General features: G+C 72.8%; 100 protein-coding genes and 1 tRNA gene (1 of these 101 only partly in view). 45 read left to right on the plus strand and 56 right to left on the minus strand.

Annotated features, from left to right (window positions below; all coding sequences use genetic code 11):
• Positions 1-111: 111 nt before the first annotated feature.
• Positions 112-924 carry a M23 family metallopeptidase gene (locus ABGB14_RS30975; protein ID WP_347647369.1) on the minus strand — a complete coding sequence of 271 codons (813 nt, stop codon included), beginning with the start codon at positions 922-924 and terminating at the stop codon, positions 112-114.
• A 238-nt stretch (positions 925-1162) separates the two neighbouring features.
• Here ABGB14_RS30975 and ABGB14_RS30980 point away from each other — a divergent pair, with 238 nt between their 5' ends.
• The 3 genes from ABGB14_RS30980 to ABGB14_RS30990 are packed head-to-tail and all read left to right on the plus strand — an operon-like array spanning position 1163 to position 2609.
• Complete coding sequence (locus tag ABGB14_RS30980; RefSeq protein ID WP_347647370.1) at positions 1163-1699, plus strand: phosphoheptose isomerase; 537 nt, start codon at positions 1163-1165, stop codon at positions 1697-1699.
• Positions 1696-2013: a HypC/HybG/HupF family hydrogenase formation chaperone gene (locus ABGB14_RS30985; protein WP_347647371.1), complete on the plus strand. Its 318-nt coding sequence runs from the start codon at positions 1696-1698 to the stop codon at positions 2011-2013. Before ABGB14_RS30980 ends, ABGB14_RS30985 begins: the two co-directional genes overlap by 4 nt.
• Positions 2010-2609 (plus strand): SIS domain-containing protein, encoded by a 600-nt coding sequence (locus tag ABGB14_RS30990; RefSeq protein WP_347647372.1) that lies wholly within the window; start codon positions 2010-2012, stop codon positions 2607-2609. Before ABGB14_RS30985 ends, ABGB14_RS30990 begins: the two co-directional genes overlap by 4 nt.
• Here the strand turns inward: ABGB14_RS30990 and hypE are convergent.
• The 13 genes from hypE to hypF form a co-directional block, all read right to left on the minus strand.
• The gene (hypE, locus tag ABGB14_RS30995; protein ID WP_347647373.1) at positions 2592-3665 is read right to left on the minus strand and encodes a hydrogenase expression/formation protein HypE; all 1074 of its coding nucleotides are present in this window, start codon (positions 3663-3665) and stop codon (positions 2592-2594) included. The genes ABGB14_RS30990 and hypE overlap by 18 nt on opposite strands.
• A complete protein-coding gene (gene hypD / locus ABGB14_RS31000) occupies positions 3662-4810 on the minus strand; it encodes a hydrogenase formation protein HypD (protein ID WP_347647374.1) in 1149 nt (382 codons plus the stop codon). The genes hypE and hypD overlap by 4 nt, the downstream gene beginning before the upstream one ends.
• Before the next feature lie 33 nt (positions 4811-4843).
• Complete coding sequence (locus ABGB14_RS31005) at positions 4844-5116, minus strand: HypC/HybG/HupF family hydrogenase formation chaperone (protein ID WP_347647375.1); 273 nt, start codon at positions 5114-5116, stop codon at positions 4844-4846.
• A complete protein-coding gene (locus ABGB14_RS31010; RefSeq protein WP_347647376.1) occupies positions 5094-5459 on the minus strand; it encodes a hydrogenase maturation nickel metallochaperone HypA in 366 nt (121 codons plus the stop codon). The genes ABGB14_RS31005 and ABGB14_RS31010 overlap by 23 nt, the downstream gene beginning before the upstream one ends.
• 125 nt (positions 5460-5584) lie before the next feature.
• Positions 5585-6424 carry a hydrogenase maturation protease gene (locus ABGB14_RS31015; RefSeq protein ID WP_347647377.1) on the minus strand — a complete coding sequence of 280 codons (840 nt, stop codon included), beginning with the start codon at positions 6422-6424 and terminating at the stop codon, positions 5585-5587.
• Positions 6421-7491, minus strand: coding sequence for a hypothetical protein (locus tag ABGB14_RS31020; RefSeq protein ID WP_347647378.1), 1071 nt, complete (start codon positions 7489-7491; stop codon positions 6421-6423). The genes ABGB14_RS31015 and ABGB14_RS31020 overlap by 4 nt, the downstream gene beginning before the upstream one ends.
• A gap of 6 nt (positions 7492-7497) precedes the next feature.
• Positions 7498-8136 carry a DUF6084 family protein gene (locus ABGB14_RS31025; protein WP_347647379.1) on the minus strand — a complete coding sequence of 213 codons (639 nt, stop codon included), beginning with the start codon at positions 8134-8136 and terminating at the stop codon, positions 7498-7500.
• 5 nt (positions 8137-8141) lie between these two features.
• A complete protein-coding gene (locus tag ABGB14_RS31030) occupies positions 8142-8360 on the minus strand; it encodes a hypothetical protein (RefSeq protein ID WP_347647380.1) in 219 nt (72 codons plus the stop codon).
• A complete protein-coding gene (locus ABGB14_RS31035) occupies positions 8357-9001 on the minus strand; it encodes a DUF5947 family protein (protein WP_347647381.1) in 645 nt (214 codons plus the stop codon). The genes ABGB14_RS31030 and ABGB14_RS31035 overlap by 4 nt, the downstream gene beginning before the upstream one ends.
• Positions 8998-9453: a hypothetical protein gene (locus ABGB14_RS31040; RefSeq protein WP_347647382.1), complete on the minus strand. Its 456-nt coding sequence runs from the start codon at positions 9451-9453 to the stop codon at positions 8998-9000. The genes ABGB14_RS31035 and ABGB14_RS31040 overlap by 4 nt, the downstream gene beginning before the upstream one ends.
• 9 nt (positions 9454-9462) lie before the next feature.
• A complete protein-coding gene (locus tag ABGB14_RS31045) occupies positions 9463-11268 on the minus strand; it encodes a nickel-dependent hydrogenase large subunit (protein ID WP_347647383.1) in 1806 nt (601 codons plus the stop codon).
• 15 nt (positions 11269-11283) lie between these two features.
• Positions 11284-12330 carry a hydrogenase expression protein HypE gene (locus ABGB14_RS31050; RefSeq protein WP_347647384.1) on the minus strand — a complete coding sequence of 349 codons (1047 nt, stop codon included), beginning with the start codon at positions 12328-12330 and terminating at the stop codon, positions 11284-11286.
• 142 nt (positions 12331-12472) lie between these two features.
• Entirely contained in the window at positions 12473-14758 is a 2286-nt protein-coding gene (gene hypF / locus ABGB14_RS31055; RefSeq protein ID WP_347647385.1) for a carbamoyltransferase HypF, read from the minus strand.
• A gap of 142 nt (positions 14759-14900) precedes the next feature.
• On the opposite strand from hypF, the gene ABGB14_RS31060 reads away from it, so the two are divergent.
• On the plus strand, positions 14901-16736 hold the full coding sequence (locus ABGB14_RS31060) for a glycoside hydrolase family 15 protein (RefSeq protein WP_347647386.1): 1836 nt from the start codon (positions 14901-14903) through the stop codon (positions 16734-16736).
• An 85-nt stretch (positions 16737-16821) separates the two neighbouring features.
• On the opposite strand, the gene ABGB14_RS31065 is transcribed toward ABGB14_RS31060, so the two are convergent.
• Together ABGB14_RS31065 and ABGB14_RS31070 are read right to left on the minus strand one after the other, a co-directional pair.
• Entirely contained in the window at positions 16822-17190 is a 369-nt protein-coding gene (locus ABGB14_RS31065) for a hypothetical protein (protein WP_347647387.1), read from the minus strand.
• Positions 17191-17380: 190 nt separating this feature from the next.
• Complete coding sequence (locus ABGB14_RS31070) at positions 17381-18460, minus strand: LacI family DNA-binding transcriptional regulator (protein ID WP_347647388.1); 1080 nt, start codon at positions 18458-18460, stop codon at positions 17381-17383.
• A gap of 448 nt (positions 18461-18908) precedes the next feature.
• On the opposite strand from ABGB14_RS31070, the gene ABGB14_RS31075 reads away from it, so the two are divergent.
• From ABGB14_RS31075 to ABGB14_RS31095, 5 genes are all read left to right on the plus strand, one after another.
• A complete protein-coding gene (locus ABGB14_RS31075; protein ID WP_347647502.1) occupies positions 18909-19727 on the plus strand; it encodes a sugar ABC transporter permease in 819 nt (272 codons plus the stop codon).
• On the plus strand, positions 19717-20571 hold the full coding sequence (locus tag ABGB14_RS31080) for a carbohydrate ABC transporter permease (RefSeq protein WP_347647389.1): 855 nt from the start codon (positions 19717-19719) through the stop codon (positions 20569-20571). Before ABGB14_RS31075 ends, ABGB14_RS31080 begins: the two co-directional genes overlap by 11 nt.
• 77 nt (positions 20572-20648) lie before the next feature.
• On the plus strand, positions 20649-21935 hold the full coding sequence (locus ABGB14_RS31085) for an extracellular solute-binding protein (protein WP_347647390.1): 1287 nt from the start codon (positions 20649-20651) through the stop codon (positions 21933-21935).
• Positions 21932-23995: a hypothetical protein gene (locus tag ABGB14_RS31090; RefSeq protein ID WP_347647391.1), complete on the plus strand. Its 2064-nt coding sequence runs from the start codon at positions 21932-21934 to the stop codon at positions 23993-23995. Before ABGB14_RS31085 ends, ABGB14_RS31090 begins: the two co-directional genes overlap by 4 nt.
• A gap of 93 nt (positions 23996-24088) precedes the next feature.
• The gene (locus ABGB14_RS31095) at positions 24089-25429 is read left to right on the plus strand and encodes an FAD-dependent oxidoreductase (RefSeq protein ID WP_347647392.1); all 1341 of its coding nucleotides are present in this window, start codon (positions 24089-24091) and stop codon (positions 25427-25429) included.
• 47 nt (positions 25430-25476) lie between these two features.
• Here the strand turns inward: ABGB14_RS31095 and ABGB14_RS31100 are convergent, their stop codons facing one another.
• Positions 25477-25857, minus strand: coding sequence for a zinc-binding dehydrogenase (locus ABGB14_RS31100; RefSeq protein ID WP_347647503.1), 381 nt, complete (start codon positions 25855-25857; stop codon positions 25477-25479).
• An 89-nt stretch (positions 25858-25946) separates the two neighbouring features.
• The gene (locus ABGB14_RS31105; RefSeq protein ID WP_347647393.1) at positions 25947-27467 is read right to left on the minus strand and encodes an alpha/beta hydrolase; all 1521 of its coding nucleotides are present in this window, start codon (positions 27465-27467) and stop codon (positions 25947-25949) included.
• Between the two features lie 140 nt (positions 27468-27607).
• Here ABGB14_RS31105 and fdh point away from each other — a divergent pair, with 140 nt between their 5' ends.
• From fdh to nrfD, 3 genes are read left to right on the plus strand one after another with little or no spacing between them, the layout of a single operon-like run.
• Complete coding sequence (fdh, locus tag ABGB14_RS31110) at positions 27608-30784, plus strand: formate dehydrogenase (RefSeq protein WP_347647394.1); 3177 nt, start codon at positions 27608-27610, stop codon at positions 30782-30784.
• The gene (locus ABGB14_RS31115; RefSeq protein ID WP_347647395.1) at positions 30777-31574 is read left to right on the plus strand and encodes a 4Fe-4S dicluster domain-containing protein; all 798 of its coding nucleotides are present in this window, start codon (positions 30777-30779) and stop codon (positions 31572-31574) included. The genes fdh and ABGB14_RS31115 overlap by 8 nt, the downstream gene beginning before the upstream one ends.
• Positions 31571-32686, plus strand: coding sequence for an NrfD/PsrC family molybdoenzyme membrane anchor subunit (gene nrfD / locus ABGB14_RS31120; RefSeq protein ID WP_347647396.1), 1116 nt, complete (start codon positions 31571-31573; stop codon positions 32684-32686). Before ABGB14_RS31115 ends, nrfD begins: the two co-directional genes overlap by 4 nt.
• A gap of 136 nt (positions 32687-32822) precedes the next feature.
• On the opposite strand, the gene selD is transcribed toward nrfD, so the two are convergent.
• Positions 32823-33851, minus strand: coding sequence for a selenide, water dikinase SelD (selD, locus tag ABGB14_RS31125; RefSeq protein WP_347647397.1), 1029 nt, complete (start codon positions 33849-33851; stop codon positions 32823-32825).
• A gap of 67 nt (positions 33852-33918) precedes the next feature.
• Here selD and ABGB14_RS31130 point away from each other — a divergent pair.
• The 3 genes from ABGB14_RS31130 to ABGB14_RS31140 all read left to right on the plus strand — a co-directional run bounded on the left by ABGB14_RS31130 (position 33919) and on the right by ABGB14_RS31140 (position 37184).
• A tRNA-Sec gene (locus ABGB14_RS31130) sits at positions 33919-34012 on the plus strand.
• A gap of 14 nt (positions 34013-34026) precedes the next feature.
• Positions 34027-35325 carry an L-seryl-tRNA(Sec) selenium transferase gene (gene selA / locus ABGB14_RS31135; RefSeq protein ID WP_347647398.1) on the plus strand — a complete coding sequence of 433 codons (1299 nt, stop codon included), beginning with the start codon at positions 34027-34029 and terminating at the stop codon, positions 35323-35325.
• Positions 35325-37184 (plus strand): SelB C-terminal domain-containing protein, encoded by a 1860-nt coding sequence (locus ABGB14_RS31140; RefSeq protein ID WP_347647399.1) that lies wholly within the window; start codon positions 35325-35327, stop codon positions 37182-37184. Before selA ends, ABGB14_RS31140 begins: the two co-directional genes overlap by 1 nt.
• 7 nt (positions 37185-37191) lie before the next feature.
• On the opposite strand, the gene ABGB14_RS31145 is transcribed toward ABGB14_RS31140, so the two are convergent.
• The 3 genes from ABGB14_RS31145 to chrA are packed head-to-tail and all read right to left on the minus strand — an operon-like array spanning position 37192 to position 39632.
• Positions 37192-37578, minus strand: coding sequence for a VOC family protein (locus ABGB14_RS31145; protein WP_347647400.1), 387 nt, complete (start codon positions 37576-37578; stop codon positions 37192-37194).
• Entirely contained in the window at positions 37575-38375 is an 801-nt protein-coding gene (locus ABGB14_RS31150; protein WP_347647401.1) for an ArsR family transcriptional regulator, read from the minus strand. The genes ABGB14_RS31145 and ABGB14_RS31150 overlap by 4 nt, the downstream gene beginning before the upstream one ends.
• Before the next feature lie 33 nt (positions 38376-38408).
• Entirely contained in the window at positions 38409-39632 is a 1224-nt protein-coding gene (gene chrA, locus ABGB14_RS31155; protein WP_347647402.1) for a chromate efflux transporter, read from the minus strand.
• 150 nt (positions 39633-39782) lie between these two features.
• Here chrA and ABGB14_RS31160 point away from each other — a divergent pair, with 150 nt between their 5' ends.
• Both ABGB14_RS31160 and ABGB14_RS31165 read left to right on the plus strand, forming a co-directional pair.
• A complete protein-coding gene (locus ABGB14_RS31160; RefSeq protein WP_347647403.1) occupies positions 39783-40412 on the plus strand; it encodes a TetR family transcriptional regulator in 630 nt (209 codons plus the stop codon).
• 39 nt (positions 40413-40451) lie between these two features.
• Positions 40452-41621 carry a cytochrome P450 gene (locus tag ABGB14_RS31165; protein WP_347647404.1) on the plus strand — a complete coding sequence of 390 codons (1170 nt, stop codon included), beginning with the start codon at positions 40452-40454 and terminating at the stop codon, positions 41619-41621.
• A 53-nt stretch (positions 41622-41674) separates the two neighbouring features.
• Here the strand turns inward: ABGB14_RS31165 and ABGB14_RS31170 are convergent, their stop codons facing one another.
• The 3 genes from ABGB14_RS31170 to ABGB14_RS31180 all read right to left on the minus strand — a co-directional run bounded on the left by ABGB14_RS31170 (position 41675) and on the right by ABGB14_RS31180 (position 44316).
• Entirely contained in the window at positions 41675-42880 is a 1206-nt protein-coding gene (locus ABGB14_RS31170; RefSeq protein WP_347647405.1) for a cytochrome P450, read from the minus strand.
• A 9-nt stretch (positions 42881-42889) separates the two neighbouring features.
• The gene (locus ABGB14_RS31175) at positions 42890-43549 is read right to left on the minus strand and encodes a helix-turn-helix domain-containing protein (protein ID WP_347647406.1); all 660 of its coding nucleotides are present in this window, start codon (positions 43547-43549) and stop codon (positions 42890-42892) included.
• Between the two features lie 143 nt (positions 43550-43692).
• Positions 43693-44316, minus strand: a complete 624-nt coding sequence (locus ABGB14_RS31180; protein ID WP_347647407.1) for a TetR/AcrR family transcriptional regulator — start codon at positions 44314-44316, stop codon at positions 43693-43695.
• Positions 44317-44432: 116 nt separating this feature from the next.
• Here ABGB14_RS31180 and ABGB14_RS31185 point away from each other — a divergent pair, with 116 nt between their 5' ends.
• Positions 44433-45968, plus strand: coding sequence for an FAD-dependent monooxygenase (locus ABGB14_RS31185; protein ID WP_347647408.1), 1536 nt, complete (start codon positions 44433-44435; stop codon positions 45966-45968).
• A 21-nt stretch (positions 45969-45989) separates the two neighbouring features.
• Here ABGB14_RS31185 and ABGB14_RS31190 read toward each other — a convergent pair whose 3' ends face one another.
• The gene (locus tag ABGB14_RS31190; protein ID WP_347647409.1) at positions 45990-47624 is read right to left on the minus strand and encodes a cytochrome bc complex cytochrome b subunit; all 1635 of its coding nucleotides are present in this window, start codon (positions 47622-47624) and stop codon (positions 45990-45992) included.
• A gap of 285 nt (positions 47625-47909) precedes the next feature.
• Between ABGB14_RS31190 and ABGB14_RS31195 the strand changes: the two genes are divergently transcribed.
• Together ABGB14_RS31195 and secD are read left to right on the plus strand one after the other, a co-directional pair.
• Positions 47910-48254 carry a hypothetical protein gene (locus ABGB14_RS31195; RefSeq protein WP_347647410.1) on the plus strand — a complete coding sequence of 115 codons (345 nt, stop codon included), beginning with the start codon at positions 47910-47912 and terminating at the stop codon, positions 48252-48254.
• A 37-nt stretch (positions 48255-48291) separates the two neighbouring features.
• A complete protein-coding gene (secD, locus tag ABGB14_RS31200) occupies positions 48292-50535 on the plus strand; it encodes a protein translocase subunit SecD (RefSeq protein WP_347647411.1) in 2244 nt (747 codons plus the stop codon).
• Between the two features lie 152 nt (positions 50536-50687).
• Here the strand turns inward: secD and ABGB14_RS31205 are convergent, their stop codons facing one another.
• Positions 50688-51299: a helix-turn-helix domain-containing protein gene (locus tag ABGB14_RS31205; RefSeq protein ID WP_347647412.1), complete on the minus strand. Its 612-nt coding sequence runs from the start codon at positions 51297-51299 to the stop codon at positions 50688-50690.
• Positions 51300-51397: 98 nt separating this feature from the next.
• Here ABGB14_RS31205 and ABGB14_RS31210 point away from each other — a divergent pair, with 98 nt between their 5' ends.
• The gene (locus ABGB14_RS31210) at positions 51398-52873 is read left to right on the plus strand and encodes a hypothetical protein (RefSeq protein ID WP_347647413.1); all 1476 of its coding nucleotides are present in this window, start codon (positions 51398-51400) and stop codon (positions 52871-52873) included.
• Here the strand turns inward: ABGB14_RS31210 and ABGB14_RS31215 are convergent.
• From ABGB14_RS31215 to ABGB14_RS31225, 3 genes are all read right to left on the minus strand, one after another.
• Positions 52857-53816, minus strand: coding sequence for a nitronate monooxygenase (locus ABGB14_RS31215; RefSeq protein WP_347647414.1), 960 nt, complete (start codon positions 53814-53816; stop codon positions 52857-52859). The genes ABGB14_RS31210 and ABGB14_RS31215 overlap by 17 nt on opposite strands.
• A gap of 177 nt (positions 53817-53993) precedes the next feature.
• Positions 53994-55163, minus strand: coding sequence for a hypothetical protein (locus ABGB14_RS31220; protein WP_347647415.1), 1170 nt, complete (start codon positions 55161-55163; stop codon positions 53994-53996).
• Positions 55164-55259: 96 nt separating this feature from the next.
• Positions 55260-56255: a LacI family DNA-binding transcriptional regulator gene (locus ABGB14_RS31225; protein WP_347647416.1), complete on the minus strand. Its 996-nt coding sequence runs from the start codon at positions 56253-56255 to the stop codon at positions 55260-55262.
• Positions 56256-56752: 497 nt separating this feature from the next.
• Between ABGB14_RS31225 and ABGB14_RS31230 the strand changes: the two genes are divergently transcribed.
• The 5 genes from ABGB14_RS31230 to ABGB14_RS31250 are packed head-to-tail and all read left to right on the plus strand — an operon-like array spanning position 56753 to position 62310.
• Positions 56753-58210: an extracellular solute-binding protein gene (locus ABGB14_RS31230; RefSeq protein ID WP_347647417.1), complete on the plus strand. Its 1458-nt coding sequence runs from the start codon at positions 56753-56755 to the stop codon at positions 58208-58210.
• 28 nt (positions 58211-58238) lie between these two features.
• Positions 58239-59207 carry a sugar ABC transporter permease gene (locus ABGB14_RS31235; protein WP_347647418.1) on the plus strand — a complete coding sequence of 323 codons (969 nt, stop codon included), beginning with the start codon at positions 58239-58241 and terminating at the stop codon, positions 59205-59207.
• On the plus strand, positions 59204-60079 hold the full coding sequence (locus ABGB14_RS31240) for a carbohydrate ABC transporter permease (protein ID WP_347647419.1): 876 nt from the start codon (positions 59204-59206) through the stop codon (positions 60077-60079). The genes ABGB14_RS31235 and ABGB14_RS31240 overlap by 4 nt, the downstream gene beginning before the upstream one ends.
• Positions 60076-61725 (plus strand): alpha-L-arabinofuranosidase C-terminal domain-containing protein, encoded by a 1650-nt coding sequence (locus tag ABGB14_RS31245; protein WP_347647420.1) that lies wholly within the window; start codon positions 60076-60078, stop codon positions 61723-61725. Before ABGB14_RS31240 ends, ABGB14_RS31245 begins: the two co-directional genes overlap by 4 nt.
• 39 nt (positions 61726-61764) lie before the next feature.
• A complete protein-coding gene (locus ABGB14_RS31250; protein ID WP_347647421.1) occupies positions 61765-62310 on the plus strand; it encodes a hypothetical protein in 546 nt (181 codons plus the stop codon).
• A gap of 43 nt (positions 62311-62353) precedes the next feature.
• Here ABGB14_RS31250 and ABGB14_RS31255 read toward each other — a convergent pair whose 3' ends face one another.
• Positions 62354-63328, minus strand: a complete 975-nt coding sequence (locus ABGB14_RS31255; protein ID WP_347647422.1) for an aldo/keto reductase — start codon at positions 63326-63328, stop codon at positions 62354-62356.
• A 162-nt stretch (positions 63329-63490) separates the two neighbouring features.
• Here ABGB14_RS31255 and ABGB14_RS31260 point away from each other — a divergent pair, with 162 nt between their 5' ends.
• Together ABGB14_RS31260 and ABGB14_RS31265 are read left to right on the plus strand one after the other, a co-directional pair.
• Positions 63491-64069, plus strand: a complete 579-nt coding sequence (locus ABGB14_RS31260) for a TetR/AcrR family transcriptional regulator (protein ID WP_347647423.1) — start codon at positions 63491-63493, stop codon at positions 64067-64069.
• A 70-nt stretch (positions 64070-64139) separates the two neighbouring features.
• Positions 64140-65312, plus strand: a complete 1173-nt coding sequence (locus tag ABGB14_RS31265; protein ID WP_347647424.1) for an MFS transporter — start codon at positions 64140-64142, stop codon at positions 65310-65312.
• Here ABGB14_RS31265 and ABGB14_RS31270 read toward each other — a convergent pair whose 3' ends face one another.
• The 3 genes from ABGB14_RS31270 to ABGB14_RS31280 form a co-directional block, all read right to left on the minus strand.
• Positions 65313-65753, minus strand: coding sequence for a hypothetical protein (locus ABGB14_RS31270; protein ID WP_347647425.1), 441 nt, complete (start codon positions 65751-65753; stop codon positions 65313-65315). It abuts the gene before it with no gap.
• A 78-nt stretch (positions 65754-65831) separates the two neighbouring features.
• Positions 65832-66272 carry a MarR family winged helix-turn-helix transcriptional regulator gene (locus ABGB14_RS31275; RefSeq protein ID WP_347647426.1) on the minus strand — a complete coding sequence of 147 codons (441 nt, stop codon included), beginning with the start codon at positions 66270-66272 and terminating at the stop codon, positions 65832-65834.
• 42 nt (positions 66273-66314) lie between these two features.
• Entirely contained in the window at positions 66315-67316 is a 1002-nt protein-coding gene (locus ABGB14_RS31280) for a hypothetical protein (RefSeq protein ID WP_347647427.1), read from the minus strand.
• Between the two features lie 328 nt (positions 67317-67644).
• On the opposite strand from ABGB14_RS31280, the gene ABGB14_RS31285 reads away from it, so the two are divergent.
• Positions 67645-68406 (plus strand): hypothetical protein, encoded by a 762-nt coding sequence (locus ABGB14_RS31285; protein ID WP_347647428.1) that lies wholly within the window; start codon positions 67645-67647, stop codon positions 68404-68406.
• Between the two features lie 111 nt (positions 68407-68517).
• On the opposite strand, the gene ABGB14_RS31290 is transcribed toward ABGB14_RS31285, so the two are convergent.
• A complete protein-coding gene (locus ABGB14_RS31290) occupies positions 68518-70635 on the minus strand; it encodes a DEAD/DEAH box helicase (protein WP_347647429.1) in 2118 nt (705 codons plus the stop codon).
• 137 nt (positions 70636-70772) lie between these two features.
• Here ABGB14_RS31290 and ABGB14_RS31295 point away from each other — a divergent pair, with 137 nt between their 5' ends.
• Genes ABGB14_RS31295 through ABGB14_RS31315 form a run of 5 tightly spaced genes read left to right on the plus strand, consistent with a single transcriptional unit; the run spans position 70773 to position 75690 of the window.
• The gene (locus ABGB14_RS31295) at positions 70773-72317 is read left to right on the plus strand and encodes an ABC transporter substrate-binding protein (protein WP_347647430.1); all 1545 of its coding nucleotides are present in this window, start codon (positions 70773-70775) and stop codon (positions 72315-72317) included.
• Positions 72314-73291, plus strand: a complete 978-nt coding sequence (locus ABGB14_RS31300) for an ABC transporter permease (RefSeq protein WP_347647431.1) — start codon at positions 72314-72316, stop codon at positions 73289-73291. Before ABGB14_RS31295 ends, ABGB14_RS31300 begins: the two co-directional genes overlap by 4 nt.
• A complete protein-coding gene (locus ABGB14_RS31305; RefSeq protein ID WP_347647432.1) occupies positions 73291-74148 on the plus strand; it encodes an ABC transporter permease in 858 nt (285 codons plus the stop codon). Before ABGB14_RS31300 ends, ABGB14_RS31305 begins: the two co-directional genes overlap by 1 nt.
• Positions 74145-75041 (plus strand): ABC transporter ATP-binding protein, encoded by an 897-nt coding sequence (locus tag ABGB14_RS31310; protein ID WP_347647433.1) that lies wholly within the window; start codon positions 74145-74147, stop codon positions 75039-75041. The genes ABGB14_RS31305 and ABGB14_RS31310 overlap by 4 nt, the downstream gene beginning before the upstream one ends.
• On the plus strand, positions 75034-75690 hold the full coding sequence (locus tag ABGB14_RS31315) for an ATP-binding cassette domain-containing protein (protein ID WP_347647434.1): 657 nt from the start codon (positions 75034-75036) through the stop codon (positions 75688-75690). Before ABGB14_RS31310 ends, ABGB14_RS31315 begins: the two co-directional genes overlap by 8 nt.
• Before the next feature lie 181 nt (positions 75691-75871).
• Here ABGB14_RS31315 and ABGB14_RS31320 read toward each other — a convergent pair whose 3' ends face one another.
• The 5 genes from ABGB14_RS31320 to ABGB14_RS31340 form a co-directional block, all read right to left on the minus strand.
• Positions 75872-76315: a CBS domain-containing protein gene (locus ABGB14_RS31320; RefSeq protein ID WP_347647435.1), complete on the minus strand. Its 444-nt coding sequence runs from the start codon at positions 76313-76315 to the stop codon at positions 75872-75874.
• Between the two features lie 28 nt (positions 76316-76343).
• On the minus strand, positions 76344-77006 hold the full coding sequence (locus tag ABGB14_RS31325) for a TrkA family potassium uptake protein (protein ID WP_347647436.1): 663 nt from the start codon (positions 77004-77006) through the stop codon (positions 76344-76346).
• On the minus strand, positions 76999-78351 hold the full coding sequence (locus ABGB14_RS31330; protein ID WP_347647437.1) for a potassium transporter TrkG: 1353 nt from the start codon (positions 78349-78351) through the stop codon (positions 76999-77001). The genes ABGB14_RS31325 and ABGB14_RS31330 overlap by 8 nt, the downstream gene beginning before the upstream one ends.
• Positions 78352-78508: 157 nt before the next feature.
• Entirely contained in the window at positions 78509-78838 is a 330-nt protein-coding gene (locus ABGB14_RS31335; protein WP_347647438.1) for a DUF3140 domain-containing protein, read from the minus strand.
• A complete protein-coding gene (locus tag ABGB14_RS31340) occupies positions 78835-79056 on the minus strand; it encodes a DUF2945 domain-containing protein (protein ID WP_132599853.1) in 222 nt (73 codons plus the stop codon). Before ABGB14_RS31340 ends, ABGB14_RS31335 begins: the two co-directional genes overlap by 4 nt.
• Positions 79057-79185: 129 nt before the next feature.
• On the opposite strand from ABGB14_RS31340, the gene ABGB14_RS31345 reads away from it, so the two are divergent.
• On the plus strand, positions 79186-79740 hold the full coding sequence (locus tag ABGB14_RS31345; protein ID WP_347647504.1) for an NADAR family protein: 555 nt from the start codon (positions 79186-79188) through the stop codon (positions 79738-79740).
• Positions 79741-79839: 99 nt separating this feature from the next.
• On the opposite strand, the gene ABGB14_RS31350 is transcribed toward ABGB14_RS31345, so the two are convergent.
• The 3 genes from ABGB14_RS31350 to ABGB14_RS31360 form a co-directional block, all read right to left on the minus strand.
• Entirely contained in the window at positions 79840-80385 is a 546-nt protein-coding gene (locus tag ABGB14_RS31350) for an RNA 2'-phosphotransferase (protein WP_347647439.1), read from the minus strand.
• A gap of 117 nt (positions 80386-80502) precedes the next feature.
• The gene (locus ABGB14_RS31355) at positions 80503-82629 is read right to left on the minus strand and encodes an ATP-dependent RecD-like DNA helicase (RefSeq protein ID WP_347647440.1); all 2127 of its coding nucleotides are present in this window, start codon (positions 82627-82629) and stop codon (positions 80503-80505) included.
• 93 nt (positions 82630-82722) lie between these two features.
• Positions 82723-83856 carry an acetate kinase gene (locus ABGB14_RS31360; protein ID WP_347647441.1) on the minus strand — a complete coding sequence of 378 codons (1134 nt, stop codon included), beginning with the start codon at positions 83854-83856 and terminating at the stop codon, positions 82723-82725.
• Positions 83857-83977: 121 nt separating this feature from the next.
• On the opposite strand from ABGB14_RS31360, the gene ABGB14_RS31365 reads away from it, so the two are divergent.
• Genes ABGB14_RS31365 through ABGB14_RS31380 form a run of 4 tightly spaced genes read left to right on the plus strand, consistent with a single transcriptional unit; the run spans position 83978 to position 88020 of the window.
• Positions 83978-84466, plus strand: coding sequence for a 2Fe-2S iron-sulfur cluster-binding protein (locus ABGB14_RS31365; protein WP_347647442.1), 489 nt, complete (start codon positions 83978-83980; stop codon positions 84464-84466).
• Positions 84463-85434 carry a xanthine dehydrogenase family protein subunit M gene (locus ABGB14_RS31370; RefSeq protein ID WP_347647443.1) on the plus strand — a complete coding sequence of 324 codons (972 nt, stop codon included), beginning with the start codon at positions 84463-84465 and terminating at the stop codon, positions 85432-85434. The genes ABGB14_RS31365 and ABGB14_RS31370 overlap by 4 nt, the downstream gene beginning before the upstream one ends.
• On the plus strand, positions 85431-87461 hold the full coding sequence (locus tag ABGB14_RS31375) for a xanthine dehydrogenase family protein molybdopterin-binding subunit (protein WP_347647444.1): 2031 nt from the start codon (positions 85431-85433) through the stop codon (positions 87459-87461). The genes ABGB14_RS31370 and ABGB14_RS31375 overlap by 4 nt, the downstream gene beginning before the upstream one ends.
• Before the next feature lie 52 nt (positions 87462-87513).
• A complete protein-coding gene (locus ABGB14_RS31380) occupies positions 87514-88020 on the plus strand; it encodes a DUF6328 family protein (RefSeq protein ID WP_347647445.1) in 507 nt (168 codons plus the stop codon).
• On the opposite strand, the gene ABGB14_RS31385 is transcribed toward ABGB14_RS31380, so the two are convergent.
• From ABGB14_RS31385 to ABGB14_RS31415, 7 genes are all read right to left on the minus strand, one after another.
• On the minus strand, positions 87960-88286 hold the full coding sequence (locus ABGB14_RS31385; RefSeq protein ID WP_347647446.1) for a monovalent cation/H(+) antiporter subunit G: 327 nt from the start codon (positions 88284-88286) through the stop codon (positions 87960-87962). The genes ABGB14_RS31380 and ABGB14_RS31385 overlap by 61 nt on opposite strands.
• A complete protein-coding gene (locus ABGB14_RS31390) occupies positions 88283-88543 on the minus strand; it encodes a monovalent cation/H+ antiporter complex subunit F (protein WP_347619116.1) in 261 nt (86 codons plus the stop codon). Before ABGB14_RS31390 ends, ABGB14_RS31385 begins: the two co-directional genes overlap by 4 nt.
• Complete coding sequence (locus ABGB14_RS31395) at positions 88540-89079, minus strand: Na+/H+ antiporter subunit E (RefSeq protein ID WP_347647447.1); 540 nt, start codon at positions 89077-89079, stop codon at positions 88540-88542. Before ABGB14_RS31395 ends, ABGB14_RS31390 begins: the two co-directional genes overlap by 4 nt.
• The gene (locus ABGB14_RS31400; protein WP_347647448.1) at positions 89076-90644 is read right to left on the minus strand and encodes a Na+/H+ antiporter subunit D; all 1569 of its coding nucleotides are present in this window, start codon (positions 90642-90644) and stop codon (positions 89076-89078) included. Before ABGB14_RS31400 ends, ABGB14_RS31395 begins: the two co-directional genes overlap by 4 nt.
• A 34-nt stretch (positions 90645-90678) precedes the next feature.
• On the minus strand, positions 90679-91497 hold the full coding sequence (locus ABGB14_RS31405; RefSeq protein ID WP_347647449.1) for a Na(+)/H(+) antiporter subunit C: 819 nt from the start codon (positions 91495-91497) through the stop codon (positions 90679-90681).
• Positions 91494-94256, minus strand: coding sequence for a Na+/H+ antiporter subunit A (locus tag ABGB14_RS31410; RefSeq protein ID WP_347647450.1), 2763 nt, complete (start codon positions 94254-94256; stop codon positions 91494-91496). The genes ABGB14_RS31405 and ABGB14_RS31410 overlap by 4 nt, the downstream gene beginning before the upstream one ends.
• A 197-nt stretch (positions 94257-94453) precedes the next feature.
• Entirely contained in the window at positions 94454-94873 is a 420-nt protein-coding gene (locus ABGB14_RS31415; RefSeq protein WP_347647451.1) for an SRPBCC family protein, read from the minus strand.
• A 146-nt stretch (positions 94874-95019) separates the two neighbouring features.
• Here ABGB14_RS31415 and ABGB14_RS31420 point away from each other — a divergent pair, with 146 nt between their 5' ends.
• From ABGB14_RS31420 to ABGB14_RS31435, 4 genes are all read left to right on the plus strand, one after another.
• Positions 95020-96654, plus strand: a complete 1635-nt coding sequence (locus tag ABGB14_RS31420; protein ID WP_347647452.1) for a TIGR02677 family protein — start codon at positions 95020-95022, stop codon at positions 96652-96654.
• Positions 96651-97865: a TIGR02678 family protein gene (locus tag ABGB14_RS31425; RefSeq protein WP_347647453.1), complete on the plus strand. Its 1215-nt coding sequence runs from the start codon at positions 96651-96653 to the stop codon at positions 97863-97865. The genes ABGB14_RS31420 and ABGB14_RS31425 overlap by 4 nt, the downstream gene beginning before the upstream one ends.
• A complete protein-coding gene (locus ABGB14_RS31430; RefSeq protein WP_347647454.1) occupies positions 97862-101947 on the plus strand; it encodes a TIGR02680 family protein in 4086 nt (1361 codons plus the stop codon). Before ABGB14_RS31425 ends, ABGB14_RS31430 begins: the two co-directional genes overlap by 4 nt.
• 131 nt (positions 101948-102078) lie before the next feature.
• Complete coding sequence (locus ABGB14_RS31435) at positions 102079-102498, plus strand: ATP-binding protein (protein ID WP_347647455.1); 420 nt, start codon at positions 102079-102081, stop codon at positions 102496-102498.
• A gap of 184 nt (positions 102499-102682) precedes the next feature.
• Here the strand turns inward: ABGB14_RS31435 and ABGB14_RS31440 are convergent, their stop codons facing one another.
• Both ABGB14_RS31440 and ABGB14_RS31445 read right to left on the minus strand, forming a co-directional pair.
• Entirely contained in the window at positions 102683-103072 is a 390-nt protein-coding gene (locus ABGB14_RS31440) for a hypothetical protein (protein WP_347647456.1), read from the minus strand.
• A gap of 182 nt (positions 103073-103254) precedes the next feature.
• On the minus strand, positions 103255-104220 hold the full coding sequence (locus tag ABGB14_RS31445; protein WP_347647457.1) for a helix-turn-helix domain-containing protein: 966 nt from the start codon (positions 104218-104220) through the stop codon (positions 103255-103257).
• Positions 104221-104362: 142 nt separating this feature from the next.
• On the opposite strand from ABGB14_RS31445, the gene ABGB14_RS31450 reads away from it, so the two are divergent.
• The gene (locus ABGB14_RS31450) at positions 104363-107773 is read left to right on the plus strand and encodes a S8 family serine peptidase (RefSeq protein ID WP_347647458.1); all 3411 of its coding nucleotides are present in this window, start codon (positions 104363-104365) and stop codon (positions 107771-107773) included.
• Between the two features lie 101 nt (positions 107774-107874).
• On the opposite strand, the gene ABGB14_RS31455 is transcribed toward ABGB14_RS31450, so the two are convergent.
• The 4 genes from ABGB14_RS31455 to ABGB14_RS31470 are packed head-to-tail and all read right to left on the minus strand — an operon-like array spanning position 107875 to position 111703.
• Positions 107875-108885 carry a LacI family DNA-binding transcriptional regulator gene (locus tag ABGB14_RS31455; RefSeq protein WP_347647459.1) on the minus strand — a complete coding sequence of 337 codons (1011 nt, stop codon included), beginning with the start codon at positions 108883-108885 and terminating at the stop codon, positions 107875-107877.
• 51 nt (positions 108886-108936) lie between these two features.
• On the minus strand, positions 108937-109749 hold the full coding sequence (locus ABGB14_RS31460) for an ATP-binding cassette domain-containing protein (protein WP_347647460.1): 813 nt from the start codon (positions 109747-109749) through the stop codon (positions 108937-108939).
• A complete protein-coding gene (locus ABGB14_RS31465) occupies positions 109746-110708 on the minus strand; it encodes an ABC transporter permease (protein ID WP_347647461.1) in 963 nt (320 codons plus the stop codon). The genes ABGB14_RS31460 and ABGB14_RS31465 overlap by 4 nt, the downstream gene beginning before the upstream one ends.
• A gap of 11 nt (positions 110709-110719) precedes the next feature.
• Entirely contained in the window at positions 110720-111703 is a 984-nt protein-coding gene (locus ABGB14_RS31470; protein ID WP_347647462.1) for a sugar ABC transporter substrate-binding protein, read from the minus strand.
• 148 nt (positions 111704-111851) lie between these two features.
• Between ABGB14_RS31470 and ABGB14_RS31475 the strand changes: the two genes are divergently transcribed.
• On the plus strand, positions 111852-112859 hold the 5' portion of the coding sequence (locus ABGB14_RS31475) for a carbohydrate kinase (RefSeq protein WP_347647463.1). 126 nt of this gene lie beyond the right edge of the window; the window shows 1008 of its 1134 coding nt (coding positions 1-1008); the start codon lies at positions 111852-111854; its stop codon lies beyond the right edge, outside the window.

Here is a 112859-nt window from a genome sequence, read left to right on the forward strand (position 1 = left end):
GTACTCGGGCCTCGAAGGTATGGATCACCGCGGCTAGCCGGCGTCCCGCTGCGGGGTGCACCTCCGGCGTAGCTCTGACGTATTACGGGGTGCAGACTCCGCGCGTGCCGGTCAGCGCGCCGGTGACAGCAAGGGCTGCCGCTTGCTCGGGACGCGCCGGCGGGTGGTGCCGTCAGGAAGGGTCTCCTCGAAGGTGAACGGGAGCCCGGCCGCGATGGACGGGTGCGCGTTGTCCATGAGCTGGAAGTGCAGATGCGGCTCGCTGGAGTTGCCCGAGTTGCCGCACTGCCCGATCAGCTGCCCGGCCTCGACCCGCTCACCCTTGCGGACCTGGACCGAGCCGCGCTTGAGGTGGGCGAACGCGGCGTACACGCCGTCGCCGAGGTCGAGGACCACGTGGTTGCCGAGCACGCCGCCCGGGCCGGCCAGCTCGCGTACGACTCCCTCGGCCATGGTGTAGGCCAGCGCGGGCCAGGAGTTGCGGCTCAGGTGGTCGCGCCAGAAGTCCCTGGCGGCGACGACGGTGCCGGCGGCGGGCGCGTAGATCGGGCGGCCGAAGCCGGGGAACGTCTCGGGGCGGCTCATCAACGGCGCGCGCACCACGGCCTTCCACTCGGTGTCCTCGTCCGGCCAGTTCACCAGGTCCACCGCGTACGTCTGGCCGTAGGCGTGCAGGCCGTGGCTGGGCACCTTGTCGGCCGGGCTGTTGACCGCCAGCCAGCGTCCCCGCACGGGGCTGGCGACCGGGATCGGCGCGCGTTCGACGGAGCCCGCGGGCAGGAACATCGAGGCGAAGCCGGCCAGGAACAGGATCACGCCCGCCACGCTGAGCAGGGGGACGTGGTGGACGAACTCGCCGATCGCCAGGAGCAGGCCGATGATGATCATCGGCATCCGGATCCGGGCGAGGATGACCGGGAACATGACGTCCTCTCGGTGGGGGATCACGTCTGCCGCCGCCACGCGGGCGGCGGCAGGAGAGCTACCCACGTCGCGGGCACACAGTCGTACGGGCCCTCGGCGGCGGCCCAGCAGGCGGGACCAAGTGGAGAAACTTGCCGGGACCTTGCCGGACCCCTGGCGGGAAACGCCGCGCCGGCCGCGCGGGACCACGGTGGAATGGGCGGTGTCGTGGTACGCGGGGGGAAGGCGGGGTGGCGGGATGGCCGGAGTGCTCGATCGGATCCGCGCCGGCCGGGAGTCCGCCGGTCTGGCGCTGGTGGCCGACGCCGGCGCCGTCGTCGAGGCCGCGGCCGCCATGGCCGGGCGGTTCCGGCGGGGGAGCAGGCTGCTGACCTTCGGCCGGGGCGCGGCGGCGGCCGACGCGGCGCACGTGGCGGTGGAGTTCAGCCACCCGGTGATCGTCGGCAAGCCCGCGCTTCCCGCGCACTGCCTGGGCGGCGAGCCCGGCCTGCTGCCGGTGCTGGGGCGGCCGGGTGACATCGCCGTGGGCGTGCTCCCGGCCGCGGGCGACTTCGCCGCCGCTCTCGAGCTGGACATGCTGACCGTCGCCCTGGTCGCGAACGCGACCCGCGACACGCCTGCCACAGCGGCGGGCGCGCCGGCGGGTGTCGCGGCCGAGCACGTGCTGGCCGCGCACAGCGATGATCCGCTGATCGTGCGGGAGATCCACATCACGGTGTACCACCTGCTGTGGGAGCTGGCGCACGTGTTCCTGGAGTCGGAGGAGGGCACGTGACCGGCGGTGGCGACGAAGGGGCGGCACCGTTCTGCGACTCGTGCGTGACGTGCGGCGACGTCGCCGTGCGCGTACGCGTCGCCGGCCTGCTGCCCGGCGGGCTGGCGCTGGTCGGCACGGGCACGGGCACGGGCACGGGCACGGGCACAGGCACGGGCACGGGCAGCACAGGTACGGGTACAGGCGGCGCGGGCACAGAGGCGGACGCGGGTACGGAGGAGATCAGCGTGGCGCTGGTCGAGGCGCGCGTCGGCGACACCGTGCTGGTGCACGCGGGCGAGGCGATCGCCGTGGTGGAAAGGGCAGGCGCATGACCGAGACGATGTACCCGTTCCTGCGGCGCGACCCGCTGGACGTGCGGGCGTCCACCGAGGAGAAGGCCCGCGTGAGCCTGGAGCTGCGGCGCCGGGTCCTCGACGAGCTGTCGACGCCGCTGGCGGTGGCCGCGGCGGAGCTGGCGGCCGCGTTCCGCGCCGGCGGGCGGCTGTTCGCCTTCGGCAACGGCGGCAGCAGCACGGACGCGCAGTCGGTGGCCGACCTCTGCACCGCCCACGGCCTGCCGGCGGTGTCGCTGACCGGCGACACGGCGCTCGTGACGGCGCTCGGCAACGACGTCGGGTTCGACGTGGTGTTCGCCCGCCAGCTCGCCGCGCTCGGCGGTCCCGGCGACATCGCCTGCGCGCTGTCGACCAGCGGCGGCTCGGCGAACGTGCTGCGCGGCCTGGCCCAGGCCAGGAGCCAGGGCATGACGACCGTCGGCTTCGCCGGCTCGGGAGGCGGGCGCATGGCCGAGGAACGGCTGGCCGAGCACCTGTTCGTCATCCCGTCGTCGTCGGTGCACCGGATCCAGGAGGCGCAGGCGACGCTCTACCACGTGCTGGCCGAGCTGGTCTCAGCAGATGCGCGGTAGCGGATCGCCCACCAGAACGTCGACCACCCGGGTGCCGCCGAAGGCGGTGCGCAGCAGCACCAGTCCCGGCGGGTCGGCGGCGACCGTCCCGACGATCGCGGCCTCGGCGCCCAGCGGGTGGGCGCGCAGCGTGTCGAGGGCCTCCCCGGCGTGCTCGCCGTCGACCACGGCCACGAAGCGGCCCTCGCAGGCGACGTAGAGGGGATCGAGGCCGAGCAGCTCGCACACCCCGGTCACCTCCGGGTGCACGGGGACCTGGTTCTCCTGCAGCACCACGGCCACCTCGGACGCGCGGGCCACCTCGTTGAGCACGGTGGCGACCCCGCCCCGGGTGGCGTCCCGCAGGGTTCTGACGTGCCGCGGCAGCGCCTCGAGCAACGCGGCGACGATGCCGTGCAGCGGCGCGGTGTCGGACGTGATCGCCGCCTCGATGCCGAAGTCGTCCCTGGCCAGCATGATGGCGGCTCCGTGAGCGCCGATCGGGCCCGACACGATGACCGCGTCCCCCGGCCGCGCGCCCGAGGCCGACAGCGTGACCGGCTGCTCGACGACGCCGACCCCGGCCGTGGTGACGTAGCAGCCGTCGGCCTTGCCGCGCTGGACGACCTTGGTGTCACCGGTGACGATCGTCACCTGCGCCTCCGCCGCGGCCGCCGCCATCGAGGCGGTGATGCGCCGCAGGTCGGCTACGGGGAAGCCCTCTTCCAGGATGAAGCCCGCCGACAGGTGGACCGGGCGGGCCCCGCACATGGCCAGATCGTTCACGGTGCCGTTGACGGCCAGGTCGCCGATGTCCCCGCCGGGGAAGAACAGCGGCGAGACCACGTACGAGTCCGTGGTGAAGGCCACGGGACCGTCGCCGAGCCGCACGAGCGCGCCGTCGTCCAGCGGGGCGAGCATCGGGTTGCGGAACGCCTCCAGGAAGACGGCCTCGATCAGGGTCTGGGTGGCCTTGCCTCCGGCGCCGTGGGCGAGCGTGATGCGCTCCTCCCTGACGACGGGCTTGCGCCGCCGCATCCGCTCGATGCGGTCGAGCACCTGCTGCTCGCGGGTCACGGCCGGCTCGCCTCCCTCGGCTCGCGCGCCGCCGCGCTGATCTGCTCGCGGCTGAACCGCCCGAAGTTGTAGTACGCGGCACACGCGCCCTCGGAGGAGACCATGCACGTCCCGATGGGCGTCTCCGGGGTGCAGGCGGTGCCGAACACTTTGCACTCCCACGGCTTGAGCACGCCCTTGAGCACTTCGCCGCACTGGCACGACCTGGGGTCGGCGACGCGGAGGCCGGGCAGGTCGAAGACCCGTTCGGCGTCGAAGGCGGCGTACTCGTCGGCCATGGCGAGGGCGGAGTGGGCGATGAAGCCGAGCCCGCGCCACTCGAAGTGCGGCCGCAGCCGCATCACCTGGCCCATGGCCGACAGCGCGATGCGGTTGCCGTCCCAGGGCACCACGCGGGCGTACTGGTTCTCCACCTCGCAGCGGTCCTCGGCGAGCTGCCCGAGCAGCATGTGCACCGAGGTGAGGATGTCGAGCGGTTCGAAGCCGGCCACCACCAGCGGCTTGCGGTAGTCGCGGGCGATGAACTCGTACGGCCGGCAGCCGATCACCGCCGAGACGTGGCCGGGGCCGATGAACCCGTCGAGGCGCAGGTCGGGCGAGTCGAGGATGGCCTTGATCGCCGGGATGATCATGACGTGGTTGCAGAAGACGGAGAAGTTGCCCAGACCCTCGGCCGCGGCCCGCAGCACGGTCATCGCGGTGGAGGGCGCGGTGGTCTCGAAGCCGATGGCCATGAACACGACCCGCCGGTCGGGGTTGGCCCGCGCGATCTTCAGCGCGTCCAGCGGCGAGTACACCATCCGGATGTCGGCCCCCGCCGCCTTGGCGTCCAGGAACGACCCCGATCCGCCCGGCACGCGCGTCATGTCGCCGAACGACGTCATGATCACGTCGGGCTGCCGGGCGATGTGGATGGCGTCGTCCACCCGGCCCATCGGGATCACGCAGACCGGGCAGCCGGGGCCGTGCACGAGGTTCACCTCGGACGGCAGGTGGTCCTCCAGGCCGTGCTTGTAGATGGTGTGGGTGTGGCCGCCGCACACCTCCATGAACGTGTACCGGCGCCCCGGCCGGCAGCTCTCGGCGATCCGCTCGGCCAGCGCCCGCGCCCGGCCCGCGTCGCGGTACTCATCGACGAACCGCATCGGTCCCCCTCCGGTCCTTCCGGCTCACACGCCTCACGTGATGTCCGAGCCGCGCAGCGCGTCGAGCTCGTCCGCGTACGGCTGCCCGAGCCCCTGGAGGTAGTCGAACACCGCCTGCGCCTCCCGCTCGGAGATCTTCGACAGCGCGAACCCGACGTGCACGAGCACCCAGTCGCCGGGCCGCAGCCCCTCGTCGGCGAGGAGGCCGACGTTGACGCGCCGGCGCACGCCGCTCACGTCGACGACGGCCAGGTCCTCGTGCTCCTGGGCGAACTCGACCAGCTCACCGGGGATGCCGAGGCACATCGGCCGCCTCCTCGCCGAAGGTGACCGACTCCAGGACCAGCTCGTCGCCGCCGCTGAGGTCGACGCTCCCGTCGCCGCAGAGCGGGCAGGCCGCCAGCGGGTCGGCCGACTCGGAGCGGCCGCCGCACGCGCGGCAGACCACCGTCATCGGCGTGATGACCAGCTCCACCACGGCGTCCTGGACGGCGGTGCCGGCCGCGGCCAGCGTGAAGGCCTGCCCGAAGGCGTCGTCCACGACGGCGTGGCGGGCGCCGACCCGTACCCGTGCGGCCGTGACCGGCCTGCCCGCCGCCCGCTGCTCGATCAGCTCGACCAGGCCCTCGCACATCCCGATCTCGTGCATGCCGTCCTACATTCGCTTGATCTTCATGTACCGGTGGATCTCCGGCCATTGGTGGACGACGATCGCCACCAGCCCGCAGAGCGCGACCAGCTTCACCACGCGCTTCTTCCACATCTCACATCACCTCACTGTGGGTGCGGAGCCCGGGAACCAGGCCCGGCGTTTTCCGCAATCATTTCCATAACCAGGGACTTCACGAGGTCGGCCGCCGTCCCGACCATGGCGCGTACCGGCTCGCTGAGCTCGAACAGCGCCTCGTCGGCGGTGACCGGCTCGCAGCAGACGACCCGCACCAGGGCGGGCAGGTGTCCCATCCGCCTGGCCAGCCGCAGGACGCTGACCGGGTCCATGCCGTGTCCTTCCAGAGGTCCTTCCAGGGGCCCTCCCGAGGACACCTCACCGTCGCCCGGCAGGTCGGGTTCGAGCACGGTGAGCGTGCCGGGCGCGTGGCCGCGTGGCGCCGCGTCCACGAAGATCACGCCCGTGTACGCGCGCTGGAGCGCGTAGGCCAGGTCCATGCCGCGGATGCCGAAGTCGACGACGTCCGCGCCGGGGACGGCGGGCCCTTCGGCCAGGTGGCGGGCCACCTCGACGCCGAAGCCGTCGTCCCCGAGGAAGACGTTGCCGATGCCGGCGACCAGGATCCGGGCGCCGCCCGGCCGCTCCTGGTGCTCGCCCATCGGCTCGATCTCCTCCGCGGAGTAGAAGAACCGGTGCCCGGGCATCCTGGCCTCGCCCAGGTCGCGTCCGGGATCGTCGGCGAGCGTGACCGCGACGTGCAGGGCGCCCTCGTCGTCCTGCTCGACGCTCTCCACGACCGCCACCCGGCCGTCGAGGACGAGGTCGAAGACGTCGGTCCGGCTTCTCGGCCGCAGCCGGACCAGGCTGCCGGGGCCGACCGCCGTCCCGTCCACGATCACCTCGCCGGGGCCGCGCCCGGCCATCCGCGTCCAGAAGTCGTTCATGCCTGTGGCTCCGTCCTGCGCATGAGACCGTGCAGGCGCATCAGGTCCTCGGGAGCGAGCGCGGTGCAGCGGTCGAGGATCGCGCGGGCGCGCGGGTCGCCGTCACGGATCTCCTGCCGCTCCTGGTCGCTGAGCGCGAGCACGCTCAGCGTGAGCAGCTGGTCGATCTCGGTGTTGTCGAAGAGGTCGCCGGGGCTCTCGGGCGCGATCTCCGGGTGGTCGTACAGGATGATCGGCGAGGCCAGGACGGTGTGCCGGTCGCCGTGCGGGCCCACGAGCACCGGCCAGGCGCCCTCGTTGCGGCACGCCTCGGCGTGTTCGCGCAGCTCCGGCGGCGGATCCGTGAGTGAGACGAACCGGGCGCGCGGCGCGTGCAGCACGGTGTGCGCGGAGACCAGCGTGCGGCGCAGCGCGTCGGCGCGGGTGCCCGGACCCCAGGGCGTGGTGTTGACCACCTCCACGGCGATCGCGAACAGGCCGGGTCCCAGCCGCCGCGCGCTCGCCTCGATCCGGCCGCGCAGCGGCTCCCAGCTGCGCACCACCGCGCCCGCCGGCCCGCCCGCCCCGGGGGACAGCCCGGTCGGGGGCCCGGTCGGCGGCCCGGTCGGCGGCTCGACCGGCTCGCCCGGCGGCGCCGCCGCTCGGTCCGTGGCGCCGTCGAGCGCGTGCAGCGGCTCGATCCGGCGTCCGGCGGGCAGGTCGATGGCCGTGACGGCCGGGCCCTGCGCCAGCTCGTCCACGACGAGGCCGGGCATGGTCAGCTCGCGCTCCCGCGCCTCCTCGCCGGGCCGGCGGCCGGGGCCGCCGGCGACCGGCTCGCGGGTGACGACGTGCAGGAACCGCACGCACACGTCGACGGCGTCGCCGGGCTCCGCTTCGACGAGGCATTCCGTACGCATCAGCCAGCGGTTGCCCTCGTGGGCCCGGCCGTACGCCTCCGGGTGCACGCCGCCGATCGTCCAGCGGTGCCGGTTCTTCAGCGACGACTCGCGGTACGGCCACAGCAGGTAGCCCTCGTACAGCACGGCCTGGGCGATCTGCCGTACCTGATCCGTCTGCGGGTCCATGCGCGGTCAGCCTCCGCTCGTTTCCAACAGTGACCTGACCGTGTCGTCCCATCCGAGCAGGGTGTGCCGCACCCGGTGCGCGTACAGGCGGTCGAACGTGTCGCGCTCCAGCCGGATCCAGGCCGTGCGCGGGAAGTGGCGGTCCATGAGCTCCTTCCACGCCCGCACCGGCATGCGGTGGCCCGCCTCGGTGTCCCACGGCAGGCAGGCCGCCTGCAGGCGGCCGCCGTCGAGGTAGAAGACGGTGCCGGTGAACAGGAACCGCAGCGGCACCTCCCCGCCGGGCAGGCCGTGCAGGTAGGTGGCCGCGGCCACGTCGAAGTCGTAGGTGCACGGGACGGTGAGCGTCGCCGGCGTGCTGCCGGTGAAGGCGGGCACGTGGGTGACGGTCCGGGCCCACAGCAGGCTGGACACGTTGCGCCCCCACGTCTCGGGCGGGCCGAACAGCCCTTCGAGCCGCCGTCGCGCGTCCTCGTCGTAGTCGCGCGCGTCGGCGTCGATGCGCAGCTGCGTGGCCAGCGTGAGCGCGCGGACCGGCGCGTCGGCGTGCACGCGCAGCCGGAAGTCCAGGGCGGGCGCGGCGGCAGGAGCGGCCGGCTCGACGCCCTGGACCTCGATCCGCACGGCCGGTGCTGTCGGTGGCATCGTGATCAGGCGGGCGACAGGTTGGGCATGTCGGGGTCGACGGGATCGTGTTTGCGGGGGCTGATGCCGGTCGAGCGCCGGGCCGTGGAGCGGCCGTCGGGCAGGTGGCCGTCCTGCTTGTCGTAGTTGCCGCGGCTGTTGCCCTCCTTGACGCCCTTCACGTGTGCGGAGGCGTCGGGATGCACGTCCGGGCGGCCTGTCCTGATCGGGTGTTTCTTGCTCACGCTGGGCTCCTGGTGTCGGTGGCCGGTACGGTGACGGACCGGTCGTCGAGGTCGGTGAAGAATCTGGCGAGGTGCGTGCGCACGTCCTGGCCGCCGGTCAGCCCGCGCCAGCGGGCCCGGATCGTCCCGACGAGCGCGTAACAGTCGTCCAGCGGCACGATCCACGCGCCGCGGTCGCGGTCGACGAGCAGGGCTTCCACGTCCTGGCGCAGCTGCGCGAGCACCGGGTTGTCCCGCACCAGCAGGTCCCAGGCCGCCGGGTCGGCGGGCGCCCGCACCGCCCCCGCAGGGCTCGGGTAGAACTGCACGATCCCTCCGGAGTCCGAGTCGCGCACCAGGCACACCATGCGCACCGGGGCGCCCAGCCGCGCCCAAACCGGCTCGGGAAGGACGAAGCCGCTCAGCCGCCGGCGTTGGTCCGGCACCAGGACGAGGTGCCCGCCACCGGCCGCCACGTGGTCGAACAACACCTGGCAGGCCCGGCACGCGCAGCGCAGCTCGCGGGACGGCAGCTCCAGCAGGTGGCGGTGCACGTCCGGCAGCGCCTCGCCGCACAACGCGCACGCCTCCGCCTGACGGGACGGCTCCCGCTCGCGGGCCTGCTGCGCCTGCGCGGCGAGCCGGCGCAGCAGGCCGGTCACGGCGCCCGCGGGCCGGAGCGCACGGCCAGGCTCTCGACCGGGATCAGCGGCGTCTCCCCGCGTTCGACCTCGATGTCGACGTGCTCGATCTCCGGGGCGGCGGCGCGTACCGCCTCCCGCAGGGCCGACGTCGCGGCCTCGGAGGAGGAGCGGCAGCCGGCGGGCCGCACGCGCAGCCGTACCAGGTCGTCCTCGACGGCGAGCACCTCGGCCGAGCCGCCGATCGCCGCCTCCACGCGGGCCCGCACGTCCACCGGATGCAGGTCGTGCAGCAGCAGGAGCGGCGCCACCGACTCGTCGGCGGCCAGCCGCGCCGCCTGCTCCTCCTCCAGGACCGCCATGACACGGGCCAGGCCCTCGCCGTACAGGTCGAGCAGCTCCTTGACGAGCTCGACCGCGTCGGGGCCGGCCTCGTCGAGCATGACCTCGATCCGCGCGATGCGATCGTCCATCCCCCGCCCCTAACCGGAGAGACTCGCGCCGAAGGTGGGCGAGTGCACCTGTTTGAGCTCCTTGCCGCCACCCAGGTACATGTGCACGCCGCACGGCAGGCAGGGGTCGAAGCTGCGCACCGTACGCATGATGTCGATGCCCTTGAAGTTCTCGGGCCCGTTCTCCTCGAAGATCGGCAACCCCTGCACCGCGTCCTCGTACGGCCCCGGCGTGCCGTACATGTCGCGCGGGCTGGCGTTCCACGGCGTCGGCGGGTACGGATGGTAGTTGGCGATCTTGCCGTCGCGGATCACCATGTGGTGCGACAGCACGCCCCGCACCGCCTCGTGGAAGCCGCAGCCGATCGCGTCGTCCGGCACGTCGAAGTCGGTGAACACCTGCGTGCGGCCGGCCCGCACCTCTCCCAGCGCCTGGTCGAGGAAGTGCACCGCCATCGCCGCCGCGTACGCGACGAAGTACGCGCGGGCCCGGTTGCGCTCGATGGTGTTGGCCCAGCGCGGCACCTTCCACTCCAGCCGCATCTCCGGCAGGGAGCCGCTCTTGGGCAGGTTGATCTCGACGCTCCGGCCCGTGGCGCGCACCGTGCCGGTGTCGACCAGGCCCGCGAGCGCCGTCGACCACAGCCGCGCCAGCGGGCCGCCGCCGGTGTCGAGCGCCAGGTGGTCGCCGGTGCGCTGGTCGTACCAGCGCGGGCTCATCACCCAGCTGTAGTTGCCGTGCTCCAGGTCGCGTTTCTGCGGCTTGGGCAGGGTCGTCTGGTTCCACGGGTGGCGCTGGTCCACCGGGTTGCCGAGCGGGTCGTGGGTGACGAACGTCTCCTCGGACTGCCAGTCGTCGTAGTAGGAGCTGCCCAGCAGGATCCGGATGCCGAGGTTGATGTCCACCAGGTTGGTGGTCAGCAACTCGTCGTCCAGGACGATGCCCGGCGTGACGAACATCTTCCTGCCCCACGCGTTCATGGTCCGGTAGTCGTAGTCGACCACGGACGGGTCCTGGAAGGCGCCCCAGCAGCCGAGCATCACCCGCCGGCGGCCGACCTCCTCGTAGCCGGGCAGCGCCTCGTAGAAGAAGTCGAACAGGTCGTCGTTCATCGGGACGGCCTTCTTCACGAAGTCGAGCACCCGCAGCAGCCGCACCAGGTAGTCGGTGAACACCTGGGGCGTCGCCACGGTGCCCACGCCGCCCGGGTAGAGCGTCGACGGGTGCACGTGCCGGCCCTCCATCAGGCAGCACATCTCCCTGGTCACCCTGCTGACCTGCAGCGCCTCCTTGTAGACGGAACCGCTGAACGGGTTGAACGCGCGCATGACGTCGGCGATCGTCCGGAAACCGTGCACCCCGGCGTTCGGCGCCTCGGCGGTCTCGGCCCGCCGCAGCAGGCTGGGGTTGGTCTCCTTGACCATCTGCTCGCAGTAGTCGACGAAGACCAGGTTGTCCTGGAAGAGGGTGTGGTCGAACATGTATTCGGCCGCTTCACCCAGATTGATGATCCATTCGGCCAGTGGCGGGGGTTTGACCCCGTACGCCATGTTCTGGGCGTAGATCGAGCAGACCGCATGGTTGTCACCGCAGATGCCGCAGATCCGGCTCGTGATGAAGTGCGCGTCGCGCGGGTCCTTGCCCTTCATGAACACGCTGTAGCCGCGGAACAGCGACGAGGTGCTCTTGCACTCGACGACCTCGCGGTTCTTGAAGTCGATCTTGGTGTAGATGCCCAGGTTGCCGATGATCCTCGTGATCGGGTCCCAGGACATCTCCACCAGCTCGCGGGCCTCGCCCGCTTGCTGCTTGGCGCCCGCCGTACGGGTTGTCACCTCGCCACTCTCCCTTTAGCCGTTTCCCCAGCGCGGGTCGTACCCGCTCGTCAGCCTGCGGCGGTTGTGACGCCACTTCGGTTCCTTGTTGGCCGTGTTGTTCGTGATCGACCGCATCTTGCGGATCAGTGAGCCGTACGCGCCGCTGACCGCGGCCGACACCGATCCGCCGGGGGGTTCGTCCATGAACGGCATGAACTTGTCGGGGAAGCCGGGCATGGTGCAGGCGATGCAGATGCCGCCCACGTTGGGGCAGCCGCCTACGCCGTCCATCCAGCCGCGCTTGGTGACGTTGCAGTTGACCACCGGGCCCCAGCAGCCGACGCGCACCAGGCACTTGGGGGAGTTGTAGTCGTGGGCGAAGTCGCCCTGCTCGTAGTAGCCGCCCCTGTCGCAGCCCTCGTGCACGGTCTTGCCGAACAACCAGGTGGGACGGAGCATCTCGTCGAGCGGGATGGTGGGGGCCATCCCCGCCGCCTGGTAGAGCAGCCAGGTCAGGGTCTCCATGAAGTTGTCCGGCTGCACGGGACAGCCGGGCACGTTGACGATGGGCAGGCCGCCGGCCGAGCGGAAGTCCTTGCCGAGGTAGTCGGCCAGCCCCATGCAGCCGGTCGGGTTGCCGGCCATGGCGTGGATGCCGCCGTACGTGGCGCAGGTGCCGATGGCGACGACCGCCCAGGCCTTGGGAGCCAGCCGGTCGATCCACTCGTTCACCGTGATGGGCTCGCCGGTGGCCGGGTCGTTGCCCATCGACGTCCAGTAGCCGTCGCCGTTGATCTTCTCGTTGGGGATCGATCCCTCGACCACGAGGATGAACGGGCCGAGCTCGTCCTGATGGGCCTGGTGGAAGGCGGCCATGAAGGCGTCGCCCACCTCGGTCGCCAGGACCTTGTTGTGCAGGTGCACCTTGGGCAGCCCCGGCACGAGCCCCAGCAGCACGTCCTCCAGGCTCGGCAGCGACGCCGCGGTGACGGAGACGGTGTCGCCGTCGCAGCTCATCCCCTCCGAGGTCCACAGGATGTGAAGCTCGTCCAGACCTGTTGGCGTCTGCGTGGTCGTCATGGCCCAAGCCCCCTTCGTGGCCGGATGCAGAGATTCCGGTCCGGTGTCGTGATGTGCCCGGACTGTAGCTCTACGTAGCGGACATACCGCCCCCGAAGCCGGCCGAAACCTCGCTGACCTGCACGGAGGCGAACGCGCCCGGCTACCGGAAGAGGTCGCGGGCGGCGGCGACGGCTGCCTGGCCGAGGCTGATGCCGCCGTCGCCGGCCGGAACGCCCGCATGGGTGAGCACCCTGAACCCGGCCTGCTCCAGCCGCTCCACCGTGCGCTCCGCCAGCAGCACGTTCTGGAAGACGCCACCGGACAGCGCCACCGTCGTCAGCCCCGTCTCCTCGCGCAGCGCCGTGCAGCAGCGCACGATGAGCTCGCGGACGCCGTTGTGGAAGCGGGCGGACACGACGGGCGGGCCGGCGCCCCCGGTCAGGTCCTCCAGCGCCGCCCGCACCAGGTCCGCGCCGGCGACCACGAGCACCCCGTCGTGCCGCGCGATGCCCGCCGGGTAGGCGCCGCGTTCCGCGGGGTCGGCGAGCTGCTCCAGCTCGATCGCGGCCTGCCCCTCGTACGTGATCGTGTCGCGCACGCCGGCCAGCGCCGCCACGGCGTCGAACAGGCGCCCGGCGCTCGAGGTCAGCGGCGCCGCCGCCCCGCCGCGCAGGGCCAGCGCGGTCACGCTCTCCCACTGGGCCCTCCACCGGTCCCCCGCGCGGCGCGCCACGGCCGCGTCCGCCGCGACGTCCAGGCCCGCCAGGTAGGCGGCGGCCATCCGCCACGGCTGCCTGACCGCCATCGCGCCGCCCGGCATGGGAACGGGCGCCAGATGCCCGGCCCGCTCGAAGGAGACCAGGTCGGCCAGGAGGAACTCGCCGCCCCACAACGTCCCGTCGGCGCCGTGGCCGAGGCCGTCGAACGCGACGCCGATCACCCGGCCGTGCTCGCCGTTGTCGGCCAGGCACGAGGCGATGTGCGCGTGGTGGTGCTGCACCGGGACCGGTTCGGCGTCCGGCAGGCCCAGCGCGTACCGGGTGGACGGGTAGTCCGGATGGAGGTCGTGCGCGGCCACTTCGGGACGCACCCCGAGCAGGGCGGAGAAATGCTCGATCCCCGCCTCGTACGCCCGCAGCGTCTCGTAGCCCTCCAGGTCGCCGAGGTGCGGGGAGACGACCGCGTGCCGCCCCCTCACCAGGCAGAACGTGTTCTTCAGCGCCGCGCCGCAGCCGAGGACCGGCCGGGGCGCCTCCCACGCCAGCGTGAACGGGGCCGGGGCGTGGCCGCGCGAGCGCCGCACCAGCGTGCCCCTGCCCCTGACCACCCGGGCGACCGAGTCGTCGGCCCGCAGGTGGATGGGCCGGTCATGGGTCAGGAACGCGTCCGCCATGCCGCCGAGCCGGTCGAGGGCGGCGCGGTCGTCGTACTCGATCGGCTCGCCGGCGAGGTTCGCGCTCGTCAGCACGATGGGCGCGCCCGTCTCCGCGAGCAGCAGGTGGTGCAGCGGCGTGTAGGGCAGCATCAGCCCGAGGTGGCGCTGCCCGGGGGCGACCGCGCCCGCCACGGCCCCGGAGACGTCCGTGCGGCGGGGCAGCAGCACGATGGGGCGCTCGCGGCCGGTCAGGAGCTCCTGCGCCACCGTGTCCACCTCGCACAGCCGCCGGGCCTGCGCCAGGTCGGCCACCATGACGGCGAACGGCTTGTCCGCCCGCCGCTTGCGCCGCCGCAGCTCCGCGGCGGCCCGCTCGTCGGAGGCCACGACCGCCAGGTGGTAGCCGCCGAGGCCCTTCACCGCCAGCACCCCGCCTCCGCGCAGCACTCCGGCGGCGCCCGGCAGGTCGCCGCCGGCCTGCGGCCTGCCCCGCGCGTCCACCAGCCTGAGCGCCGGGCCGCAGGCCGGGCAGCAGACGGGCTGGGCGTGGAAGCGCCGGTCGGCCGGGTCGTGGTATTCGGCCAGGCAGGCGTCGCACATGGCGAAGCCCGCCATGGTCGTCAGCGGCCGGTCGTACGGCAGGGCCCGGGTGATCGTCAGCCGTGGCCCGCAGTTGACGCAGTTGACGAAGGGGTAGCGGTAGCGCCGGTCGGCGGGGTCGGCCAGCTCCGCCAGGCAGTCGGCGCACGTCGCGATGTCGGGCGAGACCAGCGTGCGCGGCGTTCCCGAGCGCTCGCTCGCCACGATCAGGAACCGGCCGCCACCCCCGGCGGCCGCCCGGCCGCTCGGGGTGACGGTCACGCTCTCGATCGCGGCCAGCGGGGGCGCGTCGCGTTCGAGCCGCGTCAGGAACTCGGCGATCCGGTCGTGCTCGCCGTCCAGCTCGACGAAGACGCCGCGGGCGTCGTTGCCGACCCGGCCCGCCAGACCCAGCCGGGTGGCGAGCCCGTGCACGAACGGGCGGAACCCCACCCCCTGGACCACACCCTCGACCCGGACCCGCACCCCCATCGGGCCAGTCTGCACCGGAGGGCGGCGGGATCGGGGCAGCCCCGCCGACACGTGGCACGCCCATGACGTTCGCACCGCCGGATCGGGAGAGAGGGCGGCGCACCGTGGGTAGGGACAGCGCGACGCCGGAGAAGAGGTTGCCATGGCCGAGACATTCGATCAGGGGGTCCGCGGCGGGCCCGCCCGTTACCTGCCGATCGCCGAGCACGGCCTGATCGGCGACCTGCGTACCGTGGCGCTGGTGGGCACCGACGGCACCATCGACTGGTACTGCTGCCCGACCTTCGACTCGCCCAGCGTCTTCGGCTCGATCCTCGACGCCGACAAGGGCGGAGCGTTCGAACTGGCCGCGAGCGTGCCCGCGAAGACCAAGCAGTTCTACTTCCCTGACACCAACGTCCTGATCACCCGGTTCTTCACCGAGGGCGGGGTGGGCGAGATCCAGGACTTCATGCCGGTGACCACCGACTCGGGCGAGGCCCGCCGCCACCGGCTGATCCGGCGGGTGATCTGCGTGCGCGGGTCGATCCCCTTCCACGCGCGGGTGGCGCCCAGGTTCGGCTACGCGGCGCAGCCGCACCGCGTGCGCGAGCACGACGGGATGGTGCTGTTCGAGTCGGAGGACCTGTCGCTGGCGCTGACCGCCACGGTGCCGGTCGAATGCGACGACCTGGACGCCAGAGCGGCCTTCACCCTCGACGAGGGCGAGTCGGAGGTGTTCGCGCTCGACCAGGTCGGCGGCGAGGTGATGCCGCGCGCCTGCGCGTACGCCGAGGCCGAGGACGAGTTCGCCGCCACGGTCACCTTCTGGCGGCGGTGGTTGTCCGCCTCCCGCTACCGCGGCCGGTGGCGGGAGATGGTGCACCGGTCCGCGCTGACCCTCAAGCTGCTCACGTACGCCCCGACGGGCGCGATCGTCGCCGCGCCGACGACGAGCCTGCCCGAGCAGGTCGGCGGCGAGCGCAACTGGGACTACCGCTACCTCTGGGTACGCGATGCCGCCTTCGCCGTCTACGCCCTGCTCCGGCTGGGATTCACCGGCGAGGCCGAGGCGTTCATGAACTTCCTCACCCGGCGCGTCACCCGGTGCGCCGACGGCCCGTCGGGACCGCTCCAGATCATGTACGGCATCGACGGGCGTACCGACCTGCCAGAACGCGAGCTCGACCACCTGGAAGGGCACCAGGGCTCCGCCCCCGTACGCGTCGGCAACGCCGCCGCGGACCAGCTCCAGCTCGACATCTACGGAGCGCTCATCGACTCCATCTACCTCTACGACAAGTGGGGACAGCCCATCTCCAGCGACCACTGGGACGAGGTCTGCGGCCTGGTGGACTGGGTCTGCGACCACTGGGACCAGCCCGACGAGGGCGTCTGGGAGACCCGGGGCGGGCGCAGGAACTTCCTCTACTCGCGGCTGATGTGCTGGGTGGCGATCGAGCGGGCCATGCGGGTGGCCATCCGGCGCGGCCTGCCCGCCGACATCCCGCGCTGGCGGCTCGCCCGCGACGAGATCTACCGCACGCTCATGAGCCGCGGCTGGTCCAAGGAGCTGAAGGCGTTCGTGCAGTACGAGAACGCCGACGTGCTCGACGCCGCCGTCCTCATGATGCCGCTGGTGAAGTTCATCTCGCCGACCGACCCGAAGTGGCTGGCCACCCTCGACGCGCTCACCGCCGAGCTGGTGTCCGACTCGCTGGTCTACCGCTACGACCCGAAGGCCAGCCCGGACGGCCTGCGCGGGGAGGAGGGCACGTTCTCCATCTGCTCGTTCTGGTACGTCGAGGCGCTCGTGCGCGCGGGCCGCGTGGAGGAGGGCAGGCTGGCGTTCGAGAAGATGCTGACCTACGCCAACCACGTGGGCCTGTACGCCGAGGAGATCAGCCGCAGCGGCGAGCAGCAGGGCAACTTCCCGCAGGCCTTCACCCACCTGGCGCTGATCAGCGCGGCGTTCAACCTCGACCGCGCGCTCGGCTGAGGCTCAGCCCGCGGCCCGGTGATTCCTGAGCACGTCGGGGAGCTCGCGCCGGTCGCGTCGCGATCGCGGAGAGGGGTGGCCCAGCTCACCTGACCCAGGCGGAACACGAACCGGTCTCCTCGCAGACGCGCATTCTGAGCACGTTACCCGGGGCGACACCTGTCGCTGCATCACCGTCTGGATCACGGTCCCACACCTCGTACGTGCGTTCGGAATTGGAGCGCGAGTCGTGATACCACACCTGCCCGACGACATCGTTTCCATCCTTCTCGACGTCGTTCACGTACAGCGAGTTGGTCATTGCAGGAACCCAACCGGTGTCGGACCCGTGTTCGGCATAGAGGGCGTGGGGGCCCGCCGATGCCTGTGCCGGCCCTTGTGCCGCCAGCGTGACCAATAGTGCGGATGTCACACCGACGGCGGCTCGGACAACCGGGGATACAACGTTTGCCATGGCATTCCTCTCCTGGGGGGCATGGGTCGCCGTTCATGCGGTTTCGACAGCCCTCTTCGGCTCCTCAGCGTGCCGGACCAACCCATGAGCTTCAATGGTGCTGAGCCGCCACCACTTGGCAATCGGTCTACTCTCGAAGACTCGGCGCCCTCCCGCCGCTTCCGGCGACCCTCTGCGGACCACCGAGCGACTAGGTGGGCGCCGGTCCCGTGCTGTCGCGGATGAGCAGCCGGGGCTGGAAGCGCACGTTGTAGCCGCCGCTCTCGCCGTTCATCAGCGCCCACAGCCGGTCCCACGCCTGCCGGCCCAGCTCGTTCTTGGGGATCGACACCGTGGTCAGCGGGGGAGTGGTGTAGCGGGCGAACGGGATGTCGTCGAACCCGGTGACGGACACGTCGCCGGGCACCCGCACGCCCAGCTCGTGCAGGCCGGTCAGCGCCCCGGAGGCCACCATGTCGTTGAACGCCACCACCGCGCTCGCGCCGCACTCCAGCACCGGGCCGGCCGCGGCGTGGCCGTCGTCGAACATCGAGCCGCACGGCACCTCCGTCAGCGTGAACCCCGGGTTGCCGGCCGCCGCCGCACGCAGCGCGGCGAGCCGCAGCACGTGCGAGGAGCTGGCCTCGGGACCGCTCAGGTAGGCCAGGTGGCGGTGGCCGAGGCCGGTGAGGTGGGAGATCAGGTCGTCGATGCCCGCGACGTTGTCGACCGACAGCGACGGGGCGGCCAGGCCGGGGACGTCGCGGTAGACGAGCACGAAGGGCGCCAGGCGGTCGCTGAGCTCGCGCAGCCGCTCGTCGGGGGCGCGGGGCGAGGCGAGCACGAGCCCGTCGGAGTTGCGCCGCGCCTCGATCGCCAGGATCGTCTCCTCCTCGATGTCCTCGTTGGACTCGGCCACCAGCAGCTGGCGCCCTGCCTTGCCCGCGGCCTGGCTGAGCCCGCGCAGCACGCCCTGGAACAGCGGGTTGGCCAGGTCGGGGACCACCAGGGAGATCGTGCCCGTGCGGCCGAGCGCGAGGCTGCGGGCGGCCACGCTCGGCTCGTAGTCGAGCGCCTGCGCGGCCGCGCGCACGCGGGCGGCGAGCTCCGGCTTGACGGTGGTGGAGCCGTTCATCACCCGCGACACGGTGGCGCGGGAGACGCCGGCGGCCTCGGCGACCCGGCTGATGGTCGGCGCGCCCGCCGGCCGTGGCCCCCGCCTCCCGGCCGATCCCGGCTGGGAGGCCGGCTCCTCCCGGTCCTCCGCACGCTCTCCGGTTCCTGCCCTCATCCGCTCCCCCTGCACGCTCCGGCCGTTCCGCCTGCATGCATTAAATCGCCGAGCCGTGACGAGCGCGCCCGCGGCCGGGCGCGCTCGCAAGATACCGGTTTCTCAATCTGCCTGCAACCGGTTGCCGCAGGAGTCGGAAGGAAAAAATAGCCCGGCATCGCCGCAGCTCAGTGCTTCGCTCGACAGGCGTTGACACCCTCTGACGGCTCTGTTAGAAACTGGTTACTCACTGGCCGGACGGCACCTTGGCCCCGGTCGCCCTGACACGCGCATCCCCCGCGCGATCGGCAAGGGGTGGTCTATGAGCAACCGTTCGACCCCGGCCGTCGCCCCGCCCGAGCGAGAGCCCCCTCTCGCGAGGGTGAGGCGGCGGCGACGGCGGTCCTCGCCGAGCGGCCCCGCGCGCGACCGCATCGGCTATCTCTTCCTGACGCCGTGGCTCATCGGCATGGCGCTGTTCACCGTGGGGCCGATCCTGGCCTCCCTCTACCTGTCGTTCACCGAATACACCCTGCTCAAGCCGCCCGAATGGCTGGGGCTGGACAACTACCGGCAGATGCTGGCCGATCCGCGGCTGCACAAGTCGCTCGGGGTCACGTTCCTCTACGTGTTCGTGTCGGTTCCCGTCCAGCTGGTCCTGGCGCTGGCGCTGGCGCTGCTGCTCAACCGGGGTGTGCGCGGGCTGAGCTTCTACCGCTCGGTCTACTACCTGCCGTCGCTGCTCGCGGGCAGCGTGTCCGTCGCGATCCTGTGGCGGCAGATCTTCGGCAAGGAGGGCCTGGTCAACCAGGTGCTCGCGATGGCCGGCATCGAGGGCGTCAGCTGGGTCGCCCACCCCGACTTCGCCCTGGGCACGCTCATCGTGCTCAACGCGTGGACGTTCGGCGCGCCGATGGTGATCTTCCTGGCCGGGCTGCGCCAGATCCCGCACTCCTACTACGAGGCGGCGGAGGTCGACGGCGCGGGCCCGGTGTCGAGGTTCTTCCGCATCACGCTCCCGCTGCTGACGCCGATCATCTTCTTCAACCTCGTGCTGCAGCTGATCGGCGCCTTCCAGAGCTTCACCCAGGCGTTCGTGATCAGCGGGGGTCGCGGCGGCCCGTCCGACGCCACCCTGCTCTACACGCTCTACCTCTACGAGCGCGGCTTCGGCTCCTTCGACATGGGCTACGCCTCCGCGATGGCGTGGGTGCTGCTGGCCATCATCGCCGTCCTGACCGGGCTCAACTTCCTCTTCGCCAAGCGGTGGGTGTTCTATGGCAACTGAGCTGAGGCCATCGCGCCGCCGCCGGTCGTGGCGGCTGCCGAGGCACGTGCTGCTCATCGGCTTCGGGCTGGTGATGCTCTATCCGCTGTTGTGGATGGTGTCCAGCTCCGTCAAGCCCACCGAGACGATCTTCCGTGACCCCTCGATCTGGCCGACCGAGCTCGACCTGGGCAACTACGTCGAGGGCTGGGGGGCGCTGAGCCACCCGTTCCACTTCTACCTGTGGAACTCCGCGGTGATCGCGATCCTCGCGGTGGCCGGCAACCTGCTGTCGTGCTCGCTGGCGGCCTACGCGTTCGCCCGGCTGAGGTTCCGGGGCCGCAACCTCTTCTTCGCCGCGATGCTGGCCACGCTGATGTTGCCCATCCACGTGCTCATCGTCCCGCAGTACGTGCTGTTCTCCCAGCTCGACTGGATCAACACCAACCTGCCGCTGGTGGTGCCGAAGTTCCTGGCGCACGACGCGTTCTTCATCTTCCTGATGGTGCAGTTCATCCGCGGCCTGCCCAGCGAGCTCGACGAGGCGGCCCGCATCGACGGCTGCGGCCACATCAGGATCTACTGGCGGATCATCATCCCGCTGTCGGTTCCCGCGCTGGCGACCTCGGCGCTGTTCACGTTCATCTGGACCTGGAACGACTTCTTCAGCCAGCTCATCTTCCTGACCGATCCCGAGCTGTGGACGATGCCGGTGGCGCTGCGGTCGTTCATGGACGGCCAGGGTGAGACGGCCTGGGGTGAGCTGTTCGCCATGTCCATCGTCGGGCTGATGCCCATCTTCGGCTTCTTCCTCGCCGGTCAGCGTTACCTGACCCAGGGCATCGCGACCACGGGCTTCAAGTGATCCCGGCACGGCAGGTCACGCGGGCGTCACCGCACGGGCGATTAAAACGTTCTATATCAGCAGAAAGGAAAGGACCGATGTCACGAAGGTCCAGAAGGCTCGCGGCGCTCTGCCTGGCCGGCGTCATGCTGGCGGTCTCCGCCTGCGGCGGCGGGTCGCCGGAGAGCGGCGACGGCACCGTCGAGCTGCGCTTCGGCTGGTGGGGCAACAACGACCGCGCCGATGCCACCCAGAAGGTCATCGACGCGTTCCAGGCCAAGAACCCCGGCATCACGGTCAAGGGCTCCTACACCGACTTCAACTCCTACTTCGACCGGCTGGCCACCGAGGTGGCCGCCGGGCGCGCGCCCGACGTCATCACCCTCGGCGGCGCCTACCCGCGCGAGTACGGCGACCGCGGCGCCCTGCTCGACCTGTCCAAAGTGACCCTCAAGACCGACAAGATCGGCGCCGCGGCGCTGGACAACGGCAAGTTCGGCGGCATCCAGTACGGCGTGCCCTCCGGGGTCAACACGATCGCCACCGTGATCAACCCCGCCGTGTTCGAGAAGGCGGGCGTGGAGGTGCCCGACGGCGACACCTGGACCTGGGACGACTTCAGGCGCATCGCCAGAGAACTGGCCGGCAAGCTGCCCAAGGGCACGTTCGCGCTGGCCGACCCCACCAGGACCGACATGCTGGACGTCTACTCGCGCCAGCGCGGCGAGGCCCTCTACACCGCCGACGGCAAGGTCGGCATCAGCGCCGCGACGCTGGCCGGCTGGTGGACGATGACCCTCGAACTCCGCGACGCCGGGGCGACCCCGCCCGCCTCGCAGACGGCCGAGCTCATCACCCAGCCCGCCCCCGAGCAGTCGCTGATGGGCCGCGGCCTGGCCGCGATGCAGTTCGACTGGAGCAACCAGCTCACCTCGCTGACCAAGGCCGCGGGCAAGCCGCTGAAGCTCATCCGGGTGCCCGGCGAGACCGGCGCCACGCAGCCGGGCATGTGGCTCCAGGCGTCGCAGATCTACAGCATCAACGCCAGGAGCGAGCACCCGGAGGAAGCGGCCAGGTTCGTGGACTTCCTGGTGAACGGCCCCGACGCCGGAAAGATCATCCTCGCCGACCGCGGCATCCCGGCCAACTCCGACGTACGGCAGGCCATCGCGAGCGTGCTCGGCGAGGAGGAGAAGGCCCAGGCCGAGTTCATCGACGACCTGACGCCCAAGGCAGGACCGCCGCTGGTGATCGGGCCCGCGGGCTCCACCGACACGCCCAAGATCCTCGACCGGGTCAACGCCGAGGTGCTGTTCGACCGGCAGAAGCCGGCCGAGGCGGCCGCCGACTTCATCCAGCAGGTCGGGACGGCGATCCAGCAGTGACCGGGGCCGGGATCGACCGCCGCGCGCTCGTCGGCCGGCACGCGGTCGAGGTGACGCGGATCGTGCCGGAGTCGCCGCTGTCGGTGGGCAACGGGGAGTTCTGCTGCACGGTCGACGTCACCGGGTTGCAGACCTTTTCGGACGCCCACCCGGTCGAGGACCGCACCGCCGCCTGGCCGGGGACGCTGCTGGCCACCATGTCCGCGTGGGGCTGGCACAGCGTTCCCGGCGCGTACGAGCCGGGAGAGACGACCCGCATGTACGACACGCCACGCGGGCCGGTGCCGTACGTGGACATGGCAGGCGATCTGAGCGGCTCGGGCGAGTCGCCCGCCTCGGCCGCCGAGGCATGGTTGCGGGCCAACCCGCACCGGCTGGACCTCGGCCGGATCGGGTTCGCCGCGACCGCCGGCCCGCCGCTGACCCCCGGCGACCTCACCGGGATCCACCAGCGGCTCGACCTGTGGACCGGCGTGATCACCAGCCGCTACCTGCTGCGCGGCGCGCCGGTCCGGGTCACCACAGCCTGCCATCCCGAGCGCGACGTGCTCGCCGTGCGGGTCGAGTCGCCGCTGCTGGCGGGCGGTCTCGCGGTGCGGCTGGCGTTCCCGTACGGGTCGCAGGCGTGGGGGAACGCGGCCGACTGGTCGCGTCCCGGCGCGCACTCCTCGAAGGTGCGGCCCGCTCCGGGCGGATGCACGGTGGAGCGGGCGCTCGACGGCACCGCGTACGGCGTGGCGGTGGCCATGACCGGCGGCGGACGGGCCGCGCAGGACGGGCCGCACGAGGTGCTGCTCACCTTCACCGAGCCGGCCGCGGAGCTGGTGGTCGCCTTCGCGCCCGCCGCCGGCGGCGAGCTCCCCGGCTTCGGCGAGGTCGCCGCCGCGTCCGGCCGCCACTGGGCGCGCTTCTGGAGCACGGGCGGCGCGGTGGACCTGTCGGGCGCCGGCGACGCGCGGGCTCCCGAGCTCGAACGCCGCGTCGTGCTCTCGCAGTACCTCACCGCGATCCACTGCGCCGGCTCCACCCCTCCGGCGGAGACCGGGCTGATGGCCAACAGCTGGCGCGGCCGCTTCCACCTGGAGATGCACTGGTGGCACGCGGCGCACTTCCCCCTGTGGGGGCGGGCGGAGCTGCTCGAACGCAGCCTCGGCTGGTACGCCTCCATCCTGCCGCGGGCCCGCGAGACGGCCAGGGCGCAGGGTTGCCCGGGGGCGCGCTGGCCCAAGCAGGTCGGCCCCGACGGGCGGGAGAGCCCTAGCCCGATCGGGCCGTTCCTGCTCTGGCAGCAGCCGCATCCGATCTTCCTGGCCGAGCTGGTGCGCCGCGCGACCGGCCCTCGGGCGCTGGCCGAGTACGCCGGCGTCGTGCTCGACACGGCCGCGTTCATGGCCGCCTTCGCGACCAGGGGCCCGGGCGGGCACGGGCTGGGGCCGCCGCTGGTGCCGGCCCAGGAGTCGTACGCGGACGTGCGGGCGAGCGCCGCCAACCCGACGTTCGAGCTCGCGTACTGGTCGTGGGCGCTGGAGGTGGCCCAGCGCTGGCGGCGGCTGCTGGGCCTGCCGCCCGAGCCGGTGTGGGCGCAGGTCGCCGCCGGCATGGCCCGCCCGCTGGTGCGCGACGGGGTGTACGCCGCGATGGACGCCCCGCCGTACACCGTGCGGGACGACCACCCGTCGATGCTGTACGCCCTGGGCTTCGTCCCGCCCACCCGGCTCATCGACCCGGAGATCATGCGCGCGACGCTGCGCGACGTGCTCGCCACGTGGGACTGGGAGAGCACCTGGGGCTGGGACTACCCGGCCATCGCCATGACCGCGACGCGGCTCGGCGAGCCGGAGACGGCCGTGGACGCCCTGCTGATGCCCGTGGCCAAGAACGCCTGCCTGCCGAACGGCCACAACCGGCAGACCGCGTCCCTGCCCGTCTACCTGCCGGGCAACGGCGGCCTGCTGGCGGCGGTCGCCCTCATGGCCAGGGGCTGGGACGGCGGCCCGCCCGCCCCCGGGTTCCCCGCCTCCTGGCAGATCCGCCACGAGGGCCTGCTGCCGCTGCCCTGACCCTTACCGAAAGGGGCAACGGACGGCCCTGATCGGGGAAAGGAGGGTTGAAAGCGTCTCCGCCCGGCCAGATGGCATGGCACGGGGGTGGAGATGGCGAAGCCGAGGGTCGTGGTCGTGGGTGCGGGGTTCGGCGGGTTCTCCTGCCTGCGGGGCCTGGAACGGAGGCTGCCTCGGGGCGCCGCGGAGCTCGTCCTCGTCAACCCTTCCGACTACCACCTCTACACCCCGCTGCTTCCCCAGGTCGCGGCCGGTGTCATCAACCCGGCGGACGCGGCGGTCCCGCTGCGAGGGCTGCGGCGCACCCGGCTCAAGCCGGGGGAGGCGATCGGGATCGACCTGGACGCGCGCACGGTGACGGTGCGCGACCGCGACGGGAACGTCAGCGGCATCGGCTGGGACCGGCTCGTGCTCGCCCCCGGCAGCGTCACCCGCGCGTTCGACATCCCCGGCCTGACGGAGCACGCGCACGGCTTCAAGACCATCATCGAGGCGGTCTACCTGCGCGAGCGGGTGCTGGCGCAGCTCGAACTGGCCGACGGGCTGCGCGACGGGGCCGAGCGCGCGGCGTACACCACCTTCGTGGTGGTCGGTGCGGGGCTGGCGGGCACGGAGTACGTCGCGCAGATGCGGATGTTCGTGCGCTCGGCGCTGGCCGCCTACCCCCGGCTGCGGGCCGAGCACATCCGCTGGATCATGGTCGACCCCGGCCACCGGGTCCTCTCGCACCTGGACCCCGGGCTGTCCGAGCGCGCGCTGGCCATCCTGCGTGCCCGGGACGTCGAGGTACGGCTCGGCGCCGCCGTCGACCGGCTGACCGCCGACACGGTCCACCTGAACGACGGCACCACGGTGGCGTGCCGGCTGCTGGTGTGGACGGCGGGCGTCGCCGCCTGCCCCCTGGTGGGCGAGCTCGGGCTGCCGACGGAGAAGGGCCGGATCGTGGTGGGCGCCGACCTGGCCGTACCCGGACGGCCCGACGTCGTCGCCCTCGGGGACGCGGCGGCGGTGCCCGACCTGACCCGCCCGGGGTCGGTGTGCCCGCAGACCGCCCAGCACGCGATGCGGCAGGGCCACGCCGCCGCCCGCAACGTCGCCGCCGGTCTCGGTCATGGGCGGGCCAGGCCGTACCGGCACCGCGACCTGGGCGCCGTGGCCGATCTGGGCGGCGGGCAGGCCGTCGCCGCGCCGTTCGGCCTGCGGGTGACGGGCCGGGCGGCGGCGGCGATCACCGGCGCGTACCACCTGTTCGCCCTGCCCGCCGCCGGCACCCGGCTGCGGGTCGCCGCCGACTGGGCGCTGGCCGGGCTGGTCAGCCGCCAGACCGTCAGCCTCGGGCTGGTCCCGGACGCCGCCGCCGAGCTCTCCCGGGCCGAACAGCTGAGCATCCAGCCCTCCGCCGGGCCGGAGCCCTCCGGGCGAACCCCAGCATGAGCTCCGGCCGGACCGGACGCCATCGAGAGCCGTGCCGGGGAAACGGCTCAAACGATCATGACCCGGCGCCCGCGGGTGTGACCGGCTTGGCTGTCGATGCACGCCTGGAGGGCCTCGGCCAGGGTGTACGACTTCTCGACCGGGATGTGGAGCCTGCCCCGCGAGATGAGGCCGGCAGCCTCGGCGAGCGCCTCCGGCATGCTCCCGGCCACGCCGGAGAAGCGGACACCGAACTCCGGCGCGGCGAGATCGGCGATGGAGATCACCTTCTGCGGGTCCCCGGTCAGCTCGACGAGCTCGCGGATCACGCCTTCTGCCACAGCGCCCTCACGGACCCTCCAGTCGTGCGGGTTCACGCCCGCCGCGCGCACGGCGATGCGTACTTGACCGGGGCCGGCGTGGGGCTCCTCGGCATCGATGAGGTGCAGGACATCGGGGCCGCCGAACTCGGCCGCACGTGCCGCTCATGCCCGCGCTGCGCCGCGAGATCCGTGACGGGGCTGAGCGCCGCGCCCGATCAGCTCTTCGACGTCGTGGAGCGCCCCGAAGTCCCGTTCTTGTGGGCGCCGGGCCGCGCCCGGCACACGGTCCCGGCGGCGGGCAGCCTTCCCGTCACGAGGTAGGCGTCGACGTGCCGGGTCGCGCAGGCGGACCTTCGGTAGGCGGTGTGGCCGTCGCCGTCGTAGGTCAGCAGGCCGGAGCCCCGGATGCGGGCGGAGAGGCTGCGCGCCCAGCGGAGCGGGGTGGCGGGGTCGTGGGTGTTGCCGACCACCAGGACGGGCGGCAGCCCCTTGATCGGCCGCGCGTGCGGTGCGCGGGCCGGGGCCACCGGCCAGCCCGCGCAGCTCACGGTCATGTCCCAGAACTCCGACGTGCCGCGCATGTGGGGGGCCGCCTTGGCGACCCGCCGCATCCGGTCGCGCACGTCACGGTAGCCGCGGATGCGGGGGTCGACGTCCGTGCAGAGGATCGAGCGGTAGGCGGCCGTGCTCACCGGGTCGTCCAGCGCCTGGGCCCGCATGGACGCGAAGAGCTGGGCGTCCCCCCGCTCGGCCTGCGCGATCGCGGTGGCCAGCCCTCCGGCGAACTCCGGGATGCCGGTGAGGAACGCGTAGGCGGTGTAGCGCAGTTCGCCGGCGGTCAACGGCCGGCCGCCGCGCACCCCGATCGGTTCGCGCTCGGCCCTGGCGACCAGGCTGTCCCACACCGTGCCGGCATCGCGGCCGTGCAGGGCGCACGTCGCGGTGCCCGCGCACCAGGCGGTGAAGCGGCCGAAGGAGTCCTCCACCGCCCCGGCCGCGTCGACGACCAGCCTGGACGTGGGGATGCCCTGGTCGACCGCGCCGTCCAGCGCCATCGTGCGCACCCGATCGGGGAACATCCGGGCGTACCGCGCGCCGAGCATGCTGCCGTACGACTTGCCGAAGAAGCTCACCTTCGCCACGCCGAGCGCGGCCCGTACCGCGTCGAAGTCGCGAGCGACGTCGGCGGTGCCGAGGTGGCCGAGCAGAGGGCCGGTGCCCCGGGCACAACTGCGGCCGACGGCCCTGCTGGACGCGACGAGGCGCTCGTAGCCGGTCCGGCTCTTCGGGAACTGGCTGATCGCGGGGTCGTGGACGGGCAGTCCGCACCGCACCGCGGGCGTGCTCGCGCCCACGCCCCGCGGGTCGATGCCGACGATGTCGAAGCGGCGGCGCAACTCGTCGGAGAAGGTGCCGGACGCGTGGTCGCGCACGAGAAGCGCGGCCGGCACGCCCGGGCCACCGGGGTTGTAGAACAGGGTGCCGACCCGGGAGCCGGGGCCGGTGGCCTTTCGGCGTACGACGGCCAGGTCGATCGTCGCCCCCTCGGGGGCGCTCCAGTCGAGCGGCACCTTGATGACGCCGCACTCGGCGCCCGGCCGGTCGGGGCACGCCCTCCACGACAGGCCGCCGGGAGCAGCGGGGGAGGGGCGGGCGCCGGCGTCGGCGGAGGCCCCGCCGACCAGGCCGATCGCCGAGGCGGACGTGACGGCGATGAGCATGCGCAGGAAGTTCACGGGGGAGCATTCTTCGCGGGCCGCCCCGGCCCGGCATCGGCCGTTCGGCCGATCTCCCCTCGGCCGAACGGGCCGTCACGTGCCCTGAATTTGACTGAGCCGCCCGAATGGGCCACGCGAAAACGGGCAGAAGCCGCATCATGCCAGGAAGGGGATGGCTGGCCCGGTGGCCGGTGATGCGCCAGCTCGCCGGCGAGGACGGCAGGAGCGACGCGGCACGCTCGGCCCGCACCGACGCCCTGCGCCCCCGCACCGAGGACGCCGGCACGGTCGCCCGCTCGATCTGCCCCTACTGCGCCGTCGGGTGCGGCCAGCTCGTCTACGTCAAGGACGGTGCGGTCACCCAGATCGAGGGAGATCCCGACTCGCCCGTCTCCCGTGGCCGGCTGTGCCCCAAGGGCTCGGCCAGCAAGCAGCTCGTCACCCATCCCGGCCGCCAGACCGAGGTGCTCTACCGCAGGCCGCACGGCACCGCCTGGGAGCGCCTCGACCTGGACACCGCGATGGAGATGATCGCCGACCGGGTGGCGCGCACCCGGCGGGAGACCTGGGAGGAGAGCCACGAGGGCAAGGTCGTGCGCCGCACGCTGGGCATCGCCAGCCTGGGCGGGGCGACGCTCGACGACGAAGAGAACTACCTCATGAAGAAGCTCTACACCGCCCTCGGAGCCATCCAGGTCGAGAACCAGGCCCGCATTTGACACTCCTCCACCGTCCCCGGTCTGGGGACCAGCTTCGGGCGTGGCGGCGCGACCACCTTCCAGCAGGACCTGGCAGGCGCGGACTGCATCGTCATCCAGGGCTCCAACATGGCCGAATGCCACCCCGTCGGTTTCCAGTGGGTGATGGAGGCGAAGGCCCGCGGGGCCAGGGTCTACCACGTCGACCCGCGCTTCACCCGTACGAGCGCGCTGGCCGACCGGCACCTGCCGATCCGCGCGGGCAGCGACATCGTGCTGCTCGGCGCGCTGATCAACCACGTGCTGGAGAACGAGCTGGACTTCCGCGAGTACGTGCTGGCCTACACCAACGCCGCCACGATCGTGTCCGAGGACTTCCGTGACACCGAGGACCTCGACGGCCTGTTCTCCGGCTGGAATCAGGAGACGGCCACGTACGACCCGAGGAGCTGGGCGTACGAGCCCGCGGGCGAGCAGCCCCCGGCCGCTCAGGCGGAGGGCGGGCCCGAGGACGCGGAGGCGGCCGGCGCGGACGCCTACGGCGCGGGCGGGCCCGGCGCGCACCCCAGCCCGCACACCGACCCGACGCTCAGCCACCCGCGCTGCGTCTACCAGATCGTGAAACGGCATTTCGCCCGCTACACCCCGGAGCTGGTCGAGCGGCTGTGCGGCATCCCGCGCGACGGTTTCGCCGAGCTGGCCGAGGCGGTGACCGCCAACTCCGGCCGCGAGCGCACCACCGCCTGGGTCTACTCGGTCGGCTGGACCCAGCACACCGTCGGCGCGCAGTACATCCGCACCGCCTCGATCCTGCAGCTCCTCCTCGGCAACATGGGACGGCCCGGCGGCGGCATCCTGGCGCTGCGCGGCCACGCCAGCATCCAGGGCTCGACCGACATTCCGACGTTGTTCAACATCCTGCCCGGCTACCTGGACATGCCGCACGCCGGGCGGCACGGCGGCCTCGACCACTACCTGGAGGTGGAGGGCGGCACGACGGGCTTCTGGGGCAACCGGCGCTCCTACCTGGTGAGCCTGCTCAAGGCGTGGTGGGGCGAGGCCGCCACCGAGGAGAACGACTTCTGCTTCGGCCACCTGCCGCGCATGACCGGCGACCACGGCCACTACACCACCGTGATGGGCCAGATCGACGGCACGGTGAAAGGCTATTTCGTGGTCGGGGAGAACCCCGCCGTCGGCTCCTCCGGCGGCCGGGCCCAGCGCCTCGGCCTGGCCAACCTCGACTGGCTCGTCGTCCGGGACCTGACCCTGGTGGAGACCGCCACGTTCTGGCTGGACGGCCCGGAGCTGGAGACGGGCGAGCTGCGCACCGAGGACATCGGGACCGAGGTGTTCTTCCTGCCCGCCGCGAGCCACGTGGAGAAGGAGGGCACGTTCACCAACACCCAGCGGCTGCTCCAGTGGCGGGAGAAGGCGCTCGACCCGCCCGGCGACTGCCGCAGCGAGCTGTGGTTCTACCACCACCTCGGCAAGCTCCTCAGACAGCGGATGACCGGCGACGAGATCGACCGGCCGGTACGCGAGCTGACCTGGGACTACCCGGAGCACGGCGTGCACCGCGAGCCCTCGGCCGAGGCCGTGCTCCGCGAGATCAACGGGGTCGGCCCCGACGGGCGCGCCCTGTCGACCTCCACCCAGCTCCAGCCCGACGGCTCCACGCGCTGCGGCTGCTGGATCTACTGCGGCGTGTACGCCGACGAGGTCAACCAGGCCGCCCGCCGCCGCCCCGGCCGGGAGCAGAGCGCCGTGGCGCCCGAATGGGGCTGGGCCTGGCCGGCCAACCGGCGCATCCTCTACAACCGGGCCTCCGCCGACCCCGAGGGCCGCCCGTGGAGCGAGCGCAAGGCGTACGTGTGGTGGGACGCCGAGCGCGGCGAGTGGACCGGGGACGACGTGCCCGACTGCGAGATCGGCAAGCCGCCCGGCTACGTGCCGCCCGAAGGCGCCCGCGCCCAGGACGCGCTCGCCGGGACCGACCCGTTCATCATGCAGTCCGACGGCAAGGGCTGGCTGTACGTGCCGTCCGGACTCGTCGACGGCCCGCTGCCCGCCCACTACGAACCCCACGAGTCGCCGGTCGCCAACCCGCTCTACACCCAGCAGGCCAACCCGGCCCGCCGCACCTACCACCGGCCCGAGAGCCCGTACAACGTGCCGGACGGACGGTTCCCGTACGTGCTGACGACGTACCGGCTGACCGAGCACCACACCGCGGGCGCCATGAGCCGGCCGCTGGCCTACCTCGCCGAGTTGCAGCCCGAGCTGTTCTGCGAGGTGTCCCCGCAGCTCGCCGCTGAGGTGGGACTGGTCAACGGCGGCTGGGCCACGATCGTGACCAGCCGCGCCGTGGTGGAGGCCAGGGTGCTGGTCACCGGGCGGATGCGGCCGCTGCGCGTCGGGGGCGGGATCGTGCACCAGGTCGGGCTGCCGTACCACTGGGGGTGGGGCGGACGCGGCCTGGTCACCGGTGACGTCGCCAACGACCTGATGCCGCTGGTGCTCGACCCGAACGTCTACATCCAGGAGGGCAAGGCCATGACCTGTGACGTGCGGCCGGGCCGCCGGCCGAGGGGCCCGGCGGCGCTGGATCTGCTGGAGAGGTACCGCCATGGCTGAGCGGATGGGGTTCTTCACCGACACGAGCGTCTGCATCGGGTGCAAGGCGTGCGAGGTCGCCTGCAAGGAGTGGAACCAGATCCCCGACGACGGCTTCGTCTTCGAGGCGACCTCCTACGACAACACCGGCATGCTGGGGGCGAACACCTGGCGGCACGTCGCCTTCATCGAGCAGTCACGGCCGGTGCGCGCCGGCGACGAGGAGGGCGTGGACCGGTGGCTGATGTCCTCCGACGTGTGCAAGCACTGCACGCACGCCGCCTGCCTGGACGTCTGCCCGACCGGGGCGCTGTTCAGGACCGAGTTCGACACGGTGGTGGTGCAGGCCGACATCTGCAACGGGTGCGGCTACTGCGTGCCCGCCTGCCCGTACGGCGTGATCGACCGGCGGGAGGACGACGGGCGGGCCTGGAAGTGCACGATGTGCTACGACCGCCAGCTCGGCGGCCTCGAACCGGCCTGCGCCAAGGCGTGCCCCACCGACTCGATCCAGTTCGGGCCGCTCGACGAGTTGCGGGAGCGCGCCGAGGAACGGGTGACCCGGCTGCGCGACGACGGCCACGAGGAGGCCCGCCTGTACGGCGAGAGCCCCGGCGACGGCGTGGGCGGCGCGGGGGCGTTCTTCCTGCTGCTGGACGAGCCCGAGGTGTACGGCCTGCCGCCGGATCCCGTGGTGACCACCCGTGACCTGCCGGCCATGTGGCGCTGGGCGGGCGCGGCCGCGCTGTCGGCGGCGGGCGCCGTGGCCCTCGCCTTCCTCGGGCCGGCGCGCAGGGGGGAGCGGCGGTGACGCGGGAGCGGGAGGTGGTGCCGGAGGCGGAGTTCCGGTCCTACTACGGACGCCCGGTGCTCAAGCCGCCCGTCTGGCACGAGCCCCATATGCCGACATATCTCTATCTGGGAGGGATGTCGGGAGCCTCGTCCACCATCGCCGTCATGGCCCGGCTGACCGGCCGCACCCGCCTGGACCGCACCGCCCGCATCGCGGCGGCCGCCGGGGCGTCCCTCGGAGCCGCCCTGCTCGCCGCCGAGCTGGGCAGGCCGGAACGGTTCCTCAACATGTTGCGGATCTTCAAGCCCACCTCCCCGATGAGCGTCGGCTCGTGGATCCTCGCCGCCCAGGGCGGGCTGTCGGCGGTCGCTCTGCCCGGAGTCCTGCCCGGCGCAGTGCCGGGAGTCCTGCCCGGCGTCCTGCCGGCCGCCGGCGACGCGGCGCTGCTGGCCACCGGGGTGACCGGGCCGCTGACCGCCACCTACACCGCCGTCCTGGTCGCCGACACCGCCGTACCCGCCTGGCACGAGGCGTACCGGGAGCTGCCGTTCCTGTTCGCGGGCAGCGCCATGGCCGCGGCGGGCGCGGTCGCCATGCTCGGCACGCCCCGGGCCCAGGCCGGCCCGGCCCGTGCCGTGGCCGCGCTCGGAGCGGCCACGGAGACGGTGGCGGGCGCGGTGATGGAACGGCGGCTCGGGTTCGTCGGGGAGCCGTACCGGACGGGCCGGGCCGGCCGGCTCATGCGTGCGGCGCGTGCCCTGACGGTGGGCGGCGGGCTGCTCGCGGTGGTCGCAGGGCGCAGCCGCGCCCTCACCGCCCTGGCCGGGGCCGCCCTCACGGCAGGCTCCCTGTGCACCCGCTTCGGCATCCTGGAAGCGGGCCGCGCCTCGGCCGCCGACCCGAAGTACACCGTCGTCCCCCAACGCCAACGCCTCGACGCGGCCTCGGCACCCGCTCCTGACGGTGACGGCCCGCACGCCGGACGCCTCCCGCACGAGGGCGGCTCTGTCGGCGGCTCTGTCGGCGGCTCTGTCGGCGACGGTCCTCGCGCCGGGCACCTCCCGCACGACGGGGGCTCGGATGGCGACGGCCCTCGCGCGGGACACCTCCCAGGCGATGCCGGCTCCTGACGGTGAGGCCGTCGCGGGGGACGTCGCCCACCCGTCGACGGCTCCTGGCGGCAGGTTCTCGTGAGGGACGAGACGCGGCGTCGCCGCCCGCGCACGTCCGCCGGCGCTCGTCGAGGACGGCACGCTGCCGGAGGCGTCAGCGCAGGCGGAGGTGAGGGCCGTCCAGGGGGACCAGCTCGCCGATGACCGGCGCGCCCGGGACCTCGCCGGCGACCAGCAGGCCGCCCGACGTCTGGGCGTCGGCCAGCAGCAGGAGCTCGTCCTCGCCGAAGCCGCCGGGGTCGAGCCGGGGCCGTACCCAGTCGAGGTTGCGGCGGGTGCCGCCGCTCACGTAGCCGTCGCGCAGCGCCTGCCGGGCGCCCTCCAGGTACGGCACCGCCGCCACGTCCACCACCGCCGTCACGCCGCTCGCCCGGCAGAGCTTGTACAGGTGCCCGAGCAGGCCGAATCCGGTCACGTCCGTGGCGCACGCCACCCCGGCGGCCAGCGCGGCCCGCGCCGCGTCGCGGTTCAGCGTGGTCATCGTCTTCACCGCCTGCGCGAACACCTCGCCCGTCGCCTTGTGCCGCGTGTTGAGCACGCCGATGCCGAGCGGCTTGGTCAGCGAGATCGGCAGTCCGGGCCGGGCGGCGTCGATGCGCAGCAGCCGTGCCGGGTCGGCCAGGCCGGTGACCGCCATGCCGTACTTCGGCTCCGGGTCGTCCACGCTGTGGCCGCCGGAGACGTGGCAGCCCGCCTCCCGCGCCACGTCCAGGCCGCCGCGCAGCACCTCCTTCACCAGGTCGAGCGGCAGCCGATCGCGGGGCCAGCCGAGCAGGTTCACCGCGACGAGGGGCTCCCCGCCGACCGCGTACACGTCGGACAGGGCGTTGGCCGCCGCGACGCGCCCCCAGTCGTACGGGTCGTCCACCACGGGCGTGAAGAAGTCGGCGGTGACCACGACCGCCCGGTCACCGCCGATCCCCACCACGGCGGCGTCGTCCCCGTCGTCCAGTCCCACGATCAGCTCGCCGGCCGGTGAGCCGGCCGAGCCGGGACGCGGCGCTTTCAGACCGGCGACGACGGCCTCCAGCTCGCCGGGCGGGATCTTGCAGGCGCAGCCGCCTCCGTGCGCGTACCGCGTCAGCCGGACCGGGCCGTCCTCCACCACGTTCGCCGATGTCATGGCTGTCCTCACTGCAGTTCGCGTGTGCCGCCGGGTCACCTACCCCGCGGTGGGTAGGTTCTCCCCTGGAGGCGTCTGGGCGCCTGGTGGCCCCCGCGGTCTTCAAAACCGACGAGGTCGAGGTCCTCGGCCTGGCGGGTTCGATTCCCGTCCGCCTCCGCTTATGTTCGGGAACATGGACCGTCGCAGGCTGGTGCCGCGCACCGACGCCGTGCTCGCCGACCCGCGCCTGGTGGAGGCGGGCGGGCGGCTCGGCAGGCCGGTGGTCAAGGCGGCGGTGGCGGCTGCCCAGGATCGGGCGCGGCGGGGCGAGATCGGCCCGGGGGACGTGGCCGACGCGGCGGTGGCGGCGCTCCCGGCGCACGCGGCGAGCCTGCGCCCGGTCGTCAACGCCACGGGCGTGCTGATCCACACCAACCTCGGCCGGGCGCCGCTGTCGGCTGCGGCCGTCGCGGCGATGACCGCCGCCGCGGGGCCCGCCGACGTGGAGTTCGACCTGGTGACGGGCGCCAGGGCGCGGAGAGGACGGGGCGCGGTCGAGGCGCTCGCCGCGGCCGTGCCCGCCGCGGCGGACGTGCACGTCGTCAACAACAACGCCGCCGCTCTCGTCCTGGTCGCCACCGCGCTCGCCGCCGGGCGGGAGATCCTCATCAGCCGGGGCGAGCTGGTGGAGATCGGTGACGGGTTCCGCATCCCCGACCTGCTCGCCTCCACCGGGGCGCGGCTGCGCGAGGTGGGCACCACCAACCGCACCTCCGCCCGCGACTACGCCGACGCGGTGGGGCCGCTGACGGGGTTCGTGCTCAAGGTCCACCCGTCGAACTTCCGGATCGAGGGCTTCACCGGCGCGGCCGAGGTGCCGGAGCTGACCGGTCTGGGCGTCCCCGTCGTCGTGGACATCGGCTCGGGCCTGCTGGTCCGCGAGCCGCTGCTGCCCGCGGAACCGGACGCCACCACCATGATCGAGTCGGGCGCCGACCTGGTGACGGCCAGCGGTGACAAGCTGCTCGGCGGGCCGCAGGCGGGGCTCCTCCTGGGCCGCGGCGACCTGGTCGAACGTTGCCGCCGGCACCCGCTCGCCCGCGCGCTGCGGGTGGACAAGCTCACGCTCGCCGCGCTGGAGGCGACGCTGCGCGGTCCCGCACCGCCGGTCCGGGAGGCGCTGCACGCCGCCCCGGCGGCGCTGGCCAGGCGCGCCGAGGTCCTGGCGGGCCGGCTGGCGGGCGCCGGGGTCGACGCGTCGAGCGTGCCGAGCACGGCCGCCGTGGGAGGTGGCGGCGCGCCCGGCGTGAGGCTGCCGAGCGCCGCCGTGGGCCTGCCCGAACGGCTCGCCGTACCGCTGCGGACGGGCGATCCGCCGGTCGTCGGGCGGATCGAGCACGCTCGCCTGCTGCTGGACCTGCGCACCGTCCCGCCCGAGCGCGACGACGACGTGGAGCGCGCGGTGCTGGCGGCCGCGGAGGTGCGGGACTGATGCACGTCGTGGCCACCGCGGGGCACGTCGACCACGGCAAGTCCACCCTGGTGCGCGCGCTCACCGGCATGGAGCCCGACCGGCTGGACGAGGAACGCCGGCGCGGCCTGACCATCGAACTCGGCTACGCGTGGACGGAACTCCCGTCGGGCGGACGGCTCGCGTTCGTGGACGTCCCAGGCCACGAACGGTTCCTCGCCACGATGCTCGCGGGGGTCGGGCCCGTGCCGGCCGTCATGTTCGTGGTGGCGGCCGACGAGGGCTGGATGCCCCAGTCGGAGGAGCACCTGGTGGCCCTGGAGGCTCTCGGCGTACGGCACTGCCTGCTCGTGGTGACCCGGTCCGACCTCGCCGATCCGGCCCCGGTGGTCGCCCAGGCCCTCGCCCGCCTGGACACGGCCGGCCTCGGCGAGGTGGCGGCGGTCGCCGTGAGCGGTCGCACCGGCCAGGGGCTGCCCGAGCTGCGGCGGGCGCTGGACCGGCTCGTGACCGGGCTGCCCCGGCCCGATCCGGCCGCAGCGGTACGGCTCTGGATCGACCGGGCGTTCAGCGTGACCGGCAGCGGAACGGTGATCACCGGCACGCTGCCCGCCGGAACGGTCTCGGTGGGCGACGAACTGCTGCTGGCCGGCGAGCCGGTGCGGGTCAGGGGGCTCGAGTCGCTCAAGGAGCCGCGGGACACGGTGACCGGGGTCGCCAGGGTGGCGGTCAACCTGCGCGGCCATGACGTGCCCGGGCGTGGGCACGCGCTCGTCACGCCGGGCGGCTGGACGGCCACCGACCTGGTGGACGTGCGCGTCACCAGCGTCGGGGGCCACGTGGCAGGACCGCGGCGCGAGGCCGCAGGGTTGCCCCGGCGGTTGACGGTCCACATCGGGTCGGCGGCGGTGGCGGCCGAGGCGCGGCCGCTCGGCGGGCGCGTCGTACGGCTGCGGCTGGCCCGGCCGGTGCCGCTGCACCTCGGCGACGTGCTGCTGCTGCGTGATCCCGGACGCGACCGGTCGGAGATGCGGGTGCTCGCCGGGGCGAGAGTCCTCGACGTGCGCCCGCCCGCCCTGGGCCGCAGGGGCGCCGCCAGGCAGCGCGCGGCCTTCCTGGAGTCGGCCTTCCTGGAATCGGCGTTGCCGGAGCCGGCCCCGTTGCAGCCGGCCCCGTTGCAGCCGGCCCCGTTGCAGCCGGCACTGCCGGAGGCCGTCGCGTCAGGTACGGCGTACGCGCTGCGCCTGCACCGGTTGCTGCGCGCCGCCGACCTGCGTGCCATGGGTGTCGCGCCGGGCACTCCCGGAACGTCAGGGGAGTGGTACGCCGATCCGGGACACTGGAGGGATCTGGGCCGGCGGCTCGTGGAGGCGGTGCGGCACTACGCGGCCGGCCATCCCCTCGATCCCGCCATGCCGATCGAGGCGGCCCGCCACGAGCTGGGCCTGCCCGACCGGCAGCTGGTCGCCACGCTGGTACGGCCGCCGCTCACGCTCGCCGGAGGGCGGATCGTGGCCGGGCCCGCGGGCCTGCCGGAGCGGGTGGCCAGGGCGGTCGAGCGGCTGAGACGGGACCTGGCGGTGCGGCCCTTCCACGCGCCGGACGCGGGCCGGCTGGCGGAGCTGGGCCTGGGCCCGCGGGAACTGGCCGCGGCCGAACGGGCCGGGAGCCTGCTGCGCGTGGGCGAAGGAGTCGCGCTGTTGCCGGGAGCCGACGCCCGGGCGGCCGAACTGCTGGGCCGGCTGCCGCAGCCGTTCACGGTCAGCCAGGCCAGCCACGCCCTCGGCACCACCCGCCGCGTCGCCGTGCCGCTGCTCGAACACCTCGACAGGGCCGGTCTCACCGAACGGGTGGACGAGGTGCACCGGCGCTGCAGATGAGCGCGGCTCAGCGCCCGGCGGGCTCGAACAGCTCGACGAGATTGCCGGCCGGGTCGGCGAGCAGGATCTGGCGCCCGCCCGGCCCCGCGACGACCTCGCCGCGGAAGGACAGCCCGGCGGCGCGCAACCGGTCGATCTCGGCGTCGAGGTCGTGGACGGTGAGATGGATGCGGTTGCGGCCCGGCGCGGCGGATCCCTCGGGCGTGGCCCGGGCGCCGGAGCTCTCCGGCCCGGACAGGAGCAGCCGCAGCTGGCCGCGGACCACGTCGGCGAAGGCGGGCGCGGGGTTGGCGCGCAGGGTGAAGCCGAGGTGGGTGGTGTAGAAGCGCACGGCGGCGGCCACGTCGTCGACGATGTAGCGGACGCCGGCGAGTTCGGCGGGTGGCGTGGTCATGACGTTACCTCCGGGGCGGCGGTGCGGGTGAGAACGGGCAGCAGGAAGCGGATGCGGGTGTCGATCTCCGCCGCCGTGCGCAGGAAGGCGGGGTAGCTCGCCTGGTCGTCGTCGCCCGGCGCGGCCGGGTCGGGGATGCTCCAGTGCGCCGGCCGGGGCCGGCCGCCGAACACGGGATGCATCTCGCGGACCTTGTCGCACAGGCTGATCAGATGATCGAAACGGCGGTGGGCCACGGTGTCGAGATGGCGCGTCCGCCGGTCGGTCAGGTCGACGCCGTACTGCTCGCGCAGGACGCGTACGGCGTTGGGATGCACGCTCGGTTTCGGGTGGCTGCCGGCGCTGGTCACCTCCACGTGCCCGCCGCCGCGGTGGCGCAGCAGCGCGGCGGCGATCGGCGAGCGGGCGCTGTTGCCGGTGCACGCGAACAGCACCCGGGGAGGGCCCGGGACGTCGCCGGATGACGGGGCGGATGACGGGGCGGGTGGCGGGGCGGGATCGAGGCGCAGCGCCGGATGGAGGGCGGCGCCCGCCTCGGCCAGCGCGTGCGCGCAGCGCTCGAGGTCGAGGTGGTAATAGCTGTCGCGGGCGTCGAAGCTGCTGCGGCGGGCGGTGACCAGCCCGCTGCCGCGCAGCAGCCGCAGATGGTAGGAGATCAGGTTCTGCGGGTGGCCGAGCAGCTCGACGAGCTCGCGGACCCGGTGGTCGCCGGTGGCCAGCGCGGTCAGCAGGCTCCACCGCAGGGGATGGGCGGCCATGCGCACGAACGCCGGGGCGGTTCGGCCGGTGGGCACCATGCCGCCAGAATACATCAAAAACATTTGATGGACTCAGCCGAGCAGCGTGCGGGCCAGCCCGACGGCCGCGCCGCCGGCGATCAACCACGCGTTGTTGAGCCTGGTCGTCCAGAGCAGCACCAGGCTGAGCACCGCTATGGCCGCGGTCAGCGGGTCGACGACGGCCGTGCGGGCGAGCTGGTAGGAGACCCCGGCCATGAGCGCCAGCGCCGCGGCGTTCACCCCGTCGAGCAGGGCGGACGCCCACCGGCTCGAGCGCAGCCAGCCGGTGAGCCGGGTGAGCAGGCCGACGAAGACGAACGACGGCAGGAAGATGGCCACGGTGGCCACGAACGCGCCGATCGGCCCGGCGACGACATAGCCCACGAAGGTGGCGGTGGTGAACACCGGCCCGGGGGTGACCTGGCCGATGGAGACCGCGTCGGCGAGCTGCTGCGAGCTGAGCCAGCCGAGCCGCTCGACGAAATCGCCGCGCAGGAAGGCCAGCAGCACGTAGCCGCTGCCGTACAGCACCGAGCCGATCTTCAGCATGGTGAGGAAGAGCTGCGTCAGCTGACCTCCGGTCGGGTCGGGGAAGAGGGGAGATCCGCCGAAGGCGAGCAGCGGTGCGGCGAGCACGCCGGGCAGCCGGTTCTGGCCGCCGGGCGGGCGGCGCGGCAGCCGGCGGGGCGGCCGGCGGGGCGGGCGGCGCGGCAGGCGTACGGCGGAGGCCAGCAGCGCCCCGGCCGCCAGGATCAGCAGCTCGTTGATCCCCGCCAGGTAGGCGGCCAGCGCGGCGAGGGCCAGGGCGCCCAGCCACCCGGTCTTGATCACCGTGCGCCACAGGCCGAACAGGGCGTGGGCGATGATGGCGATCACCGCCGGGACGATGCCGTACAGGAGGCCCTCGGCCGCGGGCGTGCTGCCGTAGGTGACGTAAGCCCAGGCCAGGGCGGTGACGATGAGCGCGGCAGGCAGGATGAAGCAGACCCCGGCCGCGACGAGACCGCGCATGCGCGCACGGTCGTGGCCCAGGTGGATGGCCAGCTCGGTGGAGTTGGGCCCCGGGATCAGGTTGGTCGCGCCCATCAGGTCGGCGAAGCGCTCGTCGCTCACCCAGCCGCGGCGGCGCACCAGCTCGTCGCGCATCATCGCGGTGTGCGCGGCCGGGCCGCCGAAGGCGATGGTGCCCAGCTTGAGGAAGAGCAGCGCCACCTCCCGGACCGCGCGCCAGGACGCCCCCGCCCCGCCGGAGCCTCCGGTGACGTGCTCGCTCACCGCCGCGGTCCTTTCCCTGGTGTGGCCGGCTGACCGCGCCGACTCTATCAAATCCATTTGATGTAACGGTATGCCGTGGATCACGTGCGCTGAGCGCCCCATGGCTTACCAGTTGTACAGTCAGCTGACCATATGGTTACTATGCTGAGCATGCGGTCAGATACGGACGATCTCAAAGCGCGTGCCAGGATCAGGAACGCCGCCCTGGAGCTGTTCGGGGCCGAGGGCGTCAGCGGGGTGAGCCTGCGTGCGGTCGCCGCCCGTGCCGGCGTCTCCCACGCCCTGGTCCTGCACCACTTCGGCAGCAAGGAGGGCCTGCGCAGGGAGTGCGACGCGTACGTGATCTCGCTCGTGCGCGGCGGCCCCGGCGTCGAGGCGCTGGGGGACACGGCGGGATTGGCGGCGATGCTGGAGGCCGCCGGCCCCGTGCGGCGATATCTCGGCCGGGCGTTCCTGGACGGCAGCCCCGAGGCGGCGGCGCTCTACGACGAGATCGTCGAGACCACCGAGCAGTGGCTGGAACAGGGCGTGGCGGAGGGGTGGGCACGGCCGAGCCAGGACCCGCGCGCCCGCGCCGCCATCTACGTGACCTGGCTGCTCGCCCCGCTGGCCTTCGGCGAGCACCTGTCGCGGGTGCTCGGCCTTCCGGACCCGCACGACATGGACGCCACGTTGCGCTACTCGCGGGCCGGCATCGAGATCTTCACCGACGGCGTGTTCGCCGACGACCGCGCCCTGACGGCCTGGGAGGCGGTCAGGAAGGAGCGGCGGGCGCGGTGACAGCGCTGCCGCCATGACCGATTTCGCCATCGAGGAGACATGACCATGACCGACATCGCCGGCTTGCTGACCGCCCCCGACAGAGACGCGTTCCTGGCCGACCTGGCCAGGCAGGGGCCGGTGTGCCGGGGCACCTACATCGACGGCAGCCCCGTCTGGCTGGTGACCGGCTATCCCGAGAGCGTCGCGGTGCTCACGGATCCGCGGTTCAGCAGCGACGTCACCCGGCAGTCCACGATCGACCTGGCCGCCGTCGCAGGGCTGCCCGGCGACGTCGCCCCCTACCTGCTGCGCACGCTGGGCGTCAACGACCCGCCCGACCACACCAGGCTGCGGCGGCTGGTGTCGCGGGAGTTCACCGCCCGCCGGGTGGAGAGCCTGCGCCCGCGCATCCAGGAGATCGTCGACGCGTTGGTGTCCGGCCTGCCCGAGGAGTTCGACCTCATCGAGCGCTTCGCCTACCCCCTGCCCGTCCAGGTGATCTGTGAGCTGCTCGGCGTGCCGGCGGCGGACCGCGGCACCTGGCGTTCCTGGGCCGCCGATCTCACGGCTCCCGACCTGGAGAAGGTCGCGGCCGGCGCCAGGGGACTGGTCGGACACATGTCCCGGCTGATCGACGCCAAGCGTGCGGATCCCGGCGACGATCTGCTGTCAGGGCTGATCAGGGCCCAGGAGGCCGACGGCGACCGGCTCGCCGACGAGGAACTGATCTCGATGTCGATCAGCATCCTGATGGCCGGGCACGAGACCACCGTCGGCCTCATCAGCCAGAGCGTCTGGCTCCTGCTCACCCGCCGCCTCGACCCCGGTGACATCGCCGACGCCGTCGAGGAGTTCCTGCGCTTCACGGGGAGCGCGGAGATCGCCGTCCTGCGTTACACGCTGGAGCCCGTGGAGATCGGCGGCGTGACCATCCCGCAGGGGGAGGCGGTGCAGGTGGTGTACGCGGCCGCCAACCGCGACCCGCGCCGCTTCGACCAGCCCGGCCGGCTGGACCTGCGCCGCGCCGACAACGCGCATCTCGCCTTCGGCCACGGCATCCACTACTGCCTGGGCGCGGCGCTGGCCCGGTGCGAGACCCAGATCGCCCTCGCGACCCTCCTGGACCGCTTTCCCGGGCTCACCCTGAGCGTGCCCGCCTCGGAGATCGGCTGGCAGCCCGGGATGAAGCGGGCCCTGACCTCCCTGCCGGTCCGTACGACGCCCTGACCGCTCCGCCGGCCGGGGCGGGCACAGGGCTCGTCCAGGCCGGCGGGGGGCGGTCAGGACGGCGGCCAGAGCAGCGGGAGGCGGCGCACTCCCGTCATGGTCGGGGTGGGAATGAACTCCACGGGCTGGTCAGCGTCGGCGCGCAGGGGGTCGAGGCGGTCGAGCAGGATGTCGAGCGCGACCCGTCCTTCCAGCCGGGCCAGCGGCGCGCCGAGGCAGAAGTGGATGCCGCGGCCGAAGGCGAGATGCGGGTTGGGGTCGCGGCCCGGGTCGAAGGCGCCGGGGTCGGGGAACTGCCGCGGATCCCGGTTCGCCGGTCCCAGCCACCCCATCACGAGCTGGTCGGCGGGTATCGTCACGCCGCCCAGCTCGGTCTCGCGCATGGTGGTCCTCGCGAGGGCGGCGAACGGGGTGAAGTAGCGCAGGGACTCCTCGATCACGGCCGGAACGGTGGAGCGGTCGGCCCGGACCCTGTCCTGCTGCTCGGGGAAGGCGTCGAGGCACAGCACCGTGTTGCCGAGCAGCATCGTCGTGGTGATGTGCCCGGCGAGCAGGAGGACGATCGCGAAGTTGACCACCTGGTCGTCGGGCAGCCGTTCGCCGTCCACCTCGGCCTCGACCAGCTTGGTGAGCAGGTCGGCGCGGGGTCGCGCCCTGCGCTCCGCGGCGTGGGCGGCGAGATAGCCGGACATCTCCTTCCACGGCTTCAGCACCGCCTCGGTGTCGCGGTCTTCCGGCTGCTCGGTGAGTGAGAGCTTGTTGTCACGCTCGAACAGCGCATCGGCCCACTGCTTGAACAGGGCGCGGTCGCTGCTGGGCACCCCCAGCAACTCGGCGATGACGATGACGGGAAGGGGGTAGGCCAGGTCGGTCACCAGCTCGAACCGGCCGCGCTCGGCCGCCGCGTCGAGCAGCTCGTGGGTGAGGGCGGCGATCCGCGGTTCGAGATCGGCGACCACCTTCCTGGTGAACGCGCTGCTGACCAGCTTGCGCAGCTTGCCGTGCTCGGGCGGGTCGATCTGGGTGATGAAGCCCTCCATCGAGAACTCCTCCGCCTCCGGCATCAGGTGCTTCGGAATCACGCGCATGGTGTCGGAGGAGAACGTCGCGGGATCGCCCAGGATCTCGTGCACTTCCGGATAGCCGTAGACGTTCCATATCCCGGTGGCCGCGTCGAACTCGACCGGCCGGCCCGATCGCGGGCCGTGCAACCAGAAGTGTTGCGGGGGAATGGCGTACCGCTGGACGATGTCGGCCATCGCCTCTCCTTAGTCGTAGATCCACTTTCGGTAGGGCGCGACCAGTTCCGTGAAGATCGAGATGAACTCGGTCGCCGCCGCGGCGAGCACCTCGCGCGAGGGCTGCTCCGCCGGCTCGAACACCTCGCGTACGGCGAAGGCGAGCGCGTCGGCCCTGCTCTCCTCGTCCAGCGCGGATTCGGCGCTCTCGGAGCCGTCGAGGAGGTAGAAGCCCGTCTGCACGGCGGTCATCGTGTACGGCAGGTCGGGCACGTCGGTCCTGAGCAGCGCGTACTTCTCGGCGACCTGGTGGAAGCGCTCGGTCGCGAGGAGGTCGTGGCTGCGCATCGGGTGTTTGGCGAGCTTGCCGAGCAGGTCGAGATCCGTGGTGAGCACCGCGCGCAGGAGCGGCTTGCGGCACATGGCGAGGAAGGACACGCGCGCGAAGCGGTGCGGTTGCACGTTCGCCGGATCCTGGCGCATCAGCGCGGTGAACTCCTCCACGAGCTCGATGGACTCGCGTAACAGCAGGGCGTCGAAAAGCTCGTGCTTGGTGCGCCAGTGCAGGTAGACGGTGCCCTTGCCGACCTCGGCCCGTGCGGCGATGTCGTCGACGGTGACCTTGCGGTAACCGTGCCGGAGCAGCAACTCCCCGGCCGCGTCGAGAATCCGGTCCGCCCGCTCCCGCACCAGAACTCCTTGACTTGATGTGAAATCTGGTCAATAAGTCACACTACGCCGATCGCGGGTGCGGTCAAAGAGGTTGCCGGCGAGAAAAAGGGTGACCTGCGCCACGCGGCCCGGACGTCCGCCGGGCCCGGCCCTGGACGGAGCTACCGGCGGCGGCAGGCCGCCAGCGCGGCCAGGATGACCTCCACGAGCGGCGCGATGTGGTCGTCCAGGGACTCCGCGGGCTGCCACGGGGTGCGCGGCCGCAGGTAGGCCAGCCCGACCAGGCAGTCGACGGCCAGCTCGGTGTCGAGGTCGGCCGGCAGCTCGCCCCGTTCGGCGGCGCGGTGGAGCAGCCGGGCCCCCGCGGAGCGGCGGGGCTGCTCGGCGCTGGTCTGCAGGGCCGCGGCCAGGCGCGGGTTCCTGGTGGCCTCGGCGGTCAGGTCGGTGAGGACGCGCATGGTCCGCGGGTCGGCCCGCAGCGCGGAAGCGTGGCGTACGAAGCCTTCGACGTCCTCGCGCAGGGTGCCGGTGTCGGGCAGCGGCACGGCCTCGTCGGCCAGGCGGGTGAGGATCTCCAGCACCAGCGGCTCCTTGGAGGCCCAGCGCCGGTAGATGGCGGCCTTGCCGACCCCCGCCCGGCGGGCGATGGCGTCCATGGACATCCGGGCGTAGCCGCTGTCGATCAGCTCGTCCAGAGCCGCCTGGCGGATCGCGTCGGTGAGGTCGGCGCGCAGCACGGCCGCGCCTGCCGGCCGGCGGTCGGGGCCGGAGGTGGCGTCGGGCATCCGGAAGGCCCTCCATTGAGACGGAACAGTTGTGTTCCATCGTAGTGGGAGGCTACCGTGATGACGAGGGAACGTAACAGTTCCGTCCTGACGTCAATCACAAGCAGGTGGTCGCCATGAGAGAATCCGCTGAGGTCCTGGTGGTCGGGGCCGGGCCCGCCGGTCTCGCACTGGCCTGCGCCCTGCGGCTGCACGGGGTGGCGGTCCGGGTGGTGGACCAGGCGCCGGCCCCGGCCACCACCTCGCGCGCCAACATCCTGCACGCGCGCGGCGCCGAGGTGCTCGACCGGCTGGGCGCGCTCGGCGACCTGCCCGGCCGCTCGGCCCCGTCGCTCGTCCTGACCACGTACATCGGCGGGCGGGCCGCGCTCGTCACCCGCTTCGGCGAGGCCGGCCCGGGCACGCCCAAACCGGCGCTGGTCCTTCCCCAGACGGACATCGAGGCCCAGCTCCGCGCCCGCCTGGCGGAGCTGGGCGTCGACGTGGAATGGGGCACCGCCCTGACCGACCTCGCCGAGGACGACCACGGGGTCACCGCCGTGCTCGACGGCGGGCGCAAGGTGCGCGCGGGCTGGCTGGCCGGCTGCGACGGCAGCCACAGCACGGTCCGCAAGCTGGCCGGCATCCCCTTTCCCGGCGCGCCGCTGACCGACCAGTGGCTCCTGGCCGACGTGCACGCCGGCTGGGATCTCGCCCGCGCCGGTGGACACGGGTGGGCACACCCGGACGGGCCGCTGTTCGCCATGCCCATGCCCGGCGGCGAATCGGACGACCGGTGGCGGCTGATGGCCTACCTGCCGGGCGCCAAGGACGAGCAGCTCACCGAGCCCGAGATCCTCACGGTTTTCCGCCGCCTGGTGGGCGAGCGCGCCGGCCTCGACGGGGAGAAGATCCTCGACGCGGTCTGGGCGTCGGTCTTCCGCGTCCACCGCCGGCTGGCTGACGTCTACCGCAAGGGCCGGGTCCTGCTGGCCGGCGACGCGGCCCACATCCACAGCCCGATGGGCGGGCAGGGCATGGTCACGGGGATGGGCGACGCCGAGAACCTCGCCTGGAAGCTCGCGCTCGTCATCCAGGGCCACGGCGGCGAGCGGCTGCTGGACACCTACCAGGACGAACGCCGCCCCCTCGCGACCGAGGTGCTCCGCAACACCAGCGCCACCACCCGCCTCCAGATCGGCGACAGCCCGCTGCTGCGGCTGCTGATCAAGTGGGTGCTGGTGCCGCTGGGCAACCACCCCGCGGTGCAGCGCCGATCCACCCAGATCGCCTCGCAGCTGGGAGTGAGCTACCGCCGCGGCCCCCTGGCGGTCCGCGGCTCCCTGCCCGGGCCCGGCCGCCGGCCACGATCCGGCGACCGCGTTCCCGACCTGCGGTGCGTCGACGCGCACGGCGACGTCACCCGGCTGCATGCCGAACTGGGCGGGCGCTGGGCGCTGCTGGCCACCCCCCGCGCCGCGCCCGCGTGCCGCTCGGAGGCGGGCGCGGCCCTGGGCGAGCGCGTCGTCGTGCTCACACCGGCCGGCTGGCGAGACGACGAGGTGTGGCTCGTCCGTCCCGACGCGCATCTGGCCTGGCGCGGCCGGCCGGCCTCCGGCGGCCTCGGCCGCTGGCTGCGGGGCGCGCTCCAGCACGGACGCGCGCAGGTGTGACGGGCGACGACGTGGCGGGCGTCAGTCTGGCGGAGCCTTCTTCTCGGGGGTCCTCGCGGCCTGTTGCTCGCCGTCGTGGCCGTCGCCGTACGGGATCTGCTCCTCGCCGTACGCGCGGCTCATCCTCAGCCTGAGCCGGCCGAGCGGGCCCCGGGCGCTCTCGGGCGGGACCCGGTCGCCGTCCCCGGGCGCCCGGGGCAACATCGGGATGGCTGACCTGCCGCGCAGGTGGGCCTCGACGTCGTCCGATGGCGGCGTGTGGACCTCGATGAACTCCCCGTGAGGCAGCCGCCGGATGACTCCCGCCTCCACCCCGTGGTCGATGGTGGCGGCGTCCGAGCGCTGCAGGCCCAGGCACAGCCGGTAGGTGACCAGGTAGGCCACCGCCGGGCCAACGAAGATCAGCACCCGGCCCGCGTACGTCGTCCAGTTGAGGCTGACGTTGAAGTAGACCGCGATCAGGTCGTTGGCGCCGAGCACCAGGAGCAGGCCGTAGAAGGTGATGCCGGTGACGCCGATCGCGGTGCGGTGCGGGTTGTTGCGCGGCCGGTCCACGATGTGGTGCTCGCCGCGGTCGCCGGTGACCCAGCGTTCCATGAACGGATAGAGCACCAGACCGGTGAGGATCAGGCCCAGCGGCCCCAGCGCCGGGATCAGCACGCTCAGCGGCAGCGTGCCCGCGTGGGCGGTCCCGAACATGTTGATCTCCCAGGAGGGCATGATCCGCAGGGCGCCTTCGAGGAAGCCCATGTACCAGTCCGGCTGGGATCCCGCGGAGATGTCCGCCGGCGAGTAGGGGCCGTACAGCCAGATGGGGTTGATCTGGGCGAAGGTCGCCAGCCCGGCCAGCACGGCGGCCGTGAACAGCAGGTACGCGCCCGACTTCGCCATGAAGGCGGGCAGCAGCGGCGCGCCCACCACGTTCTTCTCGGTACGGCCCTTGCCCGGCATCTGCGTGTGCTTCTGCACCCACATCAGCACCAGGTGGGCGGTGATGAGCGCGATGAGGAGGCCGGGGAGCAGCAGGATGTGCAGGGTGAAGAAGCGCTGGATCACGGCGTCGCCGGGATACTCGCCGTTGAACAGGAGGAACGACAGGTACATGCCCACCAGCGGGATCGACATCAGCACTCCCTGAGTGATCCGCAGCCCGGCTCCGGACAGCAGGTCGTCGGGCAGGGAGTAGCCGGTGAGCCCTTCGGCCAGGGCCAGGACGAAGAGCGTGATGCCGATCAGCCAGTTCAGCTCGCGCGGCTTGCGGTAGGCCCCGGTGAAGAACACCCGCATCATGTGCACCATCAGGCCGGCGATGAACAGCAGGGCGGCCCAGTGGTGGATCTGCCGGAGCAGGAGACCGCCGCGCACGTCGAAGGAGATCTCCAACGTCGAGGCGTACGCCTCGGACATCACCACGCCCCTGAGCGGCGCGTAGGAGCCGTCGTAGACGACCTCTCCCATGCTGGGCGTGAACCAGAAGGTCAGGAACGTTCCGGTGAGCACCAGGATGATGAACGAGTAGAGGGCGATCTCGCCCAGCAGGAACGACCAGTGGTCCGGGAATATCTTGCGCAGGTTGCGTTTGAGGAAGGGCGCCATCCCCAGCCGGGCGTCGAGATATCCGCTCGGACCGGCGATGAATCCGGGCACTGTGTTCATGCGTGGCCTCCCCGTGGGCCGCCGTGCCGGCGCTGCGGGACGCGGGAGAACGCCGTCACTCCCCCCGCGGCGAGCCGCCGAAGCAACTGGTAAGCCGCATTACGGAAGCGTAGTCTCGCGACCTTCAACGGCGGCTAAGCCGGATCGGTGTTCCGGGCAAAAGGATGGAAGTCCGGCGCGCGGACGGTTCAGGCCGAGTCCGGCGTGCCCCGCCGCGCGGGCGGGAATGATCCTCGCACCGGCCGCAGAGGGCTAGGCTGGGAGCTTTGAGGGAGAGGGGGAGAGATGCGCGGGAAACTGCCTGCCGCACTGGTCTTCCTCCTTTCCTGGTTCCTGCCGGCCGTCGCGCACGCGCAGCCCGTCCAGCCGGTCACCACGGTCAAGAGCGCCACCTTCGCCGCCGGGCAGCAGCCCGCCGCCCGGCAGCACCCGCTCCAGCCCGCCGCCGCGCGCATCTGGGCCGGCACGCAGACCTTCACCGGCGCGGGCGGCGCGGCGCTGCCCGCCTCCGAGCTCCTGGACTTCCGGCACGCGTGGGCCGTGGTCGTCTCCAGGCCCGCCCCCGAGGCCACCGCGCAGCGCAAGCCGGTGGCGTCGCCTGCCCGCGCGCCTCCCTCCACAGCGCACTGACGATCTTTTCCCGCACGTCTAGCCTGTGGAGGCTGCCATGTTCCGTGCGCCGTTCTGGCGTGCGGTGACGGCGCTCGCCGTCATCGCGATCTCATCCGTACTCACGCTGTCCATGGAGCCGCGTCTGGGCCTCGACCTGCGCGGCGGTACCCAGCTCGTCTTCGAGGCGAGAGACTCACCGACCGTGAAGGCCGACGCGGCCGCCACCGACCGCGCGCTGTCCGTGCTCCGCCAGCGGGCCGACGCGCTCGGCGTGGTCGATCCCACGCTGGTCCGCTCGGGGGAGAAGCGCATCATCGTCGAGCTGCCCGGCGTGCTCGACCCGCGCAAGGCGGCCGAGGTCATCGGCCGCACCGCGCAGCTCGCGTTCCACCCCGTGACGGGCGCGGCCGAACAGGGGGACAAGTCGGCGCTGCCCGACGAGAACGGGCAGCCGCTGAAGCTCGGGCCGGCCGCCATCACCGGCGACGGGGTGAGCGACGCCGCCGAGCAGAGCGACCCGCAGCGCGGCCCCGGGTGGTTCGTGACCCTCGACTTCCGCGACGCCGCCGCCTGGCAGAAGCTGACCGGCGCGGCCGCCTGCGAGCCGGTCGGCGACCCCAAGCGCAGGGTCGCGATCGTGCTCGACAAGGAGATCATCTCCTCGCCGCCGCTCGACCCGTCCGTGGCCTGCCAGGTGGGCATCCCCGGCGGGAAGTCCGAGATCACCGGCTCGTTCACGCATCAGGAGGCCCGTGACCTCGCCGTGCTGATCAAGGGCGGTGCGCTGCCCGTCCCGCTCGCGATGGTCGAGCAGCGTACGGTGGGCCCGACGCTCGGAGAGGCGGCCATCGAGGCGAGCGCCCAGGCGGCGGTCGTGGGTCTGATCCTGACGGCCGGGTTCATCATCGCCGTCTACCGCCTGTCCGGGCTGCTGTCCACGATCGCGCTGGTCTGCTATGGCCTGATCTCCTACGCGGCTCTGGTGGCGATGGGGGCGACGCTGACGCTGCCGGGCCTGGCCGGGTTCGTGCTGGCGATCGGCATGGCCATCGACGCCAACGTGCTCGTCTTCGAACGAGCCAGGGAGGAGTACGGCCAGGCGCCCAAGAGAGGGCTGAAGTCGGCGATGGCCAAGGGCTTCAAGAACGCCTGGAGCGCCATCGCCGACTCCAACATCACCACCCTGATCGCCGCCGGCCTGCTGTTCTGGCTGGCGTCGGGACCCGTCAAGGGCTTCGGCGTGACGCTGGCCGTCGGTGTGCTCGCCTCGCTCGTCTCCGCGATGCTCATCACCCGCGTGCTCACCGAGATCGCCATGAACAAGATGAGCCCCCGCCTGTCGGGCGTCGGCTCGCCCGGCACTGTCAGGACCTGGCTGGCGCGCAGGAACCCGCAGCTCATGAAGGCCGGAAAGGTGTGGCTGGCGGTCGCGGGCGGACTGGTCCTGGTGGCCGTCGCCGGGCTGCTCGTCCGCGGGCTGAACTTCGGCGTCGAGTTCACCGGAGGCCGGCTCGTGGAGTTCACCACGAACCGCCCGATCCCGGCCGAGGCCGCGAGTGAGGCGGTCTCGCGCGCCGGGTTGCCGACGGCGGTGGTGCAGTCCAGCGGCGACACCGTCACCGTGCGCGCGGCCGAGCTCGGCCTGAACGAGGCCGCGCAGATCGAGCAGGAGCTGGAGCGGGAAGCCGGCGAGGTGACGAAGCAGCGCGAGGAGTTCATCGGCCCGAGCCTGGGCGAGGAACTGCGCCGCAACGCGCTCATCGCGCTCGGCGTGGCCGTCGCGATGCAGCTGCTGTACCTGGCGGTCAGGTTCCGGTGGACGTTCGGCGCGGCGACGGTGACCGCGCTGCTCGTGGACGTGTTCGTGGTCGCGGGCCTGTTCGCGTGGCTGGGCAAGCCGATCGACGGGGTCTTCCTCGCCGCGATGCTGACCATCGTCGGTTATTCGGTCAACGACAAGGTCGTGGTGTTCGACCGGGTGCGGGAGTTGTGGACGGCACGCCGCAAGGAGCCGTTCGCCGCGTCGGTGAACGGCGCGATCCTGCAGACCATGCCGCGCACGGTCAACACCGGGCTAGGTGCGCTGTTCATCCTGATGGCCCTGATGGTCTTCGGCGGCGATTCGCTGCAGGACTTCGCGATCGCGCTGGTCGCCGGCATCGTGATGGGCACGCTCTCGTCCGCCTTCGTGGCCGGGCCCACGGCGATCGTGCTGTCCCGGTTCGACCGGCGGCCGCCCCCCGAGCCCGTCAAGCGCCGCGCCCCCGAGGCCCGCAAGGGGTCGGGTGCCGTGGTGTAGCACGCGCTTCGGCCGGGGCGGGCGCCACGGTGCCCGCCCCGGCCGGGACCCCCGGAGGGATCGTGCCGTCGGCCGGGGTGCCCGCTAACCGGGTCGTGCCGTCGGTCTGACAGTGGCCGGAGTGCCCGCGTCTCGCGGGTGCTCCGGCCGTTTCACGCCTGCTCCCGCCGTTGGGCGCCGCCGCCTGCGCTCTGGCCGGCGAGGGCCGCGAGGCCTTCCCGCACGTAGTCGAGCAGCGGGCGGGAGCGGCCGTCGAGGTGCCACTGCTCCAGCGCGCCGAAGTAGGCGCCGAACAGGTAGGACCGGGCGAGGACGCGGGCCCGTGCCGGGCTCTGGCCGGCGTCCCGCAGCAGGGCGGCAAGCCGCCCGGCCTCCTCGTCGAGCGCGCCGTAGACGGCGGCCCGCACGGAGGGTTCCTCCATGACGTAGCGCATCCCCCGCCAGGACCTGCGGGGCTCGCCCTCGGACGCGTCCGGGCCCCCGCCGATGAGGGTGATCAGCCGTTCGAGCGTGCCCGGCAGGTCGCCGGGGTCGATCTGGCCGGAGTAGCCGTCGATGCCGACGGCGGCGAGGGGATCGGCGGTGAACAGGCCCTCCTTCGTGCCGAAGTAGCGGTAGAAGGTGCGCGGCGACACGCCGGACGCGGCCGCGATCTCCTCGATCGTGACAGCGGAGTAGCCGCGCTCGTCGAACAGGTCCATGGCGGTGTCCATGATCCGGTGGATCGCGTCCAGCCGGTTGCGCTGGCGAAGGGTCAGGGGCACGGGGCAAGCGTACTGGGTGTTCCCTTATTGTCAGCAGCTGCCGTGTTGACAGTTACTGCCTGTTCGCTGATCCTGGAGGCACAGGAGAGGAGGACGGAATGAGACCCTTCGAGATCGTGCTGGTGGCGGTGGACCTGCTGGCGCTCCTCGTGCTCGCGGTGCCGCCGCTGCGCCGGGCGCGGCACGTGGCGCCGCTCGCCGCGCTCGCCGCCGTGGCGCAGGTGCTGGTGGAAGGGGCCCGCATACCGCTCGTCCCCGCGTACGCCCTCGCCGTGGCGCTACCGGCCTGGTGGCTCTGGCGGATCCTGCGCCCGCCCGTTCCCGCCCGGGCGGGCAGGCTCGGCACCGCGCTCGGCGCGATGGCGCTGGTGCCGGCCGTGGCCCTGCCGATGGTGCTGCCGGTGCTGCGCTTCCCCCCGCCCGAGGGCCCGCACGGCATCGGCACGCTGACCTATCACTGGAAGGACGCCGGCCGCCAGGAGATCCTCGGCCCGGACCCGGCCGCGCGCCGGGAGCTGATGGTGCAGATCTGGTATCCGGCGCGGCCCGACCCGTCGGCCCCGCGCACCCCGTACGTGGAGGATCCCGGAGTCATCACCGCGGTCGCCCGGCTGGCGGGCGTGCCCGACGCCACCTTCCAGCACATGCGCCAGTCGACCAGCAACGCCGTCACCGCCGCCCCCGCCGTGCCCGGCCGCCATCCGGTGCTGGTCTTCCTGGAAGGGGCGCAGGGCTTCCGGCAGATGAACATGTTCCAGGTCGAGCCCCTGGTCTCCCGCGGTTACGTCGTCGTCGCCATCGACCAGCCGTACACCGCCGGATCGGTACGCTTCCCCGACGGGCGCTCGATCGCCGGGCTGCCCCGCGACAGCCTGATGGCGCTCGTCGACCAGAGTCTCAAGCCGGCCGCGACAGCGCCGGTGCTGAACGGCCGCCCCCTCCCGGACGGCATGATCCCGCACCTCGCGCAGGACGTGACCTTCACGCTCGACCGGCTGGCCGGGCTCGACCAGGCCGACCCCCGCGGCGTCCTGACCGGGCGGCTGGACCTGCGACGTACCGGAGTCTTCGGCATCTCGCTCGGGGGCATCGTCACCGCGCAGGCCTGCGCGCGCGAACCCCGCCTGCGCGCCTGCCTGATCATGGACGCCCCCATGCCGGAAGGCGTGGTGCGCGACGGCATCGAGCAGCCCGCCATGTGGCTCACCCGCGACGCCGCGACCATGCGCCGAGAAGGCTGGGACGAGGCCGAGGTCGAGCGGCACCAGATCACCATGCGGGCGCTGTACGACAAGCTGCCGGGAGCGGGCTATTTCGTGCTCGTGCCGGGCGCGTACCACGTCGACTACACCGACGCGCCCCTCTGGTCGCCGCTCATGCGCGCGGCGGGCCTGGCCGGGCCGATCGGCGCCGAGCGGGCGCACGCCATCATCAACGCGTACACGCTCGCGTTCTTCGACCGGCACCTGAAGGGCGCCCCGGCGGACCTGCTCGACGGGAAGCCCGGGTTCCCCGGCGTGCGGTTCGACAGCCGCCAGGGGAGCGAAGCGGCCGGGGTCAGCGGGGGGTGGTGAAGCGGGACAGCAGGGTGTCGGCGGCGGCGAAGTCCGCTACCACGTCGGCCGCCGTGCGCTGCCGCCGCACCAGGCCCACGGCCTGCCCGGCGTAGACGCAGGCGGTGTCGAAGTCGCCCTCGCGACGCGCCCGCGCCAGCTCCGACTGCGCCGCCTCGTCGCCGGCCAGCTCCGCCTCCCGGCCCGCCCACCGGTCGAAGAACGTGTTGCGCAGGGCGCGGCCGCCGTACTCGGAGGGCCAGGCGAGCCGCTGGGCCACGTCGAAGACGCGCCCGTACGCGGTGCCGGTCTCGCCGGCGTCGAGGATCCGCTGCCGGGCCGCCTCCGAGGCGGTCGTCTCCGAACACCCGAGGAAGGCGGTGCCCACCCAGGCGCCCTCCGCGCCCGCGGCCAGGACGGCGGCCAGGCCGCGGGCCGTGGCGATACCGCCGGCGGCGAGCACTGGCACGTCCACCACGTCCAGAACGCTCTGCAGCAGCGGCAGCGTGGCCACGTCGGCGCGCCCGTGCCCGCCGCCCTCGCCGCCGCGGGCGACGACCAGGTCCACCCCGGCCCGCTCGGCGGCGCGGGCCTCGTCCGTGGTGCCCGCCTGGACGGCCACGGTGACGCCGGCCTCCCGCAGCGGTCCGACGTACGGCAGGTAGTCGCCGAAGCTGACGGACACCAGGGCGGGACGGGCCGCGAGCACCGCCTCGAACTGGCCGGGGTTGCCCGGCAGCGCCCAGGCCATCAGCCCGACGCCGTACGCCCGCCCGCTCGCGGCGGCCACGGCCGCCTGTTCGGTGACCCACGAGCCAGGCGCGGTGGGGGGCACGCCGACCATGCCGAGCCCGCCCGCCCTGGAGACGGCCGCGGCGAGCCGCCCGTCGCCCACGCCCGCCATCGGCGCGCCGACGAGTGGCACATCGAGCCGGAAACGGCCGGTCAGCCAGGTGTTCGGCATCCTGTCAGCTCCTTCGGGACTCCCGGGAGCGCCTGCCGCGCTCCACGCCGGTCGTGACCATGGTGCCAACGACCCGGCCCGCCCGCACGATGCGCGGGTGCGCGGCATGTCGCGGGCCGTGCCACCGGCGGCGCCGGGACCCCGCCGCGCCGGCCGGCAGGCCGGGACGGCGGGGAGTCAGGTCCGCTGCTGGGCCTTGAAGGCGCCGAGCCAGTAGTTGGGAGCGGACGTCCCGTCTCCGCGCGGCTTGACGGTGTAGGCGGCGAAGACGCTGTTGAGCAGCCACGGGTCCTTGTCCGGGCCGAAGTTGCGCACCATCAGGTCGTCCTGCTTGAAGCCGTACGTCGCCACCGCCAGCCGGCCGGTGCCGCGGTAGAGCCGCATCTGGTCGCGCAGGAAGGTCGACTGGCTCGTGAACCACGGGCAGCTGGTCAGGAAGTCACGCCATTTGCGCTGCGGGAAGGGGTCGTCGACGGCGGCCTTGATCACCTGCCAGACCTTGGTGCCGGGGGCGAATCCGTACCGCTGGGCGAAGTCCGCCGCGACGGGGTCCTCCATGTGCCGTTTCCAGTGCCACACCAGCGAGAACTCGGTGACGAGGAACGTCTGGCCCGCGCGCATCCGCGGCAGGATGTAGTCGAGGAACGGCTGCGTGTTCTCCGGCGCGGGCACGTGGGGGTGGATGTCGACGCCCTCGATCTCCGGAGTCTCGCGGACGAAGGTCATCCAGCGCTCAGCGGCGGGCGTGCGGCGGTCGGCCAGGTCGAGCCGGTTGAGCGCGCCCATGTAGAGCTTGGTGCCGCAGCCCGCGCCGCAGTGCTCGCGCCGATAGCGGATCACGTGCCGGGCGACGGTCTCGTAGAAGGCGTTGAGCCGCTCGTCGCGTTCGGCGGGCAGGCTCTCGATGAACGGCTCGTTGCCGATCGTCATGATGTCGATCTTGCCCATCACCGCGGGCAGCACCCGGTCGAGACGGGCCAGCTCCGCGGCCATCTCCTTGCTGCCGGGCGCGGGGAAGGAGGCCTGGTTGTAGGGGAACTTCAGGCTCAGCAGGGTGTCGTGGCCGCGTCCAGCGGCTTCTGTGAGGGTGCGGATCGCGAAGTGATCGGCGGGGTTGACGTCGTCGGCCGCGGGCATCGGGAAGAACCCGCGCACCCAGCGGGCGCCGGCCTCCCGCAGCTCGCGGTAGTCCAGCGCGTCGAGGTTCTGGTTGAAGTTCGCCCCGAGGGCTCCGAGAGCGCGGGGCTGGTCGTTCCGTACGGGTCCGCCTTCCTGGGTGGTGGCGTGGGCGGCGGTCGAGAAGGCCAGAACCGCGGTCGTGGTGAGGATCGGCAGTCGGCGCAGCATGGTTGCTCCCTGGGGGATGAGCGGTGGTCATCGGCGCACTCGCCGGTCATGTTTGCGCTAACTCGATCGCGCTGTCAATGGCCGGTCGGCGCGGGCTCAGCGGCGCGGCGGCGCGGTGGACGCGCGGATCACCAGCTCGGGACGGACGAACCGGCTCGTGCCGGCGGCCGTGGCGGGTCCGGCGGGCGTCTCGATCTGGGCGATCAGATGCTCCAGGCAGCGGCGCCCCACCGCGGCGAGGTCCTGGCGCACCGTGGTCAGCGGCGGGGTGAGGAAGGGCGCGAAGTCGAGGTCGTCGAAGCCGACGACGCTCAGATCGTCGGGAACCCGGCGGCCCAGCTCGGCCGCCGCCCGCAGGACGCCCACGGCCATCTGGTCGTTGGAGGCGAAGACGGCGGTCACGGAGTCGTCGGCCAGCAGGCGGAGAGCCGCCTCGTAGCCGGACCGCGGCGACCAGTCGCCGACGACGGGCGGCGGGATCGTGCGTCCCGCCCGCTTCAGCAGCCGCTGCCAGGCCGCCCTGCGCCGCTGGGCGGGATTGGACCCGGCGGGCCCCGCCACGTGGTGGACCGTGGCGTGCCCCAGCTCCAGGAGGTGGTCGACGGCGGCGCGGGCGCCGGCCGCCTCGTCCATGCCGAACGTCGGATGCCGGTGCGCCGCCTTGCTGTCGGCGATGACCAGGGGCACCTCGTCGGACAGCTGGAGGTGGGGGGTGTCGAGCACGCGCGCCTCGATCACGATCACGCCGTCGACCGCCCGGTCGGTAAGACCGCGCACGGCCGCGCGCACGTCCTTCTCCGTGGGTGCGTCGACCACCGCGATGCTCACCGAGTAGCCGCGGGCCTGGGCGCCGGTCACGACGGACTCGACGATGCGCACGTTGAGCACGGCGCTGAGATTGAACGTGACGACGCCGATCGTGCCGAACCGGCCGGTCGCCAGCGCCCGCGCGGCGATGTTGGCGCGGTAGCCCAGCTGTCTCATGGCCGTCTCGACCTTGAGCCGGGTGGCGGCGGTCACGCGGTCGTTGCCGTTGACGACCCTGGAGACGGTCTGGCCGGAGACCCCGGCGAGTTCGGCGACGTCGGCCATGGACGGCCCTCCGGACGCTCTCGTGCCTGGTGCTCGAACCACGCCGGGCGTCTCCCTTCGTCATCGCAGCGGGCGGAGCGCACGAAAAGGCGGGGACGGGCCGGTCAGGGCCTGGCCGCCGGCGCTCTCGACGTCGCTCAAGGACGTGTCGCCGCCGACAGCGTACATCTCCGCCCAGGGCCGCGGAAATCGTTCCCTGAGCCCTCGTGCGCCCGCTTCTCTTGTTTACGCAAACATGCATATCACGACGTCAAGCCTACGAGGCCCAGCGTAGTGACCGATGTCGTCCACTCAGAAACCTCACCGGCACCATCTTGACGCTGATGGGCGGCGGACATAGGTTTGCGCAAACATAAATCCGCTTGACCGGGGGATCCCTGCGATCAGGGACGGGCGGGACAGGTCGCTGACCGAACCGACGAAGAGGAGTCGCCATGCGGCGGCAGCAACGGATCCTTGGAAGCCGGCCCGGCGCCGGGAGCGCCGGGCGACCCAGTATGGGCCGGCGCCAGTTCATCGGCGGCGCCGGCGCCGCCGCGCTGGCGGCGGCGCTGGCCGGATGCACGGGTGGCGGGCAGATGAGCCGGGAGAGCGGCGGCTCGAGCGGATCCCTCCAGTGGTGGGACCAGTTCCGCCCGTTGACGAAGATGTTGCAGGACGATCTGTTCGGCCCCTACACGAAGGAGCATCCCGGGGTCACGATCGAGCGGCGCCAGATGGACGTGCCCGACCTGGGGCAGGCGCTGCAGGTCGGGCGGCGCAGCAACCAGATGCCGGACGTGCACTCGCTGGCCGGCCTGGGAACCTCCGCCGCGGCGCTGGTCAGCGAGAGCTGGTTCCAGCCGATCGGCAAGCTCGCCGACTTCAAGGGGAGCCCGGTCGGCGAGTTCCTCTATGACGGCATGCACCGCTTCGACGGCGAGATCTACTCCTTCCCCATGTTCTCCGGCCGCTGGCACGAGGCGGTGCCGTGGTACAACACCGCGCTGCTCAAGCAGGCCGGGGCCGACCCCGAGGAGGAGCCGGCCACCTGGGACGACCTGCGCGACGTCGCCCGGCGCCTCACCAAGGGCACCGGCGACGGCGTGTACGGGATCGTCGTGCCGAGCAAGGAGACCGAATACCTGCAGTTCCTGGTGAACCGGCTGGCCATGACCGCCGGCGCCCCCGGCGGCATCGACTGGACGACGGGCGCGTACGCCTACGACGCCCAGCAGTACGCCGACGCCATCGAGTTCCTGATCGCCCTGCAGACCGACAAGGTCGTGCATCCCGCGTCCCCGTCGATGGGCGCCCGCGACGCCCGCGCCCGCTGGGCGGCCGGTCAGGCGGGCGTGTACCTGTGGGGCGCCTGGTTCATCGGCGGCCTGCGCGTGGACGAGCCGGAGGCCGTGGAGCGCGGGGTCGGGACCTGGCACATCCCCTGCCCCGAGAAGAGCAGGAACTTCGTCTACAGCCCTCCGCAGTCCGGCACCTTCTGGGTGTCGAGCCAGTCGAAGCGGGCCAAGGACGCCGCCGACCTCATGCTGCAGATGACGACCAAGGAGTTCCAGGCCAGGCTGGCCGCCGCCATGGACCAGCCGCCCGCCCTCGCCGACGTGGTGGAGGAGGCGGAGGTGCATCCGGCCTACCGGCAGTGCGTGGCCAACTTCCAGGACGACGTGCGGATCGCCCCGGCGCCCGAGGTCGCCACCCCCGGCGTCTGGCAGGTGCTCGCCGAGATGCGCGACGTCCATCCGAACCTCGGCGACATCGTCCAGTCGGTGCTGACCGGGTCGACCACCGACGTGGCCGGAGAGCTGCGCCGCTACACCGACGCGATGAGCGCCGAGCGCGAGCGTGCCATCAAGGTCGTCCGCGAGGAGAAGGGCGTCGAGGTCGACACGAAGGCCTGGGTGTTCGCCAACTGGGACAGGAAGGCGGACTACGACCAGCAGGCCTACGCCGAGCGCTGAGCCGAGCCCGCCCGCGAACAGGAGCACGATGACAACGACAATCCGGCGGCGCGAGCGTCCGGCCGTGGCGGCCGCGCGGGACCGCGGCGGGCGCGGCCTGCTGCGCCGCCTGCGGCAGGACTGGTGGATCTACCTCTTCCTGCTCCCGACCCTGCTCGGCTACGGCGCCTACACCGTCTACCCGCTGCTGGCCTCGTGGTGGTTCGCCCTCCTCGACTGGCCGGGGTTCGCGACCGCCGGCACCTTCGTCGGCGTCGAGAACTTCGAGCGGCTCATCGGGGACGACCTCTTCTGGAACGCGTTCTGGAACTCGATCGTGTTCCTGGTGTTCGCCGTACCCCTGCGGGTGGGGCTGGCGCTGGCGCTGGCGCTCGTTCTGAACCGGAAGAAGACGCCGTTCAAGGGCTTCTTCCGCACGCTGTTCTTCCTGCCGGTCGTCACCACGGGAGCCATCGTCGGCGTCGTGTTCACCCTGCTGCTCGACGCGAGCGGCCCGGTGAGCCTGGCGCTGGTCTGGTCGGGGCTGATCGACTCGCCGGCGAACTTCGCGGCCAACGCCGGCACCTCCCTCTACGCCGGGATCGCCGTGTGGGTGTGGAAGTGGCTGGGAATCACGCTGATCTACTGGCTGGCCGCGCTGCAGACGATCCCGCAGGGGATGCACGAGGCCGCGATGATCGACGGCGCCGGCGCCTGGGCGGAGTTCCGCCACGTGACGATGCCACTGCTCGTGCCGTTCCTCGTGATCATCACCCTGATCGACACGGTGGCCGCGTTCAACGTCTTCGACCTGATGCAGACCCTCACCGGCGGGGGCCCGTCCTTCTCATCCGAGGTGATCGAGATCTTCATCTTCCGTACGGCCTTCCAGGCCACCGTTCCCCAGCTGGGTTACGCGTCGGCGGCGGCGGTGCTGTTCGGGCTGCTGACCGTGGGCTTCGCGATCGCCCAGGCCGTCGGCATGCGCTGGGCCAGGGGAAGGACCGGCGCGTCATGACGGCGACCGCGCGGGCCGGCCTGACCTGGCGCGCCCGCCTGCTCCGCCGTCCCAGCCCGGGTCAGGTGGTGACGGTCGTCCTGCTCCTCGTGCTCGGCGGCCTGTGGATCTACCCGTTCGCCTGGCTCGTCTCGGCGTCGCTGAAGTCGTCGCCCGAGATCTTCGGCCGCGGGCTCGCCCTGCTGCCCGAGGAGCCGGTCTGGGAGAACTACGCCCGGGCCTGGAACGAGGTGGGCTTCGCCACGTACTTCGTCAACACGCTCGTCATCACCGCGGGCACCGTGCTGCTCGTCGTCGTGCGCAGCGCGCTGGCGGGCTACGTGCTCGGACGTTACGACTTCGTCGGCAAGAAGCTGCTCATCGGGGTGTTCCTGGTCACCTTCTTCCTCCCCGAGGGGTACACGATCATCCCGATCACCCAGCTGACCGACCAGCTCGGCCTGCTCAACACGCACGCCGGCGTGATCCTCGGGCTGGGCGCGGGCGGGCAGATCGCCTCGACCCTGCTCTACGCGGGGTTCTTCCGGCGGATGCCGAAGGAGCTGGAGGAGACCGCGCGCCTGGACGGCGCCGGACATTTCACGATCTTCTTCCGCGTGATGCTCCCGCTCGCCTGGCCGATCACCGCCACGGTGGTCATCCTCACGTTCCTGTTCGCCTGGAACGTCTACCTCCTGCCGCTGGTGTTCACGCTCAGCGAGCCCGGCCTGCGGACGCTGGCCGTGGGCATGACCGTCTTCGTCGGAGAACGGGGCACCGACTGGTCGGGGATGGCCGCCGCGGCGGTCATCTCGCTGATCCCGGTGATCGCCGTCTTCGTCGTGCTCCAGCGCAAGTTCGTCGACAGCATCGCGGGAGCGGTGAAGCAATGACCGGAACGGAGATCCCTGACATGCCCGTCCCCGCCCGTGAGGCGCTCGTGACGATCGACACCCGCCACCCGGAGGGCCGGATCGACGACGACGTCTACGGCCACTTCCTGGAGTCCGCCTTCTTCGGCAACATCGAGGGCGGCGTGTTCGACGAGGGGTCGCCGCTGTCCGTCGGCGACCCCGGCCTGCTCCAGGGCGTGCGCGCCGACGTGCTGGAGCTCTGCCGCGAGCTGGCCCCAGGCCCCATCCGCTGGCCGGGCGGCAACTTCACCTCCGCCTACCACTGGGAGGACGGCGTCGGCCCGCGCGACGCCCGGCCCCGCCGGCTGGAGCTGGCCTGGGGCGGGCTGGAGTCCAACCGCTTCGGCACCGACGAGTTCCTGGCCTGGTGCGAGGCCGTGGGCGCGGAGCCGTACCTCGTGCATTCCTGCCGGGACGTCGACGAGGCGGTGCGCTGGGTCGAGTACACCAACGCCGCCCAGGAGACCGCGCTCACCCGCCGGCGCGCCCGCAACGGGCGAGCCGAGCCGTGGAAGGTGAAGTACTGGGGCGTGGGGAACGAGGTCTACGGCCCGTGGCAGATGGGCCACCGCCCGGCCGAGGAGTACGCCGCCGCGGCCCGCGAGCACGCCAGGTTCATGCGCCTGGTCGACCCGGACCTCCGCCTGATCGGCGTCGGCATCCCCTGGCAGCAGGAACAGTGGACGCGCCCCCTGATGCGCCAGGCGGGCCACCTGCTCGACTACCTGTCCCTCCACCTGTACGGCGCCAGCACCCACCTGTGGACCGGAGACGACTACGACGACGTCGTCGCCCAGTCCCTCTACTTCGAGCGGGAGATCCAGTCCTACTCCCAGCTGGTCACGGCGCTCGCCGCGGAGGTCGGCCTGGACCGCCCGCCCGCGCTCGCCCTCGACGAGTGGAACATGCGCCACCTGGAGCCCGCGGCCTGGCCGGACCCGCTCCCCGGCGACGACGGCGGAATCGCCCCGCGCGAGCTCCCCGGCGTGACGCCCGCTGATCGGCCGGGCCCCGTACGGGTGAACCGGTGGAGCCCGCGTACGGTCGGCGACCTCGTCTTCTACGCCGGAGTGTTCCACGCCATCCACCGCACCGTGGGCCTGCCGGCGCCCGTGAGCATGGCCAACCCGGTGAACCTGGTCAACGCCAACGGCGTGATCGTCGCCCGTCCCGGAGGGGCCCTGCGCTCGGCCATCTACCACGTCTGGCACCTCTACCGGCACCACACCGGCCCGACCGTGCTGCCGTCGCGGGTGGACGGCCCGGCGCGCTCGGCGTCGGTCCGGCTCGGCGACAACCGCGGCCCGGACGGGCGGCTGCTCACCGCGCCCATGACCGTCCCCTACGTCGACGTGTCGGCCACCCGCGCCGACGACGGCTCCGTGCGGGTCGCGGTCGTCAACCGGCACCGCGACGAGAGCGTGCGCCTGCGGATCGTCCTCGACGGCGCCGCCGGCGACACTCCCGCGAGCGCGCGGGTCCGCACCCTCGGGGCCGGCGACCTGCACGCGGTCAACACCCTCGGGGCGCCGGACACGGTCGCGGTGCGCGATCTCGGGCAGGTCGAGGCGAGCGACGGCACGTGGGCCGTGGGCCCGCACTCGGTGACCGTGCTCGCCTTCTGAGCTGTCCGAACGACGGGCTCGCTCTGGCAGGCTGGGGGCATGCGGTTCCGGGTGCGCGAGTTCGAGCTGGCCCTGATGCACCGGATGCGTGACCTCAACGCCGGCCGGGTGGAGGACGCGCTCGCCGCCATGGGCGCGTCCGGGGCCGAGGTGCGGGCCGCGCACACCCACTGGACCCGGCTGGCCCACGCGGCCCGGGCTCCCAAGGGAGCGGCGGTGTTCCGGATGGCGCTGGGGCCGCCCCACCACGCGGGCCCGCGCGTGTTCGGCAGCCTGACCTGCGACGTGCACCGGTGGGCCCTGCCGTCGTGGCCGGGCCTGGAGTTCGAGGTGCTGACGGGGCCAGGGGGCGAGGTCTGGAACCAGTGGTTCGTCCGGCCCCGCGGCGGCGTGCGGCTGGCCTTCGCCGACCTCACCCCCTGGACGTGCGTCGTCGCCGACGTGGGCACGAGTTTCCCGGGGGCCACCTCGCTCGAGGGGCAGGCGCCGCACCACTGGTCGGTCGAGTTCGCCCACGCGGGCACGGTGTACCGTGCCCGCTTCGTCTACGGCCTCTACCAGCGTCTCGACCGGCCGGACGGCTGAGCGCCGCAGGCGCCACCGCCCGGCCGGCCGAGGGGGCGGCGCGCTAGGCCGCGACGCCGGACTCCTTGGCGGCGCGGTCGATGGCCGCCAGCTCCTCGTGGGTGAAGCCGAGGTTGTCGACGGCGGCCACGTTCGCCTCCAGCTGCTCGGGGCTGGACGCGCCCACGAGTACCGAGGTGATGCGCGGGTCGCGCAGCGCCCACGCGAGCGCGAGCTGGGCCACCGTCTGGCCACGGGCCTCGGCCAGTTCGGACAGCGACCGCACGAACGCCAGCACCTCCGGCGTCACCCGGTCGGCCGTGAGGAAACGCCCCTCGGCGGCGCGCGAGTCGGCGGGGATGCCGTCGAGGTAACGGTCGGTCAGCAGGCCCTGCGCCAGCGGCGAGTAGACCACGCAGCCGACGCCCTGCTCCTCGAGCACTCCCAGCAACGAGTCCTCGATGCCCCGGTTGAGCAGGGAGTAGGACGGCTGGTGCACCAGGAGCGGGGTGCCGAGCTGGCGCAGCAGGCGGGCGGCCTGGGCGGTGCGCTCGGGGGAGAAGTTGGAGACGCCGACGTAGAGCACGCGCCCGGTGCGGACCATGTGGTCGAGCGTGGCCACCTGCTCTTCGAGCGGGGTGTCGGGGTCGTCGCGGTGCAGGTAGTAGATGTCGACGAAGTCGAGGCCGAGCCGCTCCAGCGACCTGTCGAGGGTGGCGAGCAGGTGCTTGCGGGAGTTGCCCTTGCCGTACGGGCCGTCCCACATGGGGTTGCTGCCCTTGGTCGTGACCACGACCTCGTCGCGCATCGACCGGGGGAAGATCCGGCCGAACGTGGACTCGGCGGCTCCCAGCGGCGGGCCGTACCGGTCGGCGATGTCGAAGTGGGTGATGCCGAGGTCGAGCGCCTTGTGCAGGATCGTGCGCTGGCTGTCGAGCGGCTTGCCTCCGCCGAAGTTGTGCCACAGGCCGAGCGACACGGCGGGGAGCAGGAGACCGCTGCGGCCGCACCTTCTGTACGGCTGGCGTTCGTAGTCCAAGGGTGTCCTTCCGGGGTAACGCGGACCAATGAAACGTTTTACGTAGCCAAGTTAAGCACCTCTTCCCCCTCGTCCGCCGCCACGCGTGCCGCGCCCGCGCGTGGCGTGGCTCGGCGGGCATTTTCTTTACTGTTCTGTACAAAATACGGTAGCCTGCCCTTCATGGGCAGGCCACGCGAGTTCAGTGATGAGGCCGCCGTCGACGCCGCGATGGAGCTGTTCTGGGAGAAGGGGTACGAAGCGACCAGCACCCAGGACCTGTGCTCTCGCACGGGGCTCGGCCGCGGCAGCCTTTACAACGCCTTCGGCAGCAAGCACCGGCTCTACGAGACGGCGATCCGCCGCTACGCCGACACCAAGGGCGAGGCCCAGCTCGCGATGCTGGCCGAGCCCGGCTCCGTGCGTGACCGGCTGAGAGACCTGATGCTGGGCGTCATCGACGCCGACATGGCCGACCCCGGCCGGCGCGGCTGCCTGGCGCTCAACGCCGCCACCGAGTCGAGCGGGCGCACCGAGGCCGTCGCCGGGCTCGTGCGCCGCCAGTTCACCGACCTGGAGCAGGCGATCCTGCGGCTGGTGGAGGTCGGGCAGAGCACGGGCGAGCTGGCGTCCGACCGGCCGCCGCTCCAGGTGGCGCGCGCGTTCCAGAGCGCCTACTACGGCCTGCGGGTGCTCGCCAAGGTCGCCGGCGACCGGCAGGCGCTGCTCGACGTCGTCGAGGGGGCCGTCGCCGCCCTGTGAACCCCGCGGGATCCGCCGCGGGGTTCGTGCTGCCGTCATTTTGTACAGATCAGTAAAGAATGGAGTCTTCGTGACCAGGATCAATGCCGGCGTGCCCGCGCTGATGCTCTGCGTCTTCGGCATCACGACCGGCGAGTTCGTCATCGCCGGAATCCTGCCCGACCTCGCCGAGGACCTGACCGTGTCGATCCCGGCCGCCGGGCTGCTGGTGACGGCGTACGCGATCGGGATGATCGTCGGCGGCCCGGTGCTGACGGCGCTCAGCGCCCGCTTCCCGCGCAAGCCGCTCATCCTGGCCCTGCTCGCGATCGCCATCGCGGGAAACCTGGCCTCCGCGCTCGCGCCCGCCTATCCCGTGCTCTTCGCCGCGCGGGTCGTGACCGCGCTGGTGACGTCCACGTTCTTCGCCAACGCGATCGTCATCGCCGCGTCCACCGCGCCGCCGGACAGGCAGGCGTCCACCGTGTCCACGCTCGTCTTCGGGATGAACCTGTCGATGATCCTCGGCGCGCCCATCGGCACCCTCATCGGCGAGGCGCACGGCTGGCGGGCCACGTTCCTGGCCATCGCCGCGTGTTGCGCGGCCGGATGGTTGCTGGTGGCGCGGCTGGTGCCGGACGTCCGCGCTGCCGCGCCGGCCACCTCCGCGGTGGCCGAGCTGCGCGTGTTCCGCAGGCGCGACGTTCTCCTCGCCATCGCCGTCACCGCCGTGGGCAACGCCGGGCTGCTCATGGTCTTCACCTTCTTCGCGCCCCTGGTCACCACCGTCACCGGGTTCGCCGCCGGCGCGGTCGCCGTCCTGCTGCTGGTGTACGGCGTGGGCGCGGCGGCCGGCAACATCGCCGGGGGCCGCCTGTCCGACATGTCGCCGATGCGGGCGCAGATCGGGCTGCTGGCCCTGCTCGCCGGGGCGCTCGTGCTCATGTGGGCGGTCAGCGGCAGCACGGCCGTCACGGCGGTGATGGTGTTCGTGGCCGGCGCGCTCGGCTTCTCCGTCATCCCCGGGATGCAGGCGCGGGTGCTGGCCACCGCCGCCGCCGCGCCCACGCTGGCCATGGCGGTGAACGCCTCCGCCTACCAGCTCGCCGCGGCCTTCGCCGCCTGGCTCGGCGGCCGGGTCATCGACGCCGGGCTCGGGCTGCGCTCGCTCTACCTCGTGGCGGCGGCCGTCACGGTAGCGGGCATCGCGGTGAGCGGTTACGCCTGGCTCCGCGACCGCGGGCGAGTCGTACGCGCCGGTTAGTTAACCGGCTCCCGGCTGGACGATCATCAGCACGACCACGACCGCCCACAGCACGTTGTAACCGCCGGTGAGCATGCTCAGCGTGCGCAGCGCCGCCGGCCCGCCGGGCTCGGCAAGCGCGGCCCGCTGGCGGGGGACGATCAGCAGGGCCAGCAGGCAGCCCGCCGCGAGGGTCAGCACCATGGAGGCGACCAGCCACGTCTCGCTCATCCTGCCCTGGACGACGGCCAGCACGATGCCGGCAGCGGGCACCAGGACGGCGGCGATGCCGTAGCCGCGGCTGACGCGGTGGAGCGCTGCGGCCACGGCCCTGCTGCGCTCGCCGCCCTCCGCCGCTCCTGCGACCGGCGCGTACCGCGGGAACAGGCTCGCCGCGACGGCCGACCCTCCGACGAACAAGAAGCCGGCCAGCACGTGCACCGACAGCAGCAGACCCTCCACCGATCCTCCAGACGCCGAACGACCTTCAGGCGCCTTGAAGCTTAGCACGCAAGCTTCAAGGCGCCTGAAGGTGGTGGGTCAGCCCGCGCCCAGGAAAGCCGCCCGCACCGCGTCGCCGACCTGGCGCTGGATCGGATCGGCCGCCGGGCCGAACAGCAGGTCGTCCACCCGCGCCACCACCTCCCGCGCCGCGTCGAGCAGCCGCGCCCCCTCGGCCGTGACCTCGATGGTCGAGGCCGACCCGGCCCGGGCGGTGCGGTCGCGCACCAGCCCGGCGGCGGCCAGCGCCTTCACCGCCGCGTGCACGCTCTGCACCGTGGTCCCCGACATCCGGGCCAGCTCGCTGAACGACACCCCGGGCATCCCGGCGATGTGGCCCAGCAGCCCCAGCCGGCCGACCGTGAGATCCAGCGGCGCCAGGGCGGCGCCCAGCTCGCTCTCGATGCGGCGGGCCAGCGTGAGCAGGACGATGGAGGTGCTGGTCACGGGCGGTCCGGGACGGTCGTTCTCGGCGGTCATCCCTTCAGTTTCCCGCAGCGCGGCACGGCCGCGTACCCCGGATCACGCCTTGTCCCGCGGCCAGGTGAGCTCCGGCCGCGCGGGACTGCCCTCGGGCTTCATGGCCGGCAGCCGGGCGGGATGGTGGTATTCGACCCGCACCTTGTAGAAGTCGGCGTCCACGCGCGGCCGGCCGTCCTTGTCGAGCGCGGGCGTCACCTCCACCTCGGAGTAGGCGGTCAGCAGCGAGCCCGGGTCGAGGTAGTAGACCGCGTGGAAGCCGGTGCCCATCCCGCCGGTGTAGGAGTACGGATGGGTCTGCGGGTCCAGGCCCGACTTCTTGAACGACCACATGAGCGACTGGCCGCCGTAGTACAGGTCGTCGGCGCGCTTGACCGGCGTGTAGTCCACGGCGAGCCGGAGATACTGCTTGCCCTTGACCTCGGCCAGCCGCAGCTCGCCCGGCCTGACGAACCCCTTGTAACCGGTCTGGAGCTCCTTGACCCACGTGTCGGCCTGCGCCTGCGTCATGCCGCCCGTGGAGATGCCGTCGGAGATGTAGCGATAGGCGCTCTGCAACCGGCAGAGGGAGTCGCCCGGGTCGGGGCCGTCCCACCGCTTGAGCTTGTAGCTGTAGCCGTACCCCGCCCCGTCGCGGCAGACCGTGATCGGGTCGTCCGCCTCGGCCGACCCCCACGCCATGCGGAACTTCTTGGTCCGGTAGTCGAACCCGCTCTCCCACACGTAGCCGGGCTCGCCCTGCCGGTATTCGGACTCCTCGGTGTACGACTCCTGCGTGAGGTGCCGGACCGGTTGCGTGGCCATCTTCGTGAAGCCGGCGTAGAACAGCGCCGTGGGATCGACCGAGCTCACGTCCTCGGCGGTCAGGCGGCCCTTCTTCAGCACGTCGAGGCTGTCCGGGTCGCCCGCCGCGGCCCCGCCCTCGCCGGAGCTCTGCCACAACAACCATCCGCCCCCCAGGCCGAGCACCACGACCACCGCGAGCACCGCCGCGAGGGCGATCAGCCCTCCGCGTTTCCGCGGCGGGCGCGGGGGAGGGGGCATGGGCCCGGGCGGACCGCCATGGTACGGCGGTGGCATGGGTCCCGGAGGGCCGCCGCCGTGCGGCGGCCTTACGGGTGGCCCGCCGGGGTGCGGTGGCGGCCCGGCGCGGTGAGGTGGCGGCCCGGCATGCCGAAATCGATCCTGAGGTCCTCCCGGCCACTGCGCCATCTGGTCTTTCCCGTCACGTCGTCACTACTGGCCGAGAACGCTAGCAACACCCCCTGACGCTTCGAAAATGCTGGAAGTCTCGCCGACGGCTTTACCTGATCTTTCGGTGCCCGCTGGTTGAGTGACCACCGCGACGTTGATCGACCCCCTTGGAGGATCCATGAAAGCGAAGCTCGCGCTGGCCGCCCTGACCGCGCTCGTGTCCGTGACCGCTCCCGCAGCGCCCGCGAGCGCCGACCCCGCCGACCCCGCGCCCGGCGGGCCGCAGCGGCCCCACGAGGCGGACGTCGAGGGGCCCCGCAACATCGACTCCCTGGCGGTGACGGCGACCGCCGGTCCGGGCCGCGGTGTGACGCTCGCCTGGGACCGGCGCAGCCGTGCCGGCACCGGGCAGGTGCCCGCGGGCGCCAGGCGGTTCGTGTTCCTGTTCGACCGGTCGGTGCGCTTCAACCCTGACGCCTTCCCCACCTGCGACCGCGCCCTGATCGAGGAGAAGGGCGCGACCGCCTGCCCGGACGGCTCCCAGGTGGGCACCGGACTGGCCGAGTACGCCACCGGGGAGCCGCGCGAGGTGCTCGCCTTCAACACCCGGATCGGCCGCTCGCCCGGCGTGCTGGTCGTGCTGCCCTCCACGGGCGTGGTGCTGGAGCAGACCCTGGAGCGTGTGTCGCGCCCGTACCGGAAGGACTACCGGTGGGCGCTGGACGAGATCCTGCCGCCGAACGACACCCCACCCCAGGAGCGCGCCGGCACCACCAGGTTCCGGTTGTCGTTCGGCGCCACCCGCGAGCACCACGGCCGCACCGTCGGCTTCGTGGAGACCACGGCCAGGCCCGGGTCGGCGCTGACCTTCGGGTTGTGGAGCGAGTTCGTCACGGGCCAGGTGCTGGTGCCGGTCGCGAAGGCGCGGCTCGGCCGCTGAGCGGCGGGCTCACGTGCCGGCCGGGACGTCGCGGCCGTCCGGTGAGCGGCGGGCTCTCCTCCAGGGCGCGTCGTTCGCCGAGGCCGGGGAGCCGGTCGTACGGATGCCGGCTCACCCGGTGCCGTCACCGTGGTCGAGCAGGCGGCGCTGCTCCTCCTCGATCACCTGCCGGGCCAGCGCCTGCTCCGAGATGTCCACCGCGTCGGCCGCCGACTCGGCCAGGTCGCTGCGCCGGGCGTAGGCGTCGAAGAGCCGCGACTTGCGGTGCAGGATGTCCAGCATGCGCTGGTCGACCGAGTCGACCGTGAGCAGCCGGTGCACCTGCACCTTGCGGACCTGCCCCATCCGGTGGGCGCGGCCGATCGCCTGGGTTTCCATGCTCGGCTTGACCTGCGGCTCGCACAGGATCACGACGGAGGCGGCCTGCAGGTTGAGCCCCACCCCGCCCGCCTGCACCTGGCTGAGCAGCACCGCGTGGCCCTTGGCCGCGGAGAACTCGTCGACCACCTGCTGCCGGCGCGCGGCGCCGACGTCGCCCGACAGCGGCCCGTGCGCGCGGCCGTTCAGCTCCGCCCGCACGCGGGCGAGCACCGCGCGGAAGTAGGAGAACACGACCACCTTGAGCCCGTTGGCCTCGGCGTCCTCGACGAGTTCGAGCAGGCGCTTCAGCTTGGCCGAGGTGGAGGGCTCGGCGTAGGCGGCGCGGCGCATGGCCATGAAGTTGCCGTCGGACACGGCCTGCCGGTAGGCCGCGAAGTCGGCGCCGCTGAACTCCACCCACTCGTCCGCGTCGACCCGGTCGGGCAACTCGGCCAGCACGTCCTGCTGGTTGCGCCTCAGGTAGACGGGCGCGACCGCCTTCCTGAACGCCTGCGCGCCCGCCACCATGTCGCTGTTGCGCAGGCCTGCGGCCAGCTCGGGCCGCAGGTAGGAGACCAGCACGCGGAACTCCTCCACGCGGTTCTCCATCGGCGTGCCGGTCAGGAAGAGCACCCGGTCGACGCGCCGGCACCATGAGGCGACCGTCTGGGACCGCTTGGCCTGCGGGTTCTTCACGTAGTGGGCCTCGTCCACGACGAGCAGGCCGGGCACGGCCTCCGTGCCGAGCCGGTGGAGGCTGTCGAGGGTGACCACGGCGACGCCGCCCTGCCGCTCCCACTCCTGCTGGGCCGCGAGCCTGTCGGGCCCGTGCAGCGGGTGGGCGCGCAGGGTGCTGCGCGACTCGATCTCCCGCACCCAGTTGATCAGGACGCTCGTGGGGCACGCCACCAGGAAATGTGTCGCCCCCTCCGCCCTGAGGTGCGCCATCACGGCGATGGCCTCGATCGACTTGCCCAGGCCCATCTCGTCGCCGATGATCACGCGTTCCTGGGCGAGGGCGAAACGGGCGCCGAACGCCTGGTAGCCGCGGAGCGACACCCGGCGGCAGGTGTCGTCGAGCGGCTGCCCGCCGACCTTGGCCGCCAGGTCGTCGGGCAGCGAGGTCTCGCCCGCCGGCAGGGGCTCCCCGGCGAGGTCGGTCAGCAGCCCGAAGTATTCGGGGGAGCGGGACTCGAAGTCCGCCCACGCCTCCGGGTCGGACGCGGGCGGGCGCAGCAGATCGGTGGTGACCTGGGCGAGCAGCAACGGTGTCTCCGCCGAGGCGTCGAGCAGGCCGGAGATCTCGGCCAGCGCGTCGCGTGCCCGCTGCCGCCGCTTGGGCAGCGTGAACCACATGCGCAGGCGGCTGCGCGCCGGCCTGGCCGCGGCCAGCAAAGGCCCCAGCCGCCCGTCCAGGTCGCGGGCGGCCGCGACGGCCCGGGGCAGGTCGGGGCCCACCCGCACCAGGCGGTGCAGGGCGATCACGAGGTCGGTGACCGGCTGGTCGTGGTGCTCGACGTCGATGCGGACACTCGCGGCGTCGGCCGCCGCCCGCTCGATCTGCCGGGCGGCCGCGTGGATGTGGCCCGCCGTCCGCGCGCCGATCCCCGGAAGCAGCTGCAGCCGGTACGCCGAGGCGTCCAGCACCTGCCGCACGGTGGTGTAACCGGCCTTCTCCAGGGTGGCGACGCGCAGCCGGCCGTCGGTGACGTCTTTCAGCCGGGAGATCGGGACCGACTCCAGCTGCGTCCTGGCCGCGTCGAGGCGCACCTTGTCGAGGGCGGCCGCGGCCTGCCGGTACACGACGGCGTGCTCGCCCAGCAGCGCGCGTGCGGCGGCGAGGAGACGGTCCGCTTCACGGAGTTCCACCGAACCTAGGATGCCGTCGCCGAGGTTGCGACCGTGTAACGGCCCGCCCGGGCGAGTCCTGGCACGGGCGGCCGATGCGATGCGCCACTATTGCAACAATCTTGCAATAGGAAGAACTTCGCTTTAAGGTCGCGAGCATGAAGCGAAGATCGGCACTGTTCGGGGTGTTTGTCCTGGCGTTGACCGCGTGTTCGGCGCCCTCGCAGCCGTCCGCGGCTCCGGCCGCACAGAACACCGCCGTGCTGGGCCTCGGCTCGGAGCCCGACTCGCTCAACCCGGTTCTCGGCTACGCCCCGGACGGGGGCTCGCTGATCTTCGACGGGCTCGTACGGCGCACGCCCGACCTCAAGCTGCGACCGGCTCTGGCCGAGTCGTTGCCGGAGGTGGACGGGGAGAAGGTCGAGTTCACCCTGCGCCAGGGTGTCACGTTCCACGACGGCAGGCCTCTGACCAGCGCGGATGTCGTCTACACCTACGAGCAGGTGCTGGCATCCGGCAACAACTCGCCGATCAGGGGCGACTACGCCGCCATCGACAAGGTCGACGCGCCCGACGCCCGCACGGTCGTCTTCCACCTCAAGTACCCTTACGCGCCCATCCTGCAGCGGGCCACGCTCGGCATCGTTCCTGATAAATCGGACTTGTCGGGCAAGCCGGTAGGGACCGGACCGTACACATTCGTGTCCTGGACCAAGGGCGACAAGATCGCGCTCAAGGCCAACGAGCGTTACTGGGGCGACGTGCCGGCCGTCAAGAACCTGGTGCTCGCGTACACCACCGACGACAACGCGCGGGCGACCAGGATGGCGGCAGGCGAGTACACCGCGACCGAGCTGCCGCCCAAGGCGGTCGACCGGTTCAGGGACCAGCCGGGGATGACCGTCCACGAGGCGCCCAGCGCCGACTACCGGGGAGTCATGTTCCCGATGGACCGGCCGGTGACCGGCGACCTGGCCATCCGGAAGGCACTCAGCCTGGCCGTGGACCGCTCCGCGATGGTCTCGGCGATCCTGGCGGGCGCGGGCGCTCCCGCGTTCGGGCCGATCGCGCCCGGGACCGGGTGGCACGATTCCTCTGTCACCGGCTCCGCGCAACCCGACCGGGCCAAGGCCGTGGCGACGCTGGAGGAGGCCGGCTGGAAGGCGGGCGCGGACGGCATCAGAACCAAGGACGGCACGGCCGCCAGGTTCACGCTGATGTACCCGGCCGGCGACTCGCTGCGCAAGGAACTCGCCCTCGCCGTCGCCTCGGACGCCAAACAGGTGGGCATCGACGTCCGGCTCGCCGGGCTCGACTGGGACGCCATCGACCAGCGCATGTCCAAGGACGCGCTGATCATGGGGTACGGCACCCCGTACGACCCCGACTACACCAACTACGAGCTGTTCCACTCCTCCTACGCCGGCCAGGGCTACTTCAACCCGGGCCGCTACCAGAACCCCGCCATGGACCGGCTGCTCGACACCGGCCGCCGCACGTCCGACCAGGCCGCCCGCAAGAAGGCCTACCAGGAGGTGCAGCGGCTCATCCGCGACGACGCCGTCTGGCTGTACCTCGTCCATCTGAAGCACACCTACGTCGTCCGGGGCGACTGGAGCGGGCTGCAGGTCGGGGTCGAGGCGCACGAGCACTCCACCGGCGGCATGCTCGGGACGGTCGTGAACTGGAAGCCCGGCTCATGACCTGGGTGCGGATCGTCGCCTGGCGGCTCGCCTTCACCGTGCCGCTGCTGCTGGCCGTGACGTTCGGGATGTTCGCGCTGGCCAAGGCGTCCCCGTTCGACCCCGTACGGCAGTATCTGGGCGAGCGGGCCATGATCACCAGTCCGGAGGTCATGGCCGGGATCAGGGCCAACTGGGGGCTCGACGAACCCCTCATGGAGCAGTACGCCACCTGGCTCGGCAACCTGCTCAGCGGCGACCTCGGAGAGTCGCGGTCGCTGCGCCTGCCGGTCGCGCAGGTCATCGGCGAGCGGCTGGGCTGGACGCTGCTCGTCGTCGGATGCGCGCTCGTGGTGATGCTCGTCGCCGGGCTGGCCGTGGGAACGCTGGCCGCCTGGCGGCGCGACTCGTGGCTCGACCGCCTCGTCACCGGCACCGCCTACACCAACGAGGCGGCCCCCGTCTTCTGGGTGGGGCTGCTGGCGATCTGGGTGTTCTCCGTGACGCTGGGCTGGCTGCCCGCGGGCGGGCTCACCGACGCCGCCTCCGCCACGGTGACGCTGCCCGACCTGCTGCGCCACATGGTGCTGCCGGTGGCCGTGCTGGCGTTCTCGCAGTCGTCGTGGCTCCTGCTGTTCGTGCGGGAGTCGGTCATCGGCGTCCTGCGCGAGGACTTCATCACGGGTGCGCGGGCGCGCGGGTTGCGCGGGCGCACGGTGCTGCTGCGGCATGCGCTGCGCTCGGCGCTGCTGCCGTTCATCACGATCATGGGGGCCAGAGTGCCGGAGCTGGTGACGGGGGCGATCCTGGTGGAGGCGGTGTTCTCCTGGCCGGGAGTGGCCGGCACCACCATCAAGGCGGCGCTGTCGGTCGACTTCCCCCTGCTGGCCGCGCTCACCCTGCTGGCCACACTCGCGGTCGTGGGCGGCAACCTGCTGGCGGACCTGGCCTACACGGTGGCTGACCCCCGCGTCCGCGTGCTCGGGATGGGCTGATGGAGATCGCCCGCGAACGCCAGGACGCGTCCGGCAGGCCGGCGCGCCGGCTCCGGATCGCCCTGGGCACGCTGGCCGTGCTGGTCCTCGCCGTGGTGCTGGTGCCGCTGATCGTCCAGCTCGACCAGCAGCTCGTCGACCTGCGGGCCGCCTCGCTGCCGCCCTCGCCAGGCCACCCGTTCGGCACCGACGAAGTCGGCAGGGACGTGCTGATCCGCTCGATCTACGGGCTGCGCGTGTCGATCCTGGTCGGCCTGGTCGCCGCCGTGGCGAGCGTGCTGATCGGCGGCCTGGTCGGGCTGGCCGCCGGCGCGGCGGGGGGAGTGGCCGACCGGCTGCTCATGCGGGTCGTCGACGGCTTCAACGCGCTGCCTCACCTGCTGTTCGGCATCTTCATCGTGGCCCTGTTCGCGCCGAGCGCGGTCGCCGTGGTGGTGTCGGTGGCGGTCACCCACTGGACCACGGCCGCCAGGATCGTACGATCCGAGGTGCTGTCGCTGCGCGGGCGGCCCTTCGTGGACGCCGCCATCTCAGGAGGCTCGGGACGGCTGCGCGTCATCCGCCGCCACTTCCTGCCCAACCTGGTATCCCACCTGCTGCTCGCCACCGTGCTGATGATCCCGCACGCCATCTGGCACGAGACCGCGCTCAGCTTCCTCGGCCTGGGGCTGCCGCCCCACCTGGCCTCGCTCGGCAACATGATCAACGATGGGCAGCGCTCGCTGCTCGCAGGGGACTGGTGGCCGAGCCTGTTCCCCGGCCTGTTCATCCTGCTGCCCACGCTGGCGGTCTCGGCGCTCGCCCAGCACCTGCGCGACCGGACCAACCCGCGCTGGAGATCGGAGCTGGTGTTGTGAGGTTGCGTGTCGACGGGTTGTCGATCCGTTTCCGGCTGCCCGGCGCGGTCGTGCAGGCGGTCACCGACGCCCGCTTCGAGCTGCGCGAGGGCCGCTGCCTGGCACTGGTCGGCGAGTCCGGCTGCGGCAAGTCCGTGATGGCGCATGCCCTGCTCGGCCTGCTGCCGGGCAACGCCGACGTCACCGGGCACGCCTGGCTCGGCCCGCTCGACCTGGTCGCCGCCCCGGAGAAGGTGCTGGCCGGGCAGGTACGCGGACGCATGATCGGCCTCGTCCCCCAGAGTCCCGCCGCCCACCTCACGCCCGTGCGCACCGCCCGCGCCCAGCTCGCCGAGGCGTTGCGCGAGCTCGGCCGTACGGAGACAGCCGACGAGGTCGCCGCGCGGGCCGGGCTGCGTCCGCAGGACCTCGACCGCTACCCCCACCAGCTCTCCGGCGGCATGGCGCAGCGCGTCGCCAACGCGCTCGCCCTCGCCGGCGACCCGCCCCTGATCGTCGCCGACGAGCCCACCACCGGCCTCGACCGGCCCCTCGTGGACGCGACCATGACCGAGCTGCGCCGCCTGTGCGACGAGGGCCGCGCGGTGCTCGTCATCACCCACGACCTGCGCGCGGCCGAGCGGGTGGCCGACGACATCGCCGTCATGTACGCCGGCCGCATCGTGGAGCTGTCCGAGGCGGGCCCGTTCTTCGCCGGGCCGCGCCACCCCTACGCGCGCGGGCTACTGGACGCGCTGCCCTCGCGCGGGTTCGTCCCGATCCAGGGGCAGCCGCCCGAGCTCACCCGCCTGCCGGAGGGCTGCGCCTTCCGGCCGCGCTGCTCCCAGGCGACACCCGTGTGCGAAGAACGCCCCGTCATGAGCGGAAAAGGAGTGGCCTGCCACCATGCTTGAGGCCAACGGCGTCACCGTCCTGTTCGGCCGGCATCGCGTGCTCGACGGCGTGACGCTGTCCGTGGCTCCCGGCGAGGTCCTCGGCCTGGCCGGGCCCAGCGGCTGCGGCAAGTCCACCCTGGCCCGCGTGCTCGCCCTCCTGCTGCGCCCCTCCGCGGGCACGGTCACCGTCGACGGGCACGCCATGACGCGGTGGCGATATCGGGCACCGCACCGCACCTCGATCGGACTGGTCTTCCAGCAGCCGCGCCTGGCCGTGGACCCGCTCTTCACACTGCTCGACGTGATCACCGAGCCGCTGCGCGCCGCCCGCCGGCCCCTCGAACGAGCCCTCCTCCTGGCGGAGGAGCTGGGGCTCACGGCCGAGCTGTTCGGCCGCCGGCCGCACGAGGTGTCGGACGGGCAGCTTCAGCGCGCCTGCGTCGCCCGGGCGCTGGCGCTCGAACCGCGCTACCTCATCTGCGACGAGATGACCACCATGCTCGACGCCTCCACCCAGGCCCACCTCGTCGCCATGATCGAGGAGTACCGGAAGCGCACGGGGGCCGGGGTGCTGGCCATCAGCCACGACACCGAACTGCTCGACCGCTGGGCGGGCGGCAACGTACACGACTGGTCGTCCCGGCCCCAGCCCACCCGGCCGGCCTGACGGCCGGGCCGGATCACGCCGAGCCCCGCCCGGCCGGTGCGCCGGACACACCTGATCGACCGCCCGCCCCAGCGGCGTCACCCTGCTCGCACCGCCCGCCGCGGACGCCTTCGCGCCCGTTCGGTGGGACGAACGGGCTCCGCGCCGGCTCAGCACCCACGAGCCGCCCGGAGGGCGCGGGTCACAGCTCGAGGGCGCGGTCGAGGAGGGATTGCAGGGTGACCGCGCCGGCCAGCCGCCCGCCGTCCACGACGGCCACCAGCGGGCTGCGCGTACGCGCCATCAGCGCCGCCAGCTCCAGCACCGTCGCCGTCATGTCGGCCACCGGCAGCTCGCGCGGCTGCTCCGGCAGGCACTCCCGGACGGTGCGGCCGCCGAGCTGCCGCAGGAAGAGGTCGGCGTGGGCCTCGTCGACCACCCGGGCCAGCGCCGGGTCGTCCCGGCAGTAGGCGGGCACCGCCAGGCGCAGCACCTGCGTGCCGGGCAGGATGCTGACCGGCATCCCGGCGTCGTCGACCAGGATGAGCCCGGGCAGATCGCGCTCGGCCAGCAGCCTGGCCGCCTCCAGCGCCGGCGTGTCCATGGTGACGGTGGGGAACTCGACCGTGAGATCGCGTGCGCGCATCATGACCTCCGCAGCTGGAGCCTGGTCCTCATGGCAGCTCCGCGAAGCGTTCGACCTGTTCGGTACGGCCGGAGACGAGGACCACGTCCCCGTAGGACAGCTCGGTCTCCGCGGTGGCGTAGGTGAACTCCTCGCCCGGGGGCTTGACCGCCACGATGGTGACCCCGTACTTGCGGCGCAGGTTGGACTGGCCGAGCGGGATGCCGACATATTCCTTGGGCGGCGTGGTCTTGGCCAGCGCGAAGTCGTCGTCCACCTGCATGTAGTCGAGCATCCGGCCGCTGACCAGGTGGGCGACCCGCTCGCCCATGTCGTGCTCGGGGAAGACGACGTGGTGGGCGCCGATGCGGCTGAGGATGCGGCCGTGCTGGGTGCTGATGGCCTTGGCCCAGATGTCGTTGATCTCCAGTTCGACCAGCAGCGACGTGGTCAGGATGCTGGCCTCGATGTCGCTGCCCACGGCCACCACCGCCTGGTAGAAGTCGGACACTCCGAGCTGGCGCAGCGCTTCGATGTCGGTGGCGTCCGCGGTCGCGATCTGGGTGATCCGCCCGGCCAGGCTCTGCGTGATCTTGGGCCGGCTGTCGATGGCCAGCACCTCGGTGCCGCGCCGGGTGAGCTCCAGCGCCAGGGACGTACCGAATCGCCCCAGCCCGATGACGACGACGGGGTCGCCTTTGTACTCAGCCAACGATGACTCGCTCCTCGGGTAGCTCGTAGTGGCGGGCGCGCCTGTTGAGTGCCAGGGCCGAGCCCAGGGTGAGGGGGCCGATCCGGCCGATGAACATCAGCACCGTCAGGAGCAGGTGCCCGGCCGTGCCGACTTCCGGGGTGATGCCGGTGGACAGGCCCGCCGTGCCGAACGCCGAGATCACCTCGAACAGCACCTGGTCCAGCCTGTGGGGGGTGAGCGCGAGCAGCGCGTACGTCGACACGGTCACGAGCGCGACGCCCATCACCGTGATCGTGACCACCTGGCGCTGCGTGGTCTCGGGAAGCCGCCGGTGACCGATGTTCACCCTGCTCTCCCCGCGGAGCTCGGCCCAGACGATGAACGCGAGCATCCCGATCGTGGTCACCTTGATGCCGCCCGCGGTGCCGGCGCTGCCCCCGCCGATGAACATCAGCAGGTCGGTGGCCAGCCAGCTCGACGGGTACATCTGCCCGATGTCGACGACGTTGAACCCGGCCGAGCGCGGCATCACCGACGTGAAGAAGGCGGCCAGCAGCTTCCCGCCGTCGTCGAGCGGGCCGAACGTCCGGGGGTTGCGCCATTCGGTGGCCAGGAAGACGAGCGTGCCGAACACCAGCAACGTCACGGTCACCGCGACGGTGATCCTGGTCAGCACCGTCCATCTGCTCGGATGCCGCCATGACCGGGCCAGCTCGAACACCACGGGGAAGCCCAGCCCGCCGACGATGGCCGCGGTCGCGATGGTCAGGCAGATCCACGGGTCGGCGACGAACCGGATGAAGTTGTCCGGCCAGAGCACGAACCCGGAGCTGTTGAAGGCGGAGATCGCGTGGAAGGCGCCCAGGTAGGCGGCGCGGCCTAAGGACTCGCCGTAGCCGATGACGAAGCGGCCGGTGAGCAGGACGGCGGCGACGGCCTCGCAGGCCAGGCTGAACAGGAAGATCTTGCGCACCAGCTTGCGCACGTCGCTCATGCTCAGCGTCTTGGTCTCCGTCTGGGCGGCGATCCGCGCCCGCAGTCCCAGCCGGCCCGAGATGAACAGGGTGAACAGGGTGGCCAGCGTCATGATCCCGAGGCCGCCCGCCTGGGACAGCCCGGCGATCACCACTTCGCCGAACGCCGACCAGTGTGACGCGGTGTCGACGACGGCCAGCCCGGTGACGCAGACGGCAGAGGCGGCGGTGAACAGCGCGACCACGGTGTCCGTGGCCTCGCCCTCTTCGGTGGCGATCGGCAGCGAGAGCAGGGCGGTGCCGACGGCCACGGCCAGGCCGAACGCGGCGACCACGAGCTGGGCGGGATGCCGGATTCTGGCTGGAAAGGGCGGTGTCGCGCCCATCATCGATCGCCGCCCCGCATGTCACGCATCGTGCACGCCCCTAGGGAAACCTCAGCAGGCAGTCGAAGCCGAGAGACTTCCCCTGCTCACAGCGCACTACGGTAACAGCCTTCCAGGGCGCCGGCGCACCAGAGTCGTCCGCCCGTGAACACCCCCCGCGTCACTTGAGTGGATCATGGCCCCAGTTCATCAGCGAGTAACGCCACCTGGACGCCGTGACGTCGCCGGAAGGGCGCTGCGCGAGGTGGCGGTGGACGTAGCCGACGACCTTGTTCATGTGGTCGTAGTCGTCGTCCGTCCAGTCGCCCTTCTTCTTCCGGAGGAGGTCGACGATCCTCCTGCCGGACTCGTGGCCGACCGACTCGCCGCCGCCGTCCTTCTGCCCCACCGCCAGGGACTCGTCGGTGGCCAGCCAGCGTTCGAGCTCGCCGGCGGTCATGTTCACGGACTTGCCGAACTCGGCCGCGACCTGCCGGCGGTCCTCGCTCACGAGCCTTCCTTGCGCAGCGCCGACGGCTTGTGCACGGCCTTCTTGCCGCTCTTCTCGCTGCGCACCACGTACTGGGGCTCCTCGGGAGAGGCCGCGACCGTGCGGCCGGCCTCCTTCTGCCTCTTGGTGAGCTTCTTCTCCACCTTGCCCTTGGCGGTGGAGCCGTGGCTGCGCCAGGTGACCTCGTCACCCTCGGCCGGTTCCTTCTTCTTTCCCATGCGCTCCGGCTACCCGGCGCCCACGCGGGTAGCCCCGGCGCACCCGTTCTTTACCCGGACGCGGGTCACGCTGCCCGGCCGGAGCCGGTCCCGTAGGTTGAGGCCATGCCAGACGACGCTCCCCTTCCGATGACCGTCGCGGAGACGATCGCCGCGGAACGCGCGGGCCGGCCACTGAAGTTCCTCTTCTTCTGGGGCCACCGGCCGGCCCGCGACGGCGGCCCAGGCCCGGGCTGCCTCAGCCAGTGGTGGCCGGTCACGTTCCACGAGGACGGGCACACGTACGCCTCGGCCGAGCACTACATGATGGCGCACAAGGCGTGGTTGTTCGGTGACGGGGAAAGCGCGGCCAAGATCCTCGCCGCCGGCCACCCGGGTGAGGCGAAAGCCCTCGGCCGCACCGTGCGCGGCTTCGACGAGGCGACATGGGGCGCCCACCGCTACGGCATCGTGGTGCGGGGGAGCATCGCCAAGTTCGGGCAGCACGCGGAGCTGGCCGCGTTCCTGCGGGGGACGTCGAACCGGGTGCTGGTGGAGGCGAGCCCGCTCGACCGGGTGTGGGGCATCGGACTGGCGGCCACCGACGAGCGCGCCGCCTCGCCCGCGACGTGGCCGGGCCTCAACCTGCTCGGCTTCGCTCTCATGGCCGCCCGCGACGCGCTCCGCCAAGCCACCACGCCATGACCGCGATCACCTCGCGCCGGACGCTCCCGCCGCCGGGCCGCGATCACCCCGTCGCGCCCTGGTCGTGACGCCGCGGCCACACCGTCGCTTCACCGCCGATCAACCGGAGGGAAAGCGGAGATAGCCGGGCGGCACGTGGTCGGCCAGCCACACCCCGTTGGCGCTGAGCAGGAACACGTGCCCGTCCCTGTGCATCGCCCCGGCCGCCACCACGAGCACCACGGGAACGCCCCGGCGGCCGCCCACCCGCGTAGCCGTCTCCCGATCGGGCGACAGGTGCACGTGGTGCCGGCTCATCGGCCGCAGCCCCTCCTCCTTGATCGGCGCCACGAACCGCCGCACGGTGCCGTGATAGAGCGTCTCGGGAGGCGCGACGGCGGGCAGATCGAGGTCGACCGGCACCGAGTGCCCCTGGTTGGCCCGGATGCGGCCGTCCGCCATCGTGTAGCGCCGCTTGTCGTTGGCGGCGACGACCTGGCCCAGCTCCGCCTCCGTGAACGGGAACCCGTGCGCGGCGGCGGCCCGCAGCAGCTCGTCGACCGGCGTCCATCCCTGGGCGTCGAGCGCCAGCCCGATGCGCTGCGGGTCGTGCCGCAGGTGCCGGGCCAGGTATTTCGAGATCCGTGTCTGGCGACGCTCGTCCACCACCCCATCGTCCCGCGCCCGTCAACCGCTTTGCCCCAGCCATTCCACGGGGCCATTCAACGGGGCCATTCAACGGGGCCATTCAACGGGCCGTGCGACGGGCCATGGCGGGCGACGTCAGCTCTCGAGGCTGAGAGCCAGGCGCCGGGCCAGGCCGGTGTTCCTGCGCCGGCCCACCCGGTGCACCGCCAGCTCCAGCGCCTCGCGCTGCCCCACCAGCACGACCCACGCCTTGGCCCTGGTGACCAGCGTGTAGAGCAGCTTGCGCCGCAACATGACGCCTCCGGCCTCGGCCACGATCGGCGCGACCACGAACGGGTATTCGCTGCCCTGCGAGCGGTGCACGCTGATGGCGTAGGCATGGGTCAGATCGTCGAGCTCGTCGAACCCGTAGCGCACGCTCTCGCCGTCGTCGGTGCGGATCTCGATCATCCGCTCCTCCGGGATCACCGCGGTGACGGTCGCCGTCTCGCCGTTGAAGACGCCTTTGTCGTAGTTGTTGCGGATCGGCATGACCCGGTCGCCCACCCTGAACACCGTCGCCCCCGACCAGTGCTCGGCCTTGCCGTCGGCGGCGGGGTTGAGCTGGTCCTGGATCAGCCGCCCGAGCGCGGCGGCGCCCGTCTCGCCCCGGCGCATGGGGCACAACACCTGGACCTGGCCGGGCTCGACCTGCTGCTTGCGCGGGATCGCCACCATCGCCAGGTGGGCGACCCGCCGGGCGACCTGCTCGGGATCGTCGAGCTCCTCGAACCAGAACCCGCCCCCCACCGCGGGCGACCGGCCGGCGCGGATGCGGTGGGCGGCGTCGATGATGCCGCTGCCGCCCGCCTGCCGGAAGACGTGGGTGAGCTGGACCCGCGGGATCTCCGTGACGCGCAGCAGGTCGGCCAGCACGTCGCCGGGACCGATGCTCGGGAGCTGGTCGCTGTCGCCGATCAGCAGCAGGTGGCTGCCGGACGGCACGGCCGCGGTCAGCCGGGTCGCCAGGTGGAGGTCGAGCATGGACGCCTCGTCCACCACGATGAGGTCGGCCCGGGCCGGCCGCTCGTCGAACAGCGTCTCGGGGTCGGGATCGGGCTGCTGGGCGAGCATCCGGTGCACGGTCATGGCCGGCAGCCCGGTGAGCTCGGACAACCGCTTGGCCGCCTTGCCCGTGGGAGCGGTGAGCGTCACTGTGCCGCCCGCGGCCCTGACGGTGGTCGCGATGGCCTTCACCGTGTGGCTCTTGCCGCACCCCGGGCCGCCGGTGAGGAGGGAGAGCGTGCTGGTCAGCGCCATGTTGACGGCGGCGCGCTGGTCGTCGTGGAGCTCAGGGTCCTCCCGGAAGGCGCGCAGCGGCAGCGTGGAGCGGGCGCGCGCCAGCCGGGTGAGCTGCTCGGTCAGCGCCACCTCGCGGGCGTGGACGTGCTTGGCGTAGGCGACCGCCTGCCGGGGCCGGTCGGGGGCGGTCTCCACGACCAGCCGGCGCTCGCCCACGAGCACGTCGACCATCGGCCGCATCAGCTCCTCATCCTGCTCGATCAGCTCCGCCGTCTCTCTGACCAGGGCGGAGACGGGGACGAAACAGTGGCCGTCGCGGTTGCCCGCCGCCTCGACGCGGTCGAGCAGGGCCGCCTTGACCCGCTGCGGGCTGCGCTCGGGCACCCCCGACTGCAGCGCGATCCTGTCGGCGACCCGGAAGGCGATGCCCCTGACCCGCCCGATGAGCGCGTACGGGTCGGTGGCCAGGACCTCGTCGGCGTCGGGACCGAACACCTGGTAGATCTTCGCGGCCAGCAGCGGGCTGACCCCCAGGCCCTGCAACGTCACCATGAGCGCGGCGATCGCCTTCTGCTCCTGCCACGCCTGGACGATCTGCCCCTGCCGCTGCGGCCCGATGTTGACGACCTCGGTGAGCCGCTCCGGCTCGGCGTCGATCACCTTGAGCGTGGCCTCGCCGAAGTGGTCGACGATCGCGTACGCCAGCCGCGGCCCGATGCCCCTGATCAGCCCCGATCCGAGATAGATGCGGATGGCGCGGACCGAGGAGGGGGTCACCCGCTCGCACGCGCTCACCGCGAACCGCCTGCCGTGGCGCGGATGCCTGCTCCAGTCGCCGGACAACCGCAGCGTCTCGCCCGGCTGCACCCCGCCCAGCGCCCGCCCGGTGGCCACGAAGCCGGGCACGCCGTCGGCGCTCATGCGCGCCACGGTGTATGCGTCCTCGCGGACGTAGACGAGCTGCTCGACCGACGCCTCCACAGCAGGGATCCAATCACCCGCCACCGACAGTCGTCCAAACGCCGGGCGCCGCGGACAGCGTCGGCGCGGGCCCGCGGGCCTGGTGGCGCTCCGTCAGGAATCCGTGTCCGCGAGGACGTCCAGGCACTCGCGGGCGAGCTGCAGCTCCTCGCGCACCTGGACCACCAGGACGGGCACGGCGGCGCCGGGCGCGCTGACCGGCCCGTCGTCGTGGCGGTTGCCGCGTACGGGCGGCAGCACCCCGAGCAGGCCGAGACGGCCGCAGACGGCTTCGCGCACCTCGGGCTGGTCCCAGCCGATCTCCCCGGTGAACACGAGGGCGTCGATCCGCCGGAGCGAGGTGGCCGCGGCGGCGATCTCCCTGCTCACCCGGTGGGCGAGCACGCGCAGCGCCAGCCCGGCCGCGTCGTCACCGTCACGCTCGGCCTTGACCAGGTCGCGCGTGTCACCGGACAGGCCGTCGGACAGGCCGAGCAGCCCCGACCGCCGTTCCAGCCCTTCGCCGAGCTCCGCCACCGACAGGTGGCCCTCCGACAGCAGCCACACCAGCATCCCCGGGTCCACGCTGCCCGAGCGCTTGCTCATGGGCAGCCCGTCGAGAGGAGTGAACCCCATCGAGGTGTCCAGGCTGCGCCCGCCCGACACCGCGCACACGGAGCAGCCGCCGCCCAGGTGCGCCAGCACCAGGTCCAGCTCCTCGAGCGGTCGGCCGAGCAGGTCGGCCACCCGTCCCGCGGCCCAGGCGTACGACAGGCCGTGGAAGCCGTACCGGCGCAGGCCGTGCCGCCCGCGCCATTCGGACGGCAGCGGATAGACCGCCGCCGCGTCCGGCAGGCCGGCGTGGAAGGCGGTGTCGGGGCAGAGCACGTGTGGCACGGCCGGCAGCTGCTCGCGGGCCGCGTCCAGCAGGGCCAGCGCGGGCGGCAGGTGCAGCGGCGCCAGGCCCGTGACGCCGCGCAACGCGGCGACCGTCTCGTCGTCGGCGACCGCCGGGGCGCGGACGACGTCGCCGCCGTGCACCAGCCGGTGCGCCACGGCCCGGATGTCGCGGTCGAAGTGGCCGCCGAGGAACGCCGACAGCGCCTCCCGCGCGGCGCCCGGGTCGGCGGCGCGCTCGGCGTGCGCGCTGTCGAGCACGCTGCCGCCCTGGACGAGATCGAGGCGCAGGCTCGACGAGCCGGCGTTCACGGTCAGGATCGCCGCGGAGTCCGTCGTCTGTTCGTCCATGGCCCGCCCCATGACCGCCGCGCTACCCGGCAGTGGTCCCGCAAAACTGGGCAAATCAAGGCTCCGTCTGGATTTGGCGTCCTCAGGATTGCTCGGTGAGGGCGTCGGGTAGTCGTGCGCCATGGACATCACCCTGAAGGTGAACGGCACACCCCACGCGGTCGACGTCGACCCGCGGATGTCGCTGCTCGATCTGCTGCGCGAGCGGCTGGGGCTGATCGGCGCCAAGAAGGGCTGCGACCACGGGCAGTGCGGCGCGTGCACGGTCCTCATCGACGGGCGGCGGGCCAACGCGTGCCTCGCGCTGGCGGTCGCCGTGGACGGCTGCGAGGTCGTCACCGTCGAAGGACTGGCCGAGGGGGACGACCTGCATCCGCTGCAGGCGGCCTTCATGGAACACGACGCGTTCCAGTGCGGCTACTGCACGCCGGGCCAGCTCTGCTCGGCCGTGGCCATGCTGGGCGAGCCGGGGCCGAGCGCCGTCACCGGCGATGTCGCGCTCGATCCAGAGCTGACGCCCGAGGAGATCAGGGAACGGATGAGCGGCAACCTGTGCAGGTGCGGTGCCTACGTCAACATCGTCAAGGCGATCGCCGAGGCCGCCCCGTGAAGCGCTTCGAGTACGCCCGCCCCGGCAGCCCGTCCGACGCCGTGCGCCGGTTCCGGCCCGGCACCATGTACCTCGGCGGCGGCACCAACCTGGTCGACCTCATGCGGCTCGGCGTGGCCGAGCCCGACCAGCTGGTGGACGTCAGCCGGCTGCCTCTCGACGTGATCGAGCCGGTCGGCGACCGGCTCCGCGTGGGCGCGGCCGTGCGCAACACCGATCTCGCCGCCGACCCGCTCGTGCGCACCCGCTACCCGATGCTCGCGCGGGCGGTGCTGGCCGGGGCGTCCGGGCAGGTGCGCAACATGGCGACCGTGGCCGGCAACCTGCTGCAACGCACCCGCTGCGCCTACTTCCAGGACGTGAGCAGGCCGTGCAACAAGCGCCGGCCGGGCTCCGGCTGCCCGGCCATCGAAGGCGACCACGGCAACCTGGCCGTGCTCGGCGCCTCCGGCGCGTGCGTGGCCACCCACCCGTCGGACATGGCGGTCGCGCTGGCCGCGCTGGACGCCGAGGTGCACGTCACCGGACCGGGAGGCGACCGGATCATTCCCATGCCCGGGCTGCACCGCCTGCCGGGCGACGAGCCGGAACGCGACACGGTGCTGGAACCCGGCGACCTGATCACGGCCGTGGAGCTGCCCGCGCCGCCGCCGGGAGCCTCCGCGTACCGGAAGGTGCGCGAGCGGGCGTCGTTCGCGTTCGCGCTCGTGTCCATCGCCGCCTCGCTCGACGTCGGCTCCGACGGCGTCGTGAGCGACTGCCGCATCGCGCTCGGCAGCGTGGCCCACGTCCCGTGGCGTGCCACGCGCGCCGAGCGGCTGCTGATCGGCGGGCCCGCCACCGGCGCGGCGTTCCTGGAGGCCGCGGAGGCCGAGCTCGAGCAGGCCCGCCCGCTGCCGCGCAACGCCTACAAGCTGCCGCTGGCCAGAAACCTGATCGTCGCGACCCTCGAGGAGCTGGCACCGTGAACCGCGTCGAGGGCCGCGTCAAGGTCACCGGGCTGGCCACGTACGCGGCCGAATACCCGGTCGAAGCCGTCGCCTACGCCTACCCCGTGCAGTCGCTGGTCGCCAAGGGCCGCATCGTCCGCGTCCACGACGCCGGGGCCCGCGAGATGCCCGGCGTGCTGGCCGTGCTGTCCTGCGAGGACCCGCCCCCGCTGGCCGAGGACGCCGACGCCGAGCTGGCGCTCTTCCAGAGCCGCGACGTCGCCTACCGCGGCCAGATCGTCGCCGCCGTCGTCGCCGACACCTACGAGAACGCCCGAGCCGCCGCCGCGGCCGTGCGCGTCGAGTACGACCCGGACGACCACGACGTCGCCCTGCGCACCGATCATCCCGGCTTCTACCGGCCGGACGTCGTCAACCCCGACTACCCGTCCGACACCGTGAAGGGCGACGTCGAGGCGGGCCTCGCCGGCGCGGCCGCGAGCGTGGACGTGACGTACTCGACGCCTGTCCTGCACAACAACCCGATGGAGCCGCACGCCGCGGTGGCCGTGTGGGACCCCGAGGGCAGGCTGCTGGTCTACGACAGCACGCAGGGCGCCTCCCCCGACCGCGACACCATCGCGCAGACGTTCGGCCTGCCGCGGGAGGACGTGCGCGTGGTGTCCAGGCACGTCGGCGGCGGCTTCGGGGCGAAGGGCTCCACCAGGCCGCACGCCGTGCTCGCCGCCCTGGCGGCCAGGGCCGCGGGCCGCCCGGTCAAGATCGCGCTGACCCGGCAGCAGATGTTCGACGTCACCGGCTACCGCACGCCGACGATCCAGCGGCTGCGGCTCGGCGCGGACGCCGGCGGCCGGCTCACGGCGGTGGAGCACGTGGCGTACGAGCAGAGCTCGACGCTGGTGGAGTTCGCCGAGCAGACCGCGACCCCGGCCCGCGTCATGTACGCCACGCCCGCGCTGCGCACCGCGCACCGGCTGGTCCGGCTGGACGTGGCCACCCCGTCGTGGATGCGCGCGCCGGGGGAGTGCCCCGGCATGTACGCGCTCGAGTCCGCCATGGACGAGCTCGCCTGCGCCCTCGGCATGGACCCCGTCGAGCTGCGCGTCGTCAACGACGCCGACGCCGAGCCGGAGGGCGGGCTGCCGTTCAGCTCCCGCAACCTCGTCATGTGCCTGCGCGAGGGCGCCCGCCGCTTCGGCTGGCGGCACCGCGACCCCGAGCCCGGCGTCAGGCGCGAGGGGGAGTGGCTGGTCGGCACCGGCGTGGCCGCCTCCACCTATCCGTCCAGGCGCCGCCCGGCCAGCGCGTTCGTCTTCGTGCGCGACGGTGACTACGTCGTCCAGGTGGCCGCCGCCGACATCGGCACCGGCGCCCGTACCACGCTGGCCGGGATCGCCGCGGACACGCTCGGCGTCCCAACCGATCAGGTGCACGTCGAGCTCGGCGACAGCGACCTGCCGGAGGCGCCCGTCGCCGGCGGCTCCATGGGCACGGCCTCGTGGGGGTCGGCCGTCGTACGGGCCTGCGAGGAGCTCATGAACGGCGACGGCAAGGAGGGCCGGGCCGACACCACCGGCGAGGTCGGGAACGACGCGCAGCTGGCCAGGCACGCCTTCGGCGCGCAGTTCGCCGAGGTCAGGGTCAGCTCCGTGACCGGCGAGATCCGCGTGCCGCGCCTGCTCGGCGTCTTCGCCGCCGGGCGCATCGTGGAGCCCAAGCTGGCCAGGTCGCAGTTCGTCGGCGGGATGACCATGGGCCTCGGGATGGCGCTGATGGAGGAGACGCTCACCGACGAGGAGTTCGGCGGGTTCCTGCGCAGGGACCTGGCGCAGTATCACGTGCCCGCCTGCGCGGACGTGCCGCACGTCGAGGCGGTCTGGCTGGACGAGCAGGACGGCGAGCTCAACCCGATGGGCAGCAAGGGCATCGGCGAGATCGGCATCGTCGGCACGGCCGCGGCCATCGGCAACGCCGTGCACCACGCGACCGGCCATCGCGTGCGCGACCTGCCCATTACGCCGGTCAAGGTTCTGTCAAGGTTTTAGCCGCCGCGCCGGAGGAAGGAGAGGGGCCGCGCGTCACGGGTGGGAGGGTGCGGTGAAAGAGGAGTCGCACGGGGAGCGGGCGGATCGGAACTTCGTCGAGCTCCTGCAGGGAGCCCGAGTGGCGGTGACCGGGGTGCAGGTGCTGTTCGCGTTCCTGCTGACGGTGCCGTTCTCACCCGGGTTCACCCGGATCGACCGGGCCGACCAGTGGCTCTACTACGCGGCGCTGGTCAGCGCCGCCCTCGCGTCCATCTGGTACATCGCGCCGACCGCGCAGCACCGCGTGCTGTTCCGGCAGGGGCGCAAGGAGACGCTGGTACGCCGTTCCAACCGTTACGGCCTGGCCGGCGCGCTCGCCCTGGCCGTGTCCATGACCACGGCCACGATGTTCGTGATCGACCACCTGTTCGATGCCGTGCTGGCGGGGGCCACCGCGGGCGTGCTGGCCCTGCTGGCGTTGTGGACCTGGTTTGGCCAGCCGGCGCTGACCAGGTCGGATCAGTCGCCGGGCGGCGCCGTCGAGCCGTCGTCGGGCGGCGCCGACGACCCCCGGGCATAGGACGCCCTGGCCACCATGTAGGCCGCCACCGCCACGGTGATCACCTGGGAGATCCCGGCCAGCAGCAGCGGGCCGGCGGTCGCCCACGTGGGCCGGTGCAGCCACATGGCGAACAGCACCAGCAGCACGCCCAGCACCTGCGGTTTCGTGCCGGCGTGCATACGATCCAGCGTGGTGCGGAACCGTACGAGGCCGATGCCGGCCGCCAGCGCCAGCACCGACCCCAGCAGCAGGAAGGCCGCCGCCGCCACGTCGAGCGCGCTCACCGCGACCTCCCCGAGAAGAAGCGGGCCAGCGACACCGAGCCGACGAACCCCAGCAGCGACAGCACCAGCAGGATCGGCAGGTCCGAGTAGTCGTCCATGACCACCGCGAACGCCCCCGCGCCGCACATCGCCATGGCCGTCAGCACGTCCAGGGCCACGGCCCGGTCGAGCATCGAGGGCCCGCGCCACAGCCGGAAGAGCGTGGCGGCCGCCCCGCAGCCGAGCAGGCCGATCGCCACCAGGTACACCGCCTTCACCGCAGCTCCTCCCTGTCGGCCCGGGTGCCGAAGGCCTCCACGATGCGCCTCTCCAGCGCGGTGATGTCCGCCCGCACGGCCTCGGTGACCTCGCCCGGGAGCCCCAGCACGTGCACCGCCACCTCGTGTTCCTCGGGGTAGAGCTCCGCCACCAGGCTGCCGGGCACGGAGGTGATCGCGACCATGGTCAGGACGACCATGGACTCCGACGAGGTGCGCAGCCGCACGCGGACGACCTGCGTCGGCGGCGGGCCCGGGTGGACCACCCAGTACACGACCCGCAGGGTCGAGACCACCCCCTCCGCGGCGAACCAGAGCAGGAACCGCACCAGGCCGGCCGGGTTCACCCTGATGCCGGGGTCCACGGCGGGCAGCGGCAGCAGCCAGGTCACCACGACTCCGGCGGCCAGCCCGCCCAGCAGGTTGCCGGCGCTGACGTCCCCCCACAACGCCGTCCACACGAGCGTCAGCCAGGCGACCAGCGGCAGCGGCACGCGCCTGCCGAACACCCGCGGCGCCAGCACGTTCAGGTTCACCGTTGCCTCCCCAGGACCGCCGAGATGTACGGCTCGCGCGCCATCAGTTCGCTCGCCGCCCGCTCGGCCAGCGCCGACAGCGGCCCGGCGAGCACCGTGAACGACAGGCCGAGCGCCACCAGTGCCGTCACCGACGCGGTCAGGGCCGTCGGCAGCGACGTCGTGGTCACCGTCGGGTCCTCGCCGGTGTCCTCCTCGCTCTCCACCACCGTGCCCACCCGCTCGGCGCGCGAAGCGCTCCAGAACGCCCTGTTCCAGGCCTTGGCGAGGGCGTACAGCGTGAGCAGGCTCGTGACGAGGCTCGCGGCCACCAGCATGCCCGCCTGCCAGCCGCCGGCCGCCAGCCCGGCCTGCACCAGCAGCAGCTTGCCCAGGAAGCCCGACATGGGCGGGATGCCCGACAGGTTCATGGCCGGCACGAAGAACAGCACCGCGATCAGCGGCGTGGCCTTCATCAGGCCGCCGAGCCTGATCACCGACGTCGTGCCGAAACGCCGCTCGATCATCCCCGTCACCAGGAACAGGCTCGTCTGCACGGTGATGTGGTGCACCACGTAGAAGATCGCGCCGGACAGCCCGGCCCGCGTGGACAACCCCACGCCGAACACCATGTAGCCGATGTGGCTGACCAGCGTGAACGAGAGCATGCGCTTGAGGTCGGTCTGTGCGACCGCGCCCAGCACGCCCACCAGCATGGTGGCCAGCGCCAGCCACATCAGCAGCGTCGACACCGGGCCGCCGGGGAACAGCAGCGCCTCCAGCCTGATGATCGAGTAGACGCCGACCTTGGTGAGCAGGCCGGCGAACACGGCCGTGGCCGGAGTCGGCGCGGTCGGGTAGGAGTCGGGCAGCCACGCCGACATGGGGAAGATCGCCGCCTTGATCGCGAACGCCAGCAGCAGCGTCAGCTCCACCAGCAGCTTCACCTGCTCGGGCAGCGGCGGGAACCGCTCGGCGAGCTGCGCCAGCGCCAGCGTCCCCGTCGCCCCGTAGGTGATCGCCAGCGCCACCAGGAACAACATGGACGAGGCCAGGGCCATCAGCGTGTACGTCGCGCCGGCCCGGATCCTGGCCTCGGTGCCGCCGAACGTGAGCAGCACGTACGAGCCGCTCAGCAGCAGCTCGAACGCCACGAACAGGTTGAACAGGTCGCCGGACAGGAACGCGTCCGCCACCCCGGCAACCATCACGAGGAAGGCCGGATGGAAGATCGCCATGGGAGCGTCGTGCTCCTGCTCGTCGTAGGCGTTGGCGACCGAGTACACCATCACGCAGAACGTCACCGCCGACGAGATCACCAGCACCAGGGTCGAGAGCCGGTCGGCGACCAGGCAGATGCCGATCGGCGACGGCCACCCGCCCAGCTCGGTGACCAGCGGGCCGCGCGACTCGGCCGCCACCAGCAGCACCACGGACACGGCGAGCGACAGGCCGAGGGTGACGAGGCTGATGACCGACTGCAGCCGTCGCAGCCGGCCGCCGATGGCCAGTTTCACCCCGGCGGCCAGCAGCGGCAGCAGCACCGGCACGCAGATGAGGCTCTCCACGGGCAGGGACGGCACCACGCTCAGCCCCCTTCCGCGTCGAAGCGGCGGTCCATCAGTCGTCCCCCTCCAGGTCGGGGTCCTGCGCGAGGGCCTGGCGCTCGCGCTCCTCCCTGATGGCCGCCCGCATCTGCCTGCGCGCCTCGCGCTGCCGCACCCGCAACCTCCTGCGCAGTTCCTTCACCTCGGCCGCCTGGGCCGCCCGCCGGCGGACGTGCTCGTCACGCAACTCCTCGATGCGGGCGAGGTTGTCCTCCGCCCGCGCCTCCTCCCGCAGCCCGGCCTCCTCGAAGCGCCGGTGCAGATCCTCCTCCGACAGTCCCTGCTCCCGTCCCAGGCGCATCCACTCCTCGAGCTCCTCGTACACCCGGGCCAGGCGCTGCTCCAGGTCGGCCTCCTGCAGCCGCTCCCGTTCGGCCTGCTCGGCCTGCAGGTTCGCCAGCTCGGCCCGCTGGCGCACGACCAGCCGGCGGTAGTCGTCCACCCTGCGGCGCACCGCGTCGCCCAGCTCGCCCCGCCGCGAGCGCAGCCGTACGCGCCGGTCCTCGGTGTCGTCCTGCACCTCGTCGGACCCCGTCAGCTGCCACGTTCTGTGCACCATGGCCAGCAGGAACGCCGTCACGCCCATGGTGATCACGATGGCGGTGAGCACCATCGCCTGCGGCAGCGGATCGGCCATCCTGGCGGGCGGCGTGAACCCCAGGATGGGCGGGCCGCCGGCGCTGCTCCCCGCCGTGACGATCAGCAGGTTCACGCCGTTGCCGAGGACGATGACGCCGGCGAGCGCGCGTACCAGGCTCCGCTCCAGCAGCAGCGTCACGCCCGTCGTGATCATCACGAGGCAGGCCAGGAACGGCGCCAGGGAGACGGTCACGCGCTCTCCTCGGCGTCGATCTGCCGGTCCAGCTCGGCGCCCAGGCCGCGCAGCACGTCCTGCACCATGCCGATCACCGACAGGTATATGCCGAGGTCGAACAGCAGCCCGGTGGACAGGTGCACGTGCCCGACGAGCGGCACGCTCACGTCCGTGGCCAGCATGTCCAGCGCCGCCGAGCCGAACAGCAGCCCGATCAGCGCCGTGCCCGCCGACAGCGTCAGCCCGGCGCCCATCAGCACGCCCGCGTGCACCGGCACCGCCACGGCCAGCTCGTTCCGCCCGCCGGCCAGGTAGCGCACGGCGATCGCCAGCCCGGCCACGATGCCGCCGGCGAACCCGCCGCCGACCCCGCTGTGCCCGACGAACAGCAGGAACACCGAGAGCAGCAGCACCGTGTGGAACGTCAGCCTGGCCACCACGTCGAACGCCAGCACCCGTTGCCCGCGCGGAAGCGTGGAGGCCAGCCAGTGCGGCTCCGCCGGCGGGTGCTCCGCCTCCACCGGCTCGATCCGGTACGACCTGCGCCGCAGGAACACCAGGCTCGTCAGGCCCAGGGTCAGCACGACGAGCACCGTGCTCTCGCCCAGGGTGTCCCAGGCGCGGATGTCGACGATCAGCGCGGTGACGACGTTGCGCGCGCCCGCCTCGCCGGCCGCCATCGCCATGTGCGCGCCGACCGGCACGACGTCGCGCGCGCTGCTCGCCAGCATGCCCGCGCCGGAGAGGACCACCCCCACGGCCAGCCCGAGCCCGATCCTGACCGGGAACGGCAGCCGCCCCCTGCCCGGGTCGATCGGCAGCCGCCGCAGCACCAGGGCGAAGACCACCAGGAGCAGCGTCTCGGCCAGGAACTGGGTGAGCGCCAGGTCGGGCGAGCCGTGCACGAGGAACAGCAGCGCGGTCCCGTACCCCAGCATGCCGACGACGACGGCCAGGAAGATGGAGGCGCGGGCGAGCAGCGCCAGCACGGCCGTCGCCGCGACCAGCGCGGTGATGACGGGCTGCTCCGTCCGCTGCCAGGCGACGACCGGCACGTCCAGGCGCGGCGCGCCTCCGTAGGCGAGGGAGAACACGCCGACGCCGACCGTGGCCAGCATGGTGAGCATCAGGTAGTCGGGCACCGAGCCGCGCTGCACGAAGCCGGTCAGCTGGATGGCGAAGCGGTCGAGCCCGCGCAGGATGATCCAGAAGACCTGGCTGGAGTCCAGCGCGGGCAGCACCGCCCTCGCCCTGGCCACCGGCTCCCTGGCCGCGAACAGCAGCACGCCGGCCGCCAGCGCCGCGGCCGACAGCAGCAGCGGCAGGCCGAACCCGCTCCACACCACCAGGTGGGTCTCGTGCCCGGGATCGCGGAAGGCCTCCGTGTAGGCCGACATCGCGCTCGCGTACCAGGAGGCCGCCGGCGCCAGCGCCAGCCCCAGCACCGACAGCAGCGCGGTGGGGACGAACATGGCCGCGGGCACGCGGTGCACCGGCCGCGCCGGCACGCCCGGCTTGGCGGCGAACGCCCCCCACAGGAAGCGCAGCGTGTACGCCGCCGTCAGCGCCGACCCGGCCACCACGCCCGCCAGCGCGAACGGCGCGTCCAGCAGCGCCTCCAGCGCCGCCTCCTTGGCGGCGAACCCGGCCAGCGGCGGCAGACCCGCCATCGACGCCCCCGCGAGCACCGCCGCCGCGCACACCCAGGGCATCGCCCGGCCCACCCCGCTGAGCTCGCCCGTCTCGCGGCTGCCCGCCGCGTGGTCGACGATGCCCACCACGAGGAACAGGGCCGCCTTGAACAGCGCGTGCGCCACCAGCATGGCGACCCCGGCCAGCGCGGTCGCCCGCGTTCCCGCGCCGAAGAGCGCCACGAGGAAGCCCAGCTGGCTGACCGTGCCGTAGGCCAGCAGCCGCTTGAGATCCGTCTCGCGCAGCGCCCGCCAGCCACCGAGCACCATCGTGACCAGCCCGAGCGGCACGGCCACCGCCCGCCACAGCGCCACGTCGCCGAACGCCGGGCCGAGCCTGGCCACCAGGTACACGCCCGCCTTCACCATGGCCGCCGCGTGCAGGTACGCCGACACGGGCGTGGGCGCGGCCATCGCGGCGGGCAGCCACGTGCTGAACGGGAAGATCGCCGACTTGGCCAGCGCCCCCGTCAGCACCAGCACCAGCGCGACCGGCCCGGCCGCCGGGGGATCGGCCGCGATCGACGACACCCGGTACGTGCCCGCGGCCTGACCGATCAGCACGAACCCCGCCAGCATGCACAGCCCGCCGAACGTGGTGATCGTCAGCGCCTTCATCGCCGCCTGCCTGCTCGCCCGGCTCACCGGGTCGTAGCCGATCAGCAGGTACGAGAAGACGGTGGTCAGCTCCCAGAACACGTACAGCAGGAGCAGGTTGTCGGCCGTCACCAGCCCCAGCATCGACCCGGCGAAGGCCACCATCACGCCGCCGTAGCGGCCGAGCCCGTCGTCGTCCGCCGGCAGGTACGCGGCGCTGTAACCCAGCACCAGCACGCCGACGCCCGTCACCAGCGCCATCATCACCACGGCCAGCGGGTCGGCGCGGAAGTCCAGCTCCAGCTGCATCACCGGCGACCACGTGGTGGCCTCCCGCGCGGGCAGCCCCCGCACCGCGACCCAGAGCGTGTAGACGAAGGCGGCGGCCGGCGGCACGGCCAGCACGGTGAAGGAGGCGCGTCCCATGCGGGCGGCCAGCCAGGGGGCGCAGATCGCCGCCACCGCGTGGAGGACCAGCAGCAGCTCCATGGGCTCCTCGGGCGGGAAATTCCGGTTACGTCCGCCCAATCTCTCCCGCCGTGCCCCCGCCGCCGCGCAGGCACGGCCGGGGTTGACCCGAACCTCACCACTCCCACACCCGGGGGTGGGACGGCGCCGTCAACGCCGCGGCGCCTCCGAGCACCGGGACGCCGTACGCCTGCCGGCGACAGAAGCCGTCAGCGCGTTCAGCCGGCGTCGTCGACGCGCCGGCGCACCTCGTCGGCCAGCTGGCCGAGTGACCGGTCGAGCAGCTCGCGCACCTCGTCGGCATGGGCCCCCGAGCCGGGCTCGTCGAGCAGCGAGATGTGCACGGTCACCTCGCTCGTGCCGCTCGCCGCGTCGGAGACCTGCAGCCAGCCGGCGTAGCCGGGATGGTCGCGCCCGCCCCACTCCACGCGCAGCTGCTCGTCCGAGGCCCGGAACAACCCTTCGTGCGGGCCTGAGCCGGGCACCAGGTCGCCGCCCGCCTCCACGGTGCCGGGGCCGCTGCCGGTCACCGTCAGGCCCTGCGGCAGCCACCTGTCCATGATCTCCACGTCGGACGCGACGCCGTACACGATCATGCTGTCGGCCGGCATGCCGCGCGTCGCCTCGAACTCCGCCATGACACCCCCCGGCACACTCCCCGGTCAATGCTCCCGCCGTACCCGTGTGATGTGCGGGCAAACAGCCGCCGGTCCGCCGGGTCCTGCCGCTACCTTTGCTGTCGGCTCGAGTCGTGCGGGTGTGTCGCGGGGAGGGGAGCGGGGCGATGGCGGAGTTGCCACGGGTGCCGCCGGAGATGTTCCGGTTCACCACCACCGAGCGGGCCGACCTGCACACCGCCGTCCTCTGCGCCTTCGGTGAGGCCGCCGAACGGCTCGAGACGGCGCTGACCTCGGAAGAGGTGCACGAGCGGCTGCGATCGGTCGGATGGTACGCCCCGGTCGCCGACCACGACCTGTCCGGCACGCTCAAGCAGCTGGCCGGCTGGGGGCTGCTCGACGTGATCTTCAACCACGCCGGCGGTTTCGCCACCGCCGAGGAGTACGAGCGCAGGAACCTGCACTATGCGCTGACCAGGCGCGGGGAGGCGGCGCTCGCCGGGCTGCGGCACGCGATGGCGACGCTGGGCTCGGCAGGCGCGTTGCAGACCGCGGTGCTCGACGCCATCGCCGAGCGGCTGGGGGAGCTGGACATCCTGCTGCGCGACCCCGATCCGGGGCACAACCGGCGCATCTTCACCGGCCTGCGGGAGCTGGAGGGGCATCTCGACGGGCTGCGCGCCGGCACCAGGCGGTTCAACGGCGACCTGCAGCGGCTGCTGCGCCTCGAAGGCGCCGATCTCGCCACGTTCCACGAGGTCAAGTCCGCCATGGTGACCTATCTGCAGGAGTTCGCCACCCACCTGGAGCAGCGTGGCGATGCCGTCGCCGCCGCCCTGGAGAAGGTCGAGGAGCACGGAGTCGGCGTGCTGCACGCACGGGCGCTCGACGGCGCCGACCTGCCGAGGACGCCCGGCGCCGACCACGCCACCCCGTGGCTGGAGGAGCGGGCGGCCAGGTGGGACGGGCTGCGGTCGTGGTTCGCCCACCACGACGGCGCCGCCGACAGCAGCGCCGACCGCGGCGCCGACCGCGGCGCCGACCGCAGCGCCGACTGCGGGGCCGGGGAGCGGGTCGTGCCGCGGGTGCGGCAGCTGCACGACGTGGCCAGGCAGGCGATCGTGGCGCTGTTGCAGGTGCTCGACCGGATCACCGACTCCCGCCGCCGCTCCTCCAGCGCCGCCGCCGACTTCCGCACGCTGGCCCGCTGGTTCGCCACCGCGCCCGCCGAGCACGACGCGCACCGGCTGTGGGACGCGGCGTTCGGGCTCGGCTCCGCCCGGCACGCGCACCTCGGGCACCCCGACGCCGAGCTGATCCCCTCGGGGGTCCCCTGGGCGGAGGCCGAGCCCGTGGAGGTGTCGGCGCTGCTGCGCTCGCGCGGCCGCACCGAGCGGATGGGCCGCACGGGCAGGGTCCGCGACGTGGCCGAGCTGCGGGCCGGGCGCCGGTCGCGGGCCGAGAAGGAGCGCGCCGAGCTGGAGGCCGCATGGGCGGCGCTGGCCACCACAGGCGCGATGCGGCTGTCGCAGCTGGGGGAGCTGGACCACGAGGCGTTCGGGCGGCTGCTCGACCTGCTCGGCCGGGCCCTCGCCGAACGCCCCGACGCGACCGGCCTCCGGCGGGCCGTCACCTCCGACGGGCGCGTCGAGATCGTGCTCAGGACGCCCGGCGACGGAGCCGTCGCGGTGCTGCGCACCTCCGAAGGGTGGTTCCGCGGTCCCGACTACCTCATCGACGTACGCGCGCCCGGCGACACCCGCGCGGCCGCGCCCGCCGGTGAGCACCGGGTGGGCGCATGAGCACCCTCGCCAACCAGCTCGTCAGGGCCGAGAAGGAGGAGATCGCGCGGGCGATCAGGACCCTCCTCGGCCGGCCGCTGGTGTCCCGGCAGAGCGACCCCGCCGCCTTCGACCTGATCAGGAAACGCCGCCAGCCGCTCATCCAGTGGTTCGACTACTTCTGCGGCTGGCGGCTGGTCGTGGAGCCGCGCCAGGGCTACGCCCGCCTGGTCAAGGTCAGGACCGAGCCGAGCGCCACCCGGCCCGCCCGCCGCCGCCGCGCCACCAGGGCGCCCTTCGACCGCCGCCGCTACACCCTGTTCTGCCTGTGCGCGGCCGAGCTGCTCACCTCGCCGGTCACCACGATCGGCATGCTCGCCCAGCGGGTCGTGCAGGCGGCCGCCGTCGAGGTGGACGTGCCCGTGTTCGACCCGGTCAAGGCGGCCGAGCGGGCCGCCCTCGTCGACGCCCTCAAGCTGCTCGAACACCTCGGCGCGATCGCCGTCATGGACGGCGCGACCGACTCCTACCTGGACGACGAGGACGCCAAGGTGCTCTACCGGGTCGACACCACCCGCGTGATCAGGTTGCTCGCCGCGCCCGTGCCGCCGTCGAGGATCGCTGCCGGGGAGACGCGCCCCGGCACGCTCGCCGAGCTCACCGCGGCGCTCGTCGCCGAGTCCCGCTACGGCGCCGACGAGCCGACCGAGACCCAGCGCACCCTCAGGGCCCGCCACTCGCTCATCCGCCGGTTGCTCGACGAGCCCGTCGTCTACCGCGCCGACCTGACCTCCGCCGAGTCCGGCTACGCCGCCTCGCTCACCGGCCGCCGGATCCTGCGCCGCGCCGCCGAGGAGGCCGGCTTCGTGCTCGAAGAGCGCGCCGAGGGGTTCCTGCTCATCGACCCCGACGGCACCGCCACCGACACCCGGTTCCCCGACGACGGCAGCCACGCCAAGGTGGCCGCCCTGCTGCTGCTCGACCTGCTCGTCTCGGCCGGGCCCATCACCGCCCGGCGGCTCCACGCCGAGGCGGGCGGGCTGCTGCGCCGCTTCCCGCAGTGGGCGAAGGCGTACCAGTCCGACGGCGGCGGGGTGCGGCTGGCCGCCGACGCCCTTGAGGTGCTCACGATGTTCGGGCTGGCCCGCCGCACGGGTGACCGGGTCGCCGCGCTGCCCGCCGCGGCCCGCTACCGGGTCGACCGCGGCACGGCCGTCCAGGAGGATGCATGACAGTCACCGAGCTCACGCCCTCGCGCACAGCGCAGGCCGGGGAGGACCGCTGGGTTCCCGTACGCGCGGGGATCCTCAACGTGTGGCGCTACCACGACGAGGTCTTCGAGTTCCACCGGGGGCGGCTGCTGCTGCGCGGGCCCAACGGCAGCGGCAAGTCCAAGGTCCTCGAGCTGCTGCTGCCGTACCTGCTCGACGCCAGCCTCAAGCCGAGCAGGCTGTCGACGTTCGGCGGCACAGAACGCACCATGCACTGGAACCTCATGGGCGACGGCGCCGCCGGCGCCACCCGGGTCGGCTACGTGTGGATCGAGTTCCGGCACTCCGGCGGACGCTGGTTCACCTGCGGCGCCCGGCTGCAGGCCACCGTCCACACCAAGAACGTCACCGCCGCCTACTTCACGACCGAGTCCCGCGTCGGCGCCCCCGACGGCATCCGGCTCAGCGGCGAGAGCGGCCAGCCGCTGACCAAGGCCCAGCTCGCCGAGGAGCTCGGCGCCTCGGGCACGGTGCACGAGTCCGCCGACGCCTACCGCGCCGTCGTGCGCCGCACCCTCTACCGAGGGCTCAACGAGCAGCGCTACGACTCGTTGCTCACCGCGCTGCGCCAGCTCCGCACCCCCAAGCTGTCCGAACGCCTCGACCCCGGACTGCTGTCGGAGCTGCTGTCCAGCGCGCTGCCGCCGCTCGGCGAGGGCGAGATCCACGAGATCGCGGAGGGCTTCGAGCGGCTCGACCGGCAGCGCGAGGAGCTGCGGCTGCTCGACCGCGACGTGGAGGAGGCCGACCGGCTGGGCGCCAGGCAGCGCGGGTACGCCCAGCGCGTCCTGCGGGCCGCCGCCGCGGCCGTGACGTCCGCCGGCCGGACACTGGACGCGCTGGCGGCCGAGGTCCGGGCCAAGCGGGAGGCGCTCGAGGAGGCCGAGGGCGAGCTGGACGCCGCCACCGTGCGGCTGGCGGAGGAGGAGTCGCAGGAGCTGGCGCTGGCCGCCCAGATCGAGGGGCTCAAGGAGAGCGAGGCGTACCAGGCCGGTGGCGAGCTGCACCGGCTGCGTACGGAGGCGCAGGCCGCGCACGAGACGGCGGCCCGGCTGCGTGACCAGGCCGGTGCGGCGGCCCGCGCCTCCTCCGCCAAGGAGGAGCTGGCCGCCCTGGCCCGGGACGGCGCCCGCACGGCCGCCGCGCTGGCCGGCCGCGCCAGGGGCGAGGCCCGCAGGGCGGCCGAACGCGCCGGCCTGCTCGGCGTCCACGAGGAGAGCGCACGCGCCGCCGCCCACGACGCCCGCGCGGAGCTCGAGGAGGGGCCTGACGGCGAGGCGGCCGGCGCTCCGCCGGGCGGGCCGGACGGCGAGGAGGACGTGCGCAGGGCGCGGGAGCTGCTGCGCGCCGCCGTGTCCAGCAGGGCCGCCCAGATCCGGGAGGTCAGGGCGGGTGCCGCGGAACACCACGAGGCGATCGATCGCCGCTCCACCGCCGAGCAGGAACGCGACGGCGCCAGGGATGACCTCGCCGCCGCGAGGGCCGCCCACGAGCAGGCCGAGCGCCTGCGCGACGAGCGGGCCCGTGACCTGGCCACGGCCCTGGCCGAGTGGGCCGGCGGCTGCACCCAGCTCAAGCTCGACCCCGGCGAGGCGGCCGACCTGGCCGACCGGTTCGAGCAGGCGGACGAGCTGGTCGGCGCCGCCCGCACCGCGGCGGCCGTCCGCCACGCCGCCCGCGAGCAGCACCTGACGGGACTGCGCGACCGGCTGGTCGCCGAGCGCGCCGATCTGACCAAGGAGCGCGAGCGCCTCAACGACCAGACCGTCCTGTCGCCCTCCGCCCCGCCCACCCGTACCGCGAGCCGGCAGGGCCGCCCCGGCGCGCCGCTGTGGCGGGCCGTGGCGTTCAGGTCGGGGCTCGACCCGGTCGCCCAGGCGGGCGTGGAGGCCGCGCTCGAAGCGGCCGGGCTGCTCGACCTGTGGCTGCTGCCCGACGGCGGGTTCGACGCGGGCGAGCACGACGCCTTCGCCGTGGCCTCGCTGGCCAGGCCCGCGCCCGGCTACAGCCTCGCCCACGTGCTGTTCACGGAGGCGGACTCGCCGGTGCCCGCCGACACCGTGCTGTCCGGCATCGCGTTCGCGCCCAGCGCGATCGGCGTCGACCATCCGGCGGTCATCGGCGCCGACGGCACCTGGCGGCTCGGCCTCGCGGCGGGCCGCTGGGTCAAGCCCGAGCCCTCCTACATCGGCGCCACCGCCCGCGAGCGGGCCAGGCGCCGCCGCGTCGCCGAGCTGGACGACCGGCTCGGCGAGCTCGCGGGCACGATCGCCGAGTGCGACCACCTGCTCGCCGTCGTCGAGGGCGACCGCGACACGCTCGCCGCCGAGTTGCGGCGCAGGCCCGACAGGACACCGTACGCCGAGGCGGTCCAGGAGCTCGACGGCGCGGTACGAGGCGTCGCGTTGCTCGAGGACCGGCTCCACGCCTGCGAGCAGCGCCTGCACGAGCGCGAGCGGGACGTCGCCGCGTCGCTGCGGCGGCTCACCGAGCTGGCCGCGAGCCACGCGCTGCCCACGGGCGCGCCCGCGCTCGGCAACCTGGAGGAGGCCCTGCGCGCCGCGGAGATCACCGGCACCGTCTGGCACGACCGGCGCGCCGCCGCCCGCACCGCCAGGGAGCGCGCCGGGCACGCGCGCGAGACCGCCCGCGAGTACCAGGCTCTGGCCGTGGCGGCCGTCGAACGCGCCGAGCAGGCCGCGGCCACCGCCGTCGTCCTGGCGGAGAAGCTGACCGCCGTCGAGTCCGCCGTCGGCGCCGAGCACCATCAGATGCTCGACCAACTCCAGGAGACCCAGGCCGCCTACCAGGCCTGCCGCCGGCTCATCAAGTCGGTCAACGAGAGCCTGGCCAGGCTCAACGCCAGGCTCGGCCGGCTCAGGGGAGAGCTCGGCACGGCGGAGGAGAAGCACGCCGAGGCGGGGCGGACGCGCGACGAGGCGTGCGAACGGTTCCGGCGGCTGGCGGCCGGGCACCTGCCGGCGGACGCGCGAGTGACGGCCGAGCCGCCTGCGGGCGCCGGGGCCAGGGCGGTGCTGGAGTCGGCCAGGGCCGTCGCCGAGCAGCTGGCGGCCGTGCCGTACGAGCAGAAGCACGTCAGGGAGGCCGAGGCACGGCTGCAGGACGCCTTCCACCACGCCAGGGAGGTCCTCGCCGGCCGGGCCGGCCTGGAGCTGGCGCCCGACGACGACGTGCAGATGCTGACCGCGACCGTCGGCGGGGTGCGGGCGGGTGCCGCGGCTCTCAGCGCGGCCCTGCGCAAGGAGCGCGACGGGCGGCGCTCCGACATCACCGAGGCGGAGCGCGACCTGTTCGACCGGACGCTGGCCGGCGACACGCGCCGGCACCTGGCCGACCGCATCAGGCAGGCGGGTGCGCTGGTCGAGGGCATGAACCAGCGACTCGAACGGGTCCGCACCGCCTCGCGGGTGGCCGTGCGGCTGGTGTGGCAGGTCGATCCCGCCCAGTCACCCGGCACCCGCGCCGCCCGCGACCTGCTGCTGCGCGATCCCGCCGGGTTGAGCGAGGCCGACAAGGAGGCCCTCTACGTCTTCTTCAGGGACCGCGTGGAGGAGGCGCGGGCCGACAACTCGTCGGCGAGCTGGGAGGACCAGCTCATGAAGGTGCTCGACTACACCTCCTGGCACCGTTTCGTGGTCAGGCTCGAGCGGGGCGACGGGCAGGGCTGGCAGGATCTGACCAGGAAACTGCACGGGGCGCTGTCCGGCGGGGAGAAGGCCATCGCCCTGCACCTGCCGCTCTTCGCCGCCGTGGCCGCGCACTACCAGACCGATCCGGGGTGCCCGCGCTTCATCCTGCTCGACGAGGTGTTCGTGGGGGTCGACAGGACCAACCGGGGACAGGTGTTCGACCTGCTGGTCGACCTGGGGCTGGACCTGGTGCTCACGTCCGACCACGAGTGGTGCGAATATCGGGAACTGGACGGGATCGCGATCCACCAGCTCATCACGGGAGACGGCGACGACGCGGTGACCACGGCCCGGTTCGTCTGGAACGGCTACCGTACGCTGCCCGCCGAATGACCGTCCTCGCACCAGCGAGGTCCGGGCCGGACACGGATTCGCAACAATGTGTGCCGTCACGGATTCCCATCCGTGCGGAAACAGCTTACCGTAGTGTGGGAGCGCTCCCAAAACCGAGAGATGTGATGCGCATGCCCCTCCGCCACGGGTCCCCGCCCGCGACGCCGATCCGGACGGCGGAGCACCTGCTGCCCTCGGTGCCGGCCGGCGTCGGAGAGGCGCGCGCCCTGGTCCGCGCGGACCTGGCCGCATGGGGCCACGACGACCTGATCGACGACTGCCTCGTCATCGTCAGCGAACTCGTCACCAACGCCGTCCTGTACGGCGGGTCGGCGTACGCGCTCCGGCTGGAGGACCGCGGCGGCCGCGTCTACGGTGAGGTGTTCGACCCCGGCGACGGCGTGCCGCGCCCGCGCTCGCCGGGGCCCGACGCGCCGTCAGGCCGGGGCCTGCGGATCGTCGCGGCGATCGCCGACGACTGGGGGGTGCGGGCGGCCGACGGCGGCAAGATCGTGTGGTTCTCGGTCACTGACCCGCGCCGGCGCGCCTGACCTCTCTCCAGGTGCCGCCGTCAGCGGCGGAACATCTTCGCGCCGGACCTCGCGGCCATTGACGCGCTCCCGGCTGTCGCGGGGAGCCCGCCCTCCCATCCAGGTGGGTGCCCGGGCATAGCGCTTCCGGCACCCGGTTGCCGGCTTCGCCGGCGCATCTTCGAGAAAAGCGGGACGAGGTTCGCTAGAACTTCGAGCATTTGAACTGCGCCGTCGAAAGATCCTCGGGATCGGTGCCCTTGTTGGAATGCCAGTAGACTTTGAAGTACGTATTGCACTTATGTGGCCACGTGAATTTGGTGAGCTCTCCCACCTTGACATACCTCGGCTTGGAGTATTTGTACGTGTAATTCGACTTTCCCGTGCGGATGCCGAAGATTCCCGCACCGTCCTGTCCGGACGGCGGATAGTATTTGGCCTTCAGCCGGTCGCCGTCGCGCGTGCCACACAAGGTTCCCACGACGTTCGTGGTGCACCACCACTTGAGCGACGCTTCCGCCTGCGCAGGCAGAGCGATCAGCGGCAGCGCCACGATACCTGCCGCAAGGGCGGCCGCGAGCCTTACGTGAACCATCAGGTGCTCCTCGCTCTCTCCGTGTCCGTAGGAGGCTACGCAGGTGCGGCGGTCGAGGTCATCGGCTCGTGATGCACACTTCTTAGCGTGCAATCGACACTTTCCGGCGCTCGCGGGTGCGGCACTCCGGGTGCGGTCGGTCGAGCCGGTGGGCGAGATCGCACGGCACCGTACGCGGGGGCTCAGATCCAGCCGCGCCGGGTCGCCTCCATCGCCACCTGGAAGCGGGTTCGCGCGCCCAGCCGCCGCATCAGCTTCGTGATGTGCCGCTGCACCGTGCGCTCGCTCCATCCCAGCGCCCGGCTGGCCGCGCGGTCCGTCGCGCCCGACGCCAGGAGCGTGAGCAGCCGTTCCTCGTCGCCGGACAGCTCCCCGTCCCCCGCCGTCATCCGGACGGGCACGCTGCGCTCCCACAGCGCCTCGAACAACGCCCCCAGGGCGTCCAGCAACGGTGACGGGTGGATCAGGTACGACGCCGTGACCGCGTCGTCGCCGGCCCGCAGCAGCGGGATGATGGCGAGCCGGTCGTCGGAGATGGCCAGCTTCATCGGCAGGCCGGCGGCGATCCTGGCCTGTTCCCCGTGCCGCATTCCGGCCGTCACGTCCTCCAGCCAGCCGGGGAGATCCAGCACGCTGGTGTCGTAGATGACGCGATACTTCACGCCACGTCGCAGCAGGTTGAGCTCGATCGGGTTCGACTCCCTGTGCTGCTGCCGAGCGGCGTACGGCGGCCGGTCGAACCCGCGCACCTGCGCCCGCGTGTCCTGCTGCATCTGCACCCACCGGTGGTTGACCTCGTCGCGACCCGAGATCACCTCGATCAGCTCGCCGGGGTGGGCGAAGCGGGTACCGGCACGGTAGACGTCCACCAGCGACCTGATGTGCGCGCGCACGCCGTCCAGCTCGCGTTCGCGCTCGCGCAGGATGGCCTCCAGGCTGCTGTCGGGCGAGACCGCGACGTAGCGGGTGGGCCGGCCGTCCGAGCGGGTGGCGAGCCCGAGCCCCACCAGCGACTGCAGAACGCGCCTCGCGGCCGTGGCGGGCAGATGGCAGTCTCCGACGATCTCGGTCACCGTCGCCTGCGTCCGGCGGACCAGGGCGTCGTACACCTCCTCGTCCTGAGGGCTGAGTCCGATGGCCTCGAGCACGCCGCTCCTCCTCCGGTTGACTGTCGGAATTACGTCATATGACGGAAACTCGCCGCAAATCGATCTTGTCAGGAAATATCGCTACATGTCAGCGTTCCAGGTGCACCATCGGCCCCCGTGGCCACAGCACCGAAGGAGCGTCATGCCGCCATCCCCCCGCCGATCCGCCAGACGACGCCTGCTCACCGCCTTGTTACCGGCCGTCCTGCTCGGCACCCTGGCGGCGGGCCCGGCCGCGGCGGAGATCCGTACCGCGGAGCCGGAGGCCGTGCCGAAGATCGACCAGAAGCTGACCGCGCAGCTGAAGAGCGACGGTGCCCGCGTCGAAGCGGCCGTCGTCCTGCGTGCCCCGCACACCCCCGCGGCGGCGCCGGCGTCCCGCGCCCAGGCGCGGGACACGCTGGCGAGGAGCGCCGAGGCCACCCAGGATCCCGTGGTCCGGCTGGTCACCTCACGCGGCGACCAGGTCGTCAACACCTTCTGGCTGAAGAACATGGTCCTCGTACGGGCCACGCAAGGCACCCTGAACGCCCTGGCGGAGCTCGAGACGGTCGAGCGCATCATCCCCAACTTCACGCTGTCCGCACCCGAGCCCGAGCAGGGCGCCACCCCCAAGGCGGCCGGCGCCACCACATGGGGCATCGCCAAGATCGGCGCCGACCGGGCGAGCGACGAGCGCGGGCTCTCCGGCAAGGGCGTGCGCGTCGCCGTGCTCGACACCGGCATCGACATCACCCACCCCGACCTCCAGGGCAAGCTCGCCACCACCGACCCCTCGGACCCGAAGCACCCGGGCGGCTGGATCGAGTTCGGCCCCGACGGCACGCCGGTGGCCTCGCAGCCGCACGACAGCAGCTTCCACGGCACGCACGTGGCGGGCACGATCGCGGGCGGGAACGCCTCGGGCACCCGGATCGGCGTCGCGCCCGGCGTCACGCTGATGGGCGCCCTGGTCATCCCCGGCGGCCAGGGCACCTTCGCGCAGGTGATCGCCGGCATGCAGTGGGCGGTCGCGCCGTTCACGGCCGACGGCGCCAAGGCAGGCGAGCCGGCCGACATCGTCAGCATGTCGCTGGGCGGCCAGGGCTATGCCGACGAGATGATCCAGCCGGCCAGGAACATCGCCTACGCCGGCGCGTTCCCCTCCTTCGCCATCGGCAACGACTGCTCGCCGGGCCAGTCGAGCAGCCCGGGCAACGTCTACGAGTCCGTGGCCGTGGGCGCGACCGACGTCAACGACGACGTGCCCGACTTCTCCTGCGGCGGCGTGGTCAGGAAGACCGACTGGTTCGCCGCGCCTCCGGAGTGGCCGGACTCGTACGTCGTGCCCGACCTGTCCGCGCCGGGCGTCGACGTGCTCTCGTCCATGCCCGGCGGAGAATACAGGGCGCTCAACGGCACCTCGATGGCCACCCCGCACGTGTCCGGCACCGTCGCCCTGATGATGGAGGCGCGTCCCAGCCTGACCGCGGACGCCGCGCTGGAGATCCTGACCGGCACGTCCGTCTCCGACGACCGTTACGGCCCGCGCCCGAACCCCCGCGTCGGCGCCGGCCGGATCGACGCCTACGCCGCCGTGGCGGAGGCCGCGCTCGAAAGCGGCGTGCGCGGCGTCGTCACCGACGAGCGCACCCGCGCGCCGCTGGCCGGGGTGAAGGTGGCCAGGGCGGACGGACGCAACGTCCAGACCGGCGAGGACGGGAGCTTCGAGCTGCGGCTGCCCGAGGGCAGGCACGAGCTGACGCTGTCCAGGTTCGGCTACGAGACCAGCACCGAGACCGTACGCGTCCCGGCCGGCCGGCTCACCGGCGAGCGTTTCGAGCTGGAGCGGACGCGCTGGGGGACGCTCTCCGGCCGGGTGGTGTACGGGCCGACCGGCTCGACGGTGCCCGGCGCCACGGTGACGGTGCTCGGCGTGCCCGACGACCTGTCGGCGACGACCGACAGGAACGGCCGCTACACCCTCAAGGACGTCCCCTTCGGCGACGGCTACCGCGTCTCGGCGAACGCCGCCGGCATCTCGCGGTCGGAGCCCGTGGAGGCGAGCGTCGGCAGGGGCAGGAACACCGCCGACCTGACCCTCCCGCGGCGGCCCGGCACAGAGCGCGTGTCGCTCGGCCCCGACGGCCGCCAGGGCAACCACGAGGCGTGGTGGCCGGAGGTGAGCGGCGACGGGAACGTCGTGGTGTTCGCCAGCTTCGCCTCCAACCTCGTCACCGACGAGGACACCAACGGCGAGCTGGACATCTTCGCCACCGACCTGCGGACCCGGACGACCGAGCGGGTCTCGGTGCCGACCGGCGGCGGCCTGGGCGACTCGTTCTCGCTCTCGCCGACGGTCAACCGCGACGGGAGGTACGTCGGCTTCAACAGCGGGGCGGCCAACCTGGTGCCCGGCGACACGAACGGCCAGACCGACACCTTCGTGCACGACCGGCAGGAGGGGACGACGGAGCGGATCTCCGTGTCGTCCGACGGCGTCCAGGGTGACGGGATCTCCGGCGCGCCCGCGTTCTCGGCGGACGGCCGGCTCGCGGTCTTCGTCAGCGACGCGACCAACCTCGTGCCCGGCGACACCAACGGCCGCGCCGACGTGTTCCTGCGCGACCTGCAGGCGGGCACCACCGAGCGGATCTCCGTCGCCCAGGACGGCTCGCAGGCGGCCGACCAGTCCCGCGAGCCGTCCATCAGCGCCGACGGCCGGTTCGTGGCGTTCCAGAGCGACGCGGACGGCCTCGTGCCGGGCGACGGCAACGGCAGGACGGACGCCTTCGTCCTCGACCGCGTGACCGGCGCGCTCAAGCTGGTCGTGGCCCCGCACCCGGAGACCGACACCAGGTCCCCGGTGCTCAGCGCCGGCGGCAACGCGCTGGCCTTCACCAACGGTGTCGGACTCGGCCAGATCTACGTCCAGGACCTGGCGACCGGCACGTCCCGGCTGGTGTCGGCCAACAAGGACGGGGGCGAGGCCTCCAACATGTCGTTCGCGCCGTCACTGAGCGCCGACGGGCGCCTGGTCGCCTTCTACAGCCTCGCCGACGACATCGTCGAAGGTGACACGAACAGGTCGAACGACGTGTTCGTGCGTGACGTCGAGGCGGGCACCAGCAGGAAGGTCTCCGTGGCGCCCAGGGGAGCCGAGGGCGACGGCGGGTCCGACCTGCCGTCGATCAGCGACGACGGCAGGTTCGTGACCTTCGAGAGCTCCGCGGCCAACCTCGTCGAGGGCGACACCAACCACCGCTCCGACGTGTTCGTGCACGACCTGGCCCCCGGCCCCGAGCCGCTGTTCGCGCTGAGCGACCTGGAGATCACCCCGGAGAACTCCCGGTCCGGGCGCGTACGGGTGCGGGCCCGGGTGAAGAACGTGGGCGAGCGGGCCGGCGAGTACGCGGCCGTGCTGCACGTGAACGGCCAGGAGGACCAGCGGCGGACCGTCTCGCTGCGGCCCGACCGGAGCGAACGGGTCTCGTTCGACGTGCGGCGCGGCGAGCACGGCACGTACACCGTCGAGCTCGGGCCGCTGTCGGGGCGGTTCACGGTCAGGCGCTGAGACCGGCGAGCCGCTCCTGCCCGCGCGGGGGAGGAGCGGCTCGCCCCTCCGGACGTCCCCGCGCCCTCCCGGGACCGGCCGGTCAACCAGGGGCCGACCGGTCAAGGGGCTGGAGCGAGTTCGCCGGAGCCCCGGACGATCAGGCGGGTGGGCACCACCTGCCTGCGGGCCTTGGAGCGGTCGCCGTCCAGGCGCGACAACACCAGCTCCGCCGCCGCGGCCCCCATCCCGGCCGGATCCTGGGCCACCACCGTCAGCGGCGGGTCGAGGACCTCGGCCAGCGGCAGGTCGTCGAACCCGACGAGCGCGACGTCGGTGCGCCGCGCCCGGGCCAGCGCCACCACCGCGCCCATCGAGGCGAGGTTGTTGGCCGCGAACAACGCCGTCGGCGGGTCGCCCAGCGTCAGCAACCGCAGGGTGGCCTGGGCCGCGGCATCCTGGTCGTGCCCGGTCTCCACCAGGGAGCGGTCGAACGGCAGCCCCGCCCGCTCGAGCGCGTCGCGGTAGCCCTGGAAACGTTCGCGGCGGGTGTAGAGGGAGGCGGGCAGGTCGCCCACGAAGCCGATGCGGCGGTGGCCGTACGCGATCAGATGGGCGACGCCGGCCCGCGAGCCCTCCCGGTTGGCGCTGACCACGCTGTCGGCGGTCAGGCCCACCGCCGGGCGGTCGAGGAAGACGATGGGCAGCCCGGCCAGCCGCTCGCCGCGCAGCCGGCGGTGCTCGCTGGTGGCCGAGGGGACGATCATGAGGGCACTCACCCTGCGGGCCAGGAACGTCGCGATCAGCGACTGCTCCAGGGCGGCCGTCTCGCTCGACGAGCCGACGATGAGCGTCAGCCCGCGGGCCCGGACGGCGCTCTCGACGCCGCCCGCGACCGTGCCGAAGAAGGGGTTGCCCATCTCGGGAATGACCAGGCCGATCGCGGCGTCACGCGCGCCCACCCGCATGTTGCGGGCCATCAGGTTGGGCTGGTAGCCCAGCTTCCTGACGGCCGCCATGACGCGCTCACGCGTCTCGACGGCGACCGGGCCGTCGTCGTTGAGCACCCGCGAGACGGTCTTGGCGGTGACGCCGACCTCGCGCGCCACATCTGTCATCGTCGGACGCCGCATCCCGCCCATGCTAGTGGCCCGTCTCAGCGGCAGGCGGAGTACGGGGACGCATCACGACAGCCCGATCGCCTCCGCCGCGTCCTTGTCGGTCACCACGGACCTGCCCTCCGACATCTGGATGGCGCCCGTCATGATGGCGACCACCTCGGCCATGCTGTGGTCGCCCGGAACGATCTCGGCGACCCTGCGGCCCAGGCGCTGGATGTGGACGCGGTCGGCGATCTCGAACACGTGCGGCATGTTGTGGCTGATCAGCACCACCGGCGTGCCGCGGTCTCGTACCTGCCTGATCAGGTCGAGCACCTGGCCGGACTCCTTGACCCCGAGCGCCGCCGTGGGCTCGTCCATCACCACGACGTTCGTGGCCCACGCCACCGCCCTCGCCACGGCCACGCCCTGCCGCTGCCCGCCCGACAGCGACTCGACCGGCTGGGTGAGCGAGCGCAGCCCGATCTTGAGCTCGGCCATGTGCCTGGCCGACTCCTCGCGCATACGCTTCTTGTCGAGCATCCGGAAGACGCGGCCGAGGATGCCCGGTTTCCGCAGTTCCCTGCCCAGGAACATGTTCGTCGCGATGTCCAGGGAGGCCGCGACCGCGAGGTCCTGGTAGACGGTCTCGATGCCGTGCCTGCGGGCGTCGAGCGGGTCGCGGAAGCGCACCGGCTTCCCGTCGAGCCGGATCTCGCCGGAATCCGGCTGCAGCGCGCCCGTCAGCGCCTTGATCAGGCTCGTCTTGCCGGCGCCGTTGTCGCCGATGACCGCGAGCACCTCGCCGGGCATCAGGTCGAAGTCGGCGCCGTCGAGCGCGGTCACGTGGCCGTACTTCTTGACCAGGCCGCGCGCCTGGAGCACGGGTGTGGTCATCGGGTCCTCCTGCGGGAGAGCTGGTCGACGGCGACGGCGAGGATCACCAGGATGCCCGTGATGAGCGTCTGATAGATCGACGGTACGCCCATCAGCTGCAGGCCGTTCCTGAACACCCCGACGATGAGGGCCCCGACCAGGGTGCCCAGCACCATGCCCCGGCCGCCGAACAGGCTGGTGCCGCCGAGCACGACCGCCGTGATGCTGTCGAGGTTGTCGGTCTGGCCGGCCTGCGGGTCGCCCACGCCGGTACGCGAGACGAGCAGCAGGGCCGCGATGCCGTACACGAAACCGGCCAGCGTGTAGACGCCCACGGTCAGCCGCCGCGTCCTGATGCCGGTCAGCCGGGCCACCTCGGGGTTGTTGCCCAGCGCGTACACGTGCCGGCCCCACGCGGTCGAGCCCAGCAGGTACGCGAACAGCAGGAACAGCAGGATCGTCAGCAGCGAGCCGTAGGTCACGTTCGTCTGGCCGACCTGGAACGTCTGCCCGAGGAACGTCAGCAGCGGCGGCAGGTCCGTGACGGTCTGCTCGCCGGAGTAGATGTGGGTGAGCGCGAACGCCACGTTCAGCATGCCGAGCGTCACGATGAACGGCGGCAGCGAGATCCGCGTCACCAGCAGCCCGTTGACCAGCCCGAACCCGGCGCAGACCACGAGCCCGGCGGCGACCGCGAGCAGCGCGGGCAGGCCGCTGTCCACCGCCAGCTTCGTCATCACGATGCCGCCGAACGCCATGATCGCGCCGTTGGCCAGGTCGATGCCCGCGGTGAGGATGATCAGAGTCTGCCCGATGGCCAGCGTGCCGACCACCATGACCTGCTGGATGATCAGCGAGAAGTTCGTCCCGGAGAAGAACTGGTCGGTGTTCAGGCCGAAGTACAGGCAGGCCAGCAGGAGCGCGGCGAGCGGGCCCGCGACGGGGGTGCTGATCAGGCGGCGCGGCAGCGACGCTTCCATCACGGCCACGATCAGCCCCAGCAGTTCGCCAGGCCGAAGGCGGTGTCCTCGGCCTCGACGCCGTCGGCCGCCTTGTCGGTGATCAGGGTGACGCCGGTGTCGGTGTAGCCGGAGGGCTTCTGCCCGCCCTTCGCGTACGAGGCCACCGCCTTGACGCCGTCCTCGGCCATCTTGAGCGGGTACTGCTGGCTGGTCGCGGCGATCTGCCCGGACTGCACGGCCTTGACGCCGGTGCAGCCGCCGTCCACCGAGACGATCAGCACCTCCTTCTCGCGGCCCTTGGCCTTCAACGCCGTGTACGCGCCCAGCGCGGCGGGCTCGTTGATGGTGTAGACGAGGTTGATGTCGGGGGCCTTCTGCAGGCAGTTCTCCATCGCGGTCTGGCCCTTGGCCTGGTCGCCCCTGGTGTCCTGGGAGCAGACGACCGACGGGTCGCCCTCCTGGATGCCGAACCCCTTCAGGAAGCCGTCGTGCCGCAGCTTGCCGACCGTGATGCCGGGGGCGAGGTCAAGAGTGGCGATCTTGGCGGGTTCGCCGGCCATCGCGGCCTTGGCGTACTGGCCGATCAGCTCGCCCGCCTTGAGGTTGTCGGTGGCGAACAGCGCGTCGGTGGCCTCCTGCGGCTCCGTGGGGGTGTCGAGGGCGATGACGAGCACGCCCGCGTCGCGCGCCTTCTTGATCGCCGGAACGATGGCCTTGGTGTCGCTCGGGGTGATGAGGATGCCCTTCACGCCGGCGGCGACCATGTTCTCGATGGCGGTGATCTGGGCGGCGTTGTCGCCGTCGAACTTCCCCGCCGCGCTCATGAGCTCCATGCCGCCGGCCTGGGCCGCCTTCTGCGCGCCCTCCTTCATCTTGACGAAGAACGGGTTGGTCTCGGTCTTGGTGATCAGTCCTACCTTGGGGGCGGCGGAGTCGCTTCCCCCGCCGCTGCCGCCGCAGCCGGTGACGAGAAGCGCGGTGACGAGGAGGCCGGCCGATAGCTTTGCATTCATGGCGCTGTCCTATCAGGGGGGATCCGATGTCATCGTTGACATATGTCAACGTTGACATCTTCCGTGCTGCGATGATGGACTCCGATCCTGGAAACGTCAATGCCCTGCTGCCGTAACGAATCGGCAACATGCCAGAGAGGCAGGTCCGATGATCGCCGTCCTGGGCGAGTGTGTCGCCGACAGCTTCGCCACGCGCCACCCGGCCGCGCCCGGCGGGCCCGCCCCTACCTTGACCGCCGACCCTTCACGACCCGCCGGAGACCCGCCCGCCCCGGCCGGCGGCGCCTCGCGACCCGGCGGGCGGTCGGGCGGGCGGTCGGGCTGGGCCGGCCGGCCGGCCGGTGGTGGGCCGTCAAGGGAGAGCGGCCGGCCGGCCGGTGGTGAGGTGCTCCCGGGCGAGGAGGCGGAAGGGCTGGCGCTGCGGGTGCTCCCGGGTGGAGGGCCGGCGAACACGGCGGTGGCGCTGGCCAGGCTCGGCACTCCGACCCGCTTCCTGGGCCGCCTCTCGCGTGACGTGTTCGGCGAGATGTTCCGCGACCGCTTCACCGCCTCCGGCGTGGACCTGTCGGCGTGCGTCGAAGCCGAGGAGCCGAGCACGCTCTCCGTCGCCGCCCTCGACCCGCACGGGCGGGCGGCCTTCACGTTCTACACCGACGGCGCGGCGGACTGGCAGTGGCGGCCGCACGAGCTGGACGCGCGCCGCGCGGGCCCCTTCAGGTGCCTGCACACGGGCTCGATGGCGCTGGTCGGGAAGCCGGGACGGGACGCGGTCGAGGAGTTCGCGAGCTCCGCCGCCGAGCATGCGACGATCTCGATCGACCCGAACGCGCGTCCCAGCTTCGCCACCAGAGACGACTATCAGGTCACCCGCTGGTGCGGGTGGACCGACATCCTCAAGCTCAGCGACGACGACCTGGACTTCCTGCTGCCCGGCACGTCGATGGAGCGCGCCTGCGACACCTGGCACGCCGCCGGCGCCCGCCTGATCGTCGTCACCAGGGGCGCGGCGGGCGCGCTGGTGTCCGTGGACGGCGAGCGGGCCGGCGTGCGGGCGCCGGAGGTGGACGTGGTGGACACGGTCGGCGCCGGCGACGCCTTCACCGCCGGCCTGCTGCACGCCCTGGACGCCCAGGGCCACCTGGGCGGTCGCCTCGAC

Origin of the sequence: Nonomuraea sp. B10E15 (assembly GCF_039871615.1) — a bacterium.
In the GTDB taxonomy this organism is placed as follows: Bacteria; Actinomycetota; Actinomycetes; order Streptosporangiales; family Streptosporangiaceae; genus Nonomuraea.

Excerpts from the sequence above, each read along its gene's own strand:
- ABGB14_RS30975 (WP_347647369.1), bottom strand. The coding sequence starts at position 924 with ATGTTCCCGGTCATCCTCGCCCGGATCCGGATGCCGATGATCATCATC.
- ABGB14_RS30980 (WP_347647370.1), top strand. The coding sequence starts at position 1,163 with ATGGCCGGAGTGCTCGATCGGATCCGCGCCGGCCGGGAGTCCGCCGGT.
- ABGB14_RS30990 (WP_347647372.1), top strand. The coding sequence starts at position 2,010 with ATGACCGAGACGATGTACCCGTTCCTGCGGCGCGACCCGCTGGACGTG.
- hypD (WP_347647374.1), bottom strand. The coding sequence starts at position 4,810 with ATGCGGTTCGTCGATGAGTACCGCGACGCGGGCCGGGCGCGGGCGCTG.
- ABGB14_RS31005 (WP_347647375.1), bottom strand. The coding sequence starts at position 5,116 with ATGTGCCTCGGCATCCCCGGTGAGCTGGTCGAGTTCGCCCAGGAGCAC.
- ABGB14_RS31010 (WP_347647376.1), bottom strand. The coding sequence starts at position 5,459 with ATGCACGAGATCGGGATGTGCGAGGGCCTGGTCGAGCTGATCGAGCAG.
- ABGB14_RS31015 (WP_347647377.1), bottom strand. The coding sequence starts at position 6,424 with ATGAACGACTTCTGGACGCGGATGGCCGGGCGCGGCCCCGGCGAGGTG.
- ABGB14_RS31020 (WP_347647378.1), bottom strand. The coding sequence starts at position 7,491 with ATGGACCCGCAGACGGATCAGGTACGGCAGATCGCCCAGGCCGTGCTG.
- ABGB14_RS31025 (WP_347647379.1), bottom strand. The coding sequence starts at position 8,136 with ATGCCACCGACAGCACCGGCCGTGCGGATCGAGGTCCAGGGCGTCGAG.
- ABGB14_RS31040 (WP_347647382.1), bottom strand. The coding sequence starts at position 9,453 with ATGGACGATCGCATCGCGCGGATCGAGGTCATGCTCGACGAGGCCGGC.
- ABGB14_RS31050 (WP_347647384.1), bottom strand. The coding sequence starts at position 12,330 with ATGACGACCACGCAGACGCCAACAGGTCTGGACGAGCTTCACATCCTG.
- hypF (WP_347647385.1), bottom strand. The coding sequence starts at position 14,758 with ATGGGGGTGCGGGTCCGGGTCGAGGGTGTGGTCCAGGGGGTGGGGTTC.
- ABGB14_RS31060 (WP_347647386.1), top strand. The coding sequence starts at position 14,901 with ATGGCCGAGACATTCGATCAGGGGGTCCGCGGCGGGCCCGCCCGTTAC.
- ABGB14_RS31065 (WP_347647387.1), bottom strand. The coding sequence starts at position 17,190 with ATGGCAAACGTTGTATCCCCGGTTGTCCGAGCCGCCGTCGGTGTGACA.
- ABGB14_RS31070 (WP_347647388.1), bottom strand. The coding sequence starts at position 18,460 with ATGAGGGCAGGAACCGGAGAGCGTGCGGAGGACCGGGAGGAGCCGGCC.
- ABGB14_RS31075 (WP_347647502.1), top strand. The coding sequence starts at position 18,909 with ATGGCGCTGTTCACCGTGGGGCCGATCCTGGCCTCCCTCTACCTGTCG.
- ABGB14_RS31080 (WP_347647389.1), top strand. The coding sequence starts at position 19,717 with ATGGCAACTGAGCTGAGGCCATCGCGCCGCCGCCGGTCGTGGCGGCTG.
- ABGB14_RS31085 (WP_347647390.1), top strand. The coding sequence starts at position 20,649 with ATGTCACGAAGGTCCAGAAGGCTCGCGGCGCTCTGCCTGGCCGGCGTC.
- ABGB14_RS31095 (WP_347647392.1), top strand. The coding sequence starts at position 24,089 with ATGGCGAAGCCGAGGGTCGTGGTCGTGGGTGCGGGGTTCGGCGGGTTC.
- ABGB14_RS31115 (WP_347647395.1), top strand. The coding sequence starts at position 30,777 with ATGGCTGAGCGGATGGGGTTCTTCACCGACACGAGCGTCTGCATCGGG.
- selD (WP_347647397.1), bottom strand. The coding sequence starts at position 33,851 with ATGACATCGGCGAACGTGGTGGAGGACGGCCCGGTCCGGCTGACGCGG.
- selA (WP_347647398.1), top strand. The coding sequence starts at position 34,027 with ATGGACCGTCGCAGGCTGGTGCCGCGCACCGACGCCGTGCTCGCCGAC.
- ABGB14_RS31140 (WP_347647399.1), top strand. The coding sequence starts at position 35,325 with ATGCACGTCGTGGCCACCGCGGGGCACGTCGACCACGGCAAGTCCACC.
- ABGB14_RS31145 (WP_347647400.1), bottom strand. The coding sequence starts at position 37,578 with ATGACCACGCCACCCGCCGAACTCGCCGGCGTCCGCTACATCGTCGAC.
- ABGB14_RS31150 (WP_347647401.1), bottom strand. The coding sequence starts at position 38,375 with ATGGTGCCCACCGGCCGAACCGCCCCGGCGTTCGTGCGCATGGCCGCC.
- ABGB14_RS31160 (WP_347647403.1), top strand. The coding sequence starts at position 39,783 with ATGCGGTCAGATACGGACGATCTCAAAGCGCGTGCCAGGATCAGGAAC.
- ABGB14_RS31165 (WP_347647404.1), top strand. The coding sequence starts at position 40,452 with ATGACCATGACCGACATCGCCGGCTTGCTGACCGCCCCCGACAGAGAC.
- ABGB14_RS31170 (WP_347647405.1), bottom strand. The coding sequence starts at position 42,880 with ATGGCCGACATCGTCCAGCGGTACGCCATTCCCCCGCAACACTTCTGG.
- ABGB14_RS31180 (WP_347647407.1), bottom strand. The coding sequence starts at position 44,316 with ATGCCCGACGCCACCTCCGGCCCCGACCGCCGGCCGGCAGGCGCGGCC.
- ABGB14_RS31185 (WP_347647408.1), top strand. The coding sequence starts at position 44,433 with ATGAGAGAATCCGCTGAGGTCCTGGTGGTCGGGGCCGGGCCCGCCGGT.
- ABGB14_RS31190 (WP_347647409.1), bottom strand. The coding sequence starts at position 47,624 with ATGAACACAGTGCCCGGATTCATCGCCGGTCCGAGCGGATATCTCGAC.
- ABGB14_RS31195 (WP_347647410.1), top strand. The coding sequence starts at position 47,910 with ATGCGCGGGAAACTGCCTGCCGCACTGGTCTTCCTCCTTTCCTGGTTC.
- secD (WP_347647411.1), top strand. The coding sequence starts at position 48,292 with ATGTTCCGTGCGCCGTTCTGGCGTGCGGTGACGGCGCTCGCCGTCATC.
- ABGB14_RS31210 (WP_347647413.1), top strand. The coding sequence starts at position 51,398 with ATGAGACCCTTCGAGATCGTGCTGGTGGCGGTGGACCTGCTGGCGCTC.
- ABGB14_RS31215 (WP_347647414.1), bottom strand. The coding sequence starts at position 53,816 with ATGCCGAACACCTGGCTGACCGGCCGTTTCCGGCTCGATGTGCCACTC.
- ABGB14_RS31220 (WP_347647415.1), bottom strand. The coding sequence starts at position 55,163 with ATGCTGCGCCGACTGCCGATCCTCACCACGACCGCGGTTCTGGCCTTC.
- ABGB14_RS31225 (WP_347647416.1), bottom strand. The coding sequence starts at position 56,255 with ATGGCCGACGTCGCCGAACTCGCCGGGGTCTCCGGCCAGACCGTCTCC.
- ABGB14_RS31230 (WP_347647417.1), top strand. The coding sequence starts at position 56,753 with ATGGGCCGGCGCCAGTTCATCGGCGGCGCCGGCGCCGCCGCGCTGGCG.
- ABGB14_RS31235 (WP_347647418.1), top strand. The coding sequence starts at position 58,239 with ATGACAACGACAATCCGGCGGCGCGAGCGTCCGGCCGTGGCGGCCGCG.
- ABGB14_RS31240 (WP_347647419.1), top strand. The coding sequence starts at position 59,204 with ATGACGGCGACCGCGCGGGCCGGCCTGACCTGGCGCGCCCGCCTGCTC.
- ABGB14_RS31245 (WP_347647420.1), top strand. The coding sequence starts at position 60,076 with ATGACCGGAACGGAGATCCCTGACATGCCCGTCCCCGCCCGTGAGGCG.
- ABGB14_RS31250 (WP_347647421.1), top strand. The coding sequence starts at position 61,765 with ATGCGGTTCCGGGTGCGCGAGTTCGAGCTGGCCCTGATGCACCGGATG.
- ABGB14_RS31260 (WP_347647423.1), top strand. The coding sequence starts at position 63,491 with ATGGGCAGGCCACGCGAGTTCAGTGATGAGGCCGCCGTCGACGCCGCG.
- ABGB14_RS31275 (WP_347647426.1), bottom strand. The coding sequence starts at position 66,272 with ATGACCGCCGAGAACGACCGTCCCGGACCGCCCGTGACCAGCACCTCC.
- ABGB14_RS31280 (WP_347647427.1), bottom strand. The coding sequence starts at position 67,316 with ATGCCCCCTCCCCCGCGCCCGCCGCGGAAACGCGGAGGGCTGATCGCC.
- ABGB14_RS31285 (WP_347647428.1), top strand. The coding sequence starts at position 67,645 with ATGAAAGCGAAGCTCGCGCTGGCCGCCCTGACCGCGCTCGTGTCCGTG.
- ABGB14_RS31295 (WP_347647430.1), top strand. The coding sequence starts at position 70,773 with ATGAAGCGAAGATCGGCACTGTTCGGGGTGTTTGTCCTGGCGTTGACC.
- ABGB14_RS31300 (WP_347647431.1), top strand. The coding sequence starts at position 72,314 with ATGACCTGGGTGCGGATCGTCGCCTGGCGGCTCGCCTTCACCGTGCCG.
- ABGB14_RS31305 (WP_347647432.1), top strand. The coding sequence starts at position 73,291 with ATGGAGATCGCCCGCGAACGCCAGGACGCGTCCGGCAGGCCGGCGCGC.
- ABGB14_RS31315 (WP_347647434.1), top strand. The coding sequence starts at position 75,034 with ATGCTTGAGGCCAACGGCGTCACCGTCCTGTTCGGCCGGCATCGCGTG.
- ABGB14_RS31320 (WP_347647435.1), bottom strand. The coding sequence starts at position 76,315 with ATGCGCGCACGCGATCTCACGGTCGAGTTCCCCACCGTCACCATGGAC.
- ABGB14_RS31330 (WP_347647437.1), bottom strand. The coding sequence starts at position 78,351 with ATGATGGGCGCGACACCGCCCTTTCCAGCCAGAATCCGGCATCCCGCC.
- ABGB14_RS31340 (WP_132599853.1), bottom strand. The coding sequence starts at position 79,056 with ATGGGAAAGAAGAAGGAACCGGCCGAGGGTGACGAGGTCACCTGGCGC.
- ABGB14_RS31345 (WP_347647504.1), top strand. The coding sequence starts at position 79,186 with ATGACCGTCGCGGAGACGATCGCCGCGGAACGCGCGGGCCGGCCACTG.
- ABGB14_RS31360 (WP_347647441.1), bottom strand. The coding sequence starts at position 83,856 with ATGGACGAACAGACGACGGACTCCGCGGCGATCCTGACCGTGAACGCC.
- ABGB14_RS31365 (WP_347647442.1), top strand. The coding sequence starts at position 83,978 with ATGGACATCACCCTGAAGGTGAACGGCACACCCCACGCGGTCGACGTC.
- ABGB14_RS31410 (WP_347647450.1), bottom strand. The coding sequence starts at position 94,256 with ATGGAGCTGCTGCTGGTCCTCCACGCGGTGGCGGCGATCTGCGCCCCC.
- ABGB14_RS31415 (WP_347647451.1), bottom strand. The coding sequence starts at position 94,873 with ATGGCGGAGTTCGAGGCGACGCGCGGCATGCCGGCCGACAGCATGATC.
- ABGB14_RS31420 (WP_347647452.1), top strand. The coding sequence starts at position 95,020 with ATGGCGGAGTTGCCACGGGTGCCGCCGGAGATGTTCCGGTTCACCACC.
- ABGB14_RS31425 (WP_347647453.1), top strand. The coding sequence starts at position 96,651 with ATGAGCACCCTCGCCAACCAGCTCGTCAGGGCCGAGAAGGAGGAGATC.
- ABGB14_RS31430 (WP_347647454.1), top strand. The coding sequence starts at position 97,862 with ATGACAGTCACCGAGCTCACGCCCTCGCGCACAGCGCAGGCCGGGGAG.
- ABGB14_RS31435 (WP_347647455.1), top strand. The coding sequence starts at position 102,079 with ATGCCCCTCCGCCACGGGTCCCCGCCCGCGACGCCGATCCGGACGGCG.
- ABGB14_RS31440 (WP_347647456.1), bottom strand. The coding sequence starts at position 103,072 with ATGGTTCACGTAAGGCTCGCGGCCGCCCTTGCGGCAGGTATCGTGGCG.
- ABGB14_RS31450 (WP_347647458.1), top strand. The coding sequence starts at position 104,363 with ATGCCGCCATCCCCCCGCCGATCCGCCAGACGACGCCTGCTCACCGCC.
- ABGB14_RS31455 (WP_347647459.1), bottom strand. The coding sequence starts at position 108,885 with ATGCGGCGTCCGACGATGACAGATGTGGCGCGCGAGGTCGGCGTCACC.
- ABGB14_RS31460 (WP_347647460.1), bottom strand. The coding sequence starts at position 109,749 with ATGACCACACCCGTGCTCCAGGCGCGCGGCCTGGTCAAGAAGTACGGC.
- ABGB14_RS31465 (WP_347647461.1), bottom strand. The coding sequence starts at position 110,708 with ATGGAAGCGTCGCTGCCGCGCCGCCTGATCAGCACCCCCGTCGCGGGC.
- ABGB14_RS31470 (WP_347647462.1), bottom strand. The coding sequence starts at position 111,703 with ATGAATGCAAAGCTATCGGCCGGCCTCCTCGTCACCGCGCTTCTCGTC.